This window comes from Kitasatospora sp. NPDC038210 (genome assembly GCF_055600605.1).
This window is the reverse complement of record NZ_JBVJYK010000008.1, coordinates 1-112,845: the sequence shown is the minus strand read 5'-3', so window position 1 is coordinate 112,845 and position 112,845 is coordinate 1. Positions and strand designations below refer to the sequence as shown.

Here is a 112,845-nt window from a genome sequence, read left to right as displayed (position 1 = left end):
CGGTGTGCGGTGCGATGGCGGCGCTGGTGAAGGCGAGGTTGTTCGGGTCCGGCTCGACCCGGACGTCGAACAGCTCCCCGTAGTTGGTGACCCGCACGTACCCGAAGCTCTCCGCCACCCGCAGCACCTGCCGCTCCACGGCCGGCACCCCGCGCAGCACCGCGAACCCGCTGCGGAGGACGGCGGCGAGCACCGCGGCCTGCTCGGCCGGGTCGTTCAGGTACTCCTCCCACTCCGCCTCCGGGATCCCGCGGGCGAAGTCGGCGGCCGCCCAGAGCCGCTTGCCCTGCTCGGTGCGGCCGTCGCCCCGGTCCGCCTCGTCGAGCCACGCCAGCGGGTAGCGCGAGCGGTGCCCGTCCGACCAGAGCACTTCCAGCCGACCGTCGGACTCGGTGCTCGCCGCGATCGCCAGGCCGTCCGGCAGGTCGTCGATCTGGAACAGCTTCTGCCCGTTGCGCGGATCCCGGCACTCGGCGCACGGGCAGTTGTCGCGCAGCCAGTACGGCGGCAGCTCGGTCATGGGGGTCTCCTCCTTGGCGGCATCTCGGGTGAAGTTGTATAGCCAACTTCGCCCGCCTGCTGGAGCCTGCCTGCCGGTGGTGAGATCCCGGTGCCCGCCGGGTGAACGCTGCGCGAACTGTCCGAGGGGCGGTCTCCGGAGCCGGTTGCGCGGGGTGGTCCAGACCTGCTCGGATGTGCCGGTGAATGATCGACTCCCGAGAGCCGTCGCCCTGGCGGCGCTGGCCGCGCTGGCCGCGCTGGCCGTCTCCTGCACCGGCAAAGCCGCCGCCTCGGCTGCCACCCCGGCCGCCATTCGGACTGAGACGGACTGGCAGTACCGCCCGCCCCAGGAGTTCGACGGCCTTCCGTCCGTCCCGGACTCAGCCTTCGTGAAGCTCATCCGCAGCGGGGTCGCCAAGGGAGACCTGCCCGCCACCGCCGTCGGCACCAGCTACATCAGCGGCGACGACGTCCGGAACATCACCATCCGCGCGGTGCCACAGCACGACAACGATCCGGCCGGGGCCCTGGACCGCCTGATGCAGAAGGAACTCAAGCCGGACCTGCGCGCCCGTTTCACCGACACCGACCCCGGCGAGCGCGGCGGCGTGATGCGCTGCGGCCCCCTCCGGGGTGACGACGGCACGGTGACCGCGCTCTGCCTCTGGGGCGACGGCAGCATGCTGGGCATCTACGGCGAGTTCGCCCGGGGCACGGAGCAGGACATGGACGCCGCCGCCCGGCACGCCCGCGAGTTCCGCACCCTCGCCGAGGTGTCGTCCTGAGCGGACCTCACAGGTCCAGCAGCATGACGTCGTGCTCGGCCGCGCCCTTCCACGGAACCGCCCTGCCGACCCGGCGGTAGCCCCACTCCCGGTATGCGGCCTGTGCCGCCGTCGCCTCGGGGCGGCTGTTCAGCATCACGCGCCGGCTTTCCAGCCCGGACACCAGGGTGCGGTGCAGCTCGGTGGCGATGCCCTGCCTGCGCCAGGCAGGGCGTACAGCCAGTTCGAAGAGGCCGAACGTCCGACTCCCGTCCTCGCGGCGCAGCTCCTCGGGTACGGGGCCGGTGAGTGTGTCCCACCAGCCGGTGCTTGCGGCCAGGGGATGGCCGTATGCCATCCCGACGACCAGCTCGCCGTCGAACGCCACCGTCGCCCGGAACCCTCGCCGCCGTACCTGTGATCGGAAGCGGCCGAAGGCGCGCTCGATGTCGGGCGGACCTTCACCGTACGGCGGTTCCGCGAAGGCCTCGGCGAACACGGTCTTCAGCTGCTCCTCCAGGTCTGCCGTCTGCCCGCTGTCCAGGACCTTGACCGTCACCGTCACGCTGCCTTCCCCTTCTTCGGAGTCACACCGACTGCTCGAAGCCGTTCCATGAAGTCCCGCGCCGATGCCGTGTCGACTCGCTCGACAGGTGCTGTTCATCCCCCGGGGTTGGGTTCACGCAGGGCAGAGCACCGAGAGCGAACACAGCCTGCACATCACTCTCGGCGTGCAGCTCCTGACCGTGCACTGGGCCTTGAAGAGGTTGCTGGAGCTGGGTGAGGAATCCGAGGCGCTGCGTGCCGCGCTGCCGCCGGATCTTGGTGGTCGAGACTTCGGGAAGGGGGCTGGCTGTCGTAGGAGACCGGCATGCTGGGAGGCATGACGCTTGCGAACCCGGAGCTGGGCACGCGGAGGCAGCCGAGTTGAGTGTGAAAGCGCAGGCCCTGGGGCAAGCTTTGGTCGACGCGGCAGGCCGCGCGGCAACCGACTACGGTTCCCGAGCGGGGACCCGTGCAACGCTACACAATCATGCCAAGCGGGTGGCAGCACTCCTGGAAAGGACTGCTGATCAGTTGCTCCCGGACCGGGAGCGCGCCACGCGAGAGCTCGCAGTATTGGCATCGGCGATTGCCGAACAGACCGCGGATGGGTGTTTCACCGATCTTCTGGGTTCGATCGGAGAACCCCCAGAGCTTCCAACGAACGCTCCGGAGTCGCCGGACCGCGCCGATGGACGCAGGCTGGCCATCGCCACGGTCACGGCCTTGTTGCTCACGACCGCGCTGGCCGTCACGGTCGGGCTGTTCGGTCTCCCTGCCTTCGTCACCGCGCCCCTGGCGGTGTTCACGGTCCCGCTACTCACGTTTCTACTGCTGTCGTTCCGCCACGGGCTCACGGAGGCCCTGCGTCTCGTTGCTGTCTTGCGAACAGTACGTGGGGAGAATCCCGCAGAGCCCACTGCGGTGGCTGAAGGCGAAGCGACGCCCCAGAAGGAATCAGATCCGACTGCCGGGTCGGCTGACTGAGGCAGTTTTCTCTCGGGCGGTGTCGGCGGATGGCCGTTCCGGACGGCCGTGTGGCGGCGCAGCCGCTGGTCGTGTGGCGGGATGAGGGGTTACCGCCCTGTAGGAGCTTTCAATGGTGCTACAGGGGAAGGGAAGCGGTCGGCACCGGCGGCCGCTTCCGCCGTCTGGCTGACGGGGGCCGGGTGCCGGGTGTTTCGGGGAGGGGGAGAGGGCGGGGCTGCGGCAGTGTCGGGGTGGATTTTCCCCGATACGAGAGGCGGCCGGGCATGGCTCATTCCGATACGAACACGGGGCCGGTTGCCTCGGGGCACACCGGGCTCAAGCGCGAGGTCGGGGTCGCCGGGCTGCTGTGGGCCTCGGTCGGCGCGATCATCGGCTCCGGCTGGCTGTTCGGGGCCCAGAAGGCGGCGGTGGCGGCGGGGCCCGCCGCGTTGCTGTCCTGGGGGATCGGCGCGGTGGCGATCATCCTGCTGGCGCTGGTGCACGCCGAGCTGGGCGGGCTGTTCCCGGTGGCGGGCGGCACGGCGCGGTACCCGCACTACGCCTTCGGTGGGTTCGCGGGGATGTCCTTCGGCTGGTTCACCTGGCTGCAGGCGGCGACCATCGCGCCGATCGAGGTGCAGGCGATGATCAACTACGCCCAGCACTGGTCCTGGGCGGACGGCCTGCTGAACAAGGACCTGACGCTCACCGGCACCGGGTTCGTGGTGGCGGCCGCGCTGATGGGCGTCTTCGTCGCGATCAACTTCCTCGGCGTCAGGCTCCTCGCGCACACCAACAGCGTGGCCACCGTGTGGAAGGTCGCCGTCCCGATCCTGACCATCTTCGCCCTCGGGCTCACCGAGTTCCACGGTTCCAACTTCAACGTCCACGGCTTCGCGCCGGACGGCTCCAAGGGCGTGCTCGCCGCGATCAGCACCAGCGGGGTGATCTTCGCGCTGCTCGGCTTCGAACAGGCCATCCAGTGGGCCGGCGAGAGCCGCAACCCGCGCAGGGACATCCCCCGGGCCGTCCTGGGCTCGGTCGTGATCGGCACCGTCATCTACGTGATGCTCCAGGTGGTGTTCATCGGCGCCCTGCCGCCGGAGACCTTCGCCGGAGGCTGGGGCACGCTGACCTACCCGGGTATCAGCGGGCCGTTCGCGGGCCTCGCCACCCTGATCGGCCTGGGCTGGCTGGCCACCATCCTCTTCATCGACGCGATCATCTCGCCCGCCGGCACCGGGCTGGTCTACATGACCTCCAGCTCGCGGGTGACGTACGGACTGAGCCGCAACGGCTACGCGCCGCAGGCCCTGCAGTTCACCGACAAGCGCTCGGTGCCCTGGCTGGGCCTGATCATCGCCTGGGTCGCCGGGGTGATCTGCTTCCTGCCCTTCCCCAGCTGGCAGCGGCTGGTCGGCTTCATCACCTCGGCGGTGGTGCTGATGTACGCGGGCGCGCCGCTGGCCTTCGGCGTCCTGCGCAAGCGGTTGCCGGGGATGGAGCGCTCGTACCACCTGCCCGCCGGCACGATCATCTCGCCGATCGCCTTCGTGGTGGCGAGCCTCATCATCTACTGGTCCGGCTGGGACACCCTCTGGCGGCTGGGCCTGGCGATCGTGATCGGCTACGTGCTGCTCGGTGGCTACTCCGCCTACGCCGTCTCGAAGGGGGTGCCCAACGCGCCGCGGATGGACTTCAAGGCGGGGCAGTGGTTGCCGGTCTACCTGGTCGGCATGGGCCTGACCTCCTGGCAGGGCACGTTCGGCGTGGGTGCGAAGGGGAACCTGCCGCTGTGGTGGGACATCCTCGTCGTGGTGGTGTTCTCCCTGGTGATCTACTACTGGGCGCTGGCCGTCGCGCTGCCGGCGGACGAGATCGAGCGGAACATCCGCGGCGTCGAGGTGATGGACGCGGGCGGGCACTGAGCCCGGGGGACGGCGGAGCGGCCCCCGGGCGATCCGGGGGCCGCTCTGCTGCGTCGCTACGCCCCGACGGTCGCCTTCCAGGCGGCGTCGGCGGCGGCCAGGGCCGGCTCGGCGTCGGTGTGCGTCGCCGCCGCCAGGCCGGCGAGGCAGGCGCGGACGGTGTCCGGCGAGGCCGCGGCGCCGTAGTGGTTGACCCGGAGCATCGAGGCGGCCAGTGCGCCGCCGCCCGGCTGGACGGGCAGCGCCGGGTCGAGGCGGGCGGCGAGTTCGCCCGCGTGCAGCCCGGGCGGGGTGCGCAGGGTGGTGGCGACCGGCGCCGCGTGGGCGTCCTCGGTGACGAAGGGGGAGAGGGTGCCGAGCGCGTGGACGCCGGCCCGGGTGGCGGCCGCGGCGGCGCGGTGGCGGGCGATGACGGCGGGCAGGCCGTCGGCGGCGATCCGGTCCAGGCAGGCGCCGAGGGCGAGCATCTCCAACTGGGCGGGGGCGTGCGGGAGCACGGCGCGGCCGGCGTCGGTCCAGCGCTCCTTCCAGTCGAGCAGCGACAGGTAGGAGCGGCGCGGAGCGGCCGGGTTGGCGGTGATCCGCTCCCAGGCGCGCTCGGAGACCGAGACGGCGGAGACCCCGGCGGGCCCGCCCATCGCCTTCTGGCCGCCGATCACGCAGAGGTCGATGCCCCACTCGTCGGTGAGCAGCGGTTCGGCGGCGACGGAGGCGACCGCGTCGAGCATCAGCAGGGCGCCGTGCTCGCGGACGACGGCGCCGATCTCCGCGACCGGGTTGGTGTTGCCGGTCGCCGCCTCGGCGTGGACCAGTGAGACGAAGTCGATCCCGGGGTCGGCCCGGAGGGCCTCGGCGACCTGCTCCGCGCTCACCGCGCTGTCGAAGGGGACGGCGAGGTCGACGACGGTGGCGCCGCAGGAGCGCAGCCAGTTGCCGAAGGTCTGCCCGTACGGGCCGGTGACGATGTTGAGCGCGGTGGAGCCCGGGTGCGCGGCGCCGCGGATCGCGGCCTCCAGGGGGAGGAGCGCCTCGCCCTGGGTGACGATCACGTCGGCCTCGGTGCGCAGCAGCGCGGCCACCTGGTCCTCGATCGCCGCGAACTCGGCGGCGCTGAGCGGGGGGAGGTCGAGGAAGGGACTCACGTCGTTGATGGCCTCTCGCTGCAAGGGACGGTCGGTGCGGGAACGAGTCTGCCGCATCTTCGCTACTTACACGGAACGTCTCCGTCGGTAGAGTGCGGCCATGAGCGATGGCGCGGTGCTGCACGTGCGGGGTCGGGTGCTGGTCGGTCCGGAGGATGTCCGGGACGAACTCTGGGTGGTGGACGGCCGGGTGAGCTTCACCCGCCCGCCGACCGCCGGGGACGTCCGGACGGTGACCGGCTGGGTGCTGCCGGGCCTGGTGGACGCGCACTGCCACGTCGGCCTGGACGCGCACGGCGCGGTGGACGCGCAGACCAGCGAGAAGCAGGCGCTCACCGACCGCGACGCCGGCACCCTGCTGATCCGCGACGCCGGCTCGGCCGCCGACACCCGCTGGATCGACGAGCGCGAGGACCTGCCCCGGATCATCCGCGCCGGGCGGCACATCGCCCGCACCCGCCGCTACATCCGCAACTACGCGCACGAGATCGAGCCCGGCGACCTGGCCGCGTACGTCCGGGCCGAGGCCCGGCGCGGGGACGGCTGGGTCAAGCTGGTCGGCGACTGGATCGACCGCGACCGCGGCGACCTGGCCGCCTGCTGGCCCGGCGACGCGCTGGCCGAGGCGATCGCGGCGGCGCACGAGGAGGGCGCGCGGGTCACCGCGCACTGCTTCTCCGCCGAGTCGCTGCCGGACCTGCTGGCGGCCGGGATCGACTGCGTCGAGCACGCCACCGGGCTGACCGAGGAGCTGATCCCGGTCTTCGCCGAGCGCGGCGTCGCCATCGTCCCGACCCTGGTCAACATCGCGACCTTCCCGGACCTCGCGGCCGGCGGCGAGGCCAAGTTCCCGGCCTGGTCGGCGCACATGCGGCGGCTGCACGAGCGCAGGTACGACACCGTCGGCGCGGCGCACGACGCGGGCATCCCGGTGTTCGTCGGCACGGACGCGGGCGGCTCGCTCGCGCACGGGCTGGTCGCGGACGAGGTGGCGGAGCTGGTGAAGGCGGGCCTGAGCCCGGCCGAGGCGCTGTCGGCGGCGAGCTGGGGCGCGCGGCGGTGGCTGGGACGGCCCGGCCTGGAGGAGGGCGCGCCGGCGGACTTCGTGGTGTACGCGCAGGACCCGCGGGCGGACGTCCGGGTGCTCGCGGACCCGCAGCTGGTGGTGCTGCGGGGGAAGCCGGTCGGCTGACGGCGGGTCGGGTGCGCGGTTCGGGCCCGCCGGGGCCGCCGCCGGGCCGCTGCGGCGCCCGCGGAACGGGCCTCCCGGCGGCCCTCGATCCCATGATCATCCGCCGGAACGCCCTGTCGGTGTAGGCCGATAGGGTGGCGGCCATGGCACCGCGTCCACTGAATGAGATCGTCGAGCCCGGTTGGGCCACCGCCCTGGAACCCGTCGCCGGACGGGTCGCCGCGATGGGCGACTTCCTGCGCACCGAGCTGGCCGCAGGCCGCACCTACCTGCCCTCCGGGCCGAACGTGCTGCGGGCCTTCCAGCAGCCGTTCGCCGACGTGCGGGTGCTGATCGTCGGGCAGGACCCGTACCCGACCCCCGGCCACGCCGTCGGGCTCAGCTTCTCGGTGGCGCCGGAGGTGCGCCCGATCCCGGCGAGCCTGATCAACATCTACCAGGAGTACGGCACCGACCTGGGCCTGCCGCAGCCGTCCAACGGCGACCTCACCCCGTGGACGCAGCAGGGCGTGCTGCTCCTCAACCGCGCGCTGACCACCGCGCCGGGAAAGCCCGCCGCGCACCGCGGCAAGGGCTGGGAGGAGGTCACCGAGCAGGCGATCCGGGCGCTGGTGTCGCGCGGCGGCCCGCTGGTGGCGATCCTGTGGGGGCGCGACGCCCGTAACCTGCGGCCGCTGCTGGGGGCCGTCCCGGCGATCGAGTCGGCGCACCCGAGCCCGTACTCGGCGAGCGGTGGCTTCTTCGGCTCCCGGCCGTTCAGCCGGGCCAACGAGCTGCTGGTGCGGCAGGGGGCGCAGCCGGTGGACTGGCGGCTGGCCTGAGGCCCGCTCGTACCAGAGTCAGGTCAGTGCGGAACGTCAATCTCACTCCAACGGGTGAAATGACGTTCCGTGTTGCTCATGTGACGGATTGTTCGAGAAGACTGGCGGCTCATCGTTCCATCTGTGTGGGGGTACCGCCTTGTCTGCTCGCCGAATCGTTTCTGCAACTGCCGTCGCCGCCGCCACTGCCGTGATGGCGGCGGGCACGCTGCTCACCGCCGGGCCCGTCCAGGCCGCCCCGGTCGCCCCGTCGGCCGAGCCCTCCCCGGGCAAAGCCCGCGCCGTCACCGCCGAAGTCGCGCTGGACGTCAAGCTGTTGAACAACGCCGTGGACGTCCCGGTGAACATCGCACTGAACAAGGTGGAGTCGCCCGCACAGGGATGGGGGTCCCCCCGGCCGGAGGCCGGGGGAGGCTCCGCCCTCACCGCCACGGTGGACGGCGTCGACCAGCAGGGCCCGGTCACCCTGGTCAAGGCCGACGTCGGCAAGTCCGTGACCCGCGTCGACGCCAAGGGCGCCACCGCCTCCGTGAAGCTGGTCAACGCCGACGTGCACGCCCCCGGCCTGCCCGCCACCGCGCTGCTCGGCCTGGAGGCCATGAGCGCCGAGGCGACCTGCCCGGTGGACGGGCAGCCCACCGCGGACGTGGTCGCGCCGGCCAAGCTGACCGTGCTCGGCAAGCCGGTCACCGTCGGTCTGTACGGGCCCACCAAGGTGGACGTGCCGCTGATCGGCAGCGTCACGGTGGAGTTCTCCAAGAAGACCACCACCTCGACCACCGCCGCCGCCTCGGCCCTGGAGGTGCAGGTCGAGGTGAACCCGCTGAACCTGAACGTCGCCAAGGTCAGCGGCAAGGTCACCGTCGCCTCGGTGGGCTGCGAGAAGCCCTCCGCGCCGTCGGCCGTCCCGTCGGCGACGAACGCCCCGGGCACCGCGCCCGCCGCCCAGCCGGTGGCCGACACCACCACCTCGCACGCCGCCGTGCCGCCGGCCGGGGCCGGGAAGCCCGCGCAGCCGGAGCGGCTGGCCACCACCGGCGGCAGCAGCGCCACCGGCCCGCTGGCCGCCGGGGCCGCCGCCCTGGTCGCGGGCGGGGCGGCGGCGCTGTGGGCCACCCGGCGCCGCCGGGCCGCGCACGCCCGCCGGCACTGAGGCGCCGTCGCGACCGGGGCCGGCTGCCGACTGCTGCGGTGACCGGCCCCGGCGGCGGGCCGCGGAGGGCTCCGGGGGGAGGGGCACGTGCACCGTGCGGGGCGGGAGTGCCGGCTCAGGCACTCCCGCACCGTGACCGTGCCAATGCGGACGGTTGGTTCACATGCGCGTTACATGAGAGGAACAACCGGGAAACGGCGGCTTGCGACGCTACGCGGGCACCCACCACCCAGCAATGCGAGGGACAAGCCGTGGCAATCAAGGCCGAGTACATCTGGATCGACGGCACCAAGCCGACCGCGAAGCTCCGTTCCAAGACTCGCGTCCTGCCCAACGCCGACAAGATCCCGACCTGGGGCTTCGACGGTTCCTCGACCAACCAGGCCGAGGGCCACGCCTCGGACCGCGTGCTGGAGCCGGTGAAGGTCGTTCCGGACCCGATCCGCGGCGGCGACAACATCCTGGTCCTCTGCGAGGTCCTGGAGACGAACGGCACCCCGCACGAGTCCAACACCCGCGCCCTGCTGCGTGAGGTCGCCGAGAAGTACGCCTCGCAGGAGTCGATCTTCGGCATCGAGCAGGAGTACACCTTCTTCAAGGGCTCCCGCCCGCTCGGCTTCCCGGAGGGTGGCTTCCCGGCCCCGCAGGGCGGCTACTACTGCGGCGTCGGCGCCGAGGAGGTCTTCGGCCGCGAGATCGTCGAGCTGCACCTGGACCGCTGCATCGACGCCGGCCTGGCCATCTGCGGCATCAACGCCGAGGTCATGCCCGGCCAGTGGGAGTTCCAGATCGGCCCGGTCGACGCCCTGACCGTCTCCGACGACATGTGGATCGCCCGCTACCTGCTCTACCGCACCGCCGAGGAGTTCGGCATCGACGCCACCCTCGACGCCAAGCCGGCCCGTGGCGACTGGAACGGCGCGGGTGCGCACACCAACTTCTCCACCAAGGCGATGCGCGAGGGCTACGACGCCATCATCACCGCCTGCGAGTCGCTCGGCGCCTCCCAGGAGAAGGTGCTGGAGCACGTCAGCCAGTACGGTGACGACATCCAGTCCCGCCTCACCGGCAAGCACGAGACCGCCCCGTGGAACGTCTACAGCTACGGCGTCTCCAACCGCGGTGCCTCCGTCCGCATCCCGTGGCAGGTCGAGGTGGAGCAGAAGGGCTACATCGAGGACCGTCGCCCGAACGCCAACGTCGACCCCTACGTCGTCACCCGCCTCCTGATCAACACCTGCTGCGAGGCCCTGGAGAAGGCCGGCCAGGTCTGATCCGACGCCCCCGTGGTGTGCGTGCAAAGCCCGCAGGCCCCTCCCCGCGCCGGGGAGGGGCCTGCGGGCTTTGCGCCGAGCGCCTCGCCGGGCCCGGGGAGGGGCCCGGCAGCGACCGGCAAATCGCTGGTCAACTGTCGGCGCCGGAACGAGAATTCATGACATGACCCAGCAGCCCCTGCTCCTCCTCGACGTGGACGGACCACTCAACCCCTTCGCCGCGCCGAAGCGGCGCCCGGACGGCTACGGCACCTTCCGCCTGCGGCCCACCTGGTGGATCGCGAAGCAGGAGCGGCTGGCGGCGGCGCAGGCCAGGCTGGCGACGCGGGCGAAGCACGCCAAGCGCCCGGTCGGCCGGGTGAAGCCGCTGCGGGTCTGGCTGAACCCGGCGCACGGCCCCGAACTGCTGGCGCTGCCCTACGAGTTGGTGTGGGCCACCGGCTGGATGAGTGAGGCGAACACCCACATCGGGCCGCACATCGGGCTGCCCGAACTCCCGTACATCCGCTGGACGGAGATGTTCGGCGAGGATCCGGACGGGCTGCACTGGAAGACCCGGGACGTGGTCGCCTGGGCGGCCGGGCGGCCGTTCGTCTGGGTCGACGACGAGCTCGGCCCGCAGGACGCCGAGTGGATCGCGGCGAACCACGCCGGGCCGGCGCTCACCCTGCACGTCAACCCCCGAACAGGCCTGCTGGCCGACGACTTCGCGACCCTGCGGGAGTGGGCGGCCGCCGCATGAACGGACAGCCGCTGCTCTTCCTGGACGTGGACGGACCGCTCAACCCCTACGCCGCGCCCGGGGCCCGTCAGCCGGACGGCTACCGCACCCACCGGCTGCTCCCCGAGACGTGGGTGGCCCGCCACGCGCCGCAGCCGCGGGAGCAGGTGGAGCCGCTGCGGGTGTGGCTGAACCCGGCGCACGGACCGGAGCTGCTGGCGCTGCCGTACGAGCTGGTGTGGGCCACCACCTGGACGGACGACGCCAACGCCCTCATCGGCCCGAACATCGGGCTGCCCGAACTCCCCTACGTCCCTTGGACGGAGATCTTCGGCACGGACCCGGACGGGCTGCACTGGAAGACCCGGGACCTGGTCGCCTGGGCGGCCGGGCGGCCGTTCGTCTGGGTCGACGACGAGCTCGGCCCGCAGGACATCGAGTGGATCGCGGCGAACCACCCGGCCCCGGCCGTGGCGCTCTGGGTCGATCCCCGGTTCGGCCTGCGGGAGCTGCACTTCGAGGCGCTCCGGGACTGGGTGGAGGAGGCGTGCTGAGCGGGGCCGACGCGCGCCCCGGCTCCGGCCTCGACGTGGGCCCGGTCGAGCGGCTGCGGCGCTACCCGGTGAAGTCGCTGCTGGGGGAGGAACTGGACGCGGCCGACGTCACCGGCCGCGGCCTGGCCGGGGACCGGGAGCGGGCGCTGCTCGACCCGGCGACCGGGCGGGTCGCCAGTGCCAAGCACCCCCGGCTCTGGGCGGGCCTGCTCGGGTACGCGGCGGTGGCCACGGCGGACGGCGGCGTGACGATCACCGGTCCGGACGGGCGCGCCGCGGACGAGGCGGAGCTGTCCGAGGCGCTCGGTCGCAAGGTCGCGCTGGTCGCCGGACGCCCGCCCGGTGTGACGATCGAGCGGGCCGTGCCGGAGGAGGTGCTGGCGCACGGCATCGCCGCCGAAGTCGGCTTCACCGTAAACGAGTTGGGGCGTGCCGCGCCCGAGGGCGGCTTCTTCGACTTCGCTCCGCTGCACCTGATCACCACCTCGACGCTGCGTGCCACCGGTTGCGAGGCCGAGCGCTACCGGCCGAACCTGGTGATCCGCACCGACGGTGAGGGCTTCGTCGAGAACGCCTGGGTGGGGCGCGAGCTGGCCGTCGGTCCGACGCTGCGCCTGCGCGTCGTGGCGGCCACCCCGCGCTGCGCCGTCCCCACCCTGCGGCACGGCCCGCTGCCCCGCCGCCCGGAGGCCCTGCGCATCCCGGCCGAGCGGAACCGGGTGGTCCCGCTGGAGGGCATGCCGGCACTGCCCTGCGCGGGGGTGTACGCGCAGGTGCTGGCGCCCGGGCGGATCCGGACGGGCGACCGGCTCAGGCTGGACTGAGCACCGCCGCGAGGGCCTTGAGGAACCGGTCGGTGGTCTCCTCGTCCCGGACGGCGATCCGCAGCCACTCCTCGCCCAGGCCCGGGAAGGTGTCCCCGCGCCGGACGGCGAAGCCGTGCTCGCGCAGGCGCCCCCGGACGGCGGCGGCGTCCGGCAGCCGGACCAGGACGAAGGAGGCGGCCGGTTCGCCGTACCACCGCACCTGCGGGAAGGCGGCCAGGCCCGTCAGCAGGTGGTCGCGCCGGCGGGCGAGTTCGTCGGCGGCCCGGTCGGCCTCGGCGAGTGCGGCCCGGGTGCTGCAGGCCTCGGCGGCGGCCAGGGCCGGGGTGGAGACCGGCCAGAGCGGCTGGGCGGCGGCGAGTTCGGCGATCAGCGGCGCGGGTCCGAGCACGTAGCCGATCCGCAGTCCGGCCAGCCCCCAGGTCTTGGTGAGGCTGCGCAGGACGACGACCCGTCCGGGCAGGTCCCGAACCGAGGCGAGGGACTCCCGCTCACCCGGCACGGTGTCCATGAACGCCTCGTCCACCACCAGGGTGCGCCCCGGCCGGGCGAGCGCGGCCACGGCCTCGGCGGGGTGCAGCACCGAGGTCGGATTGGTCGGGTTGCCGAGGACGACCAGGTCCGCCTCCTCGGGGACGGTGCCGAGCCGGAACCCGTCCCCGGGGGAGAGCAGCACCCGGTGCACCCGGTGTCCGGCATCCCGCAGGGCCGCCTCGGGCTCGGTGAACTGCGGGTGCACGACGGTGATGTGACGCACCGTCAGAGTGCGAGCCAGCAGGACGAAGGCCTCCGCGGCCCCCGAGGTGAGCAGCACCTCGTCCACCGGGCGGGCGTGCCGGGCGGCCACCGCGGCGCGGGCGGCGCTCTGGTCGGGGTAGGCGGCGAGGTCTCCGAGGGTGGCTGCCAGGCGCTCGCGCAGCCAGCTCGGGGGCGTTCCGGTGCGGACGTTGACGGCGAGGTCGATCAGGCCGAGCCCGTCGGCGCGGACCTCGGCGTCGCCGTGGTGGCGCAGGTCGGGTTCGGGGGCGGTCACGCGGGGTCTCCCTGGTGCTGGGCGGGGTCGGCAGGGTGGGCGTCGGTGTCGCTGTCGGCCGGGGCGGCCCGGGCGGCCGGTGTGGGCACGTGGCGGAGCTCGTACGGGCCGGGCGGCACGGCGAGTCCGGCGCCGTCGCCGAGGGTGACCAGGGCGACGGTGTGTCCGTGGGCGGCGAGGTGCGCGGCGGCTCCGGCCGGGTCCAGCGGCGCCCCGGAGCCGTCCGCCGTCGTCCCGGCGGCGACGTCCACCACGATCCGCCGCGTCGTCGGCCGGAGCGGCCCGGCCGCCGCCTCGATCACCGTGAGCGCGTCGAGGGCCTCGGGAGTCCCCACCACCGCGGAGGCGTCCCGCAGTTCGGCCGGCACGTACGGCTGAGCCGCGTCGGTTCCCGTGGGGCCCGCCCCCGGGGCGCCCGCCCCCGGCAGGCCGGGCCGGCCGGTCCCGAGGTCGACCTGCACGAGTCGGCCGCGCACCGCCGTCGTCCGTGCGATCGCCACCGTCGCCATCGCCGACTTCCGCTTGGCGACCACGAGCCGCCCGCCCGGCGCGCTCGCCAGCGCCGCCGCCTCGGCGACGCTCGCCGTACCGACGGCCGCCCCGACCGCCGCGGACGGGTTCGGCACCGTTACGCCCGCCAGCTCCTCGGCGGGGTGCCCGTCCACCGGGACCCCGCCCAGGCAGAACGCGGCCCAGCGCACCGCCGGGTGGTCCGTCTTGCCGGCCACCGTGGCCAGCCGGGCCACCGCGGCGCGGGCCAGGCCGGCCTCCTTGAGCGTGGCGTCCAGCAGGCGCACCAGCTCGGTCCGCCCGGCGGCGCCGGCGGCGCCGACCCCGACGACGAGCGTGCGCGGGGGCACCAGCAGATCGCCGTCGCCCGGGTCCTCCCGGTCGGTGACCCGCAGGATCGGGGCGTCCCCGGGGGCGTCGGGTGCGACCTGCTCGTCGGGCGCGACCTGTTCGACGGGTGTGACCTGTTCGCCGGGTGCGACCGGCGCTTCGGGCACCCCGGCCCACGGAGCGTGCCCGGTGGGAACCGGGGTGACGCCGAGCGCGGCCGCCACCTCGACGGACAGCTCCTCCGCCGCGTCCCCGCCGGCCATCGGGATCACCCAGCGCCGCTGCGGGTCCACACAGAGCAGGACCGAGCCGCGCGGAAGGTCCACGAGCCCGCCGGTGAGCAGGGAGACCACGAGAGGGAGCGGGGCGACGGCGACCACGGCCCGGTACCGGTGGAGCGCGAAGTGCAGGACGTCGGGCGGCTGGGAGCAGTTGCCGCGCGAGGCCCGGTGGACGTGGCTGCCTTCCGGCCAGAGCGCGTGCAGCTCGTCGGCGAGCGGACGGCCCGGCCCGTCGATGGCGACCAGTCCGATCACGTACCGCGCTCCTTGCCGTTCCCGGCCCCTCGGCAGCGGCCTCCGCGATCCCACCACGGGCGGCCGGAGAGGGTCAATCGCGACCGGTGTGACGTCTGCCGCCGGGCGGTGCTCGGGCCGGAGCGCCGGGGCGTGCCGATCGGAACGCCGACCGGAGCGCCGCGTGTGCCGCCCGGGACACCGGGCGTGCCGACCGGGACCTCGGCCGCTCCGGCCGGGACTTCGGCTCGCCCCCCGGAACGGCGCACGTCCACGAACCGGACGGCCCGGTCGCGGCAGCTGTTCGTCTGTTCTTCACTTGTCTTGTGCCGTACACGACACCCGCGCGCTCCTACTGTTTTCGGCGCTCCTGCCCCGGCAGCCCCGACCTCCGGAGGACCCCATGGCCACCGCACGACCGCGCACCCCCGGCGTCCCCGCCCCCGAATCCGCCCCCACTGCCGGCGCCGCCCCGGCCCGGTCCGCCGCGCCGCGCCCCGCCCGCCGCCGCAGGATCCGCCCGCTGACCACCCTCGCCGCCGGGCTCGGTCTGGCCGTCGGCTCGCTGGGCCTCTGGTCCGCGGGCGGCAGCGCGGCCGCCGACACCGCCGCCGGCCTGCCCGCGCCGGACCACGTGGTCGTCGTGGTGCTGGAGAACCACGCCTACTCACAGGTCATCGGCAGCCCCGACGCCCCGTACATCAACGACACCCTGGTGGCGGGCGGCGCACAGCTGACCCAGTCCCACGCGCTCACCCACCCCAGCCAGCCCAACTACTACGCGCTGTTCTCCGGCAGCACCCAGGGCATCGTGGACGACAGCTGCGTGCACGTCGGCGCGCTGCAGGCACCCAACCTGGCCTCCGAACTGCTCGCCGCCGGGCAGACCTGGGCCAGCTACAACGAGGGCCTGCCCCAGCAGGGCGCCACCGACTGCCGCGTCGACAACTACGCGCAGAAGCACAACCCGTGGTTCGGCTTCGGCAACGTGCCCACCGGCACCGCGAACACCATGGACGCGTTCCCCACCGACTTCAGCACCCTGCCCAAGGTCTCCTTCGTCGTCCCGGACCTCTGCGACGACATGCACGACTGCTCCGTCGGCACCGGCGACTCCTGGCTGCAGAGCAACCTCGACGCCTACGCGCAGTGGGCCAAGAGCAACAACAGCCTGCTCGTCGTCACGTTCGACGAGAACGACGGGATGGCCGGCAACCGCATCCCGACCCTGGTCTACGGGGCACACGTCACCCCGGGCAGCAGCACCGCCACCACCTACAACCACTACGACGTGCTGCACACGCTGGAGGACCTGGCCGGCCTGGACGCCCACGCGGGCAACTCGGCCGGCGCCACCGACATCACCGGCATCTGGAACTGACGCCCGTGTACGTCGCGGACTCCCGCAGTTCGAAGGCACCCGTCGCCCCGGCCGCAGGACCGGCGCGACGGGCCGCCGTCCCCGGAACGGTGCTCGCCCTCGGCACCGTCAGCCTGGTCACCGACATCTCCTCCGAGATGGTCACCGCCGTCCTCCCCCTCTACCTGCTCACCGGGCTCGGCCTCTCCCCGCTCGGCTTCGGCCTGCTCGACGGCATCCAGAACGGCTTCAGCGCCCTCGTCCGGCTCGCCGGCGGCCACCTCGCCGACCGCCGCGGCCGCGACGGCGCCGCCCGTCACAAGGCCGTGGCGGCTTTCGGGTACGGGCTCTCCGCGCTGTGCCGCCCGCTGCTGCTGCTCGTCCACTCCGTGCCGATGATCGGCGCCGTGATCGCCGTCGACCGCACCGGCAAGGGCCTTCGCACCGCACCCCGGGATGCGATGATCTCCCTCGCCACCGAACCCGCCCACCGCGGAAGGGCGTTCGGCGTGCACCGGGCGATGGACACGGCCGGCGCCCTGCTCGGCCCGCTCACCGCCTTCCTGGTGCTGCGACTGGCCGGCGGCCCGCTGCTCGCCGACGGCGGCGAACGGCACGGCTACGACGCGGTGTTCACGGTCAGCTCGTGCGTCGCCGCCCTCGGCGTGCTGATCCTGCTGCTGTTCGTGCCGAACCGGCGTCATGGTGACGATGTGTCAACTACCGCTCCCCCGCTGCGCGACAGCCTCACCCTGCTGCGCCTGCCCGGACTCCGGCGCCTCGCCCTGTGCGCCGTCCTGCTCGGGCTGACCACCGTCAGCGACTCCTTCCTCTACCTGCTCGTCCAGCGCCGACTGGGCCTGTCCGTCGCCCTCTTCCCGCTGCTGCCGCTCGGCACCGCCGCCGCCTTCCTGCTGCTCGCCGTCCCGCTGGGGGTGCTCGCGGACCGGATCGGGCGCCACCGGCTCTTCCTCGCCGGGCACGGCGTGCTGCTCCTCGCGTACGGGGTGCTGCTCTCGCCGCTGCGCGGACTGCCGGCGGTGATCTGCGTCCTGGTGCTGCACGGCGCGTTCTACGCGGCCACCGACGGCGTGCTCGCCGCCGCGGCCGCCGACGCCGTGCCGGCCGAGCAGCGCGGCGCCGGACTCGCCCTGGTCGGCACCGGGCAGGCGCTGGCCCGGTTCGCCTGCTCGCTGCTGTTCGGCGCGCTGTGGGGCGCGGTCGGCGGCCCGACGGCGCTGGGCTGGTCGGCGGGGGCGCTGGCGCTGTGCGTGCTCGGCGCGTCGGCGGTGCTGCGCCCGGCCGGGCCGGCGGCGGCACGCGAAGCCGGACCCGACGGCGGGCGCGTCGCCGGGCGAGCAGCCGAACCCGATGCCGCATCCGATGCCGCATCCGATGCCGCGCCAGAAGCCGGACCCGTCGCCGTCGAGGAGAGTTCGTGAACCTGCAGAACCGGACCAGGGTGATCATCCTGCTGGTCGCCGTCGTGCTGCTCGGCGCGGTCGGCACCGGGGCCGTCCTGTACGCGGCCGACCGCACCGCCCGCCGGGACCAGGCCCAGCCCGGCGGCCCCTCCGTCCGGCCCGGCACCGTCTCCCTCCAAGTTCCGAGCGGCGGGCGCCAGTTGATGTTCCGCAACATGGCCTGGGGCCCGCACCGGGACGAGATCACCACCGTCGCCGCCGACCACCCCGACGGCCCCCGCACGGCCTCCGGCGTCCAGTGCCTGCGCTTCCACGCCGCCGCGGGCACCGGGATCTGCCTCCAGGCCCAGCGCGGCGCGCTGGAGGACACCTACCGGGCCGTCATCCTCGACGACCACCTGCGCGAACGGCGATCCTTCCCCGCCGCCGGCATCCCCACCCGCTCCCGGGTCTCGCCGTCCGGGCACCTCGCCGCCTGGACGGTGTTCGTCAGCGGCGACTCGTACGCGGGCAGCAACTTCTCCACCCGCACCTCGATCGTGGACGTCCGGGACTGGAACCTCCGGGAGAACCTGGAGGACTTCGCGATCATCCTGGACGGCCACCCGTCCCAGGCGCACGACATCAACATCTGGGGCGTCACCTTCGCCGACGACACCACCTTCTACGCCACCGTCGCCAGCGGCGGGCAGACCCACCTCGTCCGCGGCGACCTCGCCGCCCGCACCCTCACCGCGCTGCACGACAACGTCGAGTGCCCCTCCCTCTCCCCGGACGGCACCCGCATCGCGTACAAGAAGCGCGTCCCCGGCCTCCCCGACGACGCCCCGTGGCGGCTGTACGTGCTGGACCTCGCCACCATGACCGAGACCGCCACCGCCGAGCAGCGCAACATCGACGACCAGGCGCTCTGGTCCGGCGACGGCACCCTGCTCTACGCCCTGCCCGGAGACTACGGCGCCGACCTGTGGGCCGTCCCGGCCGACGGCTCGGGCAGCCCCCAGCCGGTCACCAAGGCTGCGGTGGCCCCCGCCTACCTGGGCTGAGGAACTCTCGACTACGGTCCCACGTCGAGCACAGTGTGACGTCCTGATCGAACAAGCGGATCGAACGTCCTGATCGAGGGGGAGCAGCAACCCGTGGACGGCATCCCACCCGAGCGCATGGTGACCGACTCCTGGCCCGCCCTGCACGGCCGACCCGTCCTGCGGCGCACCGTCGCCGTCGGGCTGGTGCTGTGCGTGTCCGTCGGCGCCGCCCTCGTGGTGCGCGGCGTCAACGCGCTCACCCTCGGCAGCCCCGGCCACGAGACCGACCGCGACCGCGCCGAACGCCTGGCCGGCCTCCACCCCTCCCAGCACCCCGGCGTCGGCCGGTACTACGTCCCGGTCGGCGCCGTCTACGCCCACACCTCCGACGGCGCCCCCATCGCCTACCTGCACTACCGCCTCGGCGGCGGCAAGGCCCCGGGCCTCGGCGACTTCCTCAGCGCCTACGACCTCCCCGCCCCCGGCCCCGCCGCCCCCCTTCCGCCCGACCTCGTCGCCGCCCTCGGCGGCGACGAGCCGGCCGAGGCGCCGGAGCTCCCGGAGGGGCCGGTCACTCCGCCGTCTCCGGTCTCCTCGCCGTCCGCTCTGCCGTCTCCGGCCTCTTCACCGGTCACTCCGCCGTCTCCGGTCCCCTCGCCGTCCGTTCCGCCGTCTCCGGCCTCCTCGCCGTCCGTCTTCCCTGAGGCCGAGGCCTCTCCGTCCCCGTCCCGGCCCTGCTCGCACGCCTCGCACTCCTCGCACTCGCACTCCTCGCACTCCTCGCCGTCCGGGCCGTCGTCCTCCGCCGCTCCGGCTCCCACCGGCGACGCCACCGCCCTCGCCCCCGGGGCGGACTCCGAGCCGGACCCCGATGTCGATCCGGACGCCGGTTCCGATGCGGAGGCCGCCCCGACCCTGGAGGCCACCCCGACCTCGGAGGTCACCCCCGCTCCCGACGGCGAGCCCGCCGTCATCACGCCCACTCCCACCGCGACCGTCACCCCGACCCCCACCGCCACGCCCACGCGCGGCTCCGCCACCCGCCGTATCTACGTGGCCGCCATCCCCGGCGGCCTCTCCGGCGCCGCCGACATCTACATCCGCGCCACCGGATGACCCCCGGGCGCCCAGCTCCCGTGCGCGCGCATGCCGCTGCCCCGCCGAGCGGTGCTCGACGGGGCAGCGGTGAGGGGGTGGCGCTGCTTGGTCAGCGAGTGGCTGCCGGGACCCGGACCGGGACCGCGGCCGGAGCCGGAGCAGCGGCGGGGACCGGGGCGGGAGCCGGGGCCGGGGCGGCGGTCCTGCGGGCGGGGGCCTGGCCCACGACCAGGGCGCCGAGGGCGAGCAGGAGGCCGAGGACCTGCCAGCCGGTGAGGGTCTGGCCGAGGACGACGAGGCCGCCGACGGTCGCGACGACCGGGTTGATCAGGCCGAGGAACGAGGCCGGGCCGGCGCCGAGGTGGGCGATGCCGCGGAACCACAGGACGTAGCCGAGCGCGGTGCTGAACAGCCCGAGGTAGGCGAAGCCGGCCAGGTTGGCGGCGCTCAGTGCGGGCGGCGCGCCCTCGACGAACGCCGCGAGCGGGACCAGGAAGACCGAGCCGGCGAGCAGCTGCCACGCGGTGAGGTCGGTCAGGGTGGCGCCCTCGGGGCGGCCCCAGCGCCGGGTGAGGACGGTGCCCATGGCCATCAGCGCGATCCCGATGACCATTGCGGTGATCCCGATGCCGTCCAGCCGGGCGCCGCTCTTGATCACCAGGAGTGCGACCCCGGCGACCCCGACCAGTCCGGCGAACAGTGTGCGCCGTCCGGGCCGTACGCCGAGCACGCCGATCGAGAACCCGGCGACGAGCAGCGGCTGGATCGCCCCGATGGTGGCCGCGACCCCGCCGGGCAGGCGGTACGCGCCGACGAACATGAGCGGGAAGAACAGCCCGATGTTGAGCATCCCCAGCGCTGCCGCCCGCCCCCACCAGCGCCCCTTGGGCAGCTTGCGGCCGATCGCCAGCAGCAGCAGCCCGGCGGGCAGGGCGCGCAGCGCGGCGAGCAGCAGCGGGCGGCCTTCGGGCAGCAGCTGGGTGGTGACCAGGTAGGTCGTGCCCCAGGCAGCCGGGGCGAGTGCAGCGGTGGCGGCGATTCCTGCGCGCTTGCGGTCCATGACGGCCATCCCCTCAACGTTGATTATCTGAACGTTGAGATAAGTTCTACGCGCCAAGGTAGGTGAACGTCAAGTATGTGAAGGTTAAGATATTCGGGCGGGGGTCTCCCGGAAGCAGAGCCAGGAAGGCGGCAGACCATGCAGCAGCGCGACACCGTCGACGACATCGTCGAGCAGTGGGCGAGGACCCGTCCCGATCTGAACCCCGGCGCCATGGGCCTGATCGGCCGACTGCGGCGGCTCAACGTCCGGGTCGACAACGCCCTGCGCGAGTACTTCACCACCTGTGGCCTGGACTCCTCCGAGTTCGACGTCCTGGCCACCCTGCGCCGCTCCGGCGCGCCCTACGAGCTCAACGCCCGTGCCCTCCTCAAGGCCGCCATGGTCACCTCCGGCGCCATCACCAATCGGGTCGACCGGCTGAGCGCCAAGGGGCTGGTCGAGCGCAACCCCTCTCCGGACGACCGTCGCGCCGTCCTGATCCGCCTCACCCCGGCGGGCAAGGACCTCATCGACGGCGCCCTGGCCGGCCACGTCGACAACGAGGAACGCATCCTCGCCGCACTCGACGACGACGAGCGTGCCCAGCTCGACGGGCTGTTGCGCAAGCTCCTCGTCGCGCACGGCGACACCGAGCCGCTCCTCGACTGAGCCCCGGCCGCCCGGCGCCCACACACCCGGCGCCCACACACCCGGCGCCCGGCGCCCGACCCGGCGCCCGGCGCCCGACCCGGGCCGGGTGTCGGGCAGCGGCGCGTGTCCGGTGGCCGCCCGGCTGCGTTGACCCCACGGAGCCCGCGCCTGCGGACCCTGCGGAACCGCACCGGAGGAGAGGCCCGATGAAGGACAGGACGCCCAGGGACATCGCCGTCGGCGACCAGCTGAGGGCGGCCGGTGCGGAGGGCGCCCGGTGGCTCGCCGCCGCCGGGTGGGGCCCGCCGGTGACCGTCCCGCTGCGGCAGGCCGCCGCGTGGCAGCGGGAGACCCGGGCCCGGATGCTGGCGGCGCAGGAGGACGAGTCCTGCACCTGGTGCGACCACCTGCTCGACGGCGGCCCCCAGCCCGTCGTCGTGCACGCCGAGTGCCCCACCCACCTGATCTGCCGGGCCTGTTCCGTCGCCGCCCGCCCCCACCGCCCCTGCCTGGACTGCGGCGGGCCCGCCGCCTCCCCGTCCCCGGCCGACGGCCGTGAGGACGTCTTCATGGGCGCGGTGACGATCTACACCCGCCTCCGCTGCGCCGCCTGCTGCCGCGCCGATGCCCTGCGTGGCACCGTCGGCGGCGGCGCGCCCGACGGCGGCACCTTCGGCAACGGCGTCTGACGGCTCCCCGGCCGGGTCCGCCGCCCGGCCCCACGGGCCGAACGCTGCACGGCCTCGGCCGCTCCTCAGGCGGCTCCGCCCAGGGCGGGCGGCTGCCAGTCGTAGGTCCGGGCGGAGCGGCTGAGCAGGGCGCGGGCGGGGAGGAGGCCGGCGAGGGTGAGCGCGGTGGTGCGGAGCAGGGTCGCGACGGGGGTGCGGAGGGCGACGAGGTCGCCGATGCGGCGGGAGCCGGTGACGATGGCGGTGGTGCGGGGGAGCCGGGCGGCGGTGTAGCCGGGGAGGGTGGTGACGGGGTCCGTGGAGGGGGTGAGCGGGGCGGCGAGGACGACGGCGTCCTCGATGGCCTGGCAGGCGCCCTGGCCCTGGAAGGGGCACATCGCGTGGGCGGCGTCGCCGAGGAGGGCGACCCGGCCGAGGTGGTGGGCGGGCAGGGGGTCGGCGAGGTCCCAGACGTCGTGGCGCAGGACGCGGTCGGGCTCGGCGAGCGCGAGGAGTTGGGGGACGGGGGCGCACCAGGTGCCGTAGTGGCGCAGGAGTTCGGCCTTCTCGTCGCCGTCGGCGGCCCGGGCGCCGGCGGGGGCGAGGGCGGCGCCGTACACGTAGACCCGGCCGTCGGCGAGCGGGACGACCCCGGCGAGCCGTCCGCGTCCCCAGACCTCGCCGACGGCGGCCGGTCGGCGGGCGGGCGTCACGATGGTGCGCCAGGTGGTGAAGCCGCTGTAGCGGGGGCCGGGGTGCCGGGGGAAGAGCAGGCCTCGGGTGGCGGAGCGGATGCCGTCGGCGGCGACGACCAGTGCGGCGGACCGTTCGCCGTCCGGGGTCCGGACGACGGCGGGTTCGGTGGCGCTCCCGGGGTTGACGAGCGAGGCGGGCGAGTCGGTGCGGACGGTGCCCTCCGGGAGGGCGTCGACCAGTGCGGCGATGACCTCGGCGCGGGCGACGGCGGCGATGGTGTCGCCGAAGCAGGCCTCGAAGGTGGCGGTGTCGGTGCGGGCGAGCCAGCGGCCGGAGGGGTGGCGCAGACCGACGGCGGGGTGACTGTCCGCGAGGGAGCGCAGGCGTGCGCCGACGCCGAGCCGGTCGAGGGCGCGCAGGGCGTTGGGGGCGAGGGCGAGTCCGGCGCCGACGGGTTCGAGCGAGGCGGCGCGCTCGTGGACGGTCACGGGGACGCCCTGTCGGTGGAGGGCGAGGGCGGCGGCCAGCCCGCCGATGCCGCCGCCGATGACGATCGCCTGGTGCCTGCCCATGGGTGGGCTCCTCTCCGACGCTCACACTACGGCTGTAGTTGCCGCTGTGCGTACCGTACTACACATGTAGTTCCGATGGACTACTGCCGTAGTGGGTTGGGATCGTTCGAGGAGAAAGGCCATGATCGGACCCATGACACCCCCGCGCCCGACCCTGATCGCCGACGCCGCCATCACCCTGATCGCCGAACGCGGCCTGCGCGGGCTGACCCACCGCGCCGTGGACGAGGAGGCCGGGCTGCCCGCCGGATCGACCTCCAACCTCGCCCGGACCAGGGCCGCCCTGCTGGAGGTCGCGCTGGTCCGGATCGTCGCGCGGGAGACCTCGGACCACCCCGTCCTCACCGGCGAGCCCCCGGCCGACGCCTCGCCCCGGGAACTGCTCGAACGGGTCGGCGCCGACCTCCTCTTCCAGGCGCTCACCACCGGACGCCAGGTCACCCTGGCCCGCCTCGAACTCGCCCTGGAGGCCACCCGGAGGCCCGAACTGCGCGCCGTCTACGACCGGTTGGGTGCGCGCTTCGCCGACATCGCCGCCGCCCTGCTCGCCCGGTGCGGCTCGGCCGACCCGGTGGCCGACGCCCGGCGGCTGGTCCGCTGGTGCGACGGGGTGCTGTTCAACGCGACGGCCGGCAGCGGACACCTGCGCACGCCGGTGCCGGAGGAACTGCGCGAGGAGACGGCGCGCTACCTCGCCTCGCTGCTCGACCGGGACTGACCCGGCGCCACCGGCCGGACGCGGCGCCCGCCCACCCGCGCGGCGATGGTGCGGGCGCACTCGGCGGCGGAGGCCCGTGAGCTGTCCACCACCAGGTCGTACGCGACCCCCGCGTGCACCGCCTCCGCCTGCGCGGCGGCCATCCCGGCCACCCGGTCGCCGCGTGCGGCCTCCCGGGCCGCGGCCACCGCAGGCTCGCAGCGCACGCCGACCCAGAGCACGTCCAGGCCGTCCAGGGCCGCCCGCCAGCGGGCCTGCGAGGCGGTGGTGCCGAGGAACACCTCGTCCACCAGGATCCGGGCGCCGGCCCGGGCCATCGCCGCCACCCCGATCGTCCACGCGGCGTCCAGCCGGGCGAAGGCCGTCCCGACCTCGACCGTCCCGTCCCCGCCGTCCAGGCCGCCGATGCCCTCGCCGCCGTCGCGCAGCGCGGGCGGCAGGGCGTCGACCATGGTGTCCGCGCCGAGGTGCAGCCACGGCTCGGGCAGCAGCTCCTGCAGGCAGCGGGCGATGCTCGACTTGCCGGAGCTGGAGCCGCCGTTGAGGACGATCACATGCATGGGCGGATCCTACGGTCTGCCGCCGTGGGCGGCCGCCGCGGCCGTGAAGGACGACGCCAGCGCGGGCGCCCCCGCCCAGTGCAGGTGCAGGTAGGAGGCGTGCACATTGCTCCCGGCGAAGCCCTCCGTGCGCGGCCCGGTCGGCAAGTGCCAGCCCCAGGCGGGGTGTTCGCCCGCGCCCGGTTCGCACACCGTCCGGTGGAACTCGTGCCCGCGCAGCCGGGTGCCGACCGGCGCGAGCGGCGAGTCGTGCAGCGCGACGGCCTCCCGGTAGCCGAGGGTGAGGCGTTCGGTCATCCGGGCGCCGGCATCCAGCACGCCGCACATCGGCAGGCCGTCCAACTCCCGCCCCAGGTACAGCAGTCCGGCGCACTCGGCGGCGATCGGCCCGCCCGAGGCGGCGAACGCGGCGATGGCCGAGCGCAGCGCGGCGTTCCCGCTCAACTCCCTTACGTACAGCTCCGGGAAGCCGCCGCCGATGACCAGCCCGGCCGTCCCGGCCGGCAGCGCGGTGGCGTTCAGCGGGTCGAACGGGACGACCTCCGCCCCTGCCGCGCCGAGCAGTTCGGCGTTCTCCGCGTACGAGAAGGAGAACGCCGCGCCGCCCGCGACCGCGATCCGCGGCCGCCCGGCCACCGGGGTGACCTCGGTCGACGGGTCCCACGGTTCGGCGTCCAAGTCGGGCGCGGTGCGGGCGAGTTCCAGCAGTGCGTCCAGGTCGACGGAGGAGGCGACCAGGTCGCCCATGTCGGCGACCGCCTTCAGCGCCTCCGCCGAGCGCTCCACCGCCGGGATCAGCCCGAGGTGGCGGGAGGGCGTGGCGACCGCCGCCGAGCGGCGCAGCGCACCCAGTACCGGCACGCCGGAGCCCTCCTCCAGGGCCTCGCGCAGCAGGTGCTCGTGCCGGTCGGAGGCGACCCGGTTGAGGATCACCCCGGCCAGGCGCACCTGCGGGTCCCAGGAGGCGAAGCCGTGCACCAGCGCGGCCACCGAGCGGGACTGCGAGGAGCCGTCCACCACCAGCACCACCGGTGCCCGCAGCAGCTTGGCGACGTGCGCGGTGGACGCCAGCTCGCCGCGCCCCGAGGCCCCGTCGAACAGGCCCATGACGCCTTCGACGACCGCGACGTCGGCCCCCGCCGCGCCGTGCAGGAACAGCGGCGCGATCCGTTCCGGCCCGCACAGGAAGGCGTCCAGGTTGCGGCCCGGGCGCCCGGCGGCGAGCGCGTGGTAGCCCGGGTCGATGTAGTCCGGGCCGACCTTGTGCGGCGACACCGCCAGCCCGCGCGCGGCGAGCGCCGCGATCAGGCCGGTGGCGACGGTGGTCTTGCCGGCGCCGGAGGAGGGCGCGGCGACGACGAGGCGGGGGATTGTGCTCAACGGTCCACTCGATCTACCACTCGATGCCGCGCTGGCCCTTGCGGCCGGCGTCCATGGGGTGCTTCACCTTGGTCATCTCGGTGACCAGGTCGGCGAAGTCGGTCAGTGCCTCGGGGGCGTACCGGCCGGTGATGACGACGTGCTGGCTGCCCGGGCGGTCCTTGAGCACGGACACCACCTCGTCGGCGTCGATCCACCCCCAGTGCATCGGGTAGGTGAACTCGTCGAGCACGTAGAAGCGGTAGGTCTCGGCCGCGAGGTCGCGCTTGACCTGCTCCCAGCCCTCCTTGGCCGCCTCCTCGCTGGTCATCTCCTGCTCGGCGGAGCGCTGGATCCAGGACCAGCCGGAGCCCATCTTGTGCCAGTCGACGGTGCCGCCCTCGCCGGAGGCGCCGAGCACGCGCAGCGCGTTCTCCTCGCCGACCTTCCACTTGGCGGACTTCACGAACTGGAACACCCCGACCGGCCAGCCCTGGTTCCAGGCCCGCAGCGCCATGCCGAACGCGGCCGTGGACTTGCCCTTGCCGGGGCCGGTGTGCACGGCGGTGATCGGCAGCGTGCGGCGCTGACGGGTCGTCAGACCGTCGTCGGGGACGCTCTCGGGGACGCCCTTGGGCATGGGTCAGGCCGCCTTTCGCAGGGTGGTCGCGCGGTTGTCGCGGACGGTCGTGGGACGGTTCTCGCGGACGAGCGAGGCCACGCCCTCGGCGCGCAGCTCGTCCAGGCTGACGGCGGTGCCGCCGAGCTGCCCGGCCAGGGTGCGGGCCAGGCCCAGCCGGACCGGGCCGGACTCGCAGTCCAGCACCACGCTCGCCGTGCCCTGCGCCGCGAACAGCGCGGCCGCGCGGTGGGAGCGGGCGAGCGCGTCGCGCCCGCCGGTGGCCCGGCCGTCGGTCACCACGACCAGCAGCGGGCGGCGGCTCGGGTCGCGCAGCCGCTCGACCCGCAGCACCTCGTGGGCCCGCAGCAGCCCCTCGGCCAGCGGGGTCCGCCCGCCGGTGGGCAGCGACTCCAGCCGGGCCGCGCCGACCTCCACGGAGGAGGTCGGCGGCAGCGCCAGCTCGGCGCCGGTGCCGCGGAAGGTGATCATGCCGATCTTGTCGCGCCGCTGGTAGGCGTCCATCAGCAGGGACAGCACGGCGCCCTTGACGGCCGTCATCCGCTGCCGGGCGGCCATCGATCCGGAGGCGTCGACCACGAACAGCACCAGGTTGGACTCCCGCCCCTGACGCACCTGTTCGCGGAAGTCGTCCTTCTGCAGCACCAGCGCCCGGCCGCTGCGCCCGCGCACCACCTGGTGCGGCGCGGCGGCCTGCAGGGTCGCGGTCAGGTGGAGCCGGCCCAGCGCGCCCTGCGGGCGGCGGGCGCGGATGGTGTGGCCGCCGTTGGTCTCGGCGGGGGAGCGGCGGCCCTGGGCACCGTGGCCGGTGCCGCGGACGGTGAACAGCTTGGTCCGGTACGGGTCCCCGGCCGCGACCGGCGCCGACTCCCGTGCGGGGGAGGGGTGCTGGGTCGGGACGGGCTGCTGCGGCTGTTGTTCCGCGCCGTCCGGTCCGTCCTCCGCGGGCGCCTCCGGTGCGCCGTCGGCGGACGGCTCGGGCGCCCCACCGCCGTCCGGGCCGCCGCCGTCGGGGCCGCCCTCCGGGCCCGGGCCGTCGCCCTCGGGCTCCGGGTCGTCGTCGCCCTGGGAGTGCTCCTCCAGCGTCCGCTCCAGCTGCTCCTCGTCCAGCCCCGGAGCGTCGAAGGGGTTGCGGCGCCGCCGGTGCGGCAGCGCCAGCCGGGCGGCCTGGCGGACGTCCTCCTCCAGCACCTCGGTGCGACCGTCCCAGGCGGCGAGCGCGACGGCCGTGCGGGCCATCACGATGTCGGCACGCAGGCCGTCCACCTCGAACGCGGCGCACACCGCGGTGATCTGACGCAGCGCCACATCGGTCAGCTCGACCTTGGGGAGCAACTCCCGGGCCGCGGTGATGCGTTCGGCGAGCGCCCGCTCCTCCTCGGCGAACCGCGCGGCGAAGCCGGCTGGGTCCGCGTCGTACGCGAGCCGGCGCCGGACCACCTCGGCGCGCTCGGCCGGGTCCCGGGTGGCGGCGATCTCGACGGTCAGGCCGAACCGGTCGAGCAGCTGCGGCCGCAGCTCGCCCTCCTCCGGGTTCATCGTGCCGACCAGCAGGAAGCGGGCCGCGTGCCGCACCGACACGCCCTCGCGCTCGACGTACGAGCGGCCCATCGCGGCGGCGTCCAGCAGCAGGTCCACCACGTGGTCCTGGAGCAGGTTCACCTCGTCGATGTACAGCACGCCGCGGTGCGCCCGCGCGAGCAGTCCGGGCTCGTACGCCTTGACGCCCTCGGCCAGGGCGCGCTCCAGGTCCAGCGAGCCGACGATCCGGTCCTCGGCCACGCCGACCGGCAACTCGACCAGCTGGGAGGGCCGTTCGTGGCTCACGGCGGCGGAGTGCGGCCCGTCCGGGCACTGCGGGTCGGGCGCGGCCGGGTCGCAGGCGAAGCGGCAGCCCTCCACGGTGGCGATGGACGGCAGCAGGCCGGCCAGCGCGCGCACCATGGTCGACTTCGCGGTGCCCTTCTCGCCGCGCACCAGCACGCCGCCCACAGCGGGGGAGACCGCGTTCAGCAGCAGCCCGAGCCGCAGGTCGGCCATGCCGACGATCGCGGTGAACGGATAGCGGACGTCAGTCATGCGTCACTCCCAGGTGCCCCGGGCGCCAGGAACGGCAGCGATCCGGCCGCCGGCACCCCGCCCTCGATCAGCTTCCACAGCGCGTCGGTGTCCGCGTGTTCCTCGATCAGGTCGCCCAGCCGGTCCAGCCGGGCCTCGCGGGCCTCGGCGAACGAGGTGTCCGGGGCCGGCACGAACGCCCGCCCGGCCAGGTCGGCCACCTCGCGCAGGAGTTCGCGGCGGAAGCCGTCGTTCTCCAGCACGCCGTGCCAGGTCGTGCCCCAGACCGAGCCCGCCCGGCAGCCGTCCAGGCTCTGCCCCCGGTCATCGGAGATGAACCTGTCGCCCCCCTCCACGGTCACCACCCCGTGGTGGATCTCGTAGCCCACGACCCGTCGGCCGTACGCCTCGCCGACCGGCCGCGCCAGCACCTTCTCGACGCCGAACCGCACCTGCGTCGGCAGCAGGCCGAGCCCGTCGACGGCGCCCGCCTTGGACTCCACCTCGTCGACGATCCCGCGTGCCAGCATCTGGTAGCCGCCGCAGACCCCGAGGATCGGCAGCCCGGCCGCCGCGCGCGCCTTCAGCGCCGGTTCGAGGCCGCGCTCGCGCAGCCAGGCGAGGTCCGCCACGGTGGCCCGGGTGCCGGGCAGCACCACCAGGTCGGCGTCGGCCAGCTCCTCCGGCCTGGTGGCCCAGCGCACCAGGACGCCGGGCTCCTGCGCCAGCGCGTCCACGTCGGTGAAGTTGGACAGCCGGGGGAAGCGCACCACGGCCACCCGCAGCACGTCCGCCCCGAGCGGGCCGCGCCCGTCGACCCGGTCCACCACGGTCGACAGGTCCAGCGAGTCCTCGGCGTCCAGCCACAGCCCGGGCAGCATCGGCAGGGTGCCCAGCACCGGACGGCCGGTCAGCCCGTGCAGCATCTCCAGGCCGGGCGCGAGCAGCCGCGCGTCGCCGCGGAACTTGTTGACGAACCAGCCCGCCACGTGCCGCTGGTCCTCCGCGGACAGCAGCGCCAGCGTGCCGTACATCGCCGCGAACACACCGCCCCGGTCGATGTCCCCGACCACCACCACCGGCAGCCCGGCGGCCGTGGCCAGGCCCATGTTGGCGATGTCGCGGTCACGCAGGTTGATCTCGGCGGGCGATCCGGCGCCCTCGCAGACGACCACCTCGTAGCGGCTGCGCAGATCGGCCAGGCACTCCAGGGCGCGTTCCAGCAGGACGGGCTTGCGCTCGCGGTAGTCCAGCGCGCCCACCTCGGCGACCGGCCTGCCCAGCAGTACCACCTGGCTGCGACCGTCCGCGCCGGGCTTCAGCAGCACCGGGTTCATCGCCGCCTCCGGCTCCACCCGGGCGGCCTGCGCCTGCATCGCCTGGGCGCGTCCGATCTCGGCGCCGTCGGCGGTGACGAAGGAGTTCAACGACATGTTCTGTGCCTTGAACGGCGCGACCCGCACGCCCTGGCGGGCCAGCCAGCGGCAGATGCCGGCGGTGACCACGCTCTTGCCCGCGTCCGAGGTCGTCCCGGCGACCAGCAGCGCGTTCGTCATGCCCTTCCCCTCTTCCCACGGAGCGCGCGCAGCAGGACGTGCCCCGCGACCGTCGTACCCAGCGCCAGCGCGCCCACCCGCCGGGAGAGCGTGCAGGCCCGTTCGATGTCGTCGACCGTGACCGGCCGCAGCTCCCCGCCCAGTACTGGCCGGTGCTCGACGCGCTCGCCGTACTGCAGGGTCCCGCCCAGCCGCACGCCCACCGCGCCGGCGAACGCCGACTCCGCCTGGCCGGCGTTCGGGCTCGGGTGCGAGGAGCCGTCGCGCCGCCAGACCCGCCAGGCCGTCCGCGGCTGCGGGGCGGCGGCCACCGTCAGCAGGGCCGTCAGCCGGGCGCCGGGCCAGCCCGCCACGTCGTCCAGCCGGGCCGAGGCCCAGCCGAACCGGGCGTGGCGCGGCGAGCGGTGGCCCACCATGGCGTCCAGGGTGTTCACCGCGCGGAAGGCCAGCAGCCCGGGCGTGCCGGCCAGGGCGCCCCAGGCCAGGGCGTTCACCACGGCGTCGGCGGTGTTCTCGGCCACCGACTCGACCACCGCGCGGGCGATCTGCTGCTCGTCCAGCGCGCTCGGGTCGCGCCCGCACAGGTGCGGCAGCCGCTCCCGCGCGGCCCGCAGGTCGCCCTGCTGCAGCGAGCGGCCGATGGCGCGGGCCTCCCGGGTCAGCGAGGTGCCGCCGAGCACGGTCCAGGTCGCGGCCGCCGCGAGCGCGGCCCGGCCCAGCGGTCGCCGGCCGACGGTACGGTCCAGGGCCAGCGCGCCCGCCGCGACCGTACCCACGCACAGCGCCGTGTACCCGGCCCCGGCCGCCCGGTCGTCGCGCCACAGCCGCCGCTCCAGGCGGGTGGCGGCGCTGCCGAAGACGGCCACCGGGTGGCCCCGGCGCGGGTCGGCGAAGCGGGCGTCGGCGGCGTAGCCCACGACGGCACCCACCGCGAACGCGGCGGCGCGGCCCCAGCGGCGGCCGGCCGCAGGACGGACGGTCACCGGCCGCACGCCGGACGGCGGCTCACGGAGGGACAGCTCACGGAGGGGGAGCCCAGCGGAAGGCGGCTCATCGGGAGGCGGCTCGGCGGAAGGCAGCTCGGAGTCCGGCCGGGCGGGGCAGCCTGCATCGCGTGCGTGTCCTCACTCAGGGTCCGCGCCCTGGATCGACGTAGCGGGGGCGAGAGTCTCCTGGCTTCCGGGTCGGACGCACTCCCGGTGCCTTCCAGCGGCTTCTGACGGCCCGCCGTGGCGAGATTTCCGAGCGTGCTCCCCGGTGACAGTGGCGGGACCGCGCCGGACTCGCACCGGCTTCCTCTCCATGCCTCCGATTGGCCCCAGGATCCCATCACGCGGCCGAACCGGGAGTCAACCGAGGTCACGGAGGGGTTGGTCACACGGGACGGCGGCCGATGAGCTGTGGGATCGCCCAGCGCGGCACCGCCCCCGGGTCGGCCGCTTCGTGGGTTCGGTCGCTGGGGCCGCGCCGTGGTCCGCGCCTAGCGTTCGGTGGCATGCGTCGCAGAAAGCCCCCCGCCGCCCCGCCCCCGGTGCCGTTCTCGCCCGCAGCCGCCCGCGCCCACCGGGCCGCCCTCGGCCTCACCCCCGAACAGGTCGCCGAGGGCCTGGCCGCGCACGGCGTACGGCTGCTGCCCGCCCACGTCCTCGCCTGGGAGAGCGGCGAGCTGCGCCCCGGCGAACCGGAGTTCATCGCCCTCGCCCGCGCCCTCTGGTGCCCCGCCGTCCAGCTGATGGACACCCGCCCGGTCCGGTTGCGCGACCACCGCGTCGCCCGTGAGCTCGGCCAGGCGGCCGTCGCCGAGCGCACCGGCACCACCCTCGACTCCTACCGGCAGGCCGAACTGACCGACCGCTGGGAGGGCGACGAGGAACAGACCCGCGCCCTCGCCGACGTCCTCGGCCTCGGCCTGCCCTCACTCGTCGAGGCCACCGGCCGCGGGGAGGCGCTCGACCACCTCCTCCGCCAGTGCGTCACCGGCCGCTGGCAGCCCCACCTCCGCGCCCTCGCCCGCATCGTCCCCGCCCCCGCCGACACCCTCGCCGACGCCCTCGCCGCCCTTCACCAGGAGCACCACGTCCCCACCCACTGGGGCGCCACCACCCGCACCGCACCGCCCCCGGCCGCCGGATCCCTCACCCCCCGCTTCTGGCACCTCCTCGACACCGCGGGCACCACCGGGCCGACCGCGTAACAAGGGGGAGGCGGCCGGCCCTCCGACGGCGGCTGCGGACCCGGAGGCCGTGCCCCGGACGGGTCAGCCCGGTGGCCGCGCGGGCGGTGCGCCGGTGGACTGGTGCACGAACACCGTCCGGTCCGAGACCAACAGAGCGGGGAACGATATGCGCTGGGGAACCGCTGCCGTCGTGGCGGCCGCCGCCGTCGGAACCGGGGCCGTCGTCCTGGTGATCGGCCGTCGGGCTTCCGAGCGGACGGTCCGTCCGGTCACCGCCGTCCGGGAGTCCGGGCCGGTCGTGGTCCGGAGCGTCGGCGCCGGGCGGGTCACCTTCACCCGCAGCCCGGAGAGCCTGCACCCCGGCCGCTGGGCGGTCGAGTGGGGCGACAACGGCCACGCCGTCGTGGAGGACGTCCTGCACAGCGACGAGCAGGGCGTCACCCGTCGGCTGGTCCGCGCCGACCAGGGCACGCTCACCCCCGGCACCGAGGTCCGCTTCACCCCCCGCGTCCACCTCGGCGACCCCACCCGGGCACTCGGCCTCGCCTACACCGACACCTCCGTCTACGGGGAACTCGGCGCGCTCCCCGCCTGGCACCTCGACGGCAAGCGCGGCACCTGGGTGATCCTCGTCCACGGCCCGGAGGCCGACCGCCAGCAGACCCTCCCGGTGCTGCCCGTCCTCGACCGCTTCGGCCTGCCCGTCCTCGCCGTCACCTACCGCGGCGACGAGGGAGCCCCGGCCTCCCCGGACGGTTACAGCCACTTCGGCGAGACCGAGTGGCGGGACGTCGAGGCGGCGGTACGGCTGGCGCTCGACAACGGCGCGAGCCGGGTGATCCTCTACGGCTGGTCGGTCGGCGCCACGGTGGTCCTGCAGACCGCGGCCCGCTCGACCTGGGCCCACGCCGTCAGCGGCCTGATCCTCGACTCGCCGGTCCTCGACCTGCCGGGCTCCGCCCGCCGCGACGCCGAACGGCTCGGCTTCCGCGGCGCCGCCGCCGAACTCGGCGTCCTCGCCGCGCGGGGCCGCACCGGGGTCGACCTCGCCGACTTCTCCCGCATCGCCGAGGGCGCCGACCTGCGCGTCCCGACGCTGCTCCTGCACAGCCCGGACGACCGGGTCTCCCCGTTCCGCAGCGCCGAACGCCTCGCCGCCGCCCGCCCCGACGTGGTCAACCTCCAGGCCTTTCCCGGCGCCGACCACGCCGCCCTGTGGAACAGCGCGCCCGACCACTACACCGAGCTCCTCCGCCGCTGGCTCACCCCGCTCCTCTGACCCGGGGGCCGGCGCCCGCGCGGCCGGCAGCCGTGGGGCTGCGGGCCGGGCGCCGGGCACGGGGCGCGCGGCGCCGGGCCGGGTGACGCGGGAAGTCGGACCCGTCGACTTCCCGCGCGCCGAGATCGGCCCGATCCGCCGGCCATCCGTCCGGATTCGGGCTGGACAGCTCCGCCGGGCGTCGAGGGCCCCGTCGTCGATCGCCGCGATCGCCGCGCAGCCGGGGGCACATCCTGGCCCCTGTTGATCACCCCCGACCTCACACTCCGTGACCGTTCGAACGGCCGCAGCAACCGCCCCGGCTCACCTGGCATGAGCAGGCCACACGTTTCCGGCCAGGCGGTTTGCCTCTGTTGCCCGATCTTGCGGAGGTGCCGCCGCCGGTCGTCCGGTCGTACGGACAACCGGATGTGACAGAAGGCCGGTACAAGGGGAAGACTGCTCGACGTGACGTCTCGGAACCCGCGCGACCGTGATGCCCCGCTCCCGCCTCCGATCGGTACCGGTGCGACGGTGACCCGTCTCCCCGGTACGGCCCACCGGCCAGCCGGCGGCAGGCCGAGCGGGGCGGGTGTACCCCGCAACGGCGTACCCCGGCGACGAGGGCCCGCGCCGGCGCCCGGTCGGGGCCGGGTTCCCGTGCCGGAGGGCTTCCCCGCACCGGCCGAGCTGGCGCCGCTGGCCCGCCGGATGCTGGTGGACGCCGTCCGGATCGCCCGCTGGGCCGGGGAGCTGGAGGAGGTCGACAAGCGCGGCGAGCTGCTCCCGGAGGACGCCCGTGCGGCCGGCCGGGCGCTGGCCATGACGGTCGGCGCCGCCGCCAAGGCCTGGGGGCAGGCGCTCCTGGTGGGCCTGGTGGAGGCCCGGGACGCGGGAGCCGGCCCCGGCTGGCGCCTGCACGCCTGGGAGCACGACGACGAGGCCGTGGTGCGCGGCTGGTCGGCACTGTTCGACGCCTGGACCCTGCTCGCCCCGGTGCCGCCCGCCGCGCTGCGCGGGGTGTTCGCCGTGCTGGCCGGGCAGGCCGTGGACCAGGCTCCGCAGCTGCTGTCCTTCCTGCACCTGGTGGACGGCCCGGTGCCCGAGAGCGAGCTGCTGGAGCTGCTGCGGCGCGGCCTGGACGAGCGCCGGGTCGGCGGCGGTCCCGGCGGTCCCGGCCTGTCGCCGGTGCCGCACGCGGCCTCCGCGGTGTCCGCGGTCCGCGGCACCTGCCGGGAGCCGCAGATCGACACCCCGGCCGCGCCCTCGGACGTGGCCGCGGTCCTGGACTGGATGCTGGACGGCCTGGCGGCCGTCGGCGCGCTCACCCGCAGGAACGATGCGGCCGAGCTGTCGCCGCTCGGCCACTGGGCGGTGCGGGCGAAGCTGGAGGAGATCTGCACGGTCGCGCAGACGGCGGCCGGGCACATCGAGCAGAGCGCCTTCGAGCTGCTGAACGCCTGCGCGGACTACTCGCCGGGCCCGGCCCGCGCCGAGTACCGCGCCTGGGTCGCGGCCCGTCCGGCGGACCGCGCGGTGGCCGAGCTGCTGGACGCGGCGCAGGGCGACGACGCGCTGGTGCGCGGGCTGGCCTTCGAGGCGCTGCGGGTGGCCGGCGGGCCGGCCGAGCAGGCCGTGCGGGCGGCGGTGGACGAGCCGGTGCTGCGCCCGTACGCGCTGCTGTGGCTGGCGGAGCGCGCGGACGAGGGGGTCTCCCCGGCGGACGTGCTGGGCGCCGACGACGCGGCCTGGCTCTGGGTGGACACGGCGGCCGCAGTGCTCGACCACGGCGAGACGGAGCTGCTGGTGGGCCACGTCGAGGGCGCCTCGGCGGGGGACCCGGTGCGGCTGTTCGCGCGGGCGCGGCAGTCCGGGCACCCGCGGGCGGCCTCGGTGCTGACGGCGGTCTCGGGCGTGCACCCGGACCCGGGCGTGGCGCGGGCGGCCCGCCGCTCGGCCTTCAGCGTCCACACCGGCGGCGCGTGATCCCGCGGAGCCCAGCCCCGCGGGTACGCGGAGCCGGCGGACCGCAGAACATGCGGAAGGCATGCGGAAGGGCCCGGAACCGATCGGTTCCGGGCCCTTCCGCATGCGACGGTCGAGCGGCCTCAGCCGAGCCGCGACTCCGCCCGCCGGGCGCGGACGTCGCCGACCTTCTGCCCCACCTTGCGGCGGATGACCAGTAGCGGCGCCATCGCGGCGAGCGTGATCTGGGCGAACGCGCCGACGTGCATCAGCGCGTCGCCGCCGGGCAGGCCGGTGGCCCAGGCGGCCAGGCAGCCGATGGAGACCACGATCCAGCAGAGCGTGGCGGTGGCGAGCAGCCCCTGCGGCTTCGGGTACTCGATCCGGCTGACCATCAGGTACGCGGCGCCGAAGATGGCGAGCAGACCGGGCAGGAACGGCGGGTCGAGCAGCACGATGGCGATGACCGTCATCGCGCCCATCGGGCAGGGCATGCCCTGGAACACCCCGGGCCGCATCTTGACGGCCGAGAAGCGGGCCAGCCGCAGCACGACCGCGAGCAGCACGGTGATCGCGATGAGCGCCGAGAGCTTGCTGTTGGAGCCCTGGGAGACCATGCCCCAGACCGCGACGAAGTAGGCCGGCGCGATGCCGAAGCTGATCAGGTCCGCCAGGTTGTCCAGTTCCGCTCCGAGGGCGGAGGAGCGCAGCTTGCGCGCCACCAGGCCGTCGAAGAGGTCGCACATCGAGCCGATCAGCAGCAGCGTGACCGCCGTGGCGGCGCTGTGCCGGTCCGGAGCGGCGTCCGGGTTGGTGATGTGCGGGACGAGGACCCCGGTGGTGATCGAGTAGATCGCCAGGAAGCCGCAGACGGCGTTCCCCAGGGTCAGGAAGTCGGCGGTGGACAGGTGCTGGGGAGAACGCGGAGCACGCAGCTCGCGGTCGCGCGCCCAGCGGCGGCGGCGCAGGGACGTCTCCTCGTCGTCCAGGCCGACGATTGTCTCAGGATCAGTCACGGTCAAGGCGCGTCACCCCGGCTGTGGTCTTCTGGCCGACCTCGACGCCGACCTCGACGCCGGCCGGCAGGTAGGTGTCGACCCGGGACCCGAACCGGATCAGACCGATCCGGTCGCCCTGCTCGACCTTGGTTCCGGCGGCCACGTACGGCACGATGCGGCGGGCCACGGCCCCCGCGATCTGGACCATCTCGATGTCGCCGAGCTCGGTGTCGAAGTGCCAGACGACCCGCTCGTTCTGGTCGCTGTCCTTGTTGAACGCGGGGACGAAGCCGCCCGCGACGTGCTCGACCGACGTCACCGTGCCCGGCAGGGGCGCGCGGTTGACGTGGACGTTGAGCGGGCTCATGAAGATCGCGACCCGGGTGCGGCCGTCCGGCCAGGCGTCGATGCTCTGCACCACGCCGTCGGCGGGGGAGATCACTCTGCCCGTGCCGACCTCACGCTCGGGGTCGCGGAAGAACCACAGCATGCCCGCGCTGAGCGCGCAGGCGGGTACCGCCGCCAGGGCCCACTTGCCGCTGCGCCGGGTGAGGGCGGTGGTCACGGCGGCCGTGGCGAGGGTGGGGACGAACCAGGGGGTGGCTCCGCGCGCGATGGTCACGCGGGGTCGCCGACCGGACGTCGGGGCTGCGAGGGCATCGCGGTCCGGGACGGAGGTGTGAGGGGACGGGCTGATGGGCATCGAAGACCTTTGTCGCGGGGGATCATGGCCGCTGGACGGGGGCCACCGCGGAATCGGTAATAGAGGGACGGCTTGCTGTCCCGGTGGATGCTATCGGGAGCACACGGTGGGTGGGCAACCCGCCTGCTCGTTCATGTGTCCGGCGGGAGCGCGTGTGCGCGTCCCACCTCTACGACCGTAGCTCGCCCCGGTCCGGTTCCCAAGGGACCGGACGCGGCTGGTGAGACTTGTCTCAGCGGGTGCCCCGATCGAACCACGGCGGGGAAACGGGTGCGGCGGCCGGAAGAAGGTGTGCGGAAGCGGCCGCAGGGCGCGTTGTCGCAGCTGTACGCCCTACGGCCGCTTCCGGAGGGCCGTGCCGGACCCTGGCGGACCAGGCCGGGCCCGTGACGGGGCACGGCGCTCCGCCGGGACGGGCCCGCACGCCCGTCGACCGGCGGTTCGAGAGGGCCGCCCGGCGACGCGGTCGGTCGCCGGACGGCCCGGGGATCACTCGGCGATCCGGTACTCCTCCAGGAGCCGGCGTCCGACGATCATCTTCTGGATCTCCGCAGTACCTTCACCGATGAGCAACATCGGGGCCTCGCGGTAGAGGCGCTCGATCTCGTACTCCTTGGAGAAGCCGTAGCCGCCGTGGATGCGGAAGGCGTCCTCGACGACCTCCTTGCAGTACTCGGAGGCGAGGTACTTGGCCATGCCGGCTTCGAGGTCGTTGCGCTCGCCGCTGTCCTTCTTGCGGGCGGCCATGACCATCATCTGGTGGGCGGCCTCGACCTTGGTGGCCATCTCGGCGAGCTTGAACTGGATGGCCTGGTGCTCGGCGATCTTCTTGCCGAAGGTGGAGCGCTGCTGGGCGTAGGAGATGCCCAGCTCGAAGGCGCGGCGGGCGACGCCGCAGCCGCGGGCGGCGACGTTGACGCGGCCGACCTCGACGCCGTCCATCATCTGGTAGAAGCCGCGCCCCGGGACGCCGCCGAGGATGCGGTCGGCCGGGATCCGGACGTCCTGCAGCACCAGCTCGGTGGTGTCGACGCCCTTGTAGCCCATCTTCTCGATCTTGCCGGGCACGGTCAGGCCGGGAACCTTGGGGTTCGGGCCGAAACCCGCCTCCTTCTCGATCAGGAAGGTGGTCATGTTCTTGTACGGCGTGTTGCCGCCCTCGTCGGTCTTGCAGAGGACCGCGACGAGGGTGGAGGTGCCGCCGTTGGTGAGCCACATCTTCTGGCCGTTGAGGACGTAGAAGTCGCCGTCCTTGACGCCCTTGGTGGAGATGGCCGAAACGTCGGAGCCGAGGCCGGGCTCGGACATCGAGAAGGCGCCGCGGATTTCGCCGGCGGCCATCTTCGGCAGGAAGTAGTCCTTCTGCTCCTGGGTGCCGTGGGCGTTGATCATGTGCGCCACGATGAAGTGGGTGTTGACGATGCCGGAGACCGACATCCAGCCGCGGGCGATCTCCTCGACCACCAGGGCGTAGGTGAGCAGCGACTCGCCGAGGCCGCCGTACTCCTCGGGGATGGTGAGCCCGAAGAGGCCGAGCTGCTTCATGCCCTCGACGATGGCGGTCGGGTACTCGTCCTTGTGCTCCAGCTCGGTCGCGACCGGAATGATCTCCTTGTCGACGAAATCCCGCACGGTGGCGAGGATGTCCCGCTGGATCTCGGTGAGGCCGTCGGTCTGTGCGAGGCGTCCCATCGTGCGGCTCCGAAATTGTCTGAAGAAGGCGGGGGGGGGATTGCGGGGGCCCTGCCGGCGTGGCTGCGGCAGCAGGGCCCCCGTTACCGGGTGGGGGTCGGCCGATGACGGCGGCCTGCCCCTCCGGGGTCTCCACGGTCTCCTCGGAAGGAGAGGGGGGAGGAGTTCAGGAGAGCGGGGTGGGGCGGCCGGGCTGCTCGCCGCCGCGCGCCTTGGTGTACGTCTCGGTCGGCACCATCACCTTGCGGCGGAAGATGCAGACGACCGTGCCGTCCTGCTTGTACCCCTTGGTCTCGACGTAGACGATGCCGCGGTCGTCCTTGGACTTGGACGGCCACTTGTCGAGCACGGTGGTCTCGCCGTAGATGGTGTCGCCGTGGAAGGTCGGTGCGACGTGGCGCAGCGACTCGATCTCCAGGTTGGCGATCGCCTTGCCGGAGACGTCCGGGACGGACATGCCGAGCAGCAGCGAGTAGATGTAGTTGCCCACCACGACGTTCTTGCCGAAGTCCGTCGTCTTCTCCGCATAGTTGGTGTCCATGTGGAGCGGGTGGTGGTTCATGGTGAGGAGGCAGAAGAGGTGGTCGTCGTACTCGGTGACCGTCTTGCCGGGCCAGTGCTTGTAGACCGCGCCGACCTCGAACTCCTCGTAGGTGCGTCCGAACTGCATGGGATCAGGCCTCCGCCTTCTTGTCGTTGTCGGGCAGTTCGAACTTGGTGGTGCGCTCCATGCCGGCGGCCCGGCCCTTGCCGGCGATGACCAGGGCCATCTTGCGGCTGGCCTCGTCGATCATCTCGTCGCCGAGCATCGCGGAGCCCTTGGCGCCGCCCGCCTCGGAGGTGCAGTAGTCGTAGGCGTCGAGGATCAGCTCGGCGTGGTCGTAGTCCTCCTGCGAGGGCGAGTAGATCTCGTTCGCGGCGGCGACCTGGTCCGGGTGGAGCACCCACTTGCCGTCGAAGCCGAGGGCGGCGGAGCGGCCGGCGACCTCGCGGTAGCCCTCCTGGTTGCGGATCTGCAGGTACGGGCCGTCGATCGCCTGCAGGTCGTTGGCGCGGGCGGCCATCAGGATGCGCATCAGGATGTAGTGGTAGGCGTCGGCGTTGTAGCCGGGCGGCTGCTCGCCGACGACCAGGGACTTCATGTTGATGGAGGCCATGAAGTCGGCGGGGCCGAAGATGATGGTCTCCAGCCGGGGCGAGGCCTCGGCGATGGCGTCGACGTTGATCAGGCCCTTGGCGTTCTCGATCTGCGCCTCGATGCCGATCTTGCCGACCTCGAAGCCCATGGTCTTCTCGATCTGGGTGAGCAGCAGGTCGAGCGCCCTCACCTGCTCCGCGTCCTGGACCTTCGGCAGCATGATGCAGTCGAGGTTGGGGCCGGCGCCCTCGACCACGGTGATCACGTCGCGGTAGGTCCAGTGGGTGGTCCAGTCGTTGACCCGGACGACCTTGGTCTTGTTGCCCCAGTCGCCGTTGTTCAGCGCGTCGACGATGTTGTGGCGGGCGCTCTCCTTGACCAGGGGAGCGCAGGCGTCCTCCAGGTCGAGGAAGACCTGGTCGGCCGGGAGGCCCTGGGCCTTCTCCAGGAAGCGCGGGTTGCTGCCCGGTACGGCGAGGCAGGAGCGGCGCGGGCGCAGGCGGTTGACGTTGGTCATGAGGGTGGTTCGTTCCTTCCCAGTGGTCAGCTGGTCAGCTGGTCAGTTCGTGGCCGGGGTCGGTGCGGGCGTCCACGGCTGGAGCTTGTTGGCCAGCCGGATCTCGTCCACGATCCGGCCGATGATGGTCGTGATGCCGAAGTCCTTCGGGGTGAACACGGCGGCGACGCCGGCGGCCTTGAGGGCCTCGCCGTCCGCTGCCGGGATGATGCCACCCACGATCACCGGGACATCCTGCACCCCGGCGCGGTCCAGGCGCTTCAGGACGTCGGGAACCAGCTCGCAGTGCGCGCCGGAGAGGATCGACAGACCCACGCAGTGGACGTCCTCCGCGACGGCGGCGGAGACGATCTGCTCCGGCGTCAGCCGGATGCCCTGGTAGACCACCTCGAACCCCGCGTCGCGGGCCCGGACGGCGATCTGCTCGGCACCGTTGGAGTGCCCGTCCAGTCCGGGCTTGCCGACCAGCAGGCGCAGCTTGCCGGCGCCCAGCTCCTCGGCGGTCGCGGCGACCGCGGCACGGACCTGCTCCAGCTCCCCGCCGGGCTCGGCGGCGACCGCGACGGGCGCGCCGCCGACGCCGGTGGGGGCGCGGTACTCGCCGAAGACCTCGCGCAGGGCGAAGGACCACTCGCCGGTGGTGACGCCGGCCCGGGCGCAGGCGAGCGTGGCCGGCATCAGGTTGGCCTCGGTGGCGGCGACGGCCTTGAGCTCGGCCAGCGCCGCCCGGGCGGCGGCCTCGTCGCGCTGTCCCCGCCAGGCCTCCAGGGCGGCGAGCACGGACCGCTCGGAGGCCGGGTCGACCACCATGATCGCGGTGTCGAGGTCGGCGGTGAGCGGGCTCGGCTCGGTGGTGTCGAAGCAGTTGACCCCGACGATCTTGTCCTCGCCGGACTCGATCCGGGCCCGGCGGGCCGCGTGCGAGGCGACCAGGTTGGACTTCAGGTAGCCGGACTCGACGGCCGGGATCACCCCGCCCATCTCCAGCACCTTGGCGATCTCCGCCTCCGCGCCGGCCAGCAGCGCGGCGGTCTTGGTCTCGATCACCTCGGAGCCGTTGAAGATGTCGCCGTACTCCAGCAGGTCCGACTCGTACGCCAGCACCTGCTGGATCCGCAGCGACCACTGCTGGTCCCACGGGCGGGGCAGGCCGAGCGCCTCGTTCCAGGCGGGCAGCTGGACGGCCCGGGCGCGGGCGTCCTTGGAGAGGGTGACGGCCAGCATCTCCAGGACGATCCGCTGGACGTTGTTCTCCGGCTGGGCCTCGGTCAGGCCGAGGGAGTTGACCTGGACGCCGTAGCGGAAGCGGCGCTGCTTGGGGTCCGTCACGCCGTAGCGCTCCAGGGTGACCTTCTCCCAGAGCTGGGCGAAGGCGCGCATCTTGCACATCTCCTCGACGAAGCGCACGCCGGCGTTCACGAAGAAGGAGATCCGGGCGACCACGTCGCCCATCCGCTCGGCGGGCACCTGGCCGGAGTCGCGGACGGCGTCGAGCACCGAGATGGCGGTGCACATCGCGTACGCGATCTCCTGGACGGGCGTGGCCCCGGCCTCCTGCAGGTGGTAGCTGCAGATGTTGATCGGGTTCCACTTGGGGATGTTGCCGACCGTGTAGGCGATCATGTCGGTGATCAGCCGCACCGACGGGCCGGGCGGGAAGACGTGCGTCCCGCGCGACAGGTACTCCTTGACGATGTCGTTCTGGGTGGTGCCGGTGAGCTTGGCGATGTCGGCGCCCTGCTCCTCGGCGACCACCTGGTAGAGCGCCAGCAGCCACATCGCGGTGGCGTTGATCGTCATGGAGGTGTTGGTCTGTTCGAGCGGGATGCCGTCGAACAGGGTGCGCATGTCGCCGACGTGCCCGACCGGGACGCCGACCCGGCCCACCTCGCCGCGGGCGAGGATGTGGTCGGAGTCGTAGCCGGTCTGGGTCGGCAGGTCGAAGGCGACGGACAGGCCGGTCTGGCCCTTCGCCAGGTTCCGCCGGTAGAGCGCGTTGGAGTCGCTCGCGGTGGAGTGGCCGGCGTAGGTGCGCATCAGCCAGGGCCGGTCGCGCTTCTGGGGCTCGGTCATCGGGTCCGTCTCACACGTTTCGGAAGCGGTTGATGGCGTCGACGTGCGTGGCGCGGAACTCCTGGTCGCGCACGCCGAGGCCCTCCTCGGGGGCCAGGCAGAGGACGCCGACCTTGCCCTGGTGCTTGTTGTGGTGCACGTCGAGGGCGGCCTGGCCGGTCTCCTCCAGGGAGTAGACCTTGGACAGGGTGGGGTGGATCTTGCCCTTGGCGACCAGGCGGTTGGCCTCGAAGGCCTCGCGGTAGTTCGCGAAGTGCGAGCCGACGATGCGCTTGAGCGACATCCACAGGTAGCGGTTGTCGTACTGGTGCATGTAGCCCGAGGTGGAGGCGCAGGTGACGATGGTGCCGCCCTTGCGGGTGACGTACACCGAGGCGCCGAAGGTCTCGCGGCCCGGGTGCTCGAAGACGATGTCCACGTCCTCGCCGCCGGTGAACTCGCGGATCTTGGAGCCCAGGCGCTTCCACTCGCGCGGGTCCTGGTTGTTCTCGTCCTTCCAGAACCGGTAGCCCTCGGCGGAGCGGTCGATGATCGCCTCGGCGCCCATGGCGCGGCAGATCTCGGCCTTGGCGTCGCTGGAGACCACGCAGATCGGGGTGGCGCCGCCGGCCAGCGCGTACTGGGTGGCGTACGAGCCGAGGCCGCCGCTGGCGCCCCAGATAAGCACGTTGTCGCCCTGCTTCATGCCGGCGCCGTTGCGCGAGACCAGCTGGCGGTACGCGGTGGAGTTGACCAGGCCGGGGGAGGCGGCCTCCTCCCAGGTGAGGTGCTTCGGCTTGGGCAGCAGCTGGTTGGTCTTCACCAGGGCGATCTGGGCCAGGCCGCCGAAGTTGGTCTCGAAACCCCAGATGCGCTGCTCCGGGTCCATCATCGTGTCGTTGTGGCCGTCCGGGGACTCCAGCTCGACCGAGAGGCAGTGCGCGACGACCTCGTCGCCCGGCTTCCAGGAGTTGACGCCGGCACCGGTGCGCAGCACGACGCCCGCGAGGTCGGAACCGAGGACGTGGTACGGCAGGTCGTGGCGCTTGGTGAGCGGCGACAGCCGGCCGTAGCGCTCCAGGAAGCCGAAGGTGGAGACCGGCTCGAAGATCGAGCTCCACACGGTGTTGTAGTTCACCGAGCTGGCCATGACGGCCACCAGGGCCTCGCCGGGGCCCAGTTCGGGCAGCGCGACCTCGTCGAGGTGAAGGGACTTGCGGGGGTCCTTGTCGCGGCTGTCGAGGCCCGCGAACATCTGCTCCTCGTCCTTGTGGAGCGTGACCGCCCGGTAGGACTCGGGGAGCTTGATCGCCGCGAAGTCCGCCGACGTGCTGTCGGTGCTGAGGATCGCGTCGAGGATTTCCTGCATGGCTGCCTCCGAAGGCGTACCTGTGTGAGGGTCACAGGGCGTCTGGGGGAGCCGGGAGCGGACACCGGCTTCGCTGAGATGGGTGGTGGTCGGGTCAGGCTGGGCGCCCGGCGTGGACCGGGCCGTGCTGGCACTGCTCCCGGGGTGTGGGAACACCGGACGACGGCGCGCCGAGGTGGGGAGCCGCGGCGCCGCGACTGGTGAGTAACAAGGTAGTGGCACCCTGTGCCACTCGTAAAGACACCGGGTGTCAGGAATTCCGACCGGCCGAAAAGGGCGGAAACGGCGCGTGACGCGCGTTGCGCGGACAGCCGAAAGGCCCGCGCCGACGAATCGGCGCGGGCCTTTGATATCGCTCTGACCTGCGTAAATGCTGGGCCTATGACTCCCGGGCGCCGCTCAGTGCGGCCCGGATGCTGTCCACCACGACGTCCAGCGGGGCGTCCGTCCGGGCGACTGTGATGAGCACCTCACCTCCGGGACTGGCACTCAGTGCGCTCTCGGCCACGGTGTCACCGGGGGCCCCACTGGCACCGGGTGCCACCACGGATCCCCGACGTCTGGCACCCGGGGCGCTGGCGGCCCAGAAGGTCCGCCGGATCACCTCGAAGGAGTGGTCCAGCTGTGCCTCCACGTCCCCCCGCCCGCCGGCCCGCAGCCAGCGCCGCAGCACGTGGTTGTGCGCCGCGACGACCGCCGCCGCCGACACCTCGGCCAGCATCGAGTCGTCCTCGCCGCCGCGCTGCCAGCCGGACGGGATGGACTCGCCGGTGTCGAACCGGCCCAGCAGGTACCGGGTGAACAGCCGCTCGTAGCGCGCCACCACGGCGATCTCCCGCTCGCGCAGCGCCGGGACCTGGCGGATCAGCTGGTACCGCGCGACCGACACCCCCGGGGTGGAGGCGTACATCCGCAGCACCTCCTTGATGCCGCGGCAGACCACGTCCAGCGGGTGCTCCTCCGGCTCGGCGCTGGCCAGCAGGTCGGCCACCCGGACGAGGGTGTCGTCGTGGTCCGGGAAGATCGCTTCCTCCTTCGACCGGAAGTACCGGAAGAAGGTGCGCCGGGCCACGCCGGCGGCGGCCGCGATCTGGTCGACCGTGGTCTCCTCGTAGCCCTGCGAGGCGAACAGCTCCATCGCGGCCGTGGCCAGGTCCTGGCGCATCTGCTGTCGCTGCGCCGCCGCCCGGCGGCTGCCGGGCCCGCCCTCCGGCCCGGTGCCCCCGGTCGAGGGGGCGGTCCGCTCGGTGCCGTGCGAACCGGCGGGGCGCTGCGGGGAGGCTGACTGAACCCGATCCATGTCCGGAACGCTACACGGCCCCGGGGGTGCGGCTGCGGGCCTTCCCCGGCGCACCGGTGCGACCGGGGCGCTCACGGCCGGCCGGGGCCAGCGCGAGGACACCGCCCCGGGGCTCCAGCCGGGGCGCGCGGCGGGCGCGGCCCCGCGCGGCGGCGCGCCGTTGCCGTGGGCCGCGCCGCCGTACGGAGGGGTCCCGGAGGGCGGTCCGGCCTGGTACGGGCCGCCGCCCCCGGGCTGCGGCGTGGTCACCGGCGCGCGTGGTCGCGGAAGCCGCGGCCGGTCTTGCGGCCCAGGCAGCCCGCCGCGACCAGGTGCTCCAGCAGCGGCGCGGCGGCCAGGCCGGGCTCGCGGAACTCCTGGTGCAGCACCTGCTCGATGGTCAGCGAGACGTCCAGGCCGACCACGTCCAGCAGCTCGAACGGGCCCATCGGGTAGCCGCAGCCGAGCTTCATCGCGGTGTCGATGTCGTCCACCGTGGCGTAGTGCTCCTGCAGCATCCGCACCGCGTCGTTCAGGTAGGGGAAGAGCAGCGCGTTGACGATGAAGCCGGCCCGGTCGCCGCACTCCACCGGGTGCTTGCGGACCTTGGCGGTCAGCTCCAGCACGGTCGCGGTGACGTCCGGCGCGGTCAGCACGGTGGAGACCACCTCGACCAGCTTCATGGCCGGGGCCGGGTTGAAGAAGTGCATGCCGATCACGTCCTGCGGCCGCGAGGTGGCGGTCGCGCAGCTGATCACCGGCAGCGAGGAGGTGGTGGTGGCGAGCACCGCGCCCGGCTTGACGATCTTGTCCAGGGTGGCGAACAGCTCGCGCTTGATCCCCAGGTCCTCGGCCACCGCCTCGACAACGAGGTCGACGTCGGCCAGCTCGGCGTACTGGCCGACCGGGGTGACCAGCGCCAGCGCGGCGTCCCGCTGCTCGGCGGACATCCGGCCCTTGGCGACCGAGCGCTCCAGGGACCGGGCCAGCTGCGCCTTCGCGCGGTCGGCCTTCTCCTGGCTGCGGGCGGCCAGCAGCACCGGGTGCCCGGCCTTGGCGAACACCTCGGCGATGCCGGTCGCCATGGTGCCCGAGCCGCAGACGCCGACGGCGCGGACCTCGCGGCCCGGCACCTTCGGCACGGCCGGACCGGTCGCCGCGTCCACGGCCCTGGACGAGCCCGGCGCCTCGTAGGTGTAGAAGCCGCGACCGGACTTGCGGCCCAGCAGCCCGGCCGAGACCAGCTGGCCGAGGATCGGGGCGGGGGCGTGCAGGCGGTCCCGCGACTGCTCGTACATCGCCTCCAGGACGGTGCGCGCGGTGTCGACGCCGATCAGGTCGAGCAGCGCCAGCGGGCCCATCGGCAGGCCGCAGCCGAGCCGCATCGCGGCGTCGATGTCCTCCCGCGAGGCGTACTTGGACTCGTACATCGCGGCGGCCTGGTTCAGGTACGCGAACAGCAGGCCGTTCACCACGAACCCGGCGCGGTCGCCGGCTGCCACCGGCTCCTTGCCGAGGTCGCGGGCGAAGGCGGCGGCGTCCTCCGCGGTCTGCGGGGAGGTCAGCACGGTGCGGACCACCTCGACCAGCTTCATGGTGTGCACCGGGTTGAAGAAGTGCAGGCCCAGCACCCGCTCCGGACGGGCGGTCGCGGCGGCGATCCGGGTCACCGAGAGCGCGGTGGTGCCGGTGGCCAGCACGGTGGTCTCCGGGCAGATCCGGTCCAGCTCGGCGAAGACCTCCCGCTTCAGCTCCAGCTGCTCGGGGACCTCCTCGATCACCAGGTCCGCGCCGGCGGCGGCCGCCAGCTCGTGCCCGACGGAGATCCGGGCCAGCAGCCCGCTGCGCTCCTCGGCGGTGAGCCGCTCCCGGTCGACCGCGTGCGCGGTCGCCTCCTCGATCCGGGCCAGTGCCCGGGCGGCGGAGTCCTCGGTGGCCTCGATGCCGATCACCCGGCGGCCGCTCTTGGCGACGGCCACCGCGACGCCGGCACCCATCGTGCCGAGGCCGACGACGGCGACGGTCGGGAAGGGACGCTCCATCTGTCCTGACTCCTAGTCATGAAGGGCCCGCGCGTGCTCCGGCGGGCACGCCGCCGCGCCCGTACGCCGGGGGCGGCCGCCGCCGGAGGAGGGTTCACGCGCGGGGGCTTGGGGAGATGACGGGGTGCGGCCCACCCGGGCAGCGGCCGGTCCGCTCCGGCCGAACTGCGGGTGTGCCGTGGTACTCAGGCGCTCGAAGGTGAAGGAAGCGGCTCTGATGCGAGGGGAAACCCGGTCGGCCGCGGTTCGCGGCACCGGCCGGTGAAAGCGCACCGCGCGAGCGCCGCAGACACGGCGACCGCAGGCTCCCGCCGGTGCGGCTCCCGAAGCCCGGCGGTGGTGCGTCCGGCCACTGTAGCGAAGCTACTCGCCGGTAGGAAGAGGGCGTGGGCGGAAAACCGTTCGGGCGCGCGGGCCGCTGCCCGCTAGGGTGATCGACGCGGGGGCGGCTCCGCGGCGTGCTTCCTTCTCTCATCTTTCACATGACCGAGTGCGCCCACTCTCCGCCCCCGCTTTGTCGTATCCGACGGGGGAAGAGCTGTGAAGAAGCCGAGCGTCGCGGCGCCCGAACACGGGCTGGACGCCTACCTGCTGCGCCGCCACGGGACGGTCCTGGTCGAGGCCGGGGCCGCGCCCGCGGAACCGGACCCGTGGACGGCCGAGGGCCTGATCGCCCTGGAGGCCGACCTGGCCCGGCGCGGACACGTACTGACCCGCGACCTGCACGCCGCCCTCGGACGGCTGCGCCCGGCCGCGCTGGCCGAGACCGGCACGCGCCTGCTGGCACGGATCGACGCGACGCTCGGCGCCGACCGCCGCCACCAGCCGCTGTTCCGCCGCTTCCCCGAGGGCGTGCCCTCCCGCGCACGGGCCGACTACTCGGCGGCCGTCCGCGGCTACCTCCTCTGCCAGGCGAGCCAGATCTGCCTCTGCTGCGGGCGCAGCAGCCTGGAGGCCGGGATCGGGGCGCTCGCCCCCTGCGCACACCTGCTGTGCGGCGACTGCCACGACGACCTGGTCGAGCCCTCCGGCGACGCCCGCTGCCCGGTCTGCCGCACCCCGCTGGAGCGGCAGCGCCGCCTCGCGCCCGACACCCGGGGCGCCCGGCACACCGCCCGCGCCCTCCAGCCCGGCAGCACCCTGCGGCCGCTGCGCCTGGCCGAGGCCGGCGACCGGGCCGAACTCGCCGGCACCGCGCTCGCCGCCCTGCTCGCCCGGCGGACCCCGCTGGACCCGCAGGACCGCGAGGACCTGGCCCTGCTGCTCGACCACGCCCCGGCCGGTCCGGCCGCCTGGCTGCCCGCCGAGATCCCGGTCCGGGAGAGCCGTGCCACCGTGCTGGCCGCGCTGCTGCGCCGCGACCCGCAGCGCACCCGACCGCTGCTCGCCGCCCACCTCACCACCGCCACCGACGTGCTGCGGCTGATCTGGGCGTGGTCCGGCGCCGAACCCGACCTGCTGCCGGAGACCGCCCGCACCCTGCGGCTGCGGAGCCTGCCCCGCCCGCTGCGCCGCGAACTGCTCGCCGTCCTGGACGCGTTCCCGGTCGGCACGCTCGCCGAGGACCTGCGCCGCCACCGCCAGCCCTGGCTGCGGGCCGGCGAACTGCTGCACCCGTACGAGCACCGCGCCCGCTTCCCGTACGCGGCGGCCGCCTTCGCCGTCGTCCGGCAGAGCGACCTCGACCTGCACGGCCTCGGCCCGCACCTGCGCGAGGCGCCCGCCCCGCTACGGGTGCGCGAGACGCCCGCCGGGCACACCCGGCTGACCGTCGAGACCTTCGCCGCCCGGGTCGAGCACGCCCTCGAACAGGGCGACCTGGCCGCCGCCGTGCGCCTGCTGGCCCGCCGCCCCGGCGAACTGGTGCGCCGACTGCACCACCTGCTGCGGGTGCACGCCACCTGGTCCCCCGGCGCGCCCCTGCCCGCCGAACTCGCCGACGCGCTGCCGGCCGCGCTGCGCGCGGTCGCCCCCGGCCCGCTGCTCGGCGCGTACGGACGGCTCCGCGCGCCGCGCGGGATCGGCGAGCAGCGGCTGTACTTCCCGCGCGGCCGGGTCGCCTCGGCGCACGTCCGCCGCGACTGGGGCAAGCCCGTCCCGGCCGGGCTGAGCGCGCCGGTCTGCGCCCTGATCGAGGCCGAACTGCTGCGCCGGGCCGGGCAGTCCGAGCGCTACGACGTGGCCGTGCTGGACGCCGGGCTGGCCGACCTGGTGGTCCCGTTCGCCGAACGGGCCAGTGCCAAGACCCTGGTCGCCGTGCCGCGCGGCAGCGTGCAGCGGCTCCCGCACGGGCAGCACCTGCGGCTGTTCGTGCACTGGACGCAGCGCCCGCCGCAGCGGGTGGACCTCGACCTGTCGGTCGCCTTCTACGACGAGGAATGGCAGTTCACCGGCCTGTGCGACTACACCCGGCTGGTGCTCGGCCCGCGTGCCGCCGTGCACTCGGGGGACTTCACCACCGCCCCGCCGCCGCACGGCGCCACCGAGTTCGTCGACCTCGACCTGCAGGCGCTGGGCAAGGTCCGCGCCCGGTACGCCGTGGTGGTGGTGTTCAGCTACAACGACATCCCCTTCGAGGACCTCGCCGACGCGTTCGCCGGCTTCATGACCCTGACCCCCTCCGAGGCGGCCCGGAACCGCACGGGCGCCTTCCACCCCAGGAGCGTCCGTCAGCGGCTGGACCTCGCCGGGGACGCCAGGATCTGCGTCCCGATGATCGTCGACCTGCACACCCGCAGCCACACCTGGACCGACCTCAACGTCGGCGCCGCTTCCGGGTTCCACAACCTCTTCCGGCACCACGCCGAGATCGGCTCGCTGGCCGAGGCGGTGACCACCCACTTCGCCACGGGCACCCGGGCCACCCTGTGGGACCTCGGCTGCGCCGCCGCCGCGGCCGCCAGCGACGAGGTGTGGGTGCGCGACCGCACCGGCCTCGGGCTGGGGCGCTACCACCGGGGCGCGGACGAGCCGGTGGCGGCCTTCGCCGAGCGGCTGCGCGGGCGGTACGAGAGCGACCGCCGCACCGAGCAGCCGGCCGACGACACCGCCCGGCTGATCGCCGAACGCCTCGGCGGCTCACGGGCGTTCGCGGCCCTGGTGCACGCCGACGTGCCCGTCCCGGAGGGCGCCGGCGGGACGCTGTACCGGCTCTACCCGGGCCGGCTGGACGCCGCTCCGGACTCGCTGGAGCGGATCACCGCCGGGGAGCTGGTGGCCCGGTTCGCCCCGAACGGGTGAACGGGTGGACGGGCTTCCGTTTGGACCACCCGATAGGGGAGTTACGGAAGCCCGACCGGCGGGGCAGCATGGTGACATGACCATCGGAACCGCCACCGCCGGCCCCACCGCGCCCGGCGCCGCCCAGCCCTCCGGTGCCGATCCGTTCGGCCCCGCCGGCTCCGCGGCCGCCGTGGGGCTGCCCCCGCGCGCCGAGCGGGCCGAGCGCGCCCAGCAGGCGGCCGACCGGCTGCGCACCGCCGCCGTGGAGGCGGTGGCCGTCACCTGGGTGGACAACGCGGGCGTCACCCGGGTCAAGGCCGTGCCGCTCGGCGGTCTGACGCACGCCGCGCAGTGGGGCGTCGGCACTGCGCCCTGCTTCGACGTGTTCCTCGCCGACGACGGGATCACCACCAGCCCGATCATCGGCGGCCCCACCGGGGACCTCAGGCTCTACCCCGACGTGGAGCGGATCGTCCCGCTGGCCGCCCAGCCCGGCTGGGCCTGGGCCCCGGGGGACAGGTACACCCAGAGCGGCGCCCCGCACCCCGGCTGCCAGCGGCTGTTCGCCCGCCGGGCGCAGGCCGCGGCGGCCGGGCGCGGGCTGAGCCTCAAGGCCGGCATCGAGGTCGAGTGGGTGGTCGCCCTCGCCGGTTCCCCGCAGGAGGCGCCGCAGTACCCGACGCACGGCCCCGCGTACGGGATGCACCGGCTCACCGACCTCTCCGACTACCTGCGCGACGTCCTGCGCGCCCTCGGCGAGCAGGGCCTGGACGTCCTGCAGATCCACCCCGAGTACTCCCCGGGCCAGTTCGAGGTCTCGGTGGCCCCCGAGGGTCCGGTCGGCGCCGCGGACACCTCCGTCCTGGTGCGGCACACCGTCCGGGCCGTCTCCGCCAGGCACGGTCTGCGGGTCTCCTTCGCGCCGGTGGTCGAGGCGGGCGCGGTCGGCAACGGCGGGCACCTCCACCTCAGCCTCTGGCGGGACGGGCAGAACCTCGGGCACGGCGGCTCCGGCCCGCACGGGCTGACGGCCGAGGCCGAGGGCTTCCTCGCCGGGGTGCTCGACGCGCTGCCCGAACTGCTGGTGCTCGGCTGCTCCAGCCCCGCCGGGTACCTGCGACTGGTGCCCTCGCACTGGGCCGGCGCCTACCAGTGCTGGGGCCTGGAGAACCGCGAGGCCGCGCTGCGGCTGGTGACCGGCTCCACCGGGGAGCGGGCCGCCGCCGCCAACGCCGAGGTCAAGTGCTTCGACGCCAGCGCCAACCCGTACCTGGCGGTCGGCGCGGTGATCGCGGCCGGCCTCGCCGGGCTGGACCAACGCCGGGCCCTGCCGCCGGAGTTCACCGGGGATCCGGCGGCCGCCGAGCCCGGCACGGTGCCCAGGCTGCCGCAGGCGCCGGCCGAGGCGCTGGCCGCGTACGAGCGCTCGGCGGTGCTGCGCGAGGCGCTCGGCGAGCCGCTGTACCAGGCGGTGCTGGCGGTGCGCCGGGCGGAGGCCGAGCAGTACGCCACCGCCACGCCCGAGGAGGTGGCCGCGGCCACCCGCTGGCGGTACTGACCGGTGGCCCGTCCGCGGCCCGCACCGTCCGCGGCGGCGCCCGCGCTGGTCGACCACCACTGCCACAGCGTGGTGGCCGCCGACCTCTCCGACGACGCCCTGGCCGGGCTGCTCACCGAGTCCGACCGTCCGCCCGCGCCCAGCTGCTCGCCCTTCGACAGCGCGCTCGGCCTCGCCGTGCGGCGCTGGTGCCCGCCCGTGCTCGGCCTGCCGGCGCACGCCCCGGCTGCCGAGTACCTGGCCCGGCGGCGCGAGTTGGGCGCCGCCGGGGCGACCGGCCGGCTGCTGGCCGCGGCCGGGCTGGACACCTGCCTGGTGGACACCGGGCTGACCGAGGCCGCGGGCCTGCCGCTGCTGCCGCCGGCCGAACTGGCCGCGGCCGCCGGGGCGTCGGTGCGCGAGGTGGTCCGGCTGGAGTCCGTCGCCGAGGCGGTGGCCTCCGGTGCCGAGGACTGGCCGTCGGCCGTCGCCGAGGCGCTGGCGGCCGCCGCCGGCGGGGCCGTCGCGGTGAAGTCCGTGCTCGCCTACCGGCACGGCCTGGCCGCCCCGGCCGAACGGCCCGCCCGCCGGGCCGTGGTGGCCGCGGCCGGCGCCCGGCTGCGCGGCGGGTCCGGGCGGCTCACCGACCCGGTCCTGCTGCACCACCTGCTCTGGACGGCCGTGGACGTCTGCGCCGAGCTCGGCCTGCCGATCCAGCTCCACACCGGCTTCGGGGACCCGGACCTCACCCTGCACCGGGCGGACCCGTCCCTGCTGACGGACTTCGTGCGCGCCGCCGAGCCCAGCGGCGTCCCGCTGGTGCTGCTGCACTGCTACCCGTACCACCGTCAAGCCGCCTGGCTGGCCCAGGCGTTTCCGACGGTCTTCACCGACCTCGGGCTGACGGCTTCCTACACCGGCCCGCAGGTGGCATCGGTGCTGGGCGAGATGCTGGAACTGGCACCGTTCGGCAAATTGCTGTTCTCCACGGACGCTTACGGGCTACCCGAACTTTTCTTGGTGGGCACCTGTCAGTTCCGGCACGGACTGGCCGTGTTGCTGGATCGTTGGCGGGCGGACGGTGCCTGTTCCGCCGCCGACGCGCAGCGGCTGACGTGCTCGGTCGCCGCCGACAACGCCCGTCGGCTGTACGCCCTGTAGCTGCGCCGCGGCCGTGTGGGCCCGGTGCCCGGCCGCCGTTATCGGGGCAAAGGAAGCACGTCGGCGAACCATCACTTTTTAACAATCTTGGCCCCTGTTTCCCTTGTTGACCTGCGGACTCCTAACATCCGTTGCTGGTCTAGATGTGACGATTAGATGACTACCTCTTGCGCATCTCATCGAATATTCATTAGCGTCCGGTCATTCCCAGTGCACCTGCCAACCGCAGCTGCCGCATGACGACTCGGGAGGGCCACCCCCAATGAGAGTTTCTCGGATCAGCCGGACCCGGTACGCGGCGGTGGGCCTCGTGCTCGCCACTGCCGGCGCCCTCGCGCTCCCGGCCGGCACCGCCGTCGCGGCCCCCACGGCCGACCCGACGACCGGTCCGCTGCTCAGCTACGTCGTCAACACCAAGGCCAACCACGGCCAGGTGCAGAAGGTCGAACAGGCCGTCAAGAGCCTCGGCGGCACGGTGGTCTACTCGTACGAGCAGATCGGCGTCGTCATCGCCCGCTCGACCGACACCAAGTTCGCCGAGAAGCTGCGCCTGGCCAAGGGCGTCGACTCCGTCGGCGCCAGCCGCACCAAGGGCATCACCGCTGCGGACCGCGAGAAGGCCGAGGTCGTCGCCGAGCCCGCCGCCGCCGCGGCCGCCCCCGGTCAGGAGCCGCTTGAGGCCAACCAGTGGGACATGCGCCAGATCGGTGTCGACAAGGCCCACAAGCTCTCCCTGGGCAGCCGCAACGTCACCGTCGGCGTGCTGGACTCCGGCATCGACGGCACCCACGAGGACCTGGCCGCCAACGTGGACGCCTCGCAGTCGGTCTCCTGCATCGACGGCGGCAAGCCGAACACCGACTGGAAGGCCTGGCAGCCGGGCGTCGACGGTGACCACGGCACCCACGTGGCCGGCACCATCGCCGCCGCCAAGAACGGCAAGGGCATCGTCGGCATCGCCCCGAACGTCAAGCTGGCCGCGGTCAAGGTCGTGGACGACGGCGGGTTCATCTACCCGGAGTACGCGATCTGCGGCTTCGTGTGGGCCGGTGAGCACCAGTTCAAGGTGACCAACAACAGCTACTACATCGACCCGTGGATGTTCAACTGCCCGAACGACAAGGACCAGGCGGCCATCACCGCCGCCGTCCGCAAGGCCGTCGCGTTCTCGCAGCGCAAGGGCGTCCTCAACGTCGCCGCGGCGGGCAACGAGAACATCGACCTGGCGCACAAGACCACTGACGTCTCCAGCCCGGACGACACCACCCCCGGCACCCGTCCGGTCACCAACGACTGCCTGTCGCTGCCGACCGAGCTCCCGGGCGTCCTGGCCGTCTCCTCGGTGGGCGTCAACGGCGACAAGTCGTACTACTCCAGCTACGGCAAGGGCGTCGTGACCGTCGCCGCGCCGGGTGGCGACGCCCGCTACCAGATCCCGAACACCCCGGACAAGAACGGCCGCATCCTGTCCACCCTCCCCGGTGGCAAGTACGGCTACATGCAGGGCACGTCGATGGCCTCGCCGCACGCCACCGGTGTGGTCGCCCTGCTCGCCAGCACCTTCCCGTGGGCCAGCGCGGACGAGCTGACCGAGATGCTGACCAGCCAGGCCGAGTCCCACGCCTGCCCGACCGGCGACTGGAACCCGGGCGGCGCCGGCCAGTGGAAGGCCACCTGTGAGGGCGGCGCCGACGACAACGGCTTCTACGGCGCGGGCATCATCAACGCCGAGAAGGCGGTCCAGTGGTGGCGCTGAAGCGCTGAAGCGCTCAGGCGCTGACCGCGACGACACCTGATCGCCGAGCCGGGGAGCGGGGCCACACGGGCCCCGCTCCCCGGTCGCGTTTGAGTAGCCGTACTCAGGCCGTCGCCTCCCCCGCCGCCGAGGATGGGTCCGTACCCGACGGAGTCACCACAGGAGTTGAGCGGCATGGCGCAGACCGTCCCCGGCCGGCAGGCCCTTCCCGGCAAGCGGAACCGGCTCGCGCTGGCCCTGGGCGTGGGCGAACTGCTGCTCGCCGCACCGATGCTGGCCACGGTTGCGGCCGGCGGCCTGGTGGTCGCCGTGATGGGCCTGGCCGCCGGTGGGTCGGCGGTCGCGGTGCTGCTCCTCGCCCTGCTGCTCGCCGCCGGCCCGCTGCTCGGCCTGGGCCTCGGGTTCCTGGTCACCCGGCTGAAGCGGCTGTCCCGGGACGTCGCGTTCCCGGTGGTCGGCTTCGGCCTGCTGCTCGGCACGGCGATCGAGTACTTCGGCTGGATCCGCCCCGCGATGGGCTGACCCGCGGCCGCTCCCCGATCGGTGGCCGGCTCAGCCCTCGTCGAAATGGTGCTCCCAGACCGTCTCCACCGACGGCTTGCCGTGCAGGTCCGGCACCTGCTGCAGCCAGGCCGGCCGCCCGGCCCTGGTCCGGGCCGCCTGCCGCCGCTCGGCCTCGCGCAGCTGCTCGGGCGTGGCGAAGCCCTCCGGCAGCCACTCCCCGGAGAGCACCACCCGGGCGGCCAGGTGGGTGACGTACGCGTGCCGGACGGCGTCCGCCGAGTCGAAGCCGGGCTCGCCGGCCAGCCACTCGTCCGGGACCAGTGCCAGCACCTCCTCCAGCAGCGGCACGGTGACCAGCGGGCCGAGCTCCTCGTCGGCCAGCCGGACGTCCGGGGCCGAGCCGCCGAGCGCGTGCGCGCTGAGGTCGTACCGCTTGCCGACGGACGCCTCGGCGCCCGCCCAGCGGTGGTGGAAGATCAGCGCGGCGCCGTTGTCGATCAGCCAGAGCCGCCCGTGCCAGACCACCAGGTTGGGGTTGTGCACGGTGCGGTCGACGTTGCCGGTGAGCGCGTCCAGCCAGACCACCCGGCCGGCCTCGACGGAGTCCACCGCGATCATCCCCGGGCGGAAGTCCCGTGCCCCGGGCAGCAGGTCCATCCCCAGGTTGAGTCCCGCGCTGGCCTTGAGCATGTCCTGGATCTCGGTGTCCGGCTCGTCCGCGGCGACGGCCGGGTCGAAGTCCACCAGCCGCAGCTCCGGCACCCGCAGGCCCAGCCGCCGGGCCAGCTCGCCGACGATCACCTCGGCGATCAGCGCCTTGCGGCCCTGCGCGGCCCCGGTGAACTTGACCACGTACGTTCCCAGGTCGTCGGTCTCCACCACACCGGGAACGGAGCCGCCGGCGCGCAGCGGGTCGACGTAGCGCACTGCAGTCACCAGATCGAGCACACCGGCCACCCTAATTCGTTGACGGCGGATCGGTGTAGCCAGGGGCTGCGGCCGGTCCGTTCGAATGCCGGGGCCGTCAGGCCCCGGGGACGGACCGGCGCGCGACACCGCGGCCCCGGCCTGCCCGGGTGTCAGTGCGGGGCGGCAGACTGCTCGCATGAGCGACATCCCGCACGCCTCCCACCGGCAACTCGGCCTGACCTGGGTCGGGTCCATGGGTGGACCGCTGGTCGTCGTCCCGGTGTCCGTGCTGCACCGGTGGGGCGGATGCACCCCGGAGGGTGTGATCGTCGGCGGCACCGACCGGCCGGACGACTACGACCGGGCCTGCGCGGTCGAGGGTTCCGCCGAGGTGATCGGCCTGGGCGACGGCACCGCATCCGCTCTGGTGCTGGGCGACGAGCCCGCCGCCACCTGCTACCTGTCCGAGCGGAAGAGCTTCATGCGGTGGTTCGCCGCCGACTCCGACGTCGAGTTGCTCGCCGCTGCCGAGGCCGCGCTGGACGACCCGTCGACGCCGTGGGAGGAGTGCGGGGTCTGGGAAACCGACGGACCGGCAGTCCTCATGGACTCGGCCGAGGCCGGCAGCGACCTCGGCGTGCCCTACCCCACCGGCGGGGGGCAGCCGGACGAGGCCCCCGTCCCCTTGCCCGCAGGGCGCTGGAGGGTCCGCGCGTTCTGTGAGAACGCCGACTCCCACCGGCTCGGCGTGGTCCAGCTCCTCCCCGAGTCCGGTCCGCAGCCGCCCGCACCCTGACACGAGCGACAGCCGGAGGATTCGAACGTCGGGTCCGTGCCCGGAACGGCCGGCTCGACCGCTCGGCACCGTGAGGTGTCCATCCCGCCGCGTCACGGGCGTGACCCTGTGATTGGCTTGCCGGTGAGAGCGCTACCACCACACGAGGAGAGCAAGGTCATGGGACAGGTGCAGGCCACCACCGAGCGGGTCTACGACGCGGCCCCCGAGCGGGTGTACGAGGTGCTGGCCGACTACCAGGTGACCCGCCCGAAGCTGCTGCCCGCGCAGTACAGCGAGTACGAGGTCCGGGTCGGCGGCACCGGCGCCGGCACCCAGGTGCACTGGAAGCTGCAGGCCACCGAGAAGCGGGTGCGCGACTGCCTCTTCACCGTGTCGGCGCCGAAGCCCGACCAGCTGGTGGAGAAGGACGCCAACTCCAGCATGGTGATCACCTGGACCGTCGCCGCGGCCGGCGAGGGCCGCAGCAAGGTCACCGTGACCGCCACCTGGCAGGGCGCGACCGGCATCGGCGGCTTCTTCGAGCGCACCTTCGCCCCGAAGGGCCTGAACCGGATCCACGACCAGGTGCTGGCCAACCTGGCCGCCGAGGTCCGCTGAGGACCGCCGAGGCCCCTCGGGGCCGGTCGAGCCCCGCTGAGGTCCGCCGAGGCCCGCCGAGCCCCGCTGAGGTCCGCCGAGCGTCGCTGAGGCCCGCCGAAGCCGGCCGGTGCCCGCCGGGCGGCGCGCCGGAATTCGACGGCAGCGCGATTCGAGCGCGTAAATCCACCGATGCACGTGAATCGCGTGGGAATTCGAGCGGCTCGGCCGCCCGTACGACGCGAAAGCCGTACGGGTGGCCGAACCGCCACCTCCGGGTGACGAGGGCCGCCCGGCACGGGGGAGCCACCCTAGGCTCGCCGCCGTGCATATGACGATCCTTCACATTTCGCAACCGGTGGACGGCGGGGTCGCCCGCGTCGTCACCGACCTGGTCCGGGGGCAGCGCGAGGCCGGCCACCGGGTGCTGGTCGCCTGTCCGCACGGCGGGCGGCTGGCCGAGGAGGCCGCCGCGGTGGGCGCGCTGGTCCAGGACTGGCCCGCCGGGCGCTCGCCGGGCCCGGGCACCGCCGCCGAGGCCTGGCGGCTGCGCCGGATCGTCCGCGCGGCCGCGCCCGACGTGGTCCACCTGCACAGCGCCAAGGCCGGACTGGCCGGCCGGCTGGCGGTGCGCGGCGCCGTCCCGACCGTCTTCCAGCCGCACGCCTGGTCCTTCGCCGCCGTGGACGGCGCGCTGGCCGCCGCCACCCTGCGCTGGGAGCGCTTCGCCACCCGTTGGGCGCACCGGCTGCTGTGCGTCAGCGTCCAGGAGCGGGCCGACGGCGTGGCCGCCGGGGTGCACGCCGACTGGGCGGTGGTGCCCAACGGCGTGGACGTCCGGCACTACGCGCCCACCGACCGCCGGGCCGCCCGGATCGCGCTCGGCCTGGACCTGGACGCCCCGCTGGCGGTCTGCGTGGGGCGGCTGTGCCGGCAGAAGGGCCAGGACGTGCTGCTGGCTGCCTGGCCGGAGGTGCTGCGCCGGGTGCCGCAGGCCCGGTTGGCGCTGGTCGGCGGCGGGCCGGAGGAGCAGCGGGTGGCGGAGCTGGTCCGGGAGACCGCCGAGCCCGCCCGGGTGCGGCTGGTGGGGGACGTGGCGGACCCGCGCCCGTGGCTGGCTGCGGCCGACCTGGTGGTGCTGCCCTCGCGCTGGGAGGGGATGGCGCTGGCCCCGCTGGAGGCGATGGCGGCCGCCCGTCCGGTGCTGCTGACCGACGTGCCGGGTGCGCGGGAGTGCCTGCCGGCGGCGGAGCGGGAGCACGCGGTGGTCCCGCCCGAGGACGTGCCGGCCCTCGCCACCCGAATGGCGGAAGCGCTGTCCGATTCGATCGAGTGCGAGCGACGCGGCGCGCGACTGCGCGAGCACGTCGTCGCGAGGCACGACGTGCGCACCGTGGTCGAACAGGTGGACGTCCTCTACCGCCATCTGCTGGGTGCCGGGCCGGTCGCCGGGCGCCGCCGGGCCCGTGTCCCAGAGCGGATCTGATCGTTTCACAAGCCGTGAATGCCCGCCGGTCCGGCGCCGGCGTATTCGCACCCTCAACCGGATAAGGGCGAGGCGTCAAATCCGAATTACCTATTAATGGGCGGCTGGAATGAAACGGCAAGTCAACTTCCAGCCCGCCACGCCAGGTTCGGTATTGTCGGATTTTGCCTGCTTCGTTCGGATTCCATGCGGGGAATTCACGGCTGAGCCCCTCGCGACCGAGTCCGGTGCGACCCGCCCCTTCGCGATCGGCCTCGCCGCGGGAGAGCCGAAAGCCACCGGCGGCAGCAGGTGCTGTCAGGACCGCGCCCGCCAGGCCGGGACGGCCGCCCCGCGCAAACCGGTGCCGGGGCGCCGTCACCCCGGGCACACAGCAGGGGAGATCGTGCGCTGATGACCATTGACCATGACAGCGTGCCGCGATCCGGCGGGCCCCTGTCCGGCCCCCGCCGGCCGGGTACCGGACTGCTCGACCGCCCGGTGGGGGCGGCCCGCAGCCGGACGGTCCCGGCGCCGCGCCGGCACCGCGGGACGGTCCGCAACCGGCTGGCCCTGCCGCTCGCCCTGGTCCAGGCCGACACCATCGCGCTGTGCTCCGCCGGCGGCATCGCGAACCGCGCCATCGACCCGGGCGCCCCGCTCGACCCCCTGCTCGGCGTGCCCGCCGTCCTGCCCCTGCTGATCCTGCTCAACCTGGTCGGCGGCCTCTACCGGGCCCGGCTCACCCTGTCCGTCCTGGACGAACTGCCCGCGCTGGCCGCCCGGGCGGTGGTCGCCACCGCCTTCGCCGTCACCCTGTCCGGCTGCCTGGGCGGCCGCTGGCCCGACTGCGGCCCGGCCACCCCGGCCCGCCTCACCGTCCTGCTCGGCACCCAACTGCTGATCGCCGCCATCGGCCGCGCCGTCCTCTACCACCTCGTCCGGCGGATCCGCCGCAGCCGCCCCAACCCGGTCCTGGTGCTCGGCGCCGGCGGGCTCGGCCGACGGGTCGCCGCCGCCCTCCGCGAGCACGCCGAGTACGGGATGCGCCCGGTCGGCTTCCTCGACGCCGACCCGCCGCTGCTGGCCGGTGACACCGACCCGCCCGTCCTCGGCGGCCGCGAGGTGCTGGAGCGAGAGGTGCGCCGGCACCGGATCCAGCACGTGATCGCCACCGCCGGCGCCGCCGACGAGGCCGAGACCGCCGCCGCCCTGCGGGACGCCGCCCGGCTCGGCTGCCAGATCTGGCTGGTGCCCGCGCTGCGCGAGTTCGGCGCGCTGCCCACCGCCCCGATCGCCGGCGGCGACCACCTGTGGGGCTTCCCCTGCCTGCGGGTCGGCGGCCCGGCGATGCGCCGGCCCGGCTGGGCCGCCAAACGCGCCCTGGACATCACCGCCGCCGCGTTCGGCCTGCTGCTGCTCGCCCCCGTCCTCGCGCTCTGCGCCCTCGCCGTCCGCTTCGACACCGGTCCGGGCGTGCTGTTCCGCCAGCAGCGCACCGGGCTGGACGGCCGGGTCTTCACCGTCCTCAAGTTCCGCACCCTGCGCCCGAGCAACGAGCACGAGTCCGCGACCCGCTGGAACATCTCGCAGGACCACCGGATGGGCGCCGTCGGCCGGCTGCTGCGCAAGAGCTCGCTGGACGAGCTGCCGCAGCTGTGGAACGTGCTGCGCGGCGACATGAGCCTGGTCGGCCCGCGCCCCGAACGCCCGTACTTCGTGATGCGCTTCGGCCAGGCCTACCCCGAGTACGCCGACCGCCACCGCGTGCCGGTCGGCCTCACCGGCCTGGCCCAGGTCAACGGCCTGCGCGGGGACACCTCCATCGAGGACCGCGCCCGGTTCGACAACCGCTACATCGAGAGCTGGAGCCTCTGGCAGGACGTCAAGATCCTGTGCCGCACCGCGGCCCTGATGCTCCACCCGGACGGGAGCTGACCCCCGTGGCCCTGACCCTGCCCGCCGTCCCGCGTCCCGCCTTACGGAAGGCGCTGCCCGCACTCGCCGACCGGCCCAGCCTGCTCGCCGCGGCCACCGTCCTGCTGGTCTGCGTGCCGACCGGCGAGAAGGACGTCACCGCCGCCGTCCACATCACCGCCGCCGACCTCGCCTCGCTGGCCCTGGTCGCCCTCACCGCGGTGGACCTGCTGCGCGGACGGCTGCCCGCCGTCGACCGGAGCACCGGCGCGCTGTTCGCCGGGATCGTGGTCGCCGCCGCCGTCGCCACCGTGGGCTCGATCGACCCGGCCACCAGCGTCACCGGCTTCGTCCGGCTGGTCCAGGTCTTCGTACTGGTGCCCGCCGCGGTGCTCTGCTCGCTGCGCGACCGCACCGACCAGCGGCTGGTCCTCGGCTCCTTCGTCCTCGCGGCGCTGATCCAGGGCGTGGTCGGCGCGAAGCAGTACCTCACCCACACCGGCGCGTCCTACACCGGCCAGCCGATCCGGGCCGTCGGCACCTTCGGCGCGCTGGACGTCATGGCGATGTCCACGGTGGTCAGCTTCGGGCTGCTCGCCGCCCTCGCGCTGGCGCTGGGCGAGCGCCGGCCCGGCGGCGACGCCCGGCTGCGGCGGTCGATGTCCGCCGCCGCCGCCTTCCTCGCCTTCCCGCTCGCCGTCTCGTTCAGCCGCGGCAGCTGGATCGCCACCGGCGCCGCCGCCACCGTGCTGCTGCTGCGCGCCGACGCCCGGCTCGCCGTGCGCAGCGCCGTCCTCGGCCTGGCCGCCGCGGCCGTCCTGGTCGGCGGTCTCGGCCTCGGCGGCTCCGGCGTCACCAAGCGGCTCAGCTCGATCGGCTCCGTCTCCGCCGCGCCCGACCAGTCCGTCTCCGACCGCTACGACCTGTGGGCCACCGCCGGGCGGATCTGGCAGGACCACCCCGTCCACGGCGCCGGGCCCAAGGCCTTCCAGCAACTGCGCGACAGCCACGCCCCGTTGCGGCTCTCCTCCGGCAGCGACGCCGCCGACCCCACCATCGGCTTCCAGCGCGAACCGCTGCTCTCCCCGCACAACATGTACTTCCTGGCCCTCAGCGAGCAGGGCCTGATCGGCATCACCGCCTACGCCGCGCTCTTCCTCGGCCTCCTGCTCGGCTGCCTGCGCCGGTCCCGCGGCCTCGGCCTCGCGGCGCTCGCCCTGCTCACCTGGGTGCTGGTGGACTACCTGTACGCCGACATCGGCGGCACCACGACCGTGCTGACCTCCGTCGTCCTCGGCCTCGCCGCCCGCGCCGCGGCCCACCGCCCCCGGCCGGAGGGGCACGCCGCCGACGGGGAGGCGGAACAGTGACCACCGACCGCCCGGCCGCCCTGGCCTCCACCCTCCCGGCCCCACGCAGCGCGCCCGGCGAGCACCCGGCCGCCGTGCCCGGCCCGGCGCCCCGGGGCGGTTTCCTCGCCAAGGCCTTCGGGATCACCGCCCTGCTCAGCGCCGCCGGCTCCGGTCTCGGCCTGCTGCGCGACCTCCTGCTGGCCCGCTACTTCGGCGCCAACCAGGGCACCGACGCCTTCCTGGTCGCCTGGACCGTCCCCGAGACCGCCGCGCCGCTGCTGATCGAGGACGCCATGTCCTTCCTCATGGTGCCCGCCTTCGCCCTCGCGCTGGTGCTGCGCGAGGAGGACCCGGACGCCCCCGACCCGGTCCGCCAACTGGTCCGCGCCACCCTGCCCTGGCTGCTGCTCGCGCTCAGCGGCCTCGCCCTGGCCACCGCCGTCGGCGCCCCGCAGCTGGTCGCGCTGCTCGCCCCCGGCCTGCCCGACCCCGGCCTCGCCGTCACCTGCGCCCGGATCACCGCGATCACCGTGCTGCCCTTCGGCATCGCCGGCTACCTGGCCGCCGCGCTGCGCGCCCACCACCGCTTCACCGCCCCGGCCGGCATCTACGTCGTCTACAACCTCGGCATCCTGGCCGTGCTGCTCGGCTTCCACGCCTCGCTCGGCGTGCGCTCCGCGGCCCTCGGCGTCGCGGCCGGCAGCCTGCTGATGGCCGGCCTGCTGGTCGGTCCGTTCCTGCGCCGGCTGCGCCAGGGCCAGCCGGGCACCGGCCCCGCCCGCCGCCCGGGCAAGGCGCTGGTGCTGATGCCGCTCGCCCTGCTGCCGGTGGGCGCCTTCACCCTGACCCGGCAGTCGCAGGTGTTCGTCGAGCGCTACCTCGGCTCGGCGCTGCCGCCCGGCACCATTTCGCACCTCAACTACGCCGCCAAGGTCTCCCAACTCGCCATGACGGCGGGCATCCTGATCTGCACCGTGACCTTCCCGCTGGTCGCCCGGGCGCTCGCCGCCGGGGACCTCACGGCCGCCCGCGACCGGGTCGAGAAGGACCTCGGCCAGGCGGCGGCGGTCGTCCTGCTCGGCACCGCCTTCCTGATGGCCTGCGCCCCCTCCGTCGTCTCGCTGCTGTTCGAGCGCGGCGCCTTCGGCCCCCGCGACACCGCCGCCACCGCCGACGTCATCCGGGTCTACAGCTTCGGCCTGCCCGCCCAGGCACTGATCGGCGTGATGATCCGGCCGTACTTCTCGCTGCGCCCGGTGGTCCGCCGGGCCGGCGATCCCGGCACCGAGGACGGCCGCCGCCGGCTACTGGACTGGTACCCGGCCGCCGCGATGGTGCTCGGCCTCGGCGTCACCGTCGCCACCGGCCTGCTCGCCACGCCCGGCTTCGGTGCGCTCGGACTCGCCGCCGGCAACGCGGCCGGCATCACCACCACCGCTGCGCTGCTGCTGCACGGCCTGGTGCTGCGAGGCATCCCGCTGCGGCTGCGCCGGGTGCTCGGCGGTCACGGCCGCCTGGTCGCCGCCGCCGGCGGCGCCACCGTCCTCGGCGCCGCAGTCGCCGGACTGGCCGCCGACCCCCTGCTCTCCACCCTCCTCGGGGGCCTCACCGTGGCGCTGACCTTCGCCGCCCTCGGCACCGGCCTCGGTGCCGGCGAGGTGCGCGGCCCGGTCCTCGCCGCCGCCCGGGCCCTGAACCCGCCAACCCTCGCCGATGAAGGGAAGCGTCCCCATGGACAATGAACGGGGAACCGTCCGATCGGCCCAGGCGGGCGTCGGCAACGCCCCGCCGAACCGGGCGCGACTGCCCAGGAGCCGCCACCCGGTCGGTGAACCGCCGATCCCCGGCTCCGCCTCGCCGTGGATCCTGATGTACCACTCGGTGGCGGTCGAGAAGGAGGACCCGTACCGGCTCACCGTCAGCCCCGAGCGGTTCGCCGAGCAGATCGCCTGGCTGCACCGGCGCGGTCGGCGCGGCGTCTCGGTCCGCGAGCTGATGCGGGCCCGCGCCCAGGGCCGGGACGACAAGCTGGTCGGCCTCACCTTCGACGACGGCTACGCGGACTTCGCCCGCTACGCCGTGCCGATCCTCCAGGCCTACGGCTTCACCGCCACCGCGTACGTGGTCGCCGACCTGCTCGGCCGCGCCAACGACTGGGACACCGAAGGTCCGCGCAAGAAGCTGCTCACCGTCCCGGAGGTCACCGAACTCGCCGCCGCCGGCTGGGAGATCGGCTCGCACGGCCTGGGCCACCGGGCGCTGCCCGGTCTGCCGGCCGAAGCCCTCGCGGTGCAGGCCCGGGACAGCCGGCGCCTGCTGGAGGAGGTGGTCGGCGGCCCGGTCACCGGCTTCTGCTACCCGTACGGCGCCGTCGACCTGCCCGCCGCCCTGGCCGTCCGCGACGCCGGGTACGACTACGCCTGCGCCATCGCGCACTCCCCGCTCACCGGCCGCTTCGCCCTGCCGCGCTGCTACGTCGGCGACCGCGACGGCGCCTGGCGGCTGCGCGCCAAGAAGGGCCGGCACCGGTTGCGCGACGCCGTAACCGAGCTGCGCCGCGCGCGCGGCGAGCGGGAGAACACGGAGCGCCGGCCGTGAGGGTGCTGCACATCGTCACCGGGCTCGCCTCCGGCGGTGCGGAGCGCCAACTCCACCTGCTGCTGAAGCACTTGCCCGCTCACCAGCAGTGCGAGGTGCTCGCGCTGACCAACCCCGGCGCGGTCGCCGCCGCCCTGCGCGCCGACGGCGTGACCGTCCACCACCTCGGCATGCGCGGCAACCGGGACCTCGGTGCGCTGCCCCGGCTGGTGCGGCTGGTCCGGGCCGGGCGCTACGACCTGGTGCACACCCACCTCTACCGGGCGCAGTTGTACGGCCGGCTGGCCGCGCGGCTGGCCGGGGTGCGCGCGGTGGTCTCCACCGAGCACTCGCTGCACGCCGGAGTGATCGAGGGCCGCCCGGTCACCCGGGGCGTCAAGGGCCTCTACCTCGCGGCCGAACGGCTCGGCAGCACCACCGTCGCGGTCTCCCGGCAGGTCGCCCAGACGCTGCGCTCCTGGGGGGTGCCGCCGACCCGGATCGAGCTGATCCCCAACGGCATCGACACCGGCCGCTACCGCCTCCCGCCCGTCGACCGGGCCGCCGTGCGCCGACGGCTGCGGGCCGAACTCGGCCTGCCGGAGACGAGCTGGGTGGTCGGCGGGGTGGGCCGGCTGGTCCCCGGCAAGCGCTTCGACGTGCTGGTCGAGGCGCTCGCCGAGCTCGACCCGGCCACCCGGCTGGTGCTGGTCGGCGAGGGCCCGGAGCGTGCCGCACTGGAGCGCCGGGCCGTCGAACTCGGCATCCGGGGGCGGTTGGTGCTCACCGGCGAGCGCGACGACGTGCCGGAGCTGCTGGCCGCCGTGGACGTGCTGGCCGCGCCGTCCACCGCGGAGACCTTCGGCCTCGGCGTCCTGGAGGGCCTCGCGGCCGGGCTGCCGGTGCGGCACAGTGCCTGCCCGGCGCTCGACGAGCTGCCGCCCACCGCGGCGCCTCAGGCCCGCCGGATCCCGTCCGAGCCCGCCGCCTACGTCGCAGCGCTGCGCGACCTGCGGCACCTCGACGACCACACCCCCGACCCGCTGCCGAACCCGCCGGCCGTCGGCCACTACGACATCGCCCGGGTCGCCGCCGACCTGGGCGCCCTCTACGACCGGCTGGCCCGCGCCTGACCGCCCGCCACCGCCGGAACCACCGTCCCATCCCCAAGGAGCCACCCCCATGACCACACCGCGCCGAAGCGCCCGCCGCCTGGTCCGCCGCTGGTGGCCGGTGGCGCTCGCGGTTCCGCTGGGCGCCGCGGCCGGCGCCGGGTACGCCGTCGTCTCGCCCCCCTCGTACGCCACCAACGCCTACGTCCTGGTCGTCCCGCAGAACCCGGGGGAGGCGGCGACCGCGACCAACTTCGCCCAGGCGTACGGGCGGCTGGCGGGCCAGCCGCAGGTGCTCGCGGTGGCGGCCGCCGAGACCGGCCGCACCCGGGCCGAGCTGGAGGAGCTGGTGCACGGGACGACCTCCCCGGACGCGCCGATGATCGAGATCACCGGCACCGGGACGCGCGCCCAGGACGCCGCCCGGACGGCCGACGCGGTGGCCCGCTCGCTGGTCTCCTTCGCCAACACCAGCAGCAAGGACACCAACGTCCGGCTGGTGACGCTGGCCCCGGCCGCCGCGCCGGACAAGCCGACCACGCCCTCCGGCAAGCTGGACGTCGCGGTCGGCGGCGCGGCCGGGCTGCTGCTGGGCGCCCTGGTGATGATGACCCGACGTCGGGACGGGGCCGCGGCACCGGACACCGCCGAGGGCGCCGTACCGGCCGGGGCCCCGACGCCGCCGCGCCCGCGCACCGGGGAGCAGCCGGTCGAGGCCGCCCCGGGCGCGAAGGCCGACGGGGCGGGGGCGGGCCCGGCGGCAGCGGACGCGAAGGCCGGCCCGAAGGCGGACACGAAGGCGTGCACGAAGGCCGGCGGGACCACCGCGGCCGCCGACGCCGGGCCCGCCGCGGCCGCCGACGCCGGGCCCGCCGCGGCACCGGAGCCCGCAGCCGGGGAGCCCGTCGGGGAACCTGCCGAGGCACCGGCCGTGCCGGCGGCCGCGAGGAAGACGGCCGCGAGGAAGACGGCCGTCAAGGCGACGGCCGCCAAGGAGAAGACCCCGGCCGGGAGCGCCCGATGAGCACCGAGATCCGCAGACCCGGCCCGCCGGCCCAGTCGGCGGCGCCGACCTGGACCACCGAGCTGCGCCGCGAGGACGACGCGCTGGACACCCTCGCCGAGGAGTGGGACGACCTGGCCGCCCGCTGCCGGACCGCCACCTTCTTCCAGGCGGCCGCCTGGCAGCGCTCCTGGTGGCGGCACTACGGCCGCCCGGGCGCGCTGGTCGTGGTGCTGGTCCGCCGGGACGGCCGGCTGGTCGGTGCTGGCGCCTTCCGGCGTCGCGGCGGACCGCTCGGCGGCCTGACCGGCCTCGGCGCCGGGCTGGTCGACTACACCGACGTCCTGCTCGACGACGACTGCGCCGACCGCGCCGCCGCCGAGTTCGCCGCCGCCCTCCCGATCACCCGCCCCTGGCACTGGCTGGAGCTGCGCGAGGTGCACCCCGAGGCGGCCGTGCAGCGGGTGTTCGCGCACTGGCGCGGCGACCGCCGCCGCTTCGAGGACTCGCTCTGCCAGTACCTGCCGGCCGTCCCGATGGAGCGGCTGCTCAAGCGGGTGCCCGGCAAGACCGCGCAGCGCAGCCGGGTGAAGCTGCGCAAGATCGCCGAGGCCGGGGTGCAGGTCAGCTCGACGCCGCCGGCCGAGGTGCCGGAGGCGCTGGAGGGGCTGCTGCGGCTGCACTTCCTGCAGTGGCAGGAGCGCGGCGTCACCCCGGAGCACCGCACCGAGCGGTTCGTCCGGCACCTGACCGAGTCCACCACCGGCCTGGTCGCCACCGGCAGGGCCGCCGTCCACCGCTTCCACCTGGACGGCGAGCTGGTCGCGGTGAACCTGCTGCTGCTCTGCCCCTCCTTCGGCGGGCTGTACCTGTACGGGGCGCACCCGGTGCTGCGCGAGCGGCTGGACATCGCCGGGCTGCTGTTCAGCGCGGCGCTGGACGAGACGGTCGGCGCCGGCATCCCGCTGCTCGGCCTGCTGCGCGGCCGGGAGCCGTACAAGCAGCGCTGGCGCCCGGACCCGCTGCCCAACCAGCGGCTGCTGCTGGGCCCCGCGGGGGCGGCGCCGGCGGCGGCCGCCCGGGCGGCGGCGGTGCGGGTCCGGCAGGCGGCGGCGCACCGGCTGAGCACCCGCTTCCCCAAGCTCAAGGAGGCGCTGCTGGCCCGCCGCGGCTGACCGCTCAGCGCCGGGCGGGGGTGGAAGCCGTCGACGGGCTCGCGGTCGGGCCCGGCGTCGGCCTCGGCGTGGCCGCCAGGCTCGGCGTCGCCGCTGCGTTCGACGGGACGGCGGTGCCCGACGGGGTGGGGGTACCCGGCGAGGCGGTCGCGGGCGGCGCCGGGGGAGAGGCGGGCGCCGGGGGAGAGGTCGGCGCCGGGGGCGCCGTCGGCACCACCGCCGGCGCCCCCTTGGACCCGGACATCAGCTGCTTGAACCGCGCCGCCGAGCGCGGATTGCCGGAGCACTGGAAGAAGCCGTGCGGGCAGTAGTCCGTGACGGTCTGGTACGCGGTGTCATGGGTGCGGATCCAGTCGACCATCCGCTGGACGAACTCCGGGTTGTCGCCGTTGCGGAACAGCCCCCACTCCGGGTACGAGACCGGCTTGCCGCGCCTGGCGGCGAACTCCACCTGGTCCTGCAGGCCGTACGGCTCGCGCACGTAGTCGTCGAAGGTGGCGCCGGCGGGCTGGTCGTAGCTGTCCATGCCGATGACGTCGACCACGTCGTCGCCGGGATAGCACTTGGTCCACGGGATGGCGTCCAGGCCCCGGTTGGGCGCGAAGTCGAAGCGGAACCGCTGGCCGGGCACCGAGCGCATCACCCCGACGATCCGCCGCCAGTACGCCTTCCAGGCGGAGGGGTCGGGCTTGCAGCGGTGGGTGTAGGTGGTGCCGTTCATCTCCCAGCCGAGGGTGAGCACGGTGTCCGCGCCGCCGAGCGCGACCAGCCGCCGGGCGAGCTTGAGGAAGTGCCCGTCGAAGTCCCCGCGGACGCCCTGGGCGAGCAGCCCGGCCACCTCGCCGTCCGACACGTGCGCCTCGTTGGGCACCAGCATCGGCACGCCGAGCACGAGCAGCCGGGACGGGTCGGCCAGCCGCCACTGCGACCACATGCCGAGCACCACCGGCTCGCCCTCGACGTCGGCCCAGCCGTTGCCCGCCAGGTAGGTGTGGCCGACCTGGAGGTTCGCGCCGCCCAGCCACTGCGCGTACCGGCCGATCTGCGGGATGTAGTTGTCCCAGGAGCCGACGAAGGCCCCGAACGGCGGCTCGTGCCTCGGCCGCTGGACCGGCGGGCGGGGGGCGGCGCCGCGCGGCTCGAAGGCGTCGGAGGAGAGGGAGTGCCGTTCGGCCCGGCTGAGCGGAGAGCCGGCCGGGACGCTGGCCGTGGCCATCAGCAGCAGGGCGGCGGCGGCCAGGGTCAGACGGCCGATGCGCATGGTCTCTCCTCCGGACATCGCGGGTGCGGGGCGCCCGGTCTCGGCGTGGACGGACCGTGGCGCCCCGCTCGCCGACAGTAGGCCCGCGGGAGGATCGAAAAGCCGAATGTCACCCTAAAGTGGGCGATATTCGAACGCCGTCTGCCGCAACGCTCCGCGACCGGCCCTCGTGTATCAGATCTGTAACGGTCCGTTCGGGCCCCCGCGGCCCGCCCCGGACCGCCCCGCGCAACGGTCGGGGTGCCGAACGGCGCAGGTGGGCGGGTGGGCGTACGGGCGGGGCGCGCGCGGCCGGGCACACGGTCGGCCGCGCGGCCGGAACCCGGAACCGGGCTGACTCGCCCGCCCGGCGAAAGGTACGCTCCGGCCGTGTCCCGGAAGCCGCTGCGTGTACTGACCCCCCGCTCGATCCTGCCTGCCCTGGCGGTGATGCTGGTCCTTGCGGCCGGCGCGGCGGCCCACGCGAACAAGCCGGTGCCGTTCGGCGACCGGGTGGCCGGTCCGGGCGCGGAGGCGACGCCGGTGAACTCGGAATCGCTCAGCGCGGCCGAGCTCGACCTGCGGGTCGGGCCCGGCCTGGAGGCCTTCCACAAGCAGACCGGCGAGCAGGCCTGGTCCTACCGCCGCGAGGGCGCCGAGGCGCTCTACCTGGCGATGGCCGGGGACAACGCGATCGTGGTCTGGGACGACGGCATGGTCACCTCGGTGCGCCCGGGCGACCACGAGGTGCGCTGGCACCGCGCGGTACCGGGCCTGGCCGACTGGCTGCGCGGCGACGGCGAGCCCGGCGCCGACAAGCGGACCGACGCCCAGCGCAAGCAGCTCGCCATGCAGCGGGCCGCCGGCGCGCTGCACACCGTCCAGCGGGACGGCTCGCCCTGGCTGGCCCTGGTGACGCCGAACCTGACCATGGGCCTGCGCGACGCCGACGGCGACCTGCGCTACAACGACAAGCCGGCCAACGGCTGCGCCTACGACCCGCTGCGCGCCGTGCACACCGACTACGCCGTGCTCATCCCGCGCACCTGCACCAACAGCAGCGGGCTGGCCGTCTCCGGCGGCATCACCGGTTACCGGCTGGACAGCAACGGCTGGTCGATGAGCACCGGCCCGGCCGCGACGGTCAAGGTGCTGGACCGCACCCGGGTGGAGATCACCGACGGCCCGATCGTGCCGCCGAAGATCTTCGACACCAAGGTGGCCGCGCCCGAGACCGCGTGCGGCGCCCTCGACGCGCCCTTCGCCGCCGTCCGGCCGCAGGGCGGCTGCGTCGACCCGTCGGCGGCCCCGGCCGCGGACGCCCCGGCGGCCCCCGCCGCACCGGTGAGCCCCGCGACCCCGGTGGCCCCGGTCGCGCCCGACACCACGACCGCGACCCCGGCCCCGGCCGACACCCCGGCCCCGGCCGACACCCCGGCCCCGGCCGACACCCCGGCCGGGCCCGACGGCGTGGCTCCCACGGCGCCGGCGGACGACCAGCCGGCCGCGCAGCAGCCGTAACCGACGGGCCGTCGGGGTCGACGGGTACCCCCGGACGGTAGTCCCGCGGGGCGTTTCGCGGCGCCCGGTAGACTTGCCGCCATGGCTATCTTCTCCGGGCAATAGCGGGCGGCGGCGCTCCGTGTGCTGCGCCGACCGTCGATGAAGCCCCTTCCCGCTCGCCCGGCCCCGGCCCACCGCCCGGCCGCCCGCCCACGTCCCAGGAGTAGTTCCCAGCCATGATTTCCGCCAACGCCCTTGAGCTGCGCGCCGGTGCCCGGATCCTGATCGAGTCCGCGAGCTTCAAGGTCGCCTCCGGCGACCGGATCGGCCTGGTCGGGCGCAACGGCGCCGGCAAGACCACGCTCACCAAGGTGCTGGCCGGCGAGGGCCTGCCCGCCGCCGGGACCGTCACCCGTTCGGGCGAGGTCGGCTACCTCCCCCAGGACCCGCGCACCGGCGACCTGGACGTCCTCGCCAAGGACCGCATCCTCTCCGCCCGCGGCCTCGACACCGTGCTGAAGAAGATGCGCGAGAACGAGGACCGGATGGCGAACGGCAAGGGCGCCACCCGCGACAACGCGATGAAGAAGTACGCCCGCCTGGAGACCGAGTTCCTCACCAAGGGCGGGTACGCCGCCGAGGCCGAGGCCGCCACCATCGCCGCCGCGCTGGGCCTGCCGGACCGCATCCTCGCCCAGCCCCTGCACACCCTCTCCGGTGGTCAGCGCCGCCGCGTCGAGCTGGCCCGGATCCTCTTCTCGGACTCCGACGTGCTCCTCCTCGACGAGCCCACCAACCACCTGGACGCGGACTCGATCGTCTGGCTGCGGGACTTCCTGAAGACGTACAAGGGCGGCTTCATCGTCATCTCGCACGACGTCGACCTGGTCGAGACGGTCGTCAACAAGGTCTTCTACCTGGACGCCAACCGCTCCTGCATCGACGTCTACAACATGGGCTGGAAGCAGTACCAGCAGCAGCGCGAGGACGACGAGAAGCGCCGCAAGCGCGAGCGCGCCAACGCCGAGAAGAAGGCCGCGACCCTGAACGCGCAGGCCGACAAGATGCGCGCCAAGGCCACCAAGACGGTGGCCGCGCAGAACATGGCCCGCCGCGCCGACAAGCTGCTCTCCGGTCTGGAGCAGGTCCGGATGAACGACAAGGTCGCCAAGCTGCGCTTCCCGGAGCCGGCCCCCTGCGGCAAGACCCCGCTGACCGCCAGCGGCCTGTCCAAGTCCTACGGCTCGCTGGAGATCTTCACCGACGTCGACCTGGCGATCGACCGCGGCTCCCGGGTCGTCGTGCTGGGCTTCAACGGTGCCGGCAAGACGACCCTGCTGCGGATGCTGGCCGGGGTCGAACAGCCGGACACCGGCGAGGTGATCCCGGGCCACGGCCTGAAGATCGGCTACTACGCCCAGGAGCACGAGACCCTGGACCCGGAGCGCAGCGTCCTGGAGAACATGCGCTCGGCCGCGCCGGACACCGACCTGGTGCAGATCCGCAAGATCCTCGGCTCCTTCCTGTTCTCCGGCGACGACGTCGACAAGCCGGCCGGGGTGCTCTCCGGCGGTGAGAAGACCCGTCTGGCGCTGGCCACCCTGGTGGTCTCCTCCGCCAACGTGCTGCTGCTCGACGAGCCCACCAACAACCTCGACCCGGCCAGCCGTGAGGAGATCCTGGGCGCCCTGCGCGAGTTCTCCGGTGCGGTCGTGCTGGTCACCCACGACGAGGGCGCGGTCGAGGCGCTCGACCCGGAGCGGATCATCCTGCTGCCGGACGGCGTGGAGGACCTCTGGAACCCGTCCTACGCCGATCTGGTCTCGCTGGCCTGACCGGGAGTGGACGCGGCATCCGCTTTTCGGACCAGAAAAACTAGTCCCTACGGCGTGTCCGGGAATGAAGTAGACCCGGATTCCGTTTAAGGACTTCCCGTCGGCCCGCCACTCGATCGTGGTCGGGCCGACGCTGCTGATCAGCCCTTTCGCGGCGAACGGCGGCACCCGCCCGGGGGCGTGCACTCTGCGTGAGCGCCCTGGTGCGCTCGGATCACCACCGGAGGACCACGCATTTCCGACATCGACCTTGTCGAATGGGTGGCCAGGACGCGGTGGATGGGTGATCATGGGAATCTGACCGAGCAACGCTACGAGGAGGCACGGGTGGCCGAGACTCTGAAAAAGGGCAGCCGGGTGACCGGTGCCGCGCGTGAGAAGCTCGCGGCCGATCTCAAGAAGAAGTACGACTCCGGGGCGAGCATTCGCGCTCTCGCGGAGGAGACCGGTCGTTCGTACGGCTTCGTGCACCGGATGCTGAGCGAGTCCGGAGTGATCCTCCGGGGCCGCGGCGGTGCCACGCGGGGCAAGAACAAGGCGACTGCCGGGGCCGGTTCCTGACGGTTCGTCAGCTATTGGCTGGATGACGCGGCGGCAGGGCGCCGACTGAGGAGACGACGGCTGACCGACAGCCGGGCGTCCGCCCTCGGGTCGTGTGGACCGGCCGCCGATCGTCATGTCCGGGGTGTCTTCCGCCCCCGGCCCGCTTCCGCCCGAGCCCCGTCGATCTTTCCGGGCCGGGCCCCTGTCCTCGCGCGCCCAGTTTTGTTACTCTCCGGTAGCCACGTCCCCCGCCACCGGAGGTCCACGCATGACCGCCCCCGCCACCGACCCGCAGGCCCCGAGCTGGGAGCGGGACGGCGTCCGCCTGGAGATCGAGGGCGAACTCGCCGTCGTCACCCTCTGTCAGCCCAAGCGGCGCAACGCCCAGTCGCCCGCGCTCTGGCGCGCCCTCACCGACGCGGGCCGCGAGCTGCCCGGCAGCGTCCGGGTCGTCCTGCTGCGCGCCGAGGGCGTCTCCTTCTCCGCCGGGCTGGACCGGGCCATGTTCACCGCCGAGGGCATCCCCGGCGAACCCACCTTCCTGCAGCTCGCGGCCGCGGCCGACAAGGAGCTGGACGACACCATCGCCTCCTACCAGGAGGCCTTCACCTGGTGGCGCCGCCCGGACCTGATCTCCATCGCCGCCGTCCAGGGGCACGCCGTCGGCGCGGGCTTCCAGCTCGCCCTCGGCTGCGACCTGCGGGTGGTCGCGGAGGACGTGCAGTTCGCGATGAAGGAGACCTCGCTCGGCCTCGTCCCGGACCTGGCCGGCACCAAGCCGCTCACCGACCTCGTCGGCTACGCCCGTGCGCTGGAGATCTGCGCGACCGGCCGCTGGGTCCACGCCGAGGAGGCCACCGCGATCGGGCTGGCCAACCTGGCCGTGCCGGGCGCCGAGCTGGACGCCGCCGCCCGGGACCTCGCGGCGGCCCTGCTGGCCGCTCCGCGCGGCGCGGTGATCGAGACCAAGGCGCTGCTGCAGGGTGCCGCCGGGCGCTCCTTCGAGGAGCAGCGCTCGGCCGAACGGGTGGCCCAGGCCCGTCGGCTGCGGGAGCTCGCCGGGATCGGCGACTGACCTCGCGCCCTTCGGCCTCGCGCTGCGACCGACGGCCCGACCTCGGGGGATGCCCCGGGTCGGGCCGTCGGCGTTCCCGGGGTGCGCCGCGGGGCCCGGGTGGGCGCCGGCCGGGTGTCCTTCGGCGGGCGCGGAACGTGGCGAAATGCCAGAGTTGGGGAGGTTTGCGATATAGCTGGAGCCGTACGACGGGAGATGTGCCCATGCCTGACACTCCGACGCCCGCGACCTTGCACAAGAACGCCGGCGGTGCTCCGACCCCCGGTCCGCCGCCGGGCTCCTCGGGCGGTGCGAAAGCGGTCGGGGAGCGCGGCCGTACGGCGCTGGCCGTCGGCGTGGTGGAGAAGATCGCGGGGATGGCCGCCCGGGAGGTGTCCGGGATCCACGCGTTGGGCTCCGGGCTCGCGCGGACGTTCGGCGCGATGCGGGACCGGGTGCCCGGTGGCAAGTCCAGCATCGGGCGGGGCATCAAGGCCGAGGTCGGCGAGAAGCAGACCGCGATCGACATCGCGCTGGTGGTCGAGTACGGCGTGGTCATCCCCGAACTCGCCCGCCAGGTGCGGGAGAACATCATCGCGGCGGTCGAGCGGATGACCGGCCTGGAGGTCGTCGAGGTGAACATCGCGGTCAACGACGTCCACCTCCCGGACGAACCGGAGTTCGAGGAGGAAGAGGAGCCGGTGGTGGCGCCGGGGCAACGGGCCAAGCTCAAGTAGCGGGCGGCGCCGACGGCGCACCACGCAGCGAGGAACGAGGGAGTAGCGGATGAACCTGGCCATCGTCGGCCTGGTGGTGGGCATGGCCCTCGGCTTCGCCGGGTACTTCGGGGGGTTCGCGGCGTTCCTGCTGGTGGGCGCGCTCGGACTGGTCGGCTTCGTGGGCGGGCGTCTGCTGGAGGGGGACATCGAGCTGGGTGAACTCGGGGACCTGTTCCGCGGCCGCGACCGGCGCCGTTGATGGCGGCCTCTGCCCCCGGCCCGGTTCCGGTGTCGGGGCGGCGGGGGCGGCTGCGGGTCGCCGACCGGGTCTACGCCGGGATCGCGGCCCGGGCGGCCCGGGAGGTGCAGGTCGGCGCCTGGCCCGCCGGACGGGCGAAGGGGGCGCCGCCGCACGTCTCGGTGGCGGTGCCCGGGAGCACGGTGACGGTCCGGGTCGAGGTCGAGCTGCCCTTCCCGGCGGACATCGCGGGGCTGGCCCGGACGATGCGGGCGGCGATCGCCGAGCGGGTGCTGAGGCTGACCGGGACCAGGGTGTCGGACGTGGTGGTCGTGGTCGAGAAGCTGGTGGGGGCGTCGTGAGCGACGCGCCTGTGGGCGAGGTGCCTCCGGGTGACGTGCCTGCGACCGGCGCGGACGCGGAGGCCGTCGAGGCTCCGGGAGCGGGGGCCGGGAAGGTACGGAGGCTGCGGGCGCCGCGGACGGTGGCGGCCACGGCGGTGGCGACCGTGCTGCTGCTGGCCGCGGGGGCGCTGCTGTACGACGTGATCGCGGTCCGCGCCGGGCAGCCGGCGCGGGCGTGGCGGGCGCAGATCGTGGACGAGCTGGCGACTCGGCACCTGGACGACACGTGGGTGCTGGTCGGGGCCGGGGTGGCCGTACTGCTGGGCGGGTGGCTGCTGTGGCTGGCGATCGCGCCCGGGTTGGGGCGGTGGCTGGTGCTGCGGCCCTACGGGGGCACCGCGGCGGCCGTCGAGCGGGCCGGGATCGGGCACCTGCTGACGGACCGGGCAGCGGGGCTGGCCGGGATCGACCACCTGAGGATCAAGGTCGGGCGGCGCAGGGCCCGGGTCTCTCTGGTCGGTCCGGCCGATCCGGCGTCGGTGCAGCGGCAGTTGCGGGACGAACTGGGCCGGGTGGGGTTGGCCCGACCGTTGCGGTTGGACGTGCGCACGGCCGGTGGGCGCGCGGCGGGCGGCGACGAGGGGGCCGGCCCGGAGGCGGAGTCGGAGGCGGCGAGCGCAGCGGGGACAGCGGTGACGGCGGAGGCAGAGCCCGGGGCGGGGACAGCGGTGACGGCGGAGGCAGAGCCCGAGGCAGGGACAGCGGCCACGGTAGAGACAGAGGCAGGGGAGTCCGAGACGGGACCGGGCGCAGGGGCCGGGCCGGGAACGGGGGCCGCGCCGTGACGCGGGTGGTCGTCAACCGGGTGCTGCTGGGGGCGGTGGGCCTGGTGCTGCTGGGTGTCGGGGTGCTGGTGCTGGCAGGCGGGCTCGACCTGTACCGGCGGTTGGGCGTGAGCCCGCCGCACTGGTGGCCGTGGACGTCCCCGGACCAGCCGGTGGTGAGCGTGCGCACGCGCAGCCGGTGGGTGGACTCGACGTGGTGGTGGCCGACGGTGATCGGCGGGCTGGCCGTGCTGATGGCGGGGATGGTGTGGTGGCTGGTGGCGCAGCTGCGGCGCACCGGGCTGTCCAGCATCGCGGTGCCCACGCCGGGGGTGAGCGGGCTCCGGCTGCGGGTCGGCGCCCGGGCGTTGGAGGAGGCGATGGAGAGCGGGACGGCCGTGCTGCCCGAGGTCGAGCGGGCGGGGATCCGGCTGGTGCGGGCGCCGCGGCACCCGCGGTTGCGCGGTGCGGTGCGGTTGACGCCGGGCGGGGATCCGGCCGGGCTCGTGGCGCACTTCGAGGACGGGCCCCGGACCGACGCGTGCCGCAGTCTGAGCCTGCCGGAACTGCCCGCCGACCTGCGGATCCGGGTGTTGCAGGCGGCCCCCGCCGAGCCGCGGCACCGGTGGCCCCGGCGGCGGCGGAGGCGGTCGCGGGTGGTGTAGGGATCAGAGGGTGCGCAGGGCGCCGCCGTCGACCGGGACCATCAGACCGGTCAGGTAGGAGGCGGCGGGGGAGAGCACGAAGGCGGCGACCTTGCCGAACTCCTCGGGGGTGCCGTAGCGGCCGAGCGGGATGCCGGCGCTGGCCGCGGTGCGGGCGGCCTGCGGGTCGTCGGCGAGGGCGTCCAGTTCGCGGACGCGGTCGGTGTCGATCCGGGCGGGCAGCAGGCCGACCACGCGGATGCCGCGGGGGCCGAGCTCGTCGGCGAGCGTCTTGGCGGCCATCGCGAGGCCCGGGCGCAGGCCGTTGGACACGCCGAGGCCGGGGATCGGCTGGCGGACCGAGCTGGAGAGCACGAAGCCGATCACACCGCCGTCGGAGAGTTCGGCGGCGGCCGCGCGGGCGAGGCGGAGGGCGCCGAGGAAGACGGACTCGAAGGCGTCGCGCCAGGCCTCCTCGGGGGTGGTCTCGACCGGGCCGGCCTGGGGGCCGCCGACGCTGATCAGGATGCCGTCGAAACGGCCGAAGTGCTGCCGGGCCTCGGCGATCAGGCGCTCGGGGGTGTCGGGGGAGGCGTTGTCGGCGACCATGCCCCGGGCGGTGCCGAGGGCGTCGAGTTCGGCCACGGCCTTGTCGACGGCCTGTCGGGTGCGGCCGCTGACCAGGACGCGGGCGCCGTCGGCGGCGAGTTCGCGGGCGGCGGCGAGGCCGAGGCCCCGGGTGGCGCCGGTGACGATGTAGGCCTTGTCTTCGAGTCCGAGATCCATGGGGGACATCTTGCCGGGTGGGGCGGGCGTTCGGCGGTGCGGGCTGGCGTTGACGCCGGGGGGAAGGTTTACGGTCGTCGCCGGAAGTGCGGGAGGAGCGGGTTCGGCATGCGGATCGGGGAGTTGGCGGAGCGGGCGGGGACGACCACGCGGGCGCTGCGGTACTACGAACAGTTGGGTCTGTTGCCGGCCCGGCGGGCGGGCAACGGGTACCGGGCGTACGACGAGGGGGACCTGCGGCTGTTGCGGGAGATCCGGATGCTCCAGGACGCCGGGTTCGGGCTGGAGGAGACCCGGCCGTTCGTGGAGTGCCTGCGGGCGGGTCACCCGGAGGGGGACTCGTGCCCGGCCTCGCTGGAGGTGTACGAGCGCAAGCTCGCCGAGTTGGACGACTGCATCGCGCGGCTGCAGGAGGCGCGGGCGCGGGTGGCCGGGCAGTTCGAGCGGGCGGTGCGGGCGCGGGACGACCTCGCGGCTTCCGAGCGACCACCACGGTGTGAACTGGCGGAGGAGTAGACGATGGTGGAGATCACGGGTGTGCCGGCGGTGACGGACGACACGTTCGCTGCGGAGGTGCTGGCGGCCGAGGGGCCGGTGCTGGTGGACTTCACGGCGGACTGGTGCCCGCCGTGCCGGATGATGGCCCCGGTGCTGGCGGACATCGCCCGGGAGGAGGCGCACCGGCTGCGGGTGGTGAGCCTCGACGTGGACCACAACCCGCGGACGCAGGCGGCGTACGGGGTGCTCTCGATGCCGACGCTGATGGTGTTCCGCGGCGGGCAGCCGGTGCGGTCGGTGGTGGGGGCGCGGGCGAAGGCGCGGCTGCTGCGGGAGCTGGACGACGTGCTCCGCGCTTGAGGACGGACCCTGGCTAGGCCGGGACGGGTTCGGCGACGGTCTCGGGCTCGGCGGCCTGCTTGGCGCGGTCCTTGGCCTCGCGGCGGGCGAGGATCCAGACGCCGACCGGGATCATCGCCGTGAACAGCCACCACTGGATGGCGTAGGCCATGTGCGGGCCGATGTCGGAGTGGTTGGGCTCGGGGATCAGCTGCGGCTGGTCGGCCGGGGCCGGGGTGGTGGCGGAGAGTTCGAGGTAGCCGCCGAGGAGGGTGGCGCCGGTCTCCTTGACCTGCTCGGCGGTGTTGATCAGGTTGAACTGGCGGTCCGGCAGGCCGGACCGGTCCTTGATGCCGCTGGCGCCGTAGGTCTCGTCGGCGCGCATCCGCCCGGTGACGGAGACCTCACCGGTGGGGGCGGCGGGGACGGGCGGGTACTCGGTGGCGGTGGCGCCGGAGGCGACCCAGCCGCGGTTGACCAGGACGCTGCCCTTGCCGTCGGAGAGCTTCAGCGGGGTCACGACGAAGTAGCCGATCGTGTCCCCGCTGGAGTCGGTCCGCTTGCGGACCACGAACTCGTGCGCCGGGTCGTACTGGCCGGTGGCGGTCACCGCGCGCCAGGTGAGGTCCTTGGGGACCGCGAAGCCGGGCGCCGGGGACAGCGTGTCGAAGGGGACCGGGGCGTCCGTGAGGGCCTTGCCGATCAGCTCGTTCCGGGCCACCCGCGCCTCGTGGCGGTGCAGCTGCCAGAAGCCCAGCTTGATCGTCGCGGGGATCAGCAGCAGTGCGATCAGCATGGTGATCAGCCACTGGCGGGTCAGCAGAAAACGGTACACATGGGAACGGTACGCCGACCTCACAACGGGCTCACGCACCGGGGTGCGGGGCGACCTCGCGCAGCAGCTGCAGGAAGGCGTCCTCCGTGACCACCGGGGTGCCGACCTCACGGGCCTTGCGGGCCTTGCCGCTCCAGCTGTCCGGTTCGTTGGTGACCAGCAGGCTGGTGAGGCGGCTCACGGAGGTGGCGATGTGCAGGCCGGCCTCGACGGCGCGGTCCTCCAGCAGCTCGCGGTCGGTCGCGGTGTCGCCGGTGAAGGCCACCCGCATGCCCTGGACCAGCGGCTCGCCGTCCTGCCAGCGTCCCGGGTTGGGGTGCGGGCAGGGCGGGCGCTTCTTGGCCTGGCGGTAGTTCGCGCCGGTCCAGGAGGCGCGGCCGGGGGCGGCGGGCTCGTCCTCGCCGAGGTCGGTGACCGCGACGCAGTTCTGCAGCGGCAGCGGGACACCGCCGAGGCGGGCGAGGTGCAGGCTGGGGCGGAAGGCCTCGGCGAGCACCCGGGCGTCGTCCAGGGCGTTGTGGGCGTGGCGCTGCTGGACGCCGAAGTGCGCGGCGAGCGAGGCCAGCTTGCCGTTGGGCAGCGGCAGGCGCAGGTCGCGGGAGAGGACCATGGTGCACAGCCGCTGCTCGACCGGGGCGTGCAGACCGGCCCGGGAGAACTCGCGGGAGATCATGTTCCAGTCGAAGAGCGCGTTGTGCGCGACCAGGACCCGGCCGCGCAGCCGGTCGGCGAACTCGTCGGCGACCTGCGGGAAGGTCGGGGCGGAGGAGAGCAGCTCGGTGGTCAGGCCGTGGATCCAGACCGGGCCCGGGTCCCGCTCGGGGTTGACCAGGGTGTACCAGTGGTCGGTGACCTCGCCGTCCGGGTCCAGCTGGTAGACGCCCGCCGAGATGACGCGGTCCGTACGGCCGAGACCGGTGGTCTCGACGTCGACGACCGCGAAGCCCTCGGTGGGGGCGGCGGAGCGCTGTGCGGGGACCGGGGCGGTCCTCGGCGCGGGCTGGATCGGTTGCATGGTCCAACAGGATAAGGGGCGGGGCGGAGGGGCCCGGCCGGAATGTTCCGACCGACCGGCCGGAATAGAGTGGTCGACGGGGGTGTCGTACACCTGGTCGAGTTCGTTTCAGTAAGGACAGCGCATGCGTGCCACCGTGATCCACGGCCCCAACGACATCCGGATCGAGGACGTACCGGACCCGGTGATCCAGCACCCGACGGACGTGGTGCTCCGCGTGCTGAACGCCTGCATCTGCGGCAGCGACCTGTGGGCGTACCGCGGGGTGGCCCAGCGGGTGGCCGGCCAGCGGATCGGGCACGAGTTCCTGGGCGTGGTCGAGGAGGCCGGCGCCGAGGTGCGCGGCTTCGCCAAGGGCGACCTGGTGCTGGCGCCGTTCGTCTGGTCGGACGGGACGTGTGATTTCTGTCGCGAAGGCCTGCACACCTCCTGCCCGCACGGCGGGTTCTGGGGGCAGGTCGGCTCGGACGGCGGACAGGGCGAGGCCGTGCGGGTGCCGTTCGCGGACGGGACGCTGGTGAAGCTGCCGAAGGAGGCGGCCGGCGACGAGAAGCTGCTGCCCGGGCTGCTGGCGCTGTCGGACGTGATGTCGACCGGGCACCACGCGGCGGTCTCCGCGCGGGTGCGGCCCGGTTCGACGGTCGCGGTGGTCGGCGACGGCGCGGTGGGCCTGTGCGGCGTCCTGGCGGCGCACCGGCTGGGCGCGGGCCGGATCATCGCGCTGGGCCGGCACACCGCCCGGACCGAGCTGGCCCGTCGCTTCGGGGCGACGGACGTGGTCGCCGAGCGCGGGGACGCCGCCATCGAGGCGGTCAAGGAGCTGACCGGGGGCCAGGGCGCGCACGCGGTGCTGGAGGCGGTCGGCACCGAGGAGTCGATGCGGACGGCCGTCTCGATCGCCCGCGACGGCGGCGCGGTGGGCTACGTCGGGGTGCCGCACGGCGGCAGCGCGGGCGTGGACATCGGTCAGATGTTCGGCCGAAACGTTTCGCTGAACGGCGGCGTCGCCCCGGCCCGCGCGTACATCCCCGAGCTGCTGCCGGACGTGCTCTCCGGGGCCATCGAGCCGGGCCTGGTGTTCGACCGCACGGTCGACCTGGACGGCGTGCCGGACGGCTACCGGGCGATGGACGACCGCTCGGCGCTGAAGGTCCGGATCGCCTTCTGACGCGTCGTCACGAGGGGCGGCACCGCTGGTCGGTGCCGCCCCTTTCGCATGCGCCGGGGGTGGTCCGAAGGGGTGCAAGTGGTCGTTTTCGGCCATTCGGGTGGCGCGAGGGGGTGAACGCCTGGCTGATCGCGGTCAACTCCTATCCGGTATGGGCACGACGCTCCTAGCATTGCGCGGCGCGTCAGCCCCATGTGACGCCCCTCACGTTCGATCGTTCCCCTGTGTGCCAGCTACGCCGAAGGAGTGAGGAGAAAGAGTGGATTCGCCGCCGATCACCACTGCCCCCACGGAAGTCCAACTCATCGACGACAGCGAGGAGTTCCGTACCCTCCGGCGCTCGTTCCGGAGCTTCGCCTTCCCGGTCACCATCGGCTTCGTGCTCTGGTACCTGCTCTACGTCCTGCTCTCCTGCTACGCCCCCGGCCTGATGCGCGCCAAGGTCGCCGGGCACGTCAACGTCGCCCTGGTGCTCGGGCTGCTGCAGTTCGCCACCACCTTCGCGATCGCCGCCTGGTACGCCCGTTACGCGGACCGGCGGATCGACCCCGTCGCCACCGCGATCCGCGAGGCGCACGGTGCCGTCGTCCACGCCCCCCGGGAGTCCGCCGAATGACATTGCTCTCCAGCTCCGCGACCGAGCACCGCGGCCTGACGATGACCCTGTTCGGGGTCTTCGTGGTGGCCACCCTGGTCATCACCGTCTGGGCCGGGCGGCAGAACCGGAGCGCCTCCGACTTCTACGCCGGCGGCCGCGGCTTCACCGGCTTCCAGAACGGTCTGGCCATCTCCGGCGACTACATGTCCGCCGCCTCCTTCCTCGGCATCGCCGGGCTGATCGCGCTCAACGGCTACGACGGCTTCCTGTACTCGATCGGCTTCCTGGTCGCCTGGCTGGTCGCGCTGCTGCTGATCGCCGAACCGCTGCGCAACTCCGGCCGCTTCACCATGGCGGACGTGCTCGCCTTCCGGATGCGCCAGCGTCCGGTGCGCACCGCGGCCGGCGTGTCCACCATCGTGGTGTCGATCTTCTACCTGCTCGCCCAGATGGTCGGCGCGGGGGCGCTGGTGGCGCTGCTGCTGGGGGTCACCGGGGACGGCGCCAAGCGCTGGACCATCCTGGCGGTGGGCGCGCTGATGATCATCTACGTGGTGATAGGGGGCATGAAGGGCACCACCTGGGTGCAGATCGTCAAGGCGGTGCTGCTGATCGCCGGCGCCGCGCTGATGACCGTCCTGGTGCTAGCCAAGTACCACTTCAACCCTTCCGAGCTGCTCGGCGCGGCGGCCTCCGCCAGCGGCAAGGGTGCGGCCTTCCTCGAACCCGGGCTGAAGTACGGCGCCAGCGACACCTCCAAGCTCGACTTCATCAGCCTCGGGATCGCCCTGGTGCTCGGCACCGCCGGCCTGCCGCACATCCTGGTCCGCTTCTACACCGTCCCCACCGCCAAGGCCGCCCGGAAGTCGGTGCTCTGGGCGATCGGCATCATCGGCGTCTTCTACCTGATGACCCTGGCGCTCGGCTTCGGCGCGGCGGCCCTGGTCGGCCGCAGCGGCATGGTGGCCGTCGAGGGCAAGACGCCGTCCGGGAACACCGCGGCGCCGCTGCTCGCCGAGCAGCTCGGCGGCGGGGCCGGGACCACCGGCGGGGCGATCATGCTCGCGGTGATCTCGGCGGTCGCCTTCGCCACCATCCTCGCCGTGGTCGCCGGGCTCACCCTCGCCTCCTCGGCCTCCTTCGCGCACGATCTGTACGCCAACGTGATCCGGCGCGGGAGGGCGAGCGAGAAGGAGGAGGTGCTCTCGGCGAAGTGGGCCGCGGTGGTGATCGGCGCGATCTCCATCGTGCTCAGCCTCTACGCCGGCAAGCTCAGCACCGCCGCCCTGGTGGCGCTCGCCTTCGCGGTGGCCGCCTCGGCGAACCTGCCGACCCTGCTGTACTCGCTGTTCTGGAAGCGCTTCACCACCGTCGGCGCGGTCAGCTCGGTCTACGCCGGCCTGATCTCCTCGGTGGTGCTGGTGGCGTTCTCCCCGGTGCTGTCCGGGAGCGAGAAGTCGCTGTTCCCGCACGCCGACTTCCACTGGTTCCCGCTGGAGAACCCCGGCCTGGTCTCCATCCCGATCGGCTTCCTGGCGGGCTGGCTCGGCACCCTGCTGTCCACCGAACGACCCGACCCGGCGAAGTACGCTGAACTGGAGGTCCGCTCACTGACCGGACTGGGCGCCCATTGATCGTTCCGCGATGACTATGCTGGCCCGGCCCGCCGTGACGGTGGCCGGGCCGGCCGCATCTCGGGGAAGGACGCACGTGCTGCTCGACAGCTTCGGACGACAGGCCGTGGACCTGCGGGTCTCCCTCACGGACCGGTGCAACCTGCGCTGCACCTACTGCATGCCCGAGGAGGGCCTGCAGTGGCTGGCCAAGCCGGAGCTGCTGACCGACGAGGAGATCGTCCGGCTGGTCACGATAGCCGTGCGCGACCTGGGCGTCCGCGAGATCCGCTTCACCGGCGGCGAGCCGCTGCTGCGCCCCGGGCTGGTCCCCGTGGTCGCCGCCTGCGCGGAGCTGGAGCCCCGCCCCGAAATCTCGCTGACCACCAACGGCATCGGCCTGGCCCGCACCGCGACGGCGCTGCGCGAAGCCGGCCTCGACCGGGTCAACGTCTCGCTGGACACCCTCGACCCCGAGGTGTTCCACACCCTCACCCGCCGCCGGCGCCACCAGGACGTGCTGGACGGACTGGCCGCCGCCGAGGCCGCCGGGCTGGCGCCGGTCAAGCTGAACGCGGTGCTGATGCGCGGGGTCAACGACCACGAGGCGGGCGACCTGCTGGCCTGGTGCCTGGAGCGGGGCTACGAGCTGCGCTTCATCGAGCAGATGCCGCTGGACGCCCAGCACGGCTGGGACCGCTCCTCGATGGTCACCGCGGAGGAGATCCTGGAGCTGCTCCGCGCCCGCTTCGCGCTCACCCCGGAGCCCTCCGGCAGCCGGGGCGCGGCCCCCGCCGAACGCTGGCTGGTGGACGGCGGCCCGGCCCGGGTCGGCGTGATCGCCTCGGTCACGCGCCCGTTCTGCCGCGCCTGCGACCGTACCCGGCTGACGGCCGACGGCCAGGTGCGCAACTGCCTGTTCGCGACCGGGGAGACGGATCTGCGCACGGCGCTGCGCTCCGGCGCGGACGACGCCGAACTGGCCGCGCTGTGGCGGGCGGCGATGTGGGGCAAGAAGGCCGGGGCCGGGATCGACGACCCGGAGTTCCTCCAGCCGGAGCGGCCGATGTCCGCGATCGGCGGCTAGGACGGGGCCGGCGAGCGGGCCGTGGTGGGCGGCCTGCGCCCGGTGTGCCGCGCCGGGGTGCGGTCGGGCCGGGGTGCGGTCGGGTCGGACTGCGGTCAGGCCGGGGTGCCGGGCTCAGGGGTCCAGTCGGCGAAGGCGACGACCTCCTTGAGGAAGCCGCGCACGCCGAGGAACTGCGACAGGTGCTCGCGGTGCTCGTCGCAGGCGAGCCAGGTCTTGCGGCGGTCCGGGGTGTGCAGCTTGGGGTTGTTCCACACCAGCACCCAGCCGGCGTCCGCCCGGCAGCCCTTGGCGGAGCAGATCGGCGTCTGCGGGGTGTCCATCGGGCCGTCCTCAGCGTTAGGCGGGAAGAATGCACCGCCAGTCTGTCACGCCCGGCCGGGACGACCGGATCCGGGCATGGCGACGCCGGGCAGCCACGGGGGGAGCTGCCCGGCGTCGGTCCGTCGCTCCGACGGGGGATGCGGAGCGCGTACGCAGTATGTCACGCCACGACCCCCGGATGGGGAGGTCTTGCATGATTAATCTGAGCTTCTTTTGAGCTTTCGCCGAGCGGGGCGCGGGCGAAGCGGGGTGAAAAGGACGGTCAGTTCACGTCCTGTGAAGGATCGGTGGCAGAGGCCTTTGCCTCTCCTGTACCGGTAGTCGCACCCGCCCCACCCCTCCCACCGGGGCCGAGCATCAGCGGGGTGTCCGAGGGGATGTCGAAGGTGCTCGGCAGGCCCGGGGCCCGCTCCCGGCCGGCGTTCGCTATCAACACGGCGAAGTAGGGCAGCAGCACGCCGCCGGCCAGTGCCACGAACGCCAGCCAGCGCTGGACGTCCCACAGCACCACCGCGAGCAGTACGCAGACGGTGCGGAGCAGCATCGAGACGACGTAGCGGCGCTGGCGCCCCCGGACGTCCTCGCTGAGGCTGCTGCGCGCTCCCGTGATCCGGAAGACCTGGCCGTCGCCGGCGCTCTTGCCCATGTGTCCTACCGCCCTCGTCACGCACCCGCGCGCCTGGCCGCGCGGCCTCCTCACGGTACGCCCGGGTGGTCGGGGCGACGAGACCGGGTGGGGCGGACCCACCCGGTCGGGTGCCCGATGGGCCTGTCCGGCGGAGCGGACGGGCCGGCCCGGGGCGGCCGGCGGGTGTGCGCGTCGCGGGCGCGCGTCGGGTGGGCCCGCCGGAGGTGCCCGCCGGGGGCGGGTGCCCGGCTACGAGCGCCGGGAGAGGTACTGCGGCGGTACGGCGTCGGTGAGCCAGACGCCGTTCTCGCTGACCCGGAACTCGTGGCCGGCCGCCGCCATCGCGGCGGCGTTCACCGTCAGCACCACCGGGCGGCCGTGCCGGGCGCCGACCCTGGTCGCCGTCTCGGTGTCGGCCGAGAGGTGGACGTCCTGGCGGGCCATCGGGCGCAGGCCCTCGCGGAAGATCGCCGCGAGGTGCCGGTCGGCGGTGCCGTGGTAGAGCACGTGGGGCGGCACGGCGGCGGCCAGACCGAGGTCGACCGCCACCGTGTGGCCCTGGTTCGCGCGGATCGAGAGGCCGTCCGGTGAGTAGCCGAAGCGGCGCTTGTTGTTGGTGGTCACCACGTGGTCCAGCTCGACCCGGGTCAGCCGGTTGCCCTTGGCCGCCAGCGCGGCGAGCAGCACGTCGATCCGGACCCAGCCGGCCTCGTCCAGCGTGACGCCCACCCGGCCGGGGTCGTGCCGCAGGATGCGGGCCAGCATCTTGCTGGTCTTGACCAGCCGCTTCTCGTCCATCATGTCTCTCGTATCCCCCGTCGGTCAGTGGCTATGAGGCCTGGCTGACCGAACTCATGTTGAAGTCCGCGACACGCACGGGTGGCATCGCGGTGCGGGTGAACCAGTCGCTCCACTCGCGGGGCAGGCAGTGCTCGGTGCGGCCCACCTCGGTGACCCGGTCCAGGAGGTCCACCGGGGACTCGTTGAACCGGAAGTTGTTGACCGCGCCGACGACCTCGCCGTTCTCCACCAGGTAGACGCCGTCCCGGGTGAGGCCGGTGAGCAGCAGCGTCGCCGGGTCCACCTCGCGGATGTACCAGAGGCAGGTGAGCAGCAGGCCGCGTTCGGTGCGGGCGATCATCTCGTCCAGGGTCGGCGCCGACTCCTGGTCGGCCGTCTCCAGGACGAGGTTGTCGATCGCCGGACGGACCGGCAGCCCGGTCAGGCCGGCCGAGTGGCGGCTGGTGACGAGGTCGTTCAGCACGCCCCCGCGGATCCACTCGGTGGCGGCGACCGGCTCGCCGTTGTCGAAGACCGACGCGTCCCCGCCGGTGGAGTGCGTGAGCACGAACGGCGGGGCCTGCAGGCCGGGCTCCTGCGGGTCGGAGCGCAGCGTCAGCGGCAGCCCGCTGAGCTTGTCGCCGATCCGGGTGCCGCCGCCGGGCTTGGAGAACACCGTCCGGCCCTCGTGGGCGTCCCGGCCGCCACAGGACCAGCTGAGGTAGACCATCAGGTCGGCGACGGCCGACGGCGGCAGCAGCGTCTCGTAGCGGCCGGCCGGCAGGTCCACCTTGCGGGCACCCCAGCCGAGGCGCTTGGTCAGCTCGGTGTGCAGGGCGGCGACGTCGACGTCGGTGAAGTCCCGGGTGGCGGCGCCGATCCAGGCCGAGCCGGACAGGTCGGCGGTCTTGGCGTTGAACTCGACCATGCCGGTGGGCTGGTCGTGGCGCAGCCGCAGGCCGGTGGAGCTGCCCAGGTAGCTGGACGTCACCTCGTGCCGGGCGAAGCCGTACAGCAGCTCGCCCCGGGCGGCGGCGCGGGCGAAGGCCTCGCCGAGGGCCGGGCCGAAGGCGTCGAAGACCGCGACGGAGGTCTCCGCGGGCGGCTCGGTGAAGTCCGGGGACGCGGGCCGGTCGGCGACCAGGGGCTGGGCGTCCTCGGCCGGGCCGGCCGCGCGGGCGGCCTCCTCGGCGGCCCGGACCAGGCCCTCGACCTCCTCCGGGGTGACGGCGTCGCGGGAGACCACGCCGGAGGCGGTGCCCTCGGCACCGGCGACGGTGGCGATCACGGTCAGCCGGCGGCCGCGGGTGACGCCGTTGGTGGTCAGGGCGTTGCCCGCCCAGCGCAGGTTGGCGGTGGAGTCCTCGTCGGCGATCACCACGCAGCCGTCGGCGCGGGAGAGGCCGAGCGCCAGCTCGACGAGTTCGTGGGGCTGCATCGCGGTCATCAGTGACCCGCCTCCTGCTGGGTGTTGAGCACGTTGACGTTCCGGAACAGCGCCGACGGGCAGCCGTGGCTGACGGCCGCGACCTGACCGGGCTGCGCCTTGCCGCAGTTGAAGGCGCCACCGAGGACGTAGGTCTGCGGGCCGCCGACCGCCGCCATCGAGCCCCAGAAGTCGGTGGTGGTGGCCTGGTAGGCGAAGTCCTTGACCTGGCCCGCGAGTTCGCCGTTCTTGATGGCGTAGGCGCGCTGCCCGGTGAACTGGAAGTTGTACCGCTGCATGTCGATCGACCAGGAGCGGTCGCCGACGATGTACAGGCCGTTCTCCACGTCGGCGAACAGGCCCTCGGTGTCCGGGCCGTCGGCGGCCGGCTGGAGCGAGACGTTGGCCATCCGCTGGACCGGGACGTGCGCCGGGGAGTCCGCGAAGGCGCAGCCGTTGGAGCGCTCGAAGCCCTTCAACTTGGCCATGCCGCGGTCCAGTTGGTAGCCGACCAGGACGCCGTCCCGGACCAGGTCCCAGGACTGGGTGGCGACGCCCTCGTCGTCGTAGCCGATGGTGGACAGGCCGTGCTCGGCGGTGCGGTCGCCGGTGACGTGCATCAGCTCGGAGCCGTACTTCAGCGAGCCGAGCTTGTCGAAGGTGGCGAAGGAGGTGCCGGCGTAGGCGGCCTCGTAGCCGAGCGCGCGGTCGAGCTCGGTGGCGTGGCCGATCGACTCGTGGATGGTGAGCCACAGGTTGGTCGGGTCGATGACCAGGTCGTAGCGGCCGGCCTCGACGCTCGGGGCCCTCATCTTCTCGGCGAGCAGGACGGGCAGCTCGGCCAGCTCGGCGTCCCAGTCCCAGCCGGTGCCGGTGACGTACTCGTAGCCGCGGCCGACCGGCGGGGCCAGCGTCATCATCGAGTCGAAGGCGCCGGTGCGCTCGTCGACCGAGGTGGCCTCCAGCTCGGAGTGCACCCGGATCCGCTGCTGGGTGGTCACGGTGCCCGCGGTGTCCGCGTAGAACTTGTTCTCCTGGATGGTCTTCAAGGCCGCCTGGACGTGCGAGACGCCCTCGGCGGCCAGCAGCCGGGAGCTGCGCTCGGCGAGGAGCGCGGTCTTCTCGGCGTCCGGCACCTCGAAGGGGTTGACCTCGTACGCGGAGACCCAGGTGACGTCCCGGTGGACCGGCTCGTCGGCCAGCTCGACCCGCTCGGTGGAGCCGGCAGCCCGGCTGATCCCGCCGGACAGACGGGCCACCGCGACGGCCTGCTCGGCGACCTTCGCCGCGGCGGTGGTGGTGAGGTCCACGCCGGCGGCGAAGCCCCAGGCGCCGTCCAGCAGCACCCGGACGGCGAAGCCCAGCTGCACGCCGTCGGAGGTGCCGGCCGGACGGGCGTCGCGCAGCCGCCAGGAGGCGCTGCGGATCCGCTCCAGACGGAAGTCGGCGTGGCTCGCGCCGAGTTCGCGGGCCCGGGTGAGGGCGGCGTCGGCGAGGGTGCGCAGCGGCAGGGCGAGGAACAGCGGGTCGACGGCGCGCCCGGTCGGGGCGCCGGAGCGGTCGGCCGGAGGGATCGGAGGCAATCGGGCTCCCAGGTCGCGGAGGGTGGCGGTGCGGCGCCACAGGGGCGTCCGCACCGCATCATTCCCGTCCACCGGGCTTCCGGCCAGCGCATTTCGTCCGGTGCGCTGCGGTTTCGGCCAGTACGACCGTCAGACCAGCAGCCTTTTCGAGCCGTCGACCGCCTCCGTGGCGGGGGCGTCGGGGACCGCGCCGCGGCGGGCCGTCAGCCGACGGACTCCCACCAGCCGTCGAGCTCCGGCGGGTTGTCGACGTCCACCCGCTCGCCGGGTCGCGGCACCGCCAGCGGGACGGCGTGCGCCTTGGCCTCGTCGACCAGCCGCTCGATCGGCTCGGCCCACCGGTGCAGGCCCAGGTTGAAGGTGCACCAGTGGACGGGCACCAGCAGACCGGCCGTCAGGTCCCGGTGGGCGAGGACGGCGTCCTCGGGGGTCATGTGGATGTCCGCCCAGGCCGCGTCGTAGGCGCCGATCTGGACCAGTGCGGCGTCGAACGGGCCGTGCTGCTCGCCGATCCGCGCGTAGCCCTCGAAGTAGCCGGAGTCGCCGGTGTAGAACACCTTGCGGTTCGGGCCGGCGATCACCCAGGAGCCCCAGAGGGTGGTGTTGCGGGTCAGCCCGCGGCCGGAGAAGTGGTGCGCGGCGGTCAGGGTGAGCACCAGCTCGCCCAGGTTGCAGGTCTCGTCCCAGTCCAGCTCGATGATCCGGTGCTCCGGGACGCCCCAGCGGCGCAGGTGGGAGCCGATGCCGAGCGGCACCGCGAAGGGCGCGGACTGGCTGCGCACCAGGCGCTTGACCGTCGCCATGTCCAGGTGGTCGTAGTGGTCGTGCGAGATCAGCACCGCGTCGACCGGCGGCAGCTCCTCCAGCTCGACCGGCACCGGGTGCAGCCGCTTGGGGCCGATGTGCGCGGAGGGGGAGCAGCGGTCGCTCCAGACCGGGTCGAGCAGCACCCGGAAGCCCTCGATCTCCACCAGCGCGGAGGCGTGCCCGTACCAGGTGATCTCCACGCCCTCGGCGGCCGGACCGGGCGGGGTGGCCGGGCGGACGGTCGGCACCGGGTGGGCGGGGACGCGGCCCTCGCGCTCGAAGAGCATCCGGCGGGCGGTGGCACCGTCGAAGCCGGGGGCCCCCGAGGCGCGGGCGAGCGTGGAGGGCGCGTTGTGGAAGACGCCGTCGCGGTACTGCGGGGAGTTGCGCACCCGCTCCTCGCGTTCGCCGTCCGGCCGGCGTCCGAACGCCGCCGGAAGGTCGCGCAGCGACCAGGCGGCCGTGCCCAGGCCGGCCGCCAGGGCGGTGAGGGCCAGCAGTCGTCCGCGTCGGGAGGTGCTCCCGGGCCGTGCCTTGGTCATCCGCTCTGCCTTCGTCGCTCGCCGGGATGGTCGGGTGAACGGTACGGCAGGTTCCGGGCCCGCCCGTACCGAGGGGGCAACGGGTGCGCCCGCCCGTGTTGTTCCCGTACAGTCCCGCCGATCCGGCCCGGGCCCGGGGCCTGGGCGGTTTCGCCGGGAGGGGCCGGGGGCGGCGGGCACGCATTGTCGGATTGCGACAGTTCCTTCGGTGCGGCGCTGTGGGAGCCCGATGCGCCGACACCGCCGACCGCCCGATAGCGTCACACTGCGTACGCAATCCGACGTACCGCTCACACACGGAGAGAGGTGGATCGTTGAGCCGCTCGGTTCTCGTCACCGGAGGAAACCGGGGCATCGGCCTCGCGATCGCCCAGGCCTTCGCCGAGGCGGGCGACAAGGTCGCCATCACCAGCCGCTCGGGCGAGGTGCCCGAGGGCCTGGAGAAGTACGACGTCCTCGCGGTCCGCTGCGACATCACGGACGCCGCACAGGTCGACGCCGCCTTCACCGAGATCGAGCAGAAGCACGGCGCGGTCGAGGTGCTCGTCGCCAACGCGGGCATCACCAACGACACCCTGCTGCTGCGCATGTCGGAGGAGGACTTCACCTCCGTCGTGGACACCAACCTGACCGGCACCTTCCGGGTGGTCAAGCGCGCCTCCAAGCTGATGATGCGCGCCAAGAAGGGCCGTGTCGTGCTGATCTCGTCCGTGGTGGGCCTGTCCGGCTCGCCGGGCCAGGCGAACTACGCCGCCTCCAAGGCCGGCCTGGTGGGCTTCGCCCGGTCGCTGGCGCGCGAACTCGGCCCGCGCAACATCACCGTCAACGTGGTCGCCCCCGGCTTCGTCGACACCGACATGACCGCCGTGCTCAGCGACGAGCGCCGCGCGGAGATCGTCGCGGGCGTGCCGCTGGGCCGCTACGCTGCGCCCGCCGAGGTCGCGTCCACCGTGCGGTTCCTCGGGTCGGAAGAGGCCGCGTACATCACCGGAGCCGTCATTCCCGTCGACGGCGGATTGGGCATGGGTCACTGATCATGAGTGGAATCCTCGAAGGCAAGCGCATCCTGATCACCGGCGTGCTGATGGAGTCCTCCATCGCCTTCCACGCCGCGAAGCTCGCGCAGGAGCAGGGTGCGGAGATCATCCTCACCGCCTTCCCGCGCCCGAGCCTGACCGAGCGGATCGCCAAGAAGCTGCCGCACCCGGTCAAGGTGCTGGAGCTGGACGTCTCCAACCCGGAGCACCTGGCCGGCATCGCCGACCAGGTCCGCGAGCACCTGCCGAGCCTGGACGGCATCGTCCACTCGATCGGCTTCGCCCCGCAGGACGCCCTCGGCGGCAACTTCCTGAACACCCCGTGGGAGTCCGTGGCCACGGCGATGCACGTCTCGGCGTACTCGCTGAAGTCGCTGACCATGGCGCTGCTGCCGCTGATGCAGGACGGCGGCTCGGTGGTCGGCCTGACCTTCGACGCCCAGTTCGCCTGGCCGCAGTACGACTGGATGGGCCCGACCAAGGCCGCCTTCGAGGCGACCAACCGCTACCTCGCCCGCTACCTGGGCGAGCGCGACATCCGCTGCAACCTGGTCTCGGCCGGTCCGCTCGGCTCGATGGCCGCCAAGTCCATCCCGGGCTTCGAGCAGCTGGCCGACACCTGGAACCAGCGCTCCCCGCTGAAGTGGGACCTGAGCGACCCGGAGCCGGCCGGCCGCGGCATCGTCGCGCTGCTGTCGGACTGGTTCCCGAAGACCACCGGCGAGATCATCCACGTCGACGGCGGTCTGCACGCCATCGGCGCCTGACACCCCGCCCGTACGCCGCTGCCCGGCACCCCTCCCGCAGGGGGTGCCGGGCAGCGGCGTTTCCGTGATGCCCGCACGTCGGCGACGCGCGGCGGCCCACGGTGCCCGGGGGTCACCCCTCGGTCGTCCCGCAGGCGCCGATGGCGCGGCCGGCCTCGACCGAGGCGCGCTGGGCGTCGCGCGCCCGGATGGCCTCCAGGATGGTGTCGTGGCCGATGTAGCGCTCGGCGATCAGCTCGGGGCCGACGTCGTGCCGCAGGTGCTCACGGGTGACCTCGCCGAGGTCGGCGTAGACGGCGAGCAGCACGTCGTTGTGGGAGGCGGCCACCACGGCCTGGTGGAAGGCGGCGTCGGCCTGGACGAAGTCCTCGGCGTCACCGGAGTGCCAGGCGTTCTCCCGGCGGGCCAGCGCGCCGTCCAGCAGCTCCAGGTCGCGCTCGGTGCGGCGCCGGGCGGCCAGGCCGGCCGCCGACGTCTCCAGCGCCGCCCGCAGCTCGGCGACCTGCGCCTGGTCGGCGTCGGCGAACCGGCGGTGCATCACCCCGGCCAGCTCGCTGGTGGCCAGCACGTAGGTGCCGGAGCCCTGCCGGATGTCGAGCAGGCCGTTGTGCGCGAGGGCGCGCACGGCCTCGCGCACGGTGTTGCGCGCGACGCCCAGCTGTTCCACCAGGGCGGCCTCGGTGGGGATGCGCGAGCCCACCGGCCACTCCCCGGAGGTGATCTGGGCGCGCAGCTGGGCGATCACCTGGTCGGACAGCGGGGTGCGCCTCGGCGAGGACAGCGCCACGGGGACTCCTTGCGACTACGGCTCGGGTCGGCCTTGGTGGAACGTGACCGGCGGATGAACGGTCGGCACATCATGCCAATTCCAGGGTGCATCAATTCATCCCATCATTCTATGATGGCGCACATGCCCGCAGCAGAGACCACCGCTTCCCCGCGGAACGAGGCCGGGCCGCAGACCGAGCGGCCCGTCGATTCCGCCCCTTCCACCACCCCCTCCAAGTACCTCGGCGTGCTCTTCGCCGTCGCGATCGCCGCCGCCGCCTTCAACCTGCGCCCCGTGGTCACCAGCCTCGGGCCGCTGCTCGATCCGGTCCGCGCCGACCTCGGGATGAACCCGACCCTCGCCGGGCTGCTCACCGCCGTCCCGTCGCTGTGCTTCGCGCTGTTCGGCTTCGCCGCGCCGGCCGCGGCCCGCCGGATCGGCCCGATCGCGGTGGTCACGGCCGGCATGGCCGCCATCACCGCGGGCGTGCTGGCCCGCTCCTTCGCCGGCGGCACCGCGGTGTTCCTGCTGCTGACCGCGCTCGCCCTGGCCGGCGTGGCGGTCGCCAACGTGCTGCTGCCGGTGGTGATCAAGCGGTACTTCCCGGAGAAGGTCGGCCCGATGATCGGCCTCTACTCCATGGCGCTGTCCGCCGGCACCGCGCTCGCCGCGTTGGTCAGCGTGCCGCTGACCAACGCGCTCGGCGGCGACTGGCGCCACGGCCTGGGTGCCTGGGCCGGACTGGGCGCGCTCGCCCTGGTGCTGTGGCTGCCGGTGCTGATCGCCAAGCGCGAGCGCGGTGAGCGGGCCGCCGGCGCCGCCGCCCCCGCCAGGCTGCCGATCACCCGCAGCCGTACGGCCTGGGCGCTGGCCTGCTTCTTCGGCCTCCAGGCCACCGGTGCGTACGTGGTGATGGGCTGGCTGCCGAAGATCTTCCAGGACTCCGGCGTCGACAAGGGCACCTCGGGGGCGCTGCTCGCGGTCACCATGGTGGTCGGCGTGCCGGTCTCCTTCGTGCTGCCCAACCTGGCCGCCCGGCGCGGTGACCAGCGGCTCTTCGTGGTGGTGCTGGCCTGCTGCGGCATCGCCGGCTACGCCGGTCTGGCGCTCGCGCCGGACGGGGCGCCGTGGGTCTGGGCCGTCCTGGTGGGCCTGTCGAACTGCGCCTTCCCGTTGGTGCTGACCATGATCGGGCTGCGGGCCCGGACGGCCGGCGGGGTGGCCCAGCTGTCCGTCTTCGCGCAGGGCGTCGGCTACCTGATCTCCGTCCTGGGCGTGATCCTGATCGGCCCGATCTACCAGATCACCGGCGAGTGGTACTGGCCGCTGGGCTTCCTGGCGCTGCTCCTGGTGCCGCAGATGCTGTTCGGCCTGCGGGCCGCCCGGCCCCGCCACATCGAGGACGAGGCGGTCCGTCCGGCGGCGGCCGTCCGGGCCTGACACCGGTCGACCGGACGCGGGCGGCCGGGGGCCCGGGCTCTTCGGGTTCGGGGCCCGGGGTCGGCCCCCGGGCTCGAAGGTCAAGCTCCGGCCAAGGCGGCGGGGCCGCCGGGGGACGGGCGTGTTCGGGATGGGAGAATTCCCGACATGCCCGTTCTCGACCCGAACCCCACCGACGGCCGCAAGCAGCTCGGCCGCATCGCCCTCGCCTTCGCCGCCATCGTGGTGCTGGTGGCGGTCATCGCCTCCGTCGCCACCTCGATGGGCTGACGACCGTCCGACCGCAGCCCGACCGCCGTCCGAAGCCCCGGTGAACGGGGCATGATGGCACCCGACACCCGAGGGGGTGGCGGCAACCGGGAGCATCGCGCCGCCGGGCGGCTTTTCTGCCAAGCTTGCTGGGTATGAGCGCCGACACGCCCCGCAGGATCATCGTTCTCCGCCATGCCAAGGCCGACTGGCCGAACGGCGTGGACGACCACGAGCGGCCCCTGGCCGACCGGGGCCGCCACCAGGCCCCGGACGCCGGCCGCTGGCTGGTCGATTCCGGCATCAACCCCGACTACGTGCTCTGCTCCACGGCCCTGCGCACCCGCGAGACCTGGAAGCTGGCAGTGCACGAGCTGCCCAAGCGGCCCCGCAAGACCGTGTACGAGGACCGGATCTACGAGGCCAGCCCGGGCGAGATCATCGCGGTCCTCCAGGAGACCCCGGAGGAGTACGCGGACGTGGTGCTGGTCGGCCACAACCCCGGTGTGCTGGGCCTGACCCAGGTGCTGGCCGGGGACGCGGGCGACCGGGACGCGCTGGAGCGGCTGCGGCTCGGCGGATTCCCGACGGCGGCGATCGCGGTGCTCAGCTTCAGCGGCTCCTGGAAGGGCGTCGAGCCGGGCGTGGCCGAGCTGGTTTCGTACTACACGCCGCAGGACTGACCCGGTACGCACGCGGAACGCAGGCGAGGGGCGCGCGGATCGGTCCGCGCGCCCCTCGCCATGGTCGTGGCCCTCCTCGGGCGGGCCCTGCCCGGTCGGCCGCTACTCGGCCGCTACCCGCCCGCGGTCGCTGGTCCGCGGGCCGCGCTCACTCGTCCTCGGTCGGGGTGCCGTGCAGCGCGTCGGCCGCCTCGACCTCCTCGCGGGTGATGCCCAGCAGGTAGAGCACGGTGTCCAGGAACGGCACGTTCACCGCGGTGTCGGCGGCCTCGCGCACCACCGGCTTGGCGTTGAACGCCACCCCGAGCCCGGCCGCGTTCAGCATGTCCAGGTCGTTGGCGCCGTCGCCGATCGCCACCGTCTGCTCCAGCGGCACCTTCGCCTGCTCGGCGAAGCGGGCCAGCCAGCGGGCCTTGCCGGCCCGGTCCACGATCTCGCCGACCACCCGGCCGGTGAACCTGCCGTCCACCACCTCCAGGGTGTTGGCCGCCGCGAAGTCCAGCCCCAGCTGCTCCACCAGGTGGTCGGTGACCTGGGTGAACCCGCCGGAGACCACCGCGACCTGGAAGCCGAGGCGCTGCAGGGTGCGGATCAGGGTGCGCGCGCCCGGCGTGAAGCGGACCTCGGCACGGACCTTCTCCGTCACCGAGGCGTCCAGCCCGGCCAGCAGTGCCACCCGGGCCCGCAGCGACTCGGCGAAGTCCAGCTCGCCGCGCATCGCCGCCGCCGTCACCTCGGCGACCTGCTCCTCGCAGCCCGCGTGGGCGGCGAACAGCTCGATCACCTCGTCCTGGATGAGCGTGGAGTCGACGTCCATGACCACCAGGCGCTTGGCCCGGCGCTCCAGCCCGGCCGCCACCACCGCGACGTCCACCCGCTGGGTGGCCGCCTCCTGGGCCAGCTCGGCCCGCAGCTCCTCGGTGGCCACGCCGGAGACGGCCAGCTCGACCGCCGTCACCGGGTACTTGGCGAGCCGGAAGACCCGGTCGATGTTGCCGCCCGCCGCGGTGATCCGGGAGGTCAGCGCCGAGACGGCGGCGGCGGTCAGCGGGTGACCGAGCACCGTGACGTGCGAACGGCCCTCGCGGCGCGGCCGGTTGTCGCCGATGCCGGAGAGGATCTCGGCCTGGAGCTTCTGCTCGTCGGCCCAGCGGTGGACGGTGGCCCGCAGCCCGCCCTCGGCGCCGGGCGAGGCGGGCGGGGTGACCAGGGCGCACAGCGTGATGCGGCCACGGGTCACGACCTGCTCGATGTCGATGACGTCGACGCCGAAGCCGGCCAGCGTCGCGAAGAGGCCGGCGGTGATGCCGGGACGGTCCTTGCCGAACACCTTGACGAGCAGGGTGCGCTCGTCCGCGGTCCGGGGCTGGGCGGCGGGGAGGGGCTCAGCGGCCAGGGGCGATGCGTTCATGGTGTCTCCCACGCTACCCGTCGGCGGGTGGCCCGAGGGCACCCGTCCCACCTCGCGGGACGCCGCGGTCGCACGCTCCGGTAGCAGCCTGGTCACAGTCACCCGGGCCGACTTTCATCGGCGGTCGGCGGGCTGGAATGATTCCCCCCGTCAGTCATCAGGAACATCGCACCCCCGGCGGGGGGCCAAATTCGGGGGAACCGAGAGAGCGGGGCAGGCGAGCAGTGCCGCAACTCGTCATTGAGATCAACGGACAGCAGCGGACTCTGGAGCCCGGGCGGTCCTACACCATCGGGCGCAACCCGCAGTCGGACTTCCCGTTCGACGACGCCAGGGTCTCCTGGCACCACGGGACCATCAGCTTCAACGGCAGCGGTTGGCAGCTGGACGACCACGGCAGCACCAACGGCACGTACGTCGCCGGCGCCCGCACCATGCAGGCCCAGCTGTTCCCCGGAGCCGTCGTCAACCTGGGCAACCCGGAGAACGGCCCCCGGCTCGGTTTCTCCGCGCCGGCACAGGCAGCCGCCCCGCACACCACCCCCGTGCACGAGGCCGCCACCGCCCGCGGACCCGTGCCGCAGCCGCAGGCCTGGCCGCAGCAGGACCCGTACCAGCAGCCGCAGCAGCAGGCGTGGGCAGGCCAGCAGCAGGCCCAGCAGCCGTTCCCGCAGCAGCAGCAGTACGCGCCGCAGGCCCAGCACGGCTTCCCGCAGCAGCAGGGCTTCCCGCACGACCAGGGCTTCACCCCGCCGCCGCAGCAGCACGACGGCGGTGGTCCGCAGCCGACGATGATCCGCCGGCTGGCCGACATGACGCGCACGCTGCGCATCGGCCGTGCGCTCGACAACGACATCGTGGTCTCGGACCTCCAGGTGTCCCGCCACCACGCCGAGCTGCGCCAACTGCCGGACGGCCGCTGGGAGATCGTCGACCTCGGCAGCCACAACGGCATCTTCCTCAACGGCCAGCGGGTCCAGCGTCAGCTGATGGGGGCGCAGGACCGACTGACCGTCGGCCACTCCACCTTCACCCTGGTCGGCGACCAGCTGCAGGAGTTCGTCGACACCGGCGCCGTCTCCTTCTCCGCCCGCCACCTGACCGTCGAGGTCGAGCACAAGGGCGCCAAGAAGATCCTGCTCAACGACGTCAGCTTCGGCGTCCCGGAGAAGTCCCTGGTCGCGGTCATCGGCCCGTCCGGCTCCGGCAAGTCCACCCTGCTGCGCGCCCTCACCGGCTACCGCCCCGCCGACCGCGGCGAGGTGCTGTACGACGGGCGCAACCTCTACAAGCAGTTCGCCGAACTCCGCTCGCGCATCGGCCTGGTGCCGCAGTCCGAGATCCTGCACCGCGAGCTCACCGTCCGGAAGGGCCTCAAGTACGCGGCCCGGCTGCGCTTCCCCGGCGACACCGAGGCCCGCGAGCGCGACGCCCGGATCGACGAGGTGCTGTACGAGCTGCGCCTGGACAAGCGCGCCGACAACAAGATCACCGCGCTCTCCGGCGGCCAGCAGAAGCGCGTCTCGGTCGCCCTGGAGCTGCTCACCAAGCCGTCGCTGATCTTCCTGGACGAGCCCACCTCGGGCCTCGACCCGGGCATGGACCGCGAGGTCATGCAGATGCTGCGCGGCCTCGCCGACGACGGCCGCACCATCCTGGTCGTCACCCACTCGGTGGCCGAACTCGCGCTCTGCGACCGGCTGCTGGTGATGGCGCCGGGCGGTTCGGTGGCCTACTTCGGCCCGCCGGACGAGGCGCTGCACTTCTTCGGGTACGAGACCTGGGCGGACGTCTTCCAGGCCTTCGAGAACTACCCGGACCACGACTGGGCCGGCCGCTACCGCGGTTCGGTGCACTACCAGCAGTACTCCGCCCCGACCGTCGAGGCGGGCGAGGTGCAGCACGTCCAGGTCGCCCAGGAGGCCGTCAAGCCGCCGAAGCCGCAGAGCTGGGGCTCCCAGCTGTGGACCCTGATGCGGCGCTACATGTCGGTGCTCGCCTCGGACCGGGGCTTCCTGGCACTGTCGGTGCTGCTGCCCGCGGTCATCGGCGCGGTCAGCGTGCTGATCCCCAACGCGCCGGGGCTCGCGCCTAACCCGAAGTCGCAGCTCGGACTGAACAGCGGGGCCGCGACGATCCTGCTGATCCTGGCCATCGGGGCCTGCTTCTCCGGCGCCGCCAACTCGGTCCGGGAACTGATCAAGGAACGGGCGATCTACGAACGGGAACGGGCCACCGGGCTCTCCCGGTCGGCGTACATGATGTCCAAGATCATCGTGCTGGGCTTCTTCAGCGTGATCCAGGGCGCCATCATCTCCGCCGTCGGCTTCCTGCCGCGCAAGCTCCCCGAGCACGGCCTGATCGTCAAGAACCTGCCGATCATCGAGATGACCATCGGCATGATCCTGCTCAGCTTCGCCGCCATGATGTTCGGGCTGATGATCTCCGCCCTGGTGAAGACCGCCGAGAAGACCATGCCGCTGCTGGTCATGTTCGCCATCGTCCAGGTCGTCTTCACCGGCTGCCTGTTCCAGATCTTCGGCAAGCCCGGCCTGGAGCAGGTCGCCTGGCTGATGCCGGCCCGCTGGGGCACCGGCATCGTCTCCACCACGCTCGACCTGTCCAAGCTCATGGGCCCCTGGAACAAGGACTTCCAGCACCCGGACTACGACCCGCTGTGGGAGCACAGCGTCACCCAGTGGGCGATCGACGCGGGCGTGCTCGTCGTGATCTCGATCGCGATCGGCGTCCTGGTCACCCGGCTCCAGCGCCGGCACGAGCCCGAGGTCATGCAGAAGGGCTGAGCCCTCGCCCGACCGCCGAGGGGCGGCCTTCCCGAACGGGGAGGCCGCCCCTCGGCGTCGTGGGCCCGGTGGCGCCCGCGGGGCCCGCGGCCGACCGCGGCCTGCCGACGCGGCGCGGGCCCGACGGCGCCGCGTGGGTCCGACGGCCTAGGTCCCCGGACCTGCGCCCGCCCCGGCCGCAGGCGGACGCGACCGCCCCGGCCGCGGCGGTAGTTTGGCGGTATGCCCAGCACCACCGGAGACCACCCGGCCCCCCGGGGCCCACTGCCCGCCTGCGACCCCTGCCTGTCCGGGATCGAGGCCGTCAGCCAGGCGCTGCTCGCCATGAGCCGACACCTGGAGGTCCGCGAGGTGCTGCGCCGCATCACCGCCTCCGCCCGGGAACTGCTCGGCGCCGAGTACGCGGCCCTCGGCGTGCCCGACGACCACGGCGGCTTCGCCCAGTTCGTGGTCGACGGCGTCACCGACGAGCAGTGGCGGGCGATCGGCCCGCTGCCCCGCCAGCACGGCGTGCTCGCCGCGATGCTGCACGAGACCGGCCCCATCCGCCTCGCCGACGTCCGCCGGGCGCCCGCCTTCGGAGGCTGGCCCTCCGCCCACCCCGAGATGGACGCCTTCCTCGGCATGCCGATCCTGGACACCGACGCGGCCGAGGACGAACCGCAGGTGCTGGGCGTCGTCTTCCTCGCCAACAAGCGCGGTGGCGGCCTCTTCACCGACCACGACGAGGAACTGCTGCGGATCCTCGCCGCCCACGCCGCCCTCGCCCTCTCCAACGCCCGGCTGTACGAGCGCAGCCGCGAACTGACCCTGGCCGGCGAGCGCGCCCGGATCGCGCACGACCTGCACGACGCCGTCTCGCAGAAGCTCTTCTCGCTGCGCCTCACCGCCAAGGCCGCCGCCAAGCTCGTCGACCGCGACCCGGCCCGGGCCCGCGCCGAACTCGCCGAGGTGGCCCGGCTGGCCGCCGAAGCCGCCGACGAACTGCGCGCCGTCGTCGTGGAGTTGCGCCCCGCGGCACTGGAGGAGGACGGGCTGAGCGCCACCCTCGCCTCCCAGGTGCAGCTCCTCGACCGGGCGCACACCGCCGACGTCGCCTACGCCGCCGACGGCGTCCGCGCCCTGCCGCCCGCCCAGGAAGCCGCCCTGCTGCGGGTCGCCCAGGAGGCGCTGCACAACGCGCTGCGGCACTCCGACGCCGGCCGGGTCACCGTCACCCTGGCCGGGACGCCCGCGCGCGGCGCCGTGCTGCGGGTGCGCGACGACGGGCGCGGCTTCGACCCCGAATCCGTCCGCCGGGCCGGCCGCCACCTCGGCCTGGCCTCGATGCGCGACCGCGCGGCCGCCGTCGGCGGCACGCTCACCCTGGAGTCGGCCCCCGGCCGGGGGACGCTCGTCGAGATGGAGGTCCCCGGTGCCTGAGAGCACACCGTCGATCCGCGTCCTGTTGGTCGACGACCACCAGGTGGTCCGGCGCGGGCTGCGCACCTTCCTGGAGGTCCAGGACGACATCGAGGTGGTCGGGGAGGCCGCCGACGGGGCGGAGGGCGTCGAGCGGGCCCGCGCACTCGACCCCGACGTGGTCCTGATGGACCTCAAGATGCCCGGCGTCGACGGGATCGAGGCGCTGCGCACCCTCAAGGGCGAGGGCAGCCGGGCCCGGATCCTGATCGTCACCAGCTTCACCGAGCACCGCACGATGGTCCCCGCGCTGCGGGCCGGCGCCGCCGGGTACGTCTACAAGGACGTGGACCCGGAGGCGCTGGCCGGGGCGATCCGCTCGGTGCACGCCGGCCACGTGCTGCTCCAGCCGGAGCTGGCCGAGGCCCTGCTCTCCGACGACGGCCCGCGCGCCCCGCAGGGCCGCGGCGGCACCCTCACCGAACGCGAGCGCGAGGTGCTCGGCCACATCGCCGACGGCCGCTCCAACCGGGAGATCGCGCGCAGCCTGCACCTGTCGGAGAAGACGGTGAAGACCCACGTCTCCAACATCCTGATGAAGCTGGACCTCGCGGACCGCACGCAGGCCGCGCTCTGGGCGGTCCGCAACGGCGAGGCCCGGGACGCCGCCCGGGGCGCCTGAGGGGATGTCAGCGGGGTGTGCGGGGGTGGGTGCTGACACCACATCGAGGGGGAGCCGCGGGGGAGCCGCGCACGGTCTACGGGCCGGTCGCACCGGCCGGGGCGGACCCGTGGCGTTGACACCGCGGCCCGCCCCGGCGGTGCGCACCGTCGAACGGTCCGGCGTCCGGTGCGCGAGGGGTCGGATTCCGGCCAGGTGCGAGAGCCGTCCCGCGCGCCCTCAGCGGGCCTCGCGCTCGTCCACCAAGGCGTTGTAGGCGGCCACCTGGGCCCGTCGGGCGGTGCGCCGCAGCGGCGCCAGGACGGACTGCCGCGCAGCCATCTCGGAGGCGCTGACGGCCGCGCCGTGGCCGCCGGAGGCGATCGACAGCAGGGCCGACACCTGCCGGGCCGACTCCAGCACCCGCACCGCACGCGGCGGGTAGCCGGGCGCCAGCAGCTCGGCGTGCCCGCGCCGGCGGTACGCCTCCAGGGCGCGCAGCGCCTCCGGCCCGGCGCCGGCCACGTCGAGCCGGGTGAGCAGCACGGTCGCCTCGCGCAGCCCGTCCGCCAGCTCGCGCTCGGCCTCGTGCAGCGACGGCACGTCCGCCGGCGGTGTGTCGTTCACCTCGGAGCAGCGCCACAGCACGGTCGCGGAGCGGTCCCCGGCCGGGCCGAACACCTCGACCTCCGGCACCAGCCCGAGCGGCACCCCCACCGCCAGGACGGCCTCGCCCGCGGCCATCGCGCGCTCGTTGAACGGCGCGGGGCCGGTCAGCCCCAGCGGGTGCCCGGCCGAGGGCAGCGCGAGGCGCAGGCCCTTCACCCCGAGCACCCGCAGCCGGCCCAGCGCCCAGGTCAGCCCGTGCTGCTCGCCCGGCTCGTCCCCGGGCAGCCCGGTCACCCGGTGGCTCTCGTCGGCGCCCAGCACGGCCGCGGCGGCGTTGTCGGGCGGCACCAGGCCCGCCAGCAGGGCGTTGCCCCAGGCGGCCAGCCGCCCCGAACGGGGCTCTTCGTACGGATTGTCGGCAGGAGTCGCGAGCATCCGGCCAGCCTACGGAATCGGCGGTCATCCGCGTGGCGTAGGTTTGCCCATGCGTGTGCGGCGCACCCACCCGTGCCCACCGGCTGCCGGAGTCGGCGTGCCGCCCGCACCGACGGCCGAGAATCTTGTTTTTGGGGAAGGCGTAGGCATGAGCGACGTGCTGGAGCTGGTGGACGTATCCGTGGTCCGGGAGGGGCGCGCGCTGGTCGACCAGGTCTCGTGGTCCATCTCCGAGGGTGAGCGCTGGGTCATCCTGGGCCCGAACGGCGCCGGCAAGACCACCCTGTTGCAGATCGCCTCCTCGTACCTGTTCCCGACCTCGGGCAAGGTCACCGTGCTGGGCGAGAAGCTGGGCGAGATCGACGTCTTCGAACTGCGCTCCCGGATCGGCCTGGCCGGCGCCGCCATGTTCGACAAGCTGCCGGCCGAGCAGACCGTGCTGCAGACCGTGCTCACCGCCGCCTACGGGATGACGGTCAGCTGGCAGGAGAGCTACGAGCAGTCGGACGAGTCCCGCGCCCTCGCGCTGCTCGACCGCCTCGGCATGGCCGGCCTCACCGGCCGCAAGTTCGGCACCCTCTCCGAGGGCGAGCGCAAGCGCACCCTGATCGCCCGCGCCCTGATGACCGACCCCGAGCTGCTGCTGCTCGACGAGCCGGCCGCCGGCCTGGACCTCGGCGGGCGCGAGGACCTGGTCCGCCGGCTCGGCGCGCTCGCCCAGGACGAGTTCGCCCCGGCGATGGCGATGGTCACCCACCACGTCGAGGAGATCGCCCCCGGCTTCACCCACGTCCTGATGATCCGCCAGGGCAAGGTGCTCACGGCGGGCCCGATCGACACCGAGCTGACCGCCCGCAACCTCTCCAAGTGCTTCGGCCTGCCGCTCACCCTGGAGCGCCACGGCGACCGTTGGTCGGCCCAGGGCCTGCCGCTGGGCTGACGCCCCGTCCGCCGCTCCTCCGCCCCCCGTTCCGCCCCCCGTTCCGCCCCCCGTTCCGCCCCCCGCTCCGCCCGTCCTGCGCAAGGCCGTCGGAACCGGTCGCACGTGCGACCGGTTTCCGCCCCTCGACCTGCGGGAACTGTCCGCCTCGAAGGCCTTCGCTCCCTAGGATGGACGTGTGGACAGCTGGATCTGGTGGCTCCTGGCCGCCGCAGGGCTCGGCATACCGCTGGTTCTCACCGCGATGCCGGAGTTCGCCATGTTCGCGGTCGGAGCTCTGGCCGCCGCCGGCGTGGCCGGGCTGGGCGGGGGAGTGGTCCTGGAGACCGTGACCTTCCTCCTGGTCTCGGTCGGGCTCGTGGTCTTCGTCCGCCCGATCGCCTACCGGCAGCTCCAGAAGGGCCCTCAGGTCAAGATGGGCATCGAGGCGCTGCACGGCGCCACCGCGGTCGTCGCGGAAACCGTCGACGGGGAGGGCGGCCGGATCAAGCTGAACGGCGAGATCTGGTCGGCCCGCGCGCTCCACCCGGAGCAGGTGTACCAGCCCGGGCAGCAGGTCGACGTCGTCGAAATCCAGGGCGCGACCGCCCTGGTCGTCTAGGGGAGAGTCCGTGGAACCCGTCCTTATCGTCCTGGTCGTCCTGGTCGTGGTGGCCTTCATCGCGCTGATCAAGACGATCCAGGTCATCCCACAGGCCAGCGCGGCGATCGTGGAGCGCTTCGGCCGCTACACCCGGACGCTCAACGCCGGACTGAACATCGTCGTCCCGTTCATCGACCGCGTCCGCAACCGGATCGACCTGCGCGAGCAGGTCGTCCCGTTCCCGCCGCAGCCGGTGATCACCCAGGACAACCTGGTCGTCAACATCGACACCGTCATCTACTACCAGGTCACCGACCCCCGCGCGGCCACCTACGAGGTCGCCAGCTACATCCAGGCGATCGAGCAGCTGACCGTCACCACGCTGCGCAACATCATCGGCTCGATGGACCTGGAGTCCACCCTGACCTCCCGCGAGGTCATCAACGCCGGTCTGCGCGGCGTCCTGGACGAGGCCACCGGCAAGTGGGGCATCCGGGTCAACCGCGTCGAGCTGAAGGCGATCGAGCCGCCGACCTCCATCCAGGACTCGATGGAGAAGCAGATGCGCGCCGACCGGGACAAGCGCGCCGCGATCCTCACCGCCGAGGGCCAGCGCCAGGCGCAGATCCTCAAGGCGGAGGGTGAGAAGCAGGCGGACGTCCTGCGGGCCGAGGGTGAGGCGCAGGCCGCGGTGCTGCGCGCCGACGGTGAGGCGGCCGCGATCCGGACGGTCTTCGAAGCCATCCACGACGGTGACGCCGACCAGAAGCTGCTCGCCTACCAGTATCTGCAGACCCTGCCCGAGCTGGCCAAGGGCGACTCCAACAAGCTCTGGATCATCCCGAGCGAGGTCGGCGACGCGCTCAAGGGCCTCGGCGGTGCCTTCAACGGCCTGACCGGCAACGGCGGCGGGATCAACGGCGGTGCCGTCGCGGCGCCGAGCGTCCCGAAGGCGTCCCCGGCCACCCAGGTGCCGATCGACCCGGCGTCCGGGCCGCGCCCGGTGGACACCGACAAGGGTGCCGCCCGTCCCCGGGTGGACCCGACCCGGGAGTTCCCCAAGATCGACCCGGAGTGACCCGGACCGCAGTGACGTGGCCGCAGTGAGTGGTCGAGACGTGCTCCGTCGAGGGCCCGCCGCCGTACGCCCCCCGTACGGCGGCGGGCCCTCGGGGTTTCCGCGGGCGCCGTCCGCGGCGGTGTGGCGTGCGTCCCGAATCGTGGGCGGGCCTGGCCGGGTGGGAGGGCGGTCCGGCATGATCCCCTCGGACAGGACCGAGAGGAGAAGTGACCCATGACGCCCTGGGAGGCGGTCGCCGTCCTGGTGGCCGGGGTCGGCGCCGGGATGATCAATGTGATCGTCGGTTCCGGCACCCTGATCACCTTTCCCGTCCTGCTCGCCGTCGGGATCCCGCCGGTCACCGCCAACGTCTCCAACTCCTTCGGTCTGGTGCCCGGTTCGCTCAGCGGCGTGATCGGCTACCGCCGCGAACTCGCCGACCAGGGGCGCCGGGTGCTGCGCCTGGGAACCGCCTCGCTGCTCGGCGGGCTGCTCGGCGCACTGCTGCTGATCAAGCTGCCGAGCGCGGCCTTCGACGCGATCGTCCCGGTGCTGATCCTGCTCGCGCTGGTCCTGGTGGTGATCCAGCCCCGGGTGGCCAGGGCCGTCGCCGCCCGCCGCCGGCCCGGTGGCGACCCGGACGGCAGCCCGGTGCTGCTGGTCGGGGTGTTCCTCACCGGCATCTACGGCGGCTACTTCGGCGCCGCCCAGGGTGTCCTGCTGATGGCGCTGATGGGCATGCTGCTGCAGGAGGACCTGCAGCGGATCAACGGGGTGAAGAACGCCCTGGCGATGATCGTCAACGCCGTCGCCGCGCTCTTCTTCCTGTTCACCTCGACCGTGAACTGGGCGGCGGCCGGGCTGATCGCGGTGGGTTCGCTGGTCGGCGGCCTGGTCGGCGCCAAGGTCGGCCGCCGGCTGCCGCCGGCCGTGCTGCGCGGGGTGATCGTGGTGGTCGGCCTCGCGGCGGTCACCAAGCTGCTGGTGGGGTGAGAGGCCGTCGGGCCGCCGTTGTTGTCGGACCGTCGTCGTCGGGTGGTCGGGTCGTAAGGCAGTCAGGCTGTACGGCTGTACAAATGTCGGATCGTACGAGAGTCGCAGGAGTAGGCCATGGCCCTGGAGATGCGTGAGACCTGCGAGCGCTGCGCGGTGTCGCTGACCGCCGACGGCGCCGCCTCGATATGTTCCTACGAGTGCACCTTCTGCCCGGATTGCACCGAGGCCATGGCCGGCGCCTGCCCGAACTGTGGCGGCGAGCTGGTGGCCCGTCCGCGTCGGAAGGCCGCCTGACCCCGGCACCCCGGAGGACCCCGGGCGCCCGGAGCACCGACGACCGAGCAGGAGCGCAGCGATGAGCAGCAGGGCACGGCTGAGCGAGGACGAGATCACGGCGGCCCTGGCGGCGCTGCCGCAGTGGACCCGCGAGGGCGACGGCATCGTCCGCAGCGCCGACGCCCCGGACTTCCCCGCGGGGATCCGGGTGGTCGTCGCCGTCGCCGAGCAGGCCGAGTCACTCGACCACCACCCCGACATCGACATCCGCTGGCGCACCCTGCGCTTCGTCCTGTCCACCCACAGCGCAGGCGGCCTCACCGGCCTGGACTTCACCCTGGCCGCCCGCATCGACGAGGCACTGCGCGCCGAGTCCGCGGCCTGATCCCGGCCGGCCGGCCCGCCGGTGACGTACGCCGAGGGCCCGGGTCGTCCCTCCGGGCGGGCGTGAGATGCTGACTGCCGCATCGGCAGGCAGGCGGGCACGGAGGGACGGAACGGATGGCGCAGGAGCCCTTCGGAGACGCCCACGCCGGGCAGCAGCCGTGGCACCCCCAGGGACAGCCGGGCCAGGGGCAGCAGGCCCAGGGCCTGGCGGACTGGCCGGGCGGCGGGTACTACGGGCAGCAGGCGCAGGAGCAGGCGCACTGGCAGCAGCAGTACGACCAGACCGGCTACGCGCACGCCGGTCACGGGCAGGCCGGCTACGGCCAGAGCGGCTACGACCAGGGCGACCACGGACAGGCCGGCCACGACCCCGGCGGGTACGCGCAGGGCGGCTACGGGCAGACCGGGTACGTCGAGGGCGGTTACGTCCAGGGGCAGTACGCAGGCCAGGACCAGTACGCCGGCCAGGACCAGTACCAGCCGTTCCCGGACCACGCACAGGCCGTGCAGTCCCCGCAGTACACGCCGTACCCCGAGCACGCGCAGCAGTACGCGCCGTACGCCGCCGCGCAGCCGGCCGGGGAGGGGCTGTACGTCCCGGCGGGAGCGGAGTACTCGGCGGACGGTTACGTGCACGTCGAGGAGGCCGAGCCGGAGCCGGAGTCGGCGCCGACCGGGCCGGGGAGGACGCCGGGGACGACCGGGGAGGACGCTCCGGAGCCCGAGGCCGAGGCCGGGTCCACCGCCCGGTCCGCGGCGCGCTCCCGGTCCGCCTCCCGCAGGGGCGGTGACGGCGGCTCCGGTCCCGCGTCGGGTACGGCGTCCGGCCCGAAGTCGGGTCCGGAGTCCGGCACCTCGCTGTCGGCCAAGGCCCGGAAGGCCGCCGACGCGGTGCTGACCGGGGAGCACGTGCCCAGCCGCAAGGCCCTGTTGGTGCGGGCCGGCGCCGGCGTGGCCGCACTGGGGGTGCTGGTCACGGCCGGTCTGATGGTCGGTGCGGAAGGCGGCGGCAGTGCGGCCGCTAGCAGCGGCGGCGAGCCCGGGTTCACCGTGGCGCACACCCGGGCGTGGTCCGCGCAGCCCGCCGCGGCCGGGCAGTCCGCGGGCGACGACACGCTGGTCGGGAGCTGGCTGCTGACGGACGCGGTGGTCCGGGCCGACGGCTCCGGGGTGCACGCGTACGACCGCGCCGGCGGCAAGTCGACCTGGTCGGTGGAGCCGCCGGCCGCCGGCGCCGTCCCCTGCGGACTGTCGACCGGCGTGAACCAGGCGGGCCTGGGCGCGGTGCTGTTCCGCCCGAAGGCGGACCCGAAGAGCCCCTGCGCGCTGGTGGCCGCCGTGGACACCAAGACGGGCAAGACGGCCTGGACCAAGACCCTCTCGGACACCAAGGGCGCCTACTCCGCGCGGGTCGGCGTCACCGAGGACAAGGTGGTCGCGATCGGCGACGACCACGCGGTGGCCTGGGAGTCGGCGGACGGCAAGGACGTCTGGCAGTACACCGGGCAGGGCAAGTTCTGCACCCTCTCCGGCGGCGTCAGCGGCAAGACCGTGCTGGTGGCCTCCTCCTGCGCCGACTCGACACCCGCCGACCAGGCCGTCTCGCTGAACGTCGCGGACGGCAAGGTCGGCTGGTGGCGGGGCCTGAACAACCAGCCCAAGACGGTGACCGTGCTGTCCGCGGAGCCCGCTGCGGTCCTCACAACCGGCGACAAGCCGGAGAACGACCGGGTGTTCGCCTGGGGCGCCGCCGGGGACCCGGCCGCCGAGATCCCGGTGGTCACGGAGGGCGGCCGGCTGGACGTCACCCACGGCGCCTTCACGGCCACTCCCGAGGTGTTCTTCGAGGGCCGCACGATGGTCACCACCCTGACCCCGGCGAACGGCGGCGGGCCGGCCGCCGCGGTCGGCTACGACCTGGAGACCGGCAAGCAGCGCTGGAAGGTCCCGATGTCGGCCAAGGGCACCACCCGGGCGGTCGGCATCGACGGCGGCTCGCTGGTGATCGCCGCCGACGAGCGCCGTGACCAGCCCGCCCACCTGACCCGGTTCCCGCTGGCCGGCGGCGGGGAGGCGACCGGCGGCAACTTCCCGCCCGGGACCGGTTCGCTGCTGGTCTCCGGGCGGGTCCTGATCGGCGGCGGTCAGGTGGTCGTGGTTCCCGAGCACTCGGCCAACTACGGCACAGCGGCCGGGTACCAGGCGAAGGGCTGAGGCCGCTTCCTCCGCCGACCCCGGCCGGGGGGCCTACGCCGTCCCCGGCCGGCGGGCTGCTTCCGCGGCCCCGTCCCGGGGCTACGCGGCCGGGACGGGCAGGCCCGGCACCGGCGGCAGCCAGTCCGCGAGCTCCCGCGCCTCCGAGCCGCGCAGGCCGAGCGCCAGCATCAGACTGGCCTGCGGGGTCGGCACGAACGGGCGCCGCAGCAGCTTCATCCCGGCCTGCTCCGGTGTCCGGTCGGCCTTGCGCTGGTTGTCCTCCGCGCACGCGGCCACGGTGTTCAGCCAACTGTCGGCACCACCGCGCGACTTGGGCTGCAGGTGGTCCACCGTGGTGGCCCGCCGCCCGCAGTACGCGCACAGGTGCTGGTCCCTGGCCAGGACACCCCGCCGCGTCCACGGGGCTTGTTGTCGGAACGGGACCCGTACGTACCGTTGCAGTCTGATCACCCTCGGGACCGGGACGGCGACACCCGTCCCCCGGATCGAGCGCAGCGGGTGCGCCTGCTCCACCACCGCCTTGTCCTGGAGCACCAGGACGACGGCGCGCTGAAGCGACACCGTCGTCAGGGGCTCGTAGCTCGCGTTCAGAACCAGCGTGTTGCGCACTCGGCACACCCTTCCCACGGGCGTGCCACGGCGGCACGACCGTCTCCACACACGTCACTGCCGCCGCACGGCGGTGACACCACTCTGAACGGGCCCGCAGCCGACGAACAACGGAATTTCCGGTATCGCGGAAGGGCCCGGGGGAGCGGGACGCCGCAGCCGGGAGGGTGCTCAGGGGGAAACGAGGGGGTGCCTCGGGGAAAACTCGCTGGCCGGAACCGCGTAGGCTCTATCAGGCTGGAGTCGTACCGACCCGGGGCCCGGACGGAACCGGGCCGCAAACGGGCGGACGCCCGACAGAAGGAGAAGCGTGACCGTGACGGACATCGTCGACGAGCTGCGGTGGCGTGGGCTGATCGCCCTGTCCACCGACGAGGACGCACTGCGCAAGGCGTTCGCGGACGGCCCGGTCACGTTCTATTGCGGCTTCGACCCGACGGCCCCCAGCCTGCACCTCGGCAACCTGGTGCAGATCCTCACCATGCGCCGCATCCAGCAGGCGGGGAACCTCCCGCTCGGCCTGGTCGGCGGCGCCACCGGCCTGATCGGGGACCCGAAGCCCACCGCCGAGCGCGTGCTCAACGACCCCGAGACGGTGGCCGGCTGGGTGGAGCGCCTGCGCGGCCAGATCTCGCGCTTCCTCGACTTCGAGGGCCCGTACGCGGCGCGCATGGTCAACAACCTGGACTGGACGTCCGGGATGTCGGCGATCAGCCTGCTGCGTGACGTGGGCAAGTACTTCCGGGTCAACAACATGATCGCGAAGGAGGCCGTCGCCCGACGGCTCAACTCTGACGCGGGCATCAGCTACACCGAGTTCAGCTACCAGATCCTCCAGGGCATGGACTACCTGGAGCTGAACCGCCGCTACGGCTGCAGCCTGCAGACCGGCGGCAGCGACCAGTGGGGCAACCTGACCGCCGGCACGGACCTGATCCGCAAGGCCGACGGCAAGTCCGTCCATGCGCTGGCCACGCCGCTGATCGTCAAGGCCGACGGCACCAAGTTCGGCAAGACCGAGTCCGGCACGGTCTGGCTCGACCCCGAGCTGACCACTCCGTACGCCTTCTACCAGTTCTGGCTGAACGCGGACGACCGGGACGTCTCCAACTTCCTGCGGATCTTCAGCTTCCGCTCGAAGGAGGAGATCGAGGAGCTGGAGCGCGAGACCAGCGAGCGCCCCGCCGCCCGCCTCGCCCAGCGTGCCCTCGCCGAGGAACTCACCACCCTCGTCCACGGCGCCGAGCAGTACGAGCGCGCGGTCGCCGCGTCCAAGGCGCTGTTCGGCCAGGGCGACCTCGCCGACCTGGAGGCCCCGACCCTGGCGGCCGCCCTGGCCGAGGTCCCGAAGGCCGAGGTCTCCGAACTCCAGCCGGTGGTCGACCTGTTGGTCGCCGTCGGCCTGGCGCCGAGCCGTTCGGCCGCGCGTCGGACGATCAAGGAGGGCGGTGCCTACCTCAACAACGTCAAGGTGACGGACGAGGAGGCGGTGCCGACCGAGGCCGACCTGCTGCACGGCCGCTGGCTGGTGCTGCGGCGCGGCAAGCGCAACCTGGCGGCGGCGGAGCTGGTCTCCGCCGGCTGACTCGTCGGCTGGCTGACGCGCCGGCCGACTGACTCGGCTGGCTGAAAGCGCACCCGCTCTGAGCTGTGGCTTCGAGCATCGAGGGCCGGATCTGGACAGATCCGGCCCTCGACGTTTGACGATGTCGTCGAGGTGGCCTAGTGTTGAACGAGTCGCTGGAGCGGCCACCCCGTCCGGCAAGACCCACTCTCACTTCTCGCAACCCATTCACATGGGTTCGTTGGCGTTTCCGTCAACAGAGTGTGAGTGTGAATTTCGAGTGACACTCGGAATGCGCTAACGTGGTGGATGTCGCGAAAGCGGCCCCGACCAGTTCGGGAAATCGGATGAATGAAACTCCGGAAAACGGAGCGGAAAACGTCTGATAAGCTGGAAACACGAAAGAACGAAGCCCGGAGGTTCCGCTGGAAGGCGGTCCGAAGGAAGCGTCCGTTCCTTGAGAACTCAACAGCGTGCCAAAAGTCAACGCCAGATATGTTGACATCCCCGGCCTCG

103 protein-coding genes and 1 riboswitch (1 of these 104 only partly in view) are annotated in these 112,845 nt (G+C 73.9%); of the genes, 66 read left to right on the top strand and 37 right to left on the bottom strand.

Annotated features, from left to right (window positions below):
- Positions 1–520, bottom strand: the start of a protein-coding gene (gene tmpA, locus ACZ7KX_RS18530; RefSeq protein WP_470327338.1) for a 2-trimethylaminoethylphosphonate dioxygenase. It extends 1,076 nt beyond the left edge of the window; the window shows 520 of its 1,596 coding nt (coding positions 1–520); it begins with the start codon at positions 518–520; its stop codon lies off the left edge, out of view.
- A gap of 181 nt (positions 521–701) precedes the next feature.
- Between tmpA and ACZ7KX_RS18525 the strand changes: the two genes are divergently transcribed.
- Entirely contained in the window at positions 702–1,286 is a 585-nt protein-coding gene (locus ACZ7KX_RS18525) for a hypothetical protein (protein WP_470327337.1), read from the top strand.
- A gap of 7 nt (positions 1,287–1,293) precedes the next feature.
- Here the strand turns inward: ACZ7KX_RS18525 and ACZ7KX_RS18520 are convergent, their stop codons facing one another.
- Positions 1,294–1,830, bottom strand: a complete 537-nt coding sequence (locus tag ACZ7KX_RS18520; protein WP_470327336.1) for a GNAT family N-acetyltransferase — start codon at positions 1,828–1,830, stop codon at positions 1,294–1,296.
- A gap of 479 nt (positions 1,831–2,309) precedes the next feature.
- Between ACZ7KX_RS18520 and ACZ7KX_RS18515 the strand changes: the two genes are divergently transcribed.
- Entirely contained in the window at positions 2,310–2,795 is a 486-nt protein-coding gene (locus ACZ7KX_RS18515; RefSeq protein WP_470327335.1) for a hypothetical protein, read from the top strand.
- 266 nt (positions 2,796–3,061) lie between these two features.
- Entirely contained in the window at positions 3,062–4,705 is a 1,644-nt protein-coding gene (locus tag ACZ7KX_RS18510; protein ID WP_470327334.1) for an APC family permease, read from the top strand.
- A 56-nt stretch (positions 4,706–4,761) separates the two neighbouring features.
- On the opposite strand, the gene ACZ7KX_RS18505 is transcribed toward ACZ7KX_RS18510, so the two are convergent.
- Positions 4,762–5,904, bottom strand: coding sequence for a pyridoxal-phosphate-dependent aminotransferase family protein (locus tag ACZ7KX_RS18505; protein ID WP_470327333.1), 1,143 nt, complete (start codon positions 5,902–5,904; stop codon positions 4,762–4,764).
- A gap of 43 nt (positions 5,905–5,947) precedes the next feature.
- Between ACZ7KX_RS18505 and ACZ7KX_RS18500 the strand changes: the two genes are divergently transcribed.
- From ACZ7KX_RS18500 to ACZ7KX_RS18470, 7 genes are all read left to right on the top strand, one after another.
- Positions 5,948–7,039 (top strand): amidohydrolase family protein, encoded by a 1,092-nt coding sequence (locus ACZ7KX_RS18500; protein ID WP_470327332.1) that lies wholly within the window; start codon positions 5,948–5,950, stop codon positions 7,037–7,039.
- A 143-nt stretch (positions 7,040–7,182) separates the two neighbouring features.
- Positions 7,183–7,860 (top strand): uracil-DNA glycosylase, encoded by a 678-nt coding sequence (locus ACZ7KX_RS18495; RefSeq protein ID WP_350521330.1) that lies wholly within the window; start codon positions 7,183–7,185, stop codon positions 7,858–7,860.
- A gap of 88 nt (positions 7,861–7,948) precedes the next feature.
- Positions 7,949–9,013 (top strand): SCO1860 family LAETG-anchored protein, encoded by a 1,065-nt coding sequence (locus ACZ7KX_RS18490; protein WP_470327331.1) that lies wholly within the window; start codon positions 7,949–7,951, stop codon positions 9,011–9,013.
- Between the two features lie 251 nt (positions 9,014–9,264).
- Positions 9,265–10,287 (top strand): glutamine synthetase, encoded by a 1,023-nt coding sequence (glnII, locus tag ACZ7KX_RS18485; RefSeq protein WP_470327330.1) that lies wholly within the window; start codon positions 9,265–9,267, stop codon positions 10,285–10,287.
- A gap of 163 nt (positions 10,288–10,450) precedes the next feature.
- The gene (locus ACZ7KX_RS18480) at positions 10,451–11,029 is read left to right on the top strand and encodes a hypothetical protein (RefSeq protein WP_470327329.1); all 579 of its coding nucleotides are present in this window, start codon (positions 10,451–10,453) and stop codon (positions 11,027–11,029) included.
- Entirely contained in the window at positions 11,026–11,562 is a 537-nt protein-coding gene (locus ACZ7KX_RS18475) for a hypothetical protein (RefSeq protein WP_470327328.1), read from the top strand. The genes ACZ7KX_RS18480 and ACZ7KX_RS18475 overlap by 4 nt, the downstream gene beginning before the upstream one ends.
- Complete coding sequence (locus ACZ7KX_RS18470; protein ID WP_470327327.1) at positions 11,556–12,386, top strand: MOSC domain-containing protein; 831 nt, start codon at positions 11,556–11,558, stop codon at positions 12,384–12,386. The genes ACZ7KX_RS18475 and ACZ7KX_RS18470 overlap by 7 nt, the downstream gene beginning before the upstream one ends.
- On the opposite strand, the gene cobC is transcribed toward ACZ7KX_RS18470, so the two are convergent.
- Together cobC and ACZ7KX_RS18460 are read right to left on the bottom strand one after the other, a co-directional pair.
- Positions 12,373–13,419: an Rv2231c family pyridoxal phosphate-dependent protein CobC gene (gene cobC / locus ACZ7KX_RS18465; RefSeq protein WP_470327326.1), complete on the bottom strand. Its 1,047-nt coding sequence runs from the start codon at positions 13,417–13,419 to the stop codon at positions 12,373–12,375. The two genes, ACZ7KX_RS18470 and cobC, sit on opposite strands and share 14 nt — an antisense overlap.
- Positions 13,416–14,795, bottom strand: a complete 1,380-nt coding sequence (locus tag ACZ7KX_RS18460; protein ID WP_470327325.1) for a cobalamin biosynthesis protein — start codon at positions 14,793–14,795, stop codon at positions 13,416–13,418. The genes cobC and ACZ7KX_RS18460 overlap by 4 nt, the downstream gene beginning before the upstream one ends.
- A gap of 382 nt (positions 14,796–15,177) precedes the next feature.
- Between ACZ7KX_RS18460 and ACZ7KX_RS18455 the strand changes: the two genes are divergently transcribed.
- The 4 genes from ACZ7KX_RS18455 (at position 15,178) to ACZ7KX_RS18440 (ending at position 19,702) form a co-directional block, all read left to right on the top strand.
- On the top strand, positions 15,178–16,155 hold the full coding sequence (locus tag ACZ7KX_RS18455) for an alkaline phosphatase family protein (protein WP_470327324.1): 978 nt from the start codon (positions 15,178–15,180) through the stop codon (positions 16,153–16,155).
- A gap of 5 nt (positions 16,156–16,160) precedes the next feature.
- Complete coding sequence (locus tag ACZ7KX_RS18450; protein WP_470327323.1) at positions 16,161–17,576, top strand: MFS transporter; 1,416 nt, start codon at positions 16,161–16,163, stop codon at positions 17,574–17,576.
- 2 nt (positions 17,577–17,578) lie between these two features.
- Positions 17,579–18,604 carry a TolB family protein gene (locus tag ACZ7KX_RS18445; RefSeq protein ID WP_470327476.1) on the top strand — a complete coding sequence of 342 codons (1,026 nt, stop codon included), beginning with the start codon at positions 17,579–17,581 and terminating at the stop codon, positions 18,602–18,604.
- Between the two features lie 93 nt (positions 18,605–18,697).
- Entirely contained in the window at positions 18,698–19,702 is a 1,005-nt protein-coding gene (locus ACZ7KX_RS18440; RefSeq protein ID WP_470327322.1) for a hypothetical protein, read from the top strand.
- A gap of 91 nt (positions 19,703–19,793) precedes the next feature.
- Here the strand turns inward: ACZ7KX_RS18440 and ACZ7KX_RS18435 are convergent, their stop codons facing one another.
- Positions 19,794–20,744 carry an EamA family transporter gene (locus ACZ7KX_RS18435; protein WP_470327321.1) on the bottom strand — a complete coding sequence of 317 codons (951 nt, stop codon included), beginning with the start codon at positions 20,742–20,744 and terminating at the stop codon, positions 19,794–19,796.
- A gap of 138 nt (positions 20,745–20,882) precedes the next feature.
- Here ACZ7KX_RS18435 and ACZ7KX_RS18430 point away from each other — a divergent pair, with 138 nt between their 5' ends.
- Both ACZ7KX_RS18430 and ACZ7KX_RS18425 read left to right on the top strand, forming a co-directional pair.
- Positions 20,883–21,395 (top strand): MarR family winged helix-turn-helix transcriptional regulator, encoded by a 513-nt coding sequence (locus tag ACZ7KX_RS18430; RefSeq protein WP_350521318.1) that lies wholly within the window; start codon positions 20,883–20,885, stop codon positions 21,393–21,395.
- Between the two features lie 188 nt (positions 21,396–21,583).
- Complete coding sequence (locus tag ACZ7KX_RS18425; RefSeq protein ID WP_470327320.1) at positions 21,584–22,066, top strand: hypothetical protein; 483 nt, start codon at positions 21,584–21,586, stop codon at positions 22,064–22,066.
- A gap of 65 nt (positions 22,067–22,131) precedes the next feature.
- On the opposite strand, the gene ACZ7KX_RS18420 is transcribed toward ACZ7KX_RS18425, so the two are convergent.
- Positions 22,132–23,313, bottom strand: a complete 1,182-nt coding sequence (locus ACZ7KX_RS18420; protein WP_470327319.1) for an FAD-dependent monooxygenase — start codon at positions 23,311–23,313, stop codon at positions 22,132–22,134.
- Positions 23,314–23,434: 121 nt separating this feature from the next.
- Here ACZ7KX_RS18420 and ACZ7KX_RS18415 point away from each other — a divergent pair, with 121 nt between their 5' ends.
- Positions 23,435–24,031, top strand: a complete 597-nt coding sequence (locus ACZ7KX_RS18415) for a TetR/AcrR family transcriptional regulator (RefSeq protein WP_470327318.1) — start codon at positions 23,435–23,437, stop codon at positions 24,029–24,031.
- Here the strand turns inward: ACZ7KX_RS18415 and cpt are convergent.
- From cpt to ACZ7KX_RS18385, 6 genes are read right to left on the bottom strand one after another with little or no spacing between them, the layout of a single operon-like run.
- Positions 24,001–24,585 (bottom strand): chloramphenicol phosphotransferase CPT, encoded by a 585-nt coding sequence (gene cpt, locus ACZ7KX_RS18410; protein WP_470327475.1) that lies wholly within the window; start codon positions 24,583–24,585, stop codon positions 24,001–24,003. The genes ACZ7KX_RS18415 and cpt overlap by 31 nt on opposite strands.
- 15 nt (positions 24,586–24,600) lie before the next feature.
- Positions 24,601–25,971: a cobyrinate a,c-diamide synthase gene (locus ACZ7KX_RS18405; RefSeq protein WP_470327317.1), complete on the bottom strand. Its 1,371-nt coding sequence runs from the start codon at positions 25,969–25,971 to the stop codon at positions 24,601–24,603.
- Between the two features lie 13 nt (positions 25,972–25,984).
- Entirely contained in the window at positions 25,985–26,590 is a 606-nt protein-coding gene (gene cobO / locus ACZ7KX_RS18400) for a cob(I)yrinic acid a,c-diamide adenosyltransferase (RefSeq protein ID WP_350521313.1), read from the bottom strand.
- 3 nt (positions 26,591–26,593) lie between these two features.
- Complete coding sequence (locus tag ACZ7KX_RS18395) at positions 26,594–28,669, bottom strand: putative cobaltochelatase (protein WP_470327316.1); 2,076 nt, start codon at positions 28,667–28,669, stop codon at positions 26,594–26,596.
- The gene (locus tag ACZ7KX_RS18390; protein ID WP_470327315.1) at positions 28,666–30,204 is read right to left on the bottom strand and encodes a cobyric acid synthase; all 1,539 of its coding nucleotides are present in this window, start codon (positions 30,202–30,204) and stop codon (positions 28,666–28,668) included. The genes ACZ7KX_RS18395 and ACZ7KX_RS18390 overlap by 4 nt, the downstream gene beginning before the upstream one ends.
- Positions 30,201–31,187, bottom strand: coding sequence for a cobalamin biosynthesis protein (locus ACZ7KX_RS18385; RefSeq protein ID WP_350521310.1), 987 nt, complete (start codon positions 31,185–31,187; stop codon positions 30,201–30,203). Before ACZ7KX_RS18385 ends, ACZ7KX_RS18390 begins: the two co-directional genes overlap by 4 nt.
- A 182-nt stretch (positions 31,188–31,369) precedes the next feature.
- A riboswitch (cobalamin riboswitch) is annotated at positions 31,370–31,503 on the bottom strand.
- 196 nt (positions 31,504–31,699) lie between these two features.
- On the opposite strand from ACZ7KX_RS18385, the gene ACZ7KX_RS18380 reads away from it, so the two are divergent.
- From ACZ7KX_RS18380 to ACZ7KX_RS18370, 3 genes are all read left to right on the top strand, one after another.
- On the top strand, positions 31,700–32,398 hold the full coding sequence (locus tag ACZ7KX_RS18380; RefSeq protein ID WP_470327314.1) for a helix-turn-helix domain-containing protein: 699 nt from the start codon (positions 31,700–31,702) through the stop codon (positions 32,396–32,398).
- Positions 32,399–32,546: 148 nt separating this feature from the next.
- Entirely contained in the window at positions 32,547–33,659 is a 1,113-nt protein-coding gene (locus ACZ7KX_RS18375) for an alpha/beta hydrolase family protein (RefSeq protein WP_470327313.1), read from the top strand.
- A 639-nt stretch (positions 33,660–34,298) separates the two neighbouring features.
- Positions 34,299–35,624 carry a hypothetical protein gene (locus ACZ7KX_RS18370; RefSeq protein WP_350525311.1) on the top strand — a complete coding sequence of 442 codons (1,326 nt, stop codon included), beginning with the start codon at positions 34,299–34,301 and terminating at the stop codon, positions 35,622–35,624.
- A gap of 122 nt (positions 35,625–35,746) precedes the next feature.
- Here ACZ7KX_RS18370 and ACZ7KX_RS18365 read toward each other — a convergent pair whose 3' ends face one another.
- The 9 genes from ACZ7KX_RS18365 to ACZ7KX_RS18325 form a co-directional block, all read right to left on the bottom strand.
- Entirely contained in the window at positions 35,747–36,625 is an 879-nt protein-coding gene (locus ACZ7KX_RS18365) for a CDP-alcohol phosphatidyltransferase family protein (RefSeq protein ID WP_030242067.1), read from the bottom strand.
- Complete coding sequence (locus ACZ7KX_RS18360; RefSeq protein WP_350525310.1) at positions 36,612–37,304, bottom strand: phosphatidylserine decarboxylase; 693 nt, start codon at positions 37,302–37,304, stop codon at positions 36,612–36,614. The genes ACZ7KX_RS18365 and ACZ7KX_RS18360 overlap by 14 nt, the downstream gene beginning before the upstream one ends.
- Before the next feature lie 489 nt (positions 37,305–37,793).
- The gene (locus ACZ7KX_RS18355; RefSeq protein WP_470327312.1) at positions 37,794–38,996 is read right to left on the bottom strand and encodes an acyl-CoA dehydrogenase family protein; all 1,203 of its coding nucleotides are present in this window, start codon (positions 38,994–38,996) and stop codon (positions 37,794–37,796) included.
- A gap of 166 nt (positions 38,997–39,162) precedes the next feature.
- Complete coding sequence (locus ACZ7KX_RS18350; RefSeq protein WP_350525308.1) at positions 39,163–39,666, bottom strand: MaoC family dehydratase; 504 nt, start codon at positions 39,664–39,666, stop codon at positions 39,163–39,165.
- 4 nt (positions 39,667–39,670) lie between these two features.
- Positions 39,671–40,651 (bottom strand): HpcH/HpaI aldolase/citrate lyase family protein, encoded by a 981-nt coding sequence (locus tag ACZ7KX_RS18345; protein ID WP_470327311.1) that lies wholly within the window; start codon positions 40,649–40,651, stop codon positions 39,671–39,673.
- Between the two features lie 42 nt (positions 40,652–40,693).
- A complete protein-coding gene (locus ACZ7KX_RS18340; RefSeq protein WP_470327310.1) occupies positions 40,694–42,724 on the bottom strand; it encodes a protein meaA in 2,031 nt (676 codons plus the stop codon).
- A gap of 10 nt (positions 42,725–42,734) precedes the next feature.
- The gene (gene ccrA / locus ACZ7KX_RS18335) at positions 42,735–44,072 is read right to left on the bottom strand and encodes a crotonyl-CoA carboxylase/reductase (RefSeq protein WP_350525305.1); all 1,338 of its coding nucleotides are present in this window, start codon (positions 44,070–44,072) and stop codon (positions 42,735–42,737) included.
- 379 nt (positions 44,073–44,451) lie between these two features.
- Positions 44,452–45,372 carry a TetR family transcriptional regulator gene (locus ACZ7KX_RS18330; protein ID WP_350525304.1) on the bottom strand — a complete coding sequence of 307 codons (921 nt, stop codon included), beginning with the start codon at positions 45,370–45,372 and terminating at the stop codon, positions 44,452–44,454.
- Between the two features lie 245 nt (positions 45,373–45,617).
- Positions 45,618–47,393, bottom strand: a complete 1,776-nt coding sequence (locus ACZ7KX_RS18325; protein ID WP_470327309.1) for a 3-hydroxyacyl-CoA dehydrogenase family protein — start codon at positions 47,391–47,393, stop codon at positions 45,618–45,620.
- Between the two features lie 540 nt (positions 47,394–47,933).
- Between ACZ7KX_RS18325 and ACZ7KX_RS18320 the strand changes: the two genes are divergently transcribed.
- The 5 genes from ACZ7KX_RS18320 (at position 47,934) to ACZ7KX_RS18300 (ending at position 55,591) form a co-directional block, all read left to right on the top strand.
- Positions 47,934–50,633, top strand: coding sequence for an MXAN_6230/SCO0854 family RING domain-containing protein (locus ACZ7KX_RS18320; protein WP_470327308.1), 2,700 nt, complete (start codon positions 47,934–47,936; stop codon positions 50,631–50,633).
- A 76-nt stretch (positions 50,634–50,709) separates the two neighbouring features.
- Positions 50,710–52,173, top strand: a complete 1,464-nt coding sequence (locus tag ACZ7KX_RS18315; protein WP_470327307.1) for a type I glutamate--ammonia ligase — start codon at positions 50,710–50,712, stop codon at positions 52,171–52,173.
- Between the two features lie 3 nt (positions 52,174–52,176).
- A complete protein-coding gene (locus tag ACZ7KX_RS18310; RefSeq protein ID WP_470327306.1) occupies positions 52,177–53,313 on the top strand; it encodes an amidohydrolase family protein in 1,137 nt (378 codons plus the stop codon).
- Positions 53,314–53,575: 262 nt separating this feature from the next.
- Positions 53,576–55,069 (top strand): S8 family peptidase, encoded by a 1,494-nt coding sequence (locus ACZ7KX_RS18305; RefSeq protein ID WP_470327305.1) that lies wholly within the window; start codon positions 53,576–53,578, stop codon positions 55,067–55,069.
- Between the two features lie 174 nt (positions 55,070–55,243).
- Positions 55,244–55,591, top strand: a complete 348-nt coding sequence (locus ACZ7KX_RS18300) for a hypothetical protein (RefSeq protein WP_470327304.1) — start codon at positions 55,244–55,246, stop codon at positions 55,589–55,591.
- A 30-nt stretch (positions 55,592–55,621) separates the two neighbouring features.
- On the opposite strand, the gene ACZ7KX_RS18295 is transcribed toward ACZ7KX_RS18300, so the two are convergent.
- Positions 55,622–56,521 carry a HipA family kinase gene (locus ACZ7KX_RS18295; RefSeq protein ID WP_470327303.1) on the bottom strand — a complete coding sequence of 300 codons (900 nt, stop codon included), beginning with the start codon at positions 56,519–56,521 and terminating at the stop codon, positions 55,622–55,624.
- Positions 56,522–56,678: 157 nt separating this feature from the next.
- On the opposite strand from ACZ7KX_RS18295, the gene ACZ7KX_RS18290 reads away from it, so the two are divergent.
- From ACZ7KX_RS18290 to ACZ7KX_RS18245, 10 genes are all read left to right on the top strand, one after another.
- Positions 56,679–57,278, top strand: coding sequence for an Imm21 family immunity protein (locus ACZ7KX_RS18290; protein WP_470327302.1), 600 nt, complete (start codon positions 56,679–56,681; stop codon positions 57,276–57,278).
- Positions 57,279–57,437: 159 nt separating this feature from the next.
- Positions 57,438–57,878, top strand: coding sequence for an SRPBCC family protein (locus ACZ7KX_RS18285; protein WP_350632245.1), 441 nt, complete (start codon positions 57,438–57,440; stop codon positions 57,876–57,878).
- Between the two features lie 310 nt (positions 57,879–58,188).
- Entirely contained in the window at positions 58,189–59,343 is a 1,155-nt protein-coding gene (locus tag ACZ7KX_RS18280; protein WP_470327301.1) for a glycosyltransferase, read from the top strand.
- 393 nt (positions 59,344–59,736) lie between these two features.
- The gene (locus tag ACZ7KX_RS18275) at positions 59,737–61,260 is read left to right on the top strand and encodes a sugar transferase (RefSeq protein ID WP_470327300.1); all 1,524 of its coding nucleotides are present in this window, start codon (positions 59,737–59,739) and stop codon (positions 61,258–61,260) included.
- 5 nt (positions 61,261–61,265) lie between these two features.
- On the top strand, positions 61,266–62,609 hold the full coding sequence (locus ACZ7KX_RS18270) for an O-antigen ligase family protein (RefSeq protein WP_470327299.1): 1,344 nt from the start codon (positions 61,266–61,268) through the stop codon (positions 62,607–62,609).
- The gene (locus ACZ7KX_RS18265) at positions 62,606–64,333 is read left to right on the top strand and encodes a lipid II flippase MurJ (protein ID WP_470327298.1); all 1,728 of its coding nucleotides are present in this window, start codon (positions 62,606–62,608) and stop codon (positions 64,331–64,333) included. The genes ACZ7KX_RS18270 and ACZ7KX_RS18265 overlap by 4 nt, the downstream gene beginning before the upstream one ends.
- The gene (locus ACZ7KX_RS18260; protein WP_470327297.1) at positions 64,323–65,189 is read left to right on the top strand and encodes a polysaccharide deacetylase family protein; all 867 of its coding nucleotides are present in this window, start codon (positions 64,323–64,325) and stop codon (positions 65,187–65,189) included. The genes ACZ7KX_RS18265 and ACZ7KX_RS18260 overlap by 11 nt, the downstream gene beginning before the upstream one ends.
- The gene (locus tag ACZ7KX_RS18255) at positions 65,186–66,301 is read left to right on the top strand and encodes a glycosyltransferase (RefSeq protein ID WP_470327296.1); all 1,116 of its coding nucleotides are present in this window, start codon (positions 65,186–65,188) and stop codon (positions 66,299–66,301) included. The genes ACZ7KX_RS18260 and ACZ7KX_RS18255 overlap by 4 nt, the downstream gene beginning before the upstream one ends.
- Positions 66,302–66,350: 49 nt before the next feature.
- On the top strand, positions 66,351–67,304 hold the full coding sequence (locus ACZ7KX_RS18250) for a Wzz/FepE/Etk N-terminal domain-containing protein (protein ID WP_470327295.1): 954 nt from the start codon (positions 66,351–66,353) through the stop codon (positions 67,302–67,304).
- The gene (locus tag ACZ7KX_RS18245) at positions 67,301–68,458 is read left to right on the top strand and encodes a GNAT family N-acetyltransferase (protein WP_470327294.1); all 1,158 of its coding nucleotides are present in this window, start codon (positions 67,301–67,303) and stop codon (positions 68,456–68,458) included. The genes ACZ7KX_RS18250 and ACZ7KX_RS18245 overlap by 4 nt, the downstream gene beginning before the upstream one ends.
- Before the next feature lie 4 nt (positions 68,459–68,462).
- Here ACZ7KX_RS18245 and ACZ7KX_RS18240 read toward each other — a convergent pair whose 3' ends face one another.
- Positions 68,463–69,719, bottom strand: coding sequence for a glycoside hydrolase family 26 protein (locus ACZ7KX_RS18240; RefSeq protein WP_470327293.1), 1,257 nt, complete (start codon positions 69,717–69,719; stop codon positions 68,463–68,465).
- Between the two features lie 369 nt (positions 69,720–70,088).
- On the opposite strand from ACZ7KX_RS18240, the gene ACZ7KX_RS18235 reads away from it, so the two are divergent.
- The 9 genes from ACZ7KX_RS18235 (at position 70,089) to ACZ7KX_RS18195 (ending at position 77,423) form a co-directional block, all read left to right on the top strand.
- Positions 70,089–71,219 (top strand): hypothetical protein, encoded by a 1,131-nt coding sequence (locus tag ACZ7KX_RS18235; RefSeq protein ID WP_470327292.1) that lies wholly within the window; start codon positions 70,089–70,091, stop codon positions 71,217–71,219.
- A gap of 218 nt (positions 71,220–71,437) precedes the next feature.
- Positions 71,438–73,036: an ABC-F family ATP-binding cassette domain-containing protein gene (locus tag ACZ7KX_RS18230; protein ID WP_396546810.1), complete on the top strand. Its 1,599-nt coding sequence runs from the start codon at positions 71,438–71,440 to the stop codon at positions 73,034–73,036.
- 327 nt (positions 73,037–73,363) lie between these two features.
- Positions 73,364–73,597 (top strand): helix-turn-helix domain-containing protein, encoded by a 234-nt coding sequence (locus ACZ7KX_RS18225; protein WP_030059940.1) that lies wholly within the window; start codon positions 73,364–73,366, stop codon positions 73,595–73,597.
- A gap of 250 nt (positions 73,598–73,847) precedes the next feature.
- Positions 73,848–74,654, top strand: coding sequence for an enoyl-CoA hydratase/isomerase family protein (locus ACZ7KX_RS18220; RefSeq protein WP_350525284.1), 807 nt, complete (start codon positions 73,848–73,850; stop codon positions 74,652–74,654).
- A gap of 203 nt (positions 74,655–74,857) precedes the next feature.
- Positions 74,858–75,370 (top strand): Asp23/Gls24 family envelope stress response protein, encoded by a 513-nt coding sequence (locus ACZ7KX_RS18215; RefSeq protein WP_470327291.1) that lies wholly within the window; start codon positions 74,858–74,860, stop codon positions 75,368–75,370.
- 49 nt (positions 75,371–75,419) lie between these two features.
- Positions 75,420–75,611, top strand: coding sequence for a hypothetical protein (locus ACZ7KX_RS18210; RefSeq protein WP_350525282.1), 192 nt, complete (start codon positions 75,420–75,422; stop codon positions 75,609–75,611).
- Complete coding sequence (locus tag ACZ7KX_RS18205) at positions 75,611–75,952, top strand: Asp23/Gls24 family envelope stress response protein (protein WP_470327290.1); 342 nt, start codon at positions 75,611–75,613, stop codon at positions 75,950–75,952. Before ACZ7KX_RS18210 ends, ACZ7KX_RS18205 begins: the two co-directional genes overlap by 1 nt.
- Before the next feature lie 35 nt (positions 75,953–75,987).
- Positions 75,988–76,779 (top strand): DUF6286 domain-containing protein, encoded by a 792-nt coding sequence (locus ACZ7KX_RS18200; RefSeq protein WP_470327289.1) that lies wholly within the window; start codon positions 75,988–75,990, stop codon positions 76,777–76,779.
- Positions 76,776–77,423, top strand: a complete 648-nt coding sequence (locus ACZ7KX_RS18195) for an alkaline shock response membrane anchor protein AmaP (RefSeq protein ID WP_402809068.1) — start codon at positions 76,776–76,778, stop codon at positions 77,421–77,423. Before ACZ7KX_RS18200 ends, ACZ7KX_RS18195 begins: the two co-directional genes overlap by 4 nt.
- Positions 77,424–77,426: 3 nt before the next feature.
- Here the strand turns inward: ACZ7KX_RS18195 and ACZ7KX_RS18190 are convergent, their stop codons facing one another.
- On the bottom strand, positions 77,427–78,188 hold the full coding sequence (locus ACZ7KX_RS18190; protein WP_470327288.1) for an SDR family oxidoreductase: 762 nt from the start codon (positions 78,186–78,188) through the stop codon (positions 77,427–77,429).
- A 108-nt stretch (positions 78,189–78,296) separates the two neighbouring features.
- Between ACZ7KX_RS18190 and ACZ7KX_RS18185 the strand changes: the two genes are divergently transcribed.
- Together ACZ7KX_RS18185 and trxA are read left to right on the top strand one after the other, a co-directional pair.
- Entirely contained in the window at positions 78,297–78,704 is a 408-nt protein-coding gene (locus ACZ7KX_RS18185) for a MerR family transcriptional regulator (protein WP_396546798.1), read from the top strand.
- Between the two features lie 3 nt (positions 78,705–78,707).
- The gene (gene trxA / locus ACZ7KX_RS18180) at positions 78,708–79,046 is read left to right on the top strand and encodes a thioredoxin (protein WP_396546796.1); all 339 of its coding nucleotides are present in this window, start codon (positions 78,708–78,710) and stop codon (positions 79,044–79,046) included.
- 13 nt (positions 79,047–79,059) lie between these two features.
- Here trxA and ACZ7KX_RS18175 read toward each other — a convergent pair whose 3' ends face one another.
- Together ACZ7KX_RS18175 and ACZ7KX_RS18170 are read right to left on the bottom strand one after the other, a co-directional pair.
- A complete protein-coding gene (locus ACZ7KX_RS18175; protein WP_470327287.1) occupies positions 79,060–79,860 on the bottom strand; it encodes an SURF1 family cytochrome oxidase biogenesis protein in 801 nt (266 codons plus the stop codon).
- A gap of 31 nt (positions 79,861–79,891) precedes the next feature.
- On the bottom strand, positions 79,892–80,875 hold the full coding sequence (locus ACZ7KX_RS18170) for a DEDDh family exonuclease (RefSeq protein ID WP_470327286.1): 984 nt from the start codon (positions 80,873–80,875) through the stop codon (positions 79,892–79,894).
- 124 nt (positions 80,876–80,999) lie between these two features.
- Here ACZ7KX_RS18170 and ACZ7KX_RS18165 point away from each other — a divergent pair, with 124 nt between their 5' ends.
- From ACZ7KX_RS18165 to moaA, 4 genes are all read left to right on the top strand, one after another.
- Positions 81,000–82,043, top strand: a complete 1,044-nt coding sequence (locus ACZ7KX_RS18165) for a zinc-dependent alcohol dehydrogenase family protein (RefSeq protein ID WP_350525273.1) — start codon at positions 81,000–81,002, stop codon at positions 82,041–82,043.
- Positions 82,044–82,302: 259 nt separating this feature from the next.
- Positions 82,303–82,659, top strand: coding sequence for a DUF485 domain-containing protein (locus tag ACZ7KX_RS18160; RefSeq protein ID WP_470327285.1), 357 nt, complete (start codon positions 82,303–82,305; stop codon positions 82,657–82,659).
- Positions 82,656–84,275, top strand: a complete 1,620-nt coding sequence (locus ACZ7KX_RS18155; RefSeq protein ID WP_470327284.1) for a solute symporter family protein — start codon at positions 82,656–82,658, stop codon at positions 84,273–84,275. Before ACZ7KX_RS18160 ends, ACZ7KX_RS18155 begins: the two co-directional genes overlap by 4 nt.
- Before the next feature lie 76 nt (positions 84,276–84,351).
- Positions 84,352–85,341, top strand: a complete 990-nt coding sequence (gene moaA / locus ACZ7KX_RS18150) for a GTP 3',8-cyclase MoaA (RefSeq protein WP_470327283.1) — start codon at positions 84,352–84,354, stop codon at positions 85,339–85,341.
- A gap of 95 nt (positions 85,342–85,436) precedes the next feature.
- On the opposite strand, the gene ACZ7KX_RS18145 is transcribed toward moaA, so the two are convergent.
- The 6 genes from ACZ7KX_RS18145 to ACZ7KX_RS18120 all read right to left on the bottom strand — a co-directional run bounded on the left by ACZ7KX_RS18145 (position 85,437) and on the right by ACZ7KX_RS18120 (position 91,431).
- Positions 85,437–85,664, bottom strand: a complete 228-nt coding sequence (locus tag ACZ7KX_RS18145; RefSeq protein WP_350525269.1) for a hypothetical protein — start codon at positions 85,662–85,664, stop codon at positions 85,437–85,439.
- Between the two features lie 263 nt (positions 85,665–85,927).
- Positions 85,928–86,311 (bottom strand): DUF3099 domain-containing protein, encoded by a 384-nt coding sequence (locus tag ACZ7KX_RS18140; RefSeq protein WP_470327282.1) that lies wholly within the window; start codon positions 86,309–86,311, stop codon positions 85,928–85,930.
- Positions 86,312–86,542: 231 nt separating this feature from the next.
- The gene (locus ACZ7KX_RS18135; RefSeq protein WP_470327474.1) at positions 86,543–87,091 is read right to left on the bottom strand and encodes an RNA 2'-phosphotransferase; all 549 of its coding nucleotides are present in this window, start codon (positions 87,089–87,091) and stop codon (positions 86,543–86,545) included.
- A 31-nt stretch (positions 87,092–87,122) separates the two neighbouring features.
- A complete protein-coding gene (locus ACZ7KX_RS18130; RefSeq protein ID WP_470327281.1) occupies positions 87,123–88,520 on the bottom strand; it encodes a metallopeptidase TldD-related protein in 1,398 nt (465 codons plus the stop codon).
- Positions 88,520–90,082, bottom strand: coding sequence for a TldD/PmbA family protein (locus ACZ7KX_RS18125; protein WP_470327280.1), 1,563 nt, complete (start codon positions 90,080–90,082; stop codon positions 88,520–88,522). Before ACZ7KX_RS18125 ends, ACZ7KX_RS18130 begins: the two co-directional genes overlap by 1 nt.
- Before the next feature lie 203 nt (positions 90,083–90,285).
- Positions 90,286–91,431: an MBL fold metallo-hydrolase gene (locus ACZ7KX_RS18120; protein WP_470327279.1), complete on the bottom strand. Its 1,146-nt coding sequence runs from the start codon at positions 91,429–91,431 to the stop codon at positions 90,286–90,288.
- 314 nt (positions 91,432–91,745) lie between these two features.
- On the opposite strand from ACZ7KX_RS18120, the gene fabG reads away from it, so the two are divergent.
- A complete protein-coding gene (gene fabG / locus ACZ7KX_RS18115; RefSeq protein ID WP_396546781.1) occupies positions 91,746–92,465 on the top strand; it encodes a 3-oxoacyl-[acyl-carrier-protein] reductase in 720 nt (239 codons plus the stop codon).
- Positions 92,466–92,467: 2 nt separating this feature from the next.
- Positions 92,468–93,235: an enoyl-ACP reductase FabI gene (fabI, locus tag ACZ7KX_RS18110; protein WP_350525264.1), complete on the top strand. Its 768-nt coding sequence runs from the start codon at positions 92,468–92,470 to the stop codon at positions 93,233–93,235.
- A gap of 112 nt (positions 93,236–93,347) precedes the next feature.
- Here the strand turns inward: fabI and ACZ7KX_RS18105 are convergent, their stop codons facing one another.
- A complete protein-coding gene (locus ACZ7KX_RS18105; RefSeq protein ID WP_350525263.1) occupies positions 93,348–94,022 on the bottom strand; it encodes a FadR/GntR family transcriptional regulator in 675 nt (224 codons plus the stop codon).
- A gap of 114 nt (positions 94,023–94,136) precedes the next feature.
- Here ACZ7KX_RS18105 and ACZ7KX_RS18100 point away from each other — a divergent pair, with 114 nt between their 5' ends.
- From ACZ7KX_RS18100 to ACZ7KX_RS18090, 3 genes are all read left to right on the top strand, one after another.
- Positions 94,137–95,444 carry a CynX/NimT family MFS transporter gene (locus ACZ7KX_RS18100; RefSeq protein ID WP_470327473.1) on the top strand — a complete coding sequence of 436 codons (1,308 nt, stop codon included), beginning with the start codon at positions 94,137–94,139 and terminating at the stop codon, positions 95,442–95,444.
- A gap of 147 nt (positions 95,445–95,591) precedes the next feature.
- Positions 95,592–95,714 (top strand): SGM_5486 family transporter-associated protein, encoded by a 123-nt coding sequence (locus ACZ7KX_RS18095; protein ID WP_267883116.1) that lies wholly within the window; start codon positions 95,592–95,594, stop codon positions 95,712–95,714.
- A gap of 134 nt (positions 95,715–95,848) precedes the next feature.
- Positions 95,849–96,376, top strand: coding sequence for a SixA phosphatase family protein (locus tag ACZ7KX_RS18090; RefSeq protein WP_350525261.1), 528 nt, complete (start codon positions 95,849–95,851; stop codon positions 96,374–96,376).
- Positions 96,377–96,524: 148 nt separating this feature from the next.
- On the opposite strand, the gene serB is transcribed toward ACZ7KX_RS18090, so the two are convergent.
- Positions 96,525–97,787 carry a phosphoserine phosphatase SerB gene (serB, locus tag ACZ7KX_RS18085; protein WP_470327278.1) on the bottom strand — a complete coding sequence of 421 codons (1,263 nt, stop codon included), beginning with the start codon at positions 97,785–97,787 and terminating at the stop codon, positions 96,525–96,527.
- 224 nt (positions 97,788–98,011) lie between these two features.
- On the opposite strand from serB, the gene ACZ7KX_RS18080 reads away from it, so the two are divergent.
- From ACZ7KX_RS18080 to ACZ7KX_RS18070, 3 genes are all read left to right on the top strand, one after another.
- On the top strand, positions 98,012–100,591 hold the full coding sequence (locus tag ACZ7KX_RS18080) for an FHA domain-containing protein (RefSeq protein ID WP_470327277.1): 2,580 nt from the start codon (positions 98,012–98,014) through the stop codon (positions 100,589–100,591).
- A gap of 222 nt (positions 100,592–100,813) precedes the next feature.
- On the top strand, positions 100,814–102,013 hold the full coding sequence (locus tag ACZ7KX_RS18075; RefSeq protein ID WP_470327276.1) for a GAF domain-containing sensor histidine kinase: 1,200 nt from the start codon (positions 100,814–100,816) through the stop codon (positions 102,011–102,013).
- The gene (locus ACZ7KX_RS18070; RefSeq protein WP_470327275.1) at positions 102,006–102,674 is read left to right on the top strand and encodes a response regulator; all 669 of its coding nucleotides are present in this window, start codon (positions 102,006–102,008) and stop codon (positions 102,672–102,674) included. Before ACZ7KX_RS18075 ends, ACZ7KX_RS18070 begins: the two co-directional genes overlap by 8 nt.
- Before the next feature lie 219 nt (positions 102,675–102,893).
- Here ACZ7KX_RS18070 and ACZ7KX_RS18065 read toward each other — a convergent pair whose 3' ends face one another.
- The gene (locus ACZ7KX_RS18065; RefSeq protein ID WP_470327274.1) at positions 102,894–103,697 is read right to left on the bottom strand and encodes a hypothetical protein; all 804 of its coding nucleotides are present in this window, start codon (positions 103,695–103,697) and stop codon (positions 102,894–102,896) included.
- A gap of 148 nt (positions 103,698–103,845) precedes the next feature.
- Here ACZ7KX_RS18065 and ACZ7KX_RS18060 point away from each other — a divergent pair, with 148 nt between their 5' ends.
- From ACZ7KX_RS18060 to ACZ7KX_RS18030, 7 genes are all read left to right on the top strand, one after another.
- A complete protein-coding gene (locus tag ACZ7KX_RS18060; protein WP_350525255.1) occupies positions 103,846–104,637 on the top strand; it encodes an ABC transporter ATP-binding protein in 792 nt (263 codons plus the stop codon).
- Positions 104,638–104,815: 178 nt separating this feature from the next.
- Positions 104,816–105,238 (top strand): NfeD family protein, encoded by a 423-nt coding sequence (locus ACZ7KX_RS18055; RefSeq protein ID WP_350525254.1) that lies wholly within the window; start codon positions 104,816–104,818, stop codon positions 105,236–105,238.
- A gap of 10 nt (positions 105,239–105,248) precedes the next feature.
- Positions 105,249–106,298, top strand: coding sequence for an SPFH domain-containing protein (locus ACZ7KX_RS18050; protein WP_350525253.1), 1,050 nt, complete (start codon positions 105,249–105,251; stop codon positions 106,296–106,298).
- Positions 106,299–106,514: 216 nt separating this feature from the next.
- On the top strand, positions 106,515–107,273 hold the full coding sequence (locus ACZ7KX_RS18045) for a sulfite exporter TauE/SafE family protein (protein ID WP_470327273.1): 759 nt from the start codon (positions 106,515–106,517) through the stop codon (positions 107,271–107,273).
- 117 nt (positions 107,274–107,390) lie between these two features.
- Positions 107,391–107,570 carry a DUF1272 domain-containing protein gene (locus tag ACZ7KX_RS18040; RefSeq protein WP_470327272.1) on the top strand — a complete coding sequence of 60 codons (180 nt, stop codon included), beginning with the start codon at positions 107,391–107,393 and terminating at the stop codon, positions 107,568–107,570.
- Positions 107,571–107,631: 61 nt separating this feature from the next.
- Positions 107,632–107,937, top strand: coding sequence for a 4a-hydroxytetrahydrobiopterin dehydratase (locus tag ACZ7KX_RS18035; RefSeq protein ID WP_350525250.1), 306 nt, complete (start codon positions 107,632–107,634; stop codon positions 107,935–107,937).
- A gap of 116 nt (positions 107,938–108,053) precedes the next feature.
- Positions 108,054–110,153 (top strand): outer membrane protein assembly factor BamB family protein, encoded by a 2,100-nt coding sequence (locus ACZ7KX_RS18030; RefSeq protein WP_470327271.1) that lies wholly within the window; start codon positions 108,054–108,056, stop codon positions 110,151–110,153.
- A gap of 81 nt (positions 110,154–110,234) precedes the next feature.
- Here the strand turns inward: ACZ7KX_RS18030 and ACZ7KX_RS18025 are convergent, their stop codons facing one another.
- Complete coding sequence (locus tag ACZ7KX_RS18025; RefSeq protein ID WP_350525248.1) at positions 110,235–110,765, bottom strand: HNH endonuclease; 531 nt, start codon at positions 110,763–110,765, stop codon at positions 110,235–110,237.
- A 316-nt stretch (positions 110,766–111,081) separates the two neighbouring features.
- Here ACZ7KX_RS18025 and tyrS point away from each other — a divergent pair, with 316 nt between their 5' ends.
- Positions 111,082–112,350 (top strand): tyrosine--tRNA ligase, encoded by a 1,269-nt coding sequence (gene tyrS, locus ACZ7KX_RS18020; protein WP_350634234.1) that lies wholly within the window; start codon positions 111,082–111,084, stop codon positions 112,348–112,350.
- Positions 112,351–112,845: the final 495 nt, after the last annotated feature.

Coding starts and splice junctions, on each gene's coding strand:
- ACZ7KX_RS18510 (WP_470327334.1), top strand. CDS start 3,062: ATGGCTCATTCCGATACGAACACGGGGCCGGTTGCCTCGGGGCACACC.
- ACZ7KX_RS18505 (WP_470327333.1), bottom strand. CDS start 5,904: ATGCGGCAGACTCGTTCCCGCACCGACCGTCCCTTGCAGCGAGAGGCC.
- ACZ7KX_RS18500 (WP_470327332.1), top strand. CDS start 5,948: ATGAGCGATGGCGCGGTGCTGCACGTGCGGGGTCGGGTGCTGGTCGGT.
- ACZ7KX_RS18495 (WP_350521330.1), top strand. CDS start 7,183: ATGGCACCGCGTCCACTGAATGAGATCGTCGAGCCCGGTTGGGCCACC.
- ACZ7KX_RS18480 (WP_470327329.1), top strand. CDS start 10,451: ATGACCCAGCAGCCCCTGCTCCTCCTCGACGTGGACGGACCACTCAAC.
- ACZ7KX_RS18475 (WP_470327328.1), top strand. CDS start 11,026: ATGAACGGACAGCCGCTGCTCTTCCTGGACGTGGACGGACCGCTCAAC.
- ACZ7KX_RS18455 (WP_470327324.1), top strand. CDS start 15,178: ATGGCCACCGCACGACCGCGCACCCCCGGCGTCCCCGCCCCCGAATCC.
- ACZ7KX_RS18435 (WP_470327321.1), bottom strand. CDS start 20,744: ATGGACCGCAAGCGCGCAGGAATCGCCGCCACCGCTGCACTCGCCCCG.
- ACZ7KX_RS18430 (WP_350521318.1), top strand. CDS start 20,883: ATGCAGCAGCGCGACACCGTCGACGACATCGTCGAGCAGTGGGCGAGG.
- ACZ7KX_RS18425 (WP_470327320.1), top strand. CDS start 21,584: ATGAAGGACAGGACGCCCAGGGACATCGCCGTCGGCGACCAGCTGAGG.
- ACZ7KX_RS18420 (WP_470327319.1), bottom strand. CDS start 23,313: ATGGGCAGGCACCAGGCGATCGTCATCGGCGGCGGCATCGGCGGGCTG.
- ACZ7KX_RS18415 (WP_470327318.1), top strand. CDS start 23,435: ATGATCGGACCCATGACACCCCCGCGCCCGACCCTGATCGCCGACGCC.
- cobO (WP_350521313.1), bottom strand. CDS start 26,590: ATGCCCAAGGGCGTCCCCGAGAGCGTCCCCGACGACGGTCTGACGACC.
- ACZ7KX_RS18395 (WP_470327316.1), bottom strand. CDS start 28,669: ATGACTGACGTCCGCTATCCGTTCACCGCGATCGTCGGCATGGCCGAC.
- ACZ7KX_RS18390 (WP_470327315.1), bottom strand. CDS start 30,204: ATGACGAACGCGCTGCTGGTCGCCGGGACGACCTCGGACGCGGGCAAG.
- ACZ7KX_RS18380 (WP_470327314.1), top strand. CDS start 31,700: ATGCGTCGCAGAAAGCCCCCCGCCGCCCCGCCCCCGGTGCCGTTCTCG.
- ACZ7KX_RS18375 (WP_470327313.1), top strand. CDS start 32,547: ATGCGCTGGGGAACCGCTGCCGTCGTGGCGGCCGCCGCCGTCGGAACC.
- ACZ7KX_RS18360 (WP_350525310.1), bottom strand. CDS start 37,304: ATGCCCATCAGCCCGTCCCCTCACACCTCCGTCCCGGACCGCGATGCC.
- ACZ7KX_RS18355 (WP_470327312.1), bottom strand. CDS start 38,996: ATGGGACGCCTCGCACAGACCGACGGCCTCACCGAGATCCAGCGGGAC.
- ACZ7KX_RS18350 (WP_350525308.1), bottom strand. CDS start 39,666: ATGCAGTTCGGACGCACCTACGAGGAGTTCGAGGTCGGCGCGGTCTAC.
- ACZ7KX_RS18345 (WP_470327311.1), bottom strand. CDS start 40,651: ATGACCAACGTCAACCGCCTGCGCCCGCGCCGCTCCTGCCTCGCCGTA.
- ACZ7KX_RS18340 (WP_470327310.1), bottom strand. CDS start 42,724: ATGACCGAGCCCCAGAAGCGCGACCGGCCCTGGCTGATGCGCACCTAC.
- ccrA (WP_350525305.1), bottom strand. CDS start 44,072: ATGCAGGAAATCCTCGACGCGATCCTCAGCACCGACAGCACGTCGGCG.
- ACZ7KX_RS18330 (WP_350525304.1), bottom strand. CDS start 45,372: ATGGATCGGGTTCAGTCAGCCTCCCCGCAGCGCCCCGCCGGTTCGCAC.
- ACZ7KX_RS18325 (WP_470327309.1), bottom strand. CDS start 47,393: ATGGAGCGTCCCTTCCCGACCGTCGCCGTCGTCGGCCTCGGCACGATG.
- ACZ7KX_RS18315 (WP_470327307.1), top strand. CDS start 50,710: ATGACCATCGGAACCGCCACCGCCGGCCCCACCGCGCCCGGCGCCGCC.
- ACZ7KX_RS18305 (WP_470327305.1), top strand. CDS start 53,576: ATGAGAGTTTCTCGGATCAGCCGGACCCGGTACGCGGCGGTGGGCCTC.
- ACZ7KX_RS18300 (WP_470327304.1), top strand. CDS start 55,244: ATGGCGCAGACCGTCCCCGGCCGGCAGGCCCTTCCCGGCAAGCGGAAC.
- ACZ7KX_RS18290 (WP_470327302.1), top strand. CDS start 56,679: ATGAGCGACATCCCGCACGCCTCCCACCGGCAACTCGGCCTGACCTGG.
- ACZ7KX_RS18285 (WP_350632245.1), top strand. CDS start 57,438: ATGGGACAGGTGCAGGCCACCACCGAGCGGGTCTACGACGCGGCCCCC.
- ACZ7KX_RS18280 (WP_470327301.1), top strand. CDS start 58,189: ATGACGATCCTTCACATTTCGCAACCGGTGGACGGCGGGGTCGCCCGC.
- ACZ7KX_RS18275 (WP_470327300.1), top strand. CDS start 59,737: ATGACCATTGACCATGACAGCGTGCCGCGATCCGGCGGGCCCCTGTCC.
- ACZ7KX_RS18260 (WP_470327297.1), top strand. CDS start 64,323: ATGGACAATGAACGGGGAACCGTCCGATCGGCCCAGGCGGGCGTCGGC.
- ACZ7KX_RS18250 (WP_470327295.1), top strand. CDS start 66,351: ATGACCACACCGCGCCGAAGCGCCCGCCGCCTGGTCCGCCGCTGGTGG.
- ACZ7KX_RS18245 (WP_470327294.1), top strand. CDS start 67,301: ATGAGCACCGAGATCCGCAGACCCGGCCCGCCGGCCCAGTCGGCGGCG.
- ACZ7KX_RS18240 (WP_470327293.1), bottom strand. CDS start 69,719: ATGCGCATCGGCCGTCTGACCCTGGCCGCCGCCGCCCTGCTGCTGATG.
- ACZ7KX_RS18230 (WP_396546810.1), top strand. CDS start 71,438: ATGATTTCCGCCAACGCCCTTGAGCTGCGCGCCGGTGCCCGGATCCTG.
- ACZ7KX_RS18220 (WP_350525284.1), top strand. CDS start 73,848: ATGACCGCCCCCGCCACCGACCCGCAGGCCCCGAGCTGGGAGCGGGAC.
- ACZ7KX_RS18215 (WP_470327291.1), top strand. CDS start 74,858: ATGCCTGACACTCCGACGCCCGCGACCTTGCACAAGAACGCCGGCGGT.
- ACZ7KX_RS18210 (WP_350525282.1), top strand. CDS start 75,420: ATGAACCTGGCCATCGTCGGCCTGGTGGTGGGCATGGCCCTCGGCTTC.
- ACZ7KX_RS18205 (WP_470327290.1), top strand. CDS start 75,611: ATGGCGGCCTCTGCCCCCGGCCCGGTTCCGGTGTCGGGGCGGCGGGGG.
- ACZ7KX_RS18190 (WP_470327288.1), bottom strand. CDS start 78,188: ATGGATCTCGGACTCGAAGACAAGGCCTACATCGTCACCGGCGCCACC.
- ACZ7KX_RS18185 (WP_396546798.1), top strand. CDS start 78,297: ATGCGGATCGGGGAGTTGGCGGAGCGGGCGGGGACGACCACGCGGGCG.
- trxA (WP_396546796.1), top strand. CDS start 78,708: ATGGTGGAGATCACGGGTGTGCCGGCGGTGACGGACGACACGTTCGCT.
- ACZ7KX_RS18170 (WP_470327286.1), bottom strand. CDS start 80,875: ATGCAACCGATCCAGCCCGCGCCGAGGACCGCCCCGGTCCCCGCACAG.
- ACZ7KX_RS18165 (WP_350525273.1), top strand. CDS start 81,000: ATGCGTGCCACCGTGATCCACGGCCCCAACGACATCCGGATCGAGGAC.
- ACZ7KX_RS18155 (WP_470327284.1), top strand. CDS start 82,656: ATGACATTGCTCTCCAGCTCCGCGACCGAGCACCGCGGCCTGACGATG.
- ACZ7KX_RS18145 (WP_350525269.1), bottom strand. CDS start 85,664: ATGGACACCCCGCAGACGCCGATCTGCTCCGCCAAGGGCTGCCGGGCG.
- ACZ7KX_RS18140 (WP_470327282.1), bottom strand. CDS start 86,311: ATGGGCAAGAGCGCCGGCGACGGCCAGGTCTTCCGGATCACGGGAGCG.
- ACZ7KX_RS18135 (WP_470327474.1), bottom strand. CDS start 87,091: ATGGACGAGAAGCGGCTGGTCAAGACCAGCAAGATGCTGGCCCGCATC.
- ACZ7KX_RS18130 (WP_470327281.1), bottom strand. CDS start 88,520: ATGACCGCGATGCAGCCCCACGAACTCGTCGAGCTGGCGCTCGGCCTC.
- ACZ7KX_RS18120 (WP_470327279.1), bottom strand. CDS start 91,431: ATGACCAAGGCACGGCCCGGGAGCACCTCCCGACGCGGACGACTGCTG.
- fabI (WP_350525264.1), top strand. CDS start 92,468: ATGAGTGGAATCCTCGAAGGCAAGCGCATCCTGATCACCGGCGTGCTG.
- ACZ7KX_RS18100 (WP_470327473.1), top strand. CDS start 94,137: ATGGCGCACATGCCCGCAGCAGAGACCACCGCTTCCCCGCGGAACGAG.
- ACZ7KX_RS18095 (WP_267883116.1), top strand. CDS start 95,592: ATGCCCGTTCTCGACCCGAACCCCACCGACGGCCGCAAGCAGCTCGGC.
- ACZ7KX_RS18090 (WP_350525261.1), top strand. CDS start 95,849: ATGAGCGCCGACACGCCCCGCAGGATCATCGTTCTCCGCCATGCCAAG.
- serB (WP_470327278.1), bottom strand. CDS start 97,787: ATGAACGCATCGCCCCTGGCCGCTGAGCCCCTCCCCGCCGCCCAGCCC.
- ACZ7KX_RS18075 (WP_470327276.1), top strand. CDS start 100,814: ATGCCCAGCACCACCGGAGACCACCCGGCCCCCCGGGGCCCACTGCCC.
- ACZ7KX_RS18065 (WP_470327274.1), bottom strand. CDS start 103,697: ATGCTCGCGACTCCTGCCGACAATCCGTACGAAGAGCCCCGTTCGGGG.
- ACZ7KX_RS18060 (WP_350525255.1), top strand. CDS start 103,846: ATGAGCGACGTGCTGGAGCTGGTGGACGTATCCGTGGTCCGGGAGGGG.
- ACZ7KX_RS18045 (WP_470327273.1), top strand. CDS start 106,515: ATGACGCCCTGGGAGGCGGTCGCCGTCCTGGTGGCCGGGGTCGGCGCC.
- ACZ7KX_RS18040 (WP_470327272.1), top strand. CDS start 107,391: ATGGCCCTGGAGATGCGTGAGACCTGCGAGCGCTGCGCGGTGTCGCTG.
- ACZ7KX_RS18035 (WP_350525250.1), top strand. CDS start 107,632: ATGAGCAGCAGGGCACGGCTGAGCGAGGACGAGATCACGGCGGCCCTG.
- ACZ7KX_RS18030 (WP_470327271.1), top strand. CDS start 108,054: ATGGCGCAGGAGCCCTTCGGAGACGCCCACGCCGGGCAGCAGCCGTGG.